General features: G+C 70.0%; 71 protein-coding genes, 1 tRNA gene and 2 rRNA genes (2 of these 74 running past the window's edge). 51 read left to right on the top strand and 23 right to left on the bottom strand.

Going from position 1 to position 94,826, the window contains the following annotated elements; all coding sequences use genetic code 11:
* The 4 genes from OG302_RS12420 to OG302_RS12405 all read left to right on the top strand — a co-directional run.
* Positions 1 to 2,105: ribosomal RNA gene (locus OG302_RS12420) — 23S ribosomal RNA — on the top strand (it extends 1,020 nt beyond the left edge of the window).
* A gap of 91 nt (positions 2,106 to 2,196) precedes the next feature.
* Positions 2,197 to 2,313 (top strand): 5S ribosomal RNA (gene rrf / locus OG302_RS12415).
* Between the two features lie 114 nt (positions 2,314 to 2,427).
* A complete protein-coding gene (locus tag OG302_RS12410) occupies positions 2,428 to 3,090 on the top strand; it encodes a DegT/DnrJ/EryC1/StrS family aminotransferase (protein ID WP_371526856.1) in 663 nt (220 codons plus the stop codon).
* An 86-nt stretch (positions 3,091 to 3,176) separates the two neighbouring features.
* Positions 3,177 to 3,249: transfer RNA gene (locus OG302_RS12405), tRNA-Thr, on the top strand.
* Positions 3,250 to 3,334: 85 nt separating this feature from the next.
* Here OG302_RS12405 and OG302_RS12400 read toward each other — a convergent pair.
* On the bottom strand, positions 3,335 to 5,998 hold the full coding sequence (locus OG302_RS12400) for a SpoIIE family protein phosphatase (protein WP_371526855.1): 2,664 nt from the start codon (positions 5,996 to 5,998) through the stop codon (positions 3,335 to 3,337).
* 273 nt (positions 5,999 to 6,271) lie between these two features.
* Here OG302_RS12400 and OG302_RS12395 point away from each other — a divergent pair, with 273 nt between their 5' ends.
* From OG302_RS12395 to OG302_RS12355, 9 genes are all read left to right on the top strand, one after another.
* On the top strand, positions 6,272 to 11,785 hold the full coding sequence (locus OG302_RS12395; RefSeq protein WP_371526854.1) for a HAMP domain-containing protein: 5,514 nt from the start codon (positions 6,272 to 6,274) through the stop codon (positions 11,783 to 11,785).
* A gap of 244 nt (positions 11,786 to 12,029) precedes the next feature.
* Entirely contained in the window at positions 12,030 to 12,713 is a 684-nt protein-coding gene (locus OG302_RS12390; RefSeq protein ID WP_160507566.1) for a two-component system response regulator, read from the top strand.
* A gap of 115 nt (positions 12,714 to 12,828) precedes the next feature.
* On the top strand, positions 12,829 to 15,615 hold the full coding sequence (locus OG302_RS12385; RefSeq protein ID WP_371526853.1) for a DNA translocase FtsK: 2,787 nt from the start codon (positions 12,829 to 12,831) through the stop codon (positions 15,613 to 15,615).
* A 188-nt stretch (positions 15,616 to 15,803) separates the two neighbouring features.
* Entirely contained in the window at positions 15,804 to 16,691 is an 888-nt protein-coding gene (locus OG302_RS12380) for a helix-turn-helix domain-containing protein (RefSeq protein ID WP_371526852.1), read from the top strand.
* A gap of 68 nt (positions 16,692 to 16,759) precedes the next feature.
* On the top strand, positions 16,760 to 18,253 hold the full coding sequence (gene rimO, locus OG302_RS12375; protein ID WP_361844742.1) for a 30S ribosomal protein S12 methylthiotransferase RimO: 1,494 nt from the start codon (positions 16,760 to 16,762) through the stop codon (positions 18,251 to 18,253).
* On the top strand, positions 18,250 to 18,981 hold the full coding sequence (pgsA, locus tag OG302_RS12370) for a CDP-diacylglycerol--glycerol-3-phosphate 3-phosphatidyltransferase (protein WP_371526851.1): 732 nt from the start codon (positions 18,250 to 18,252) through the stop codon (positions 18,979 to 18,981). The genes rimO and pgsA overlap by 4 nt, the downstream gene beginning before the upstream one ends.
* A complete protein-coding gene (locus tag OG302_RS12365; RefSeq protein WP_371526850.1) occupies positions 18,981 to 19,562 on the top strand; it encodes a CinA family protein in 582 nt (193 codons plus the stop codon). Before pgsA ends, OG302_RS12365 begins: the two co-directional genes overlap by 1 nt.
* Before the next feature lie 109 nt (positions 19,563 to 19,671).
* On the top strand, positions 19,672 to 20,046 hold the full coding sequence (locus tag OG302_RS12360) for a helix-turn-helix domain-containing protein (RefSeq protein WP_160507571.1): 375 nt from the start codon (positions 19,672 to 19,674) through the stop codon (positions 20,044 to 20,046).
* 235 nt (positions 20,047 to 20,281) lie between these two features.
* The gene (locus OG302_RS12355) at positions 20,282 to 20,752 is read left to right on the top strand and encodes a Dps family protein (RefSeq protein ID WP_371526849.1); all 471 of its coding nucleotides are present in this window, start codon (positions 20,282 to 20,284) and stop codon (positions 20,750 to 20,752) included.
* Between the two features lie 588 nt (positions 20,753 to 21,340).
* Here the strand turns inward: OG302_RS12355 and OG302_RS12350 are convergent.
* The 3 genes from OG302_RS12350 to OG302_RS12340 form a co-directional block, all read right to left on the bottom strand.
* Positions 21,341 to 22,150 carry an SDR family NAD(P)-dependent oxidoreductase gene (locus OG302_RS12350; RefSeq protein ID WP_371526848.1) on the bottom strand — a complete coding sequence of 270 codons (810 nt, stop codon included), beginning with the start codon at positions 22,148 to 22,150 and terminating at the stop codon, positions 21,341 to 21,343.
* Between the two features lie 132 nt (positions 22,151 to 22,282).
* Positions 22,283 to 23,083 (bottom strand): Fpg/Nei family DNA glycosylase, encoded by an 801-nt coding sequence (locus tag OG302_RS12345; protein ID WP_371526847.1) that lies wholly within the window; start codon positions 23,081 to 23,083, stop codon positions 22,283 to 22,285.
* 511 nt (positions 23,084 to 23,594) lie between these two features.
* Positions 23,595 to 28,298, bottom strand: coding sequence for an ATP-dependent helicase (locus tag OG302_RS12340; RefSeq protein ID WP_371526846.1), 4,704 nt, complete (start codon positions 28,296 to 28,298; stop codon positions 23,595 to 23,597).
* A gap of 79 nt (positions 28,299 to 28,377) precedes the next feature.
* On the opposite strand from OG302_RS12340, the gene OG302_RS12335 reads away from it, so the two are divergent.
* The 4 genes from OG302_RS12335 (at position 28,378) to OG302_RS12320 (ending at position 31,630) form a co-directional block, all read left to right on the top strand.
* On the top strand, positions 28,378 to 29,274 hold the full coding sequence (locus tag OG302_RS12335) for an AraC family transcriptional regulator (protein WP_371526845.1): 897 nt from the start codon (positions 28,378 to 28,380) through the stop codon (positions 29,272 to 29,274).
* Entirely contained in the window at positions 29,241 to 30,086 is an 846-nt protein-coding gene (locus OG302_RS12330; RefSeq protein ID WP_371526844.1) for an AzlC family ABC transporter permease, read from the top strand. The genes OG302_RS12335 and OG302_RS12330 overlap by 34 nt, the downstream gene beginning before the upstream one ends.
* Positions 30,083 to 30,391, top strand: a complete 309-nt coding sequence (locus tag OG302_RS12325) for an AzlD domain-containing protein (RefSeq protein WP_371526843.1) — start codon at positions 30,083 to 30,085, stop codon at positions 30,389 to 30,391. Before OG302_RS12330 ends, OG302_RS12325 begins: the two co-directional genes overlap by 4 nt.
* Positions 30,392 to 30,460: 69 nt before the next feature.
* On the top strand, positions 30,461 to 31,630 hold the full coding sequence (locus OG302_RS12320; protein ID WP_371526842.1) for a PucR family transcriptional regulator: 1,170 nt from the start codon (positions 30,461 to 30,463) through the stop codon (positions 31,628 to 31,630).
* 20 nt (positions 31,631 to 31,650) lie between these two features.
* Here the strand turns inward: OG302_RS12320 and OG302_RS12315 are convergent, their stop codons facing one another.
* On the bottom strand, positions 31,651 to 32,637 hold the full coding sequence (locus OG302_RS12315) for a hypothetical protein (RefSeq protein WP_371526841.1): 987 nt from the start codon (positions 32,635 to 32,637) through the stop codon (positions 31,651 to 31,653).
* A 79-nt stretch (positions 32,638 to 32,716) separates the two neighbouring features.
* Between OG302_RS12315 and OG302_RS12310 the strand changes: the two genes are divergently transcribed.
* From OG302_RS12310 to OG302_RS12285, 6 genes are all read left to right on the top strand, one after another.
* Positions 32,717 to 32,911: a DUF3046 domain-containing protein gene (locus tag OG302_RS12310; protein ID WP_367045344.1), complete on the top strand. Its 195-nt coding sequence runs from the start codon at positions 32,717 to 32,719 to the stop codon at positions 32,909 to 32,911.
* Between the two features lie 105 nt (positions 32,912 to 33,016).
* On the top strand, positions 33,017 to 34,315 hold the full coding sequence (locus OG302_RS12305; RefSeq protein WP_371526840.1) for an AI-2E family transporter: 1,299 nt from the start codon (positions 33,017 to 33,019) through the stop codon (positions 34,313 to 34,315).
* Between the two features lie 315 nt (positions 34,316 to 34,630).
* Positions 34,631 to 35,767, top strand: coding sequence for a recombinase RecA (recA, locus tag OG302_RS12300; protein WP_371526839.1), 1,137 nt, complete (start codon positions 34,631 to 34,633; stop codon positions 35,765 to 35,767).
* A gap of 3 nt (positions 35,768 to 35,770) precedes the next feature.
* Positions 35,771 to 36,520, top strand: a complete 750-nt coding sequence (gene recX, locus OG302_RS12295) for a recombination regulator RecX (protein ID WP_371526838.1) — start codon at positions 35,771 to 35,773, stop codon at positions 36,518 to 36,520.
* Between the two features lie 362 nt (positions 36,521 to 36,882).
* Positions 36,883 to 37,548, top strand: a complete 666-nt coding sequence (locus tag OG302_RS12290) for an ArsR/SmtB family transcription factor (protein ID WP_371526837.1) — start codon at positions 36,883 to 36,885, stop codon at positions 37,546 to 37,548.
* Positions 37,545 to 40,088: an FtsX-like permease family protein gene (locus tag OG302_RS12285; protein WP_371526836.1), complete on the top strand. Its 2,544-nt coding sequence runs from the start codon at positions 37,545 to 37,547 to the stop codon at positions 40,086 to 40,088. The genes OG302_RS12290 and OG302_RS12285 overlap by 4 nt, the downstream gene beginning before the upstream one ends.
* Before the next feature lie 84 nt (positions 40,089 to 40,172).
* Here the strand turns inward: OG302_RS12285 and OG302_RS12280 are convergent, their stop codons facing one another.
* The 8 genes from OG302_RS12280 to OG302_RS12245 form a co-directional block, all read right to left on the bottom strand.
* Entirely contained in the window at positions 40,173 to 40,634 is a 462-nt protein-coding gene (locus OG302_RS12280) for a rhodanese-like domain-containing protein (protein WP_371526835.1), read from the bottom strand.
* The gene (locus OG302_RS12275) at positions 40,631 to 41,167 is read right to left on the bottom strand and encodes a cysteine dioxygenase (RefSeq protein ID WP_371526834.1); all 537 of its coding nucleotides are present in this window, start codon (positions 41,165 to 41,167) and stop codon (positions 40,631 to 40,633) included. The genes OG302_RS12280 and OG302_RS12275 overlap by 4 nt, the downstream gene beginning before the upstream one ends.
* A 74-nt stretch (positions 41,168 to 41,241) precedes the next feature.
* Entirely contained in the window at positions 41,242 to 41,313 is a 72-nt protein-coding gene (locus OG302_RS12270; protein WP_309544753.1) for a putative leader peptide, read from the bottom strand.
* A 58-nt stretch (positions 41,314 to 41,371) separates the two neighbouring features.
* The gene (locus OG302_RS12265) at positions 41,372 to 43,015 is read right to left on the bottom strand and encodes an FAD-dependent monooxygenase (protein ID WP_371526833.1); all 1,644 of its coding nucleotides are present in this window, start codon (positions 43,013 to 43,015) and stop codon (positions 41,372 to 41,374) included.
* A 223-nt stretch (positions 43,016 to 43,238) separates the two neighbouring features.
* On the bottom strand, positions 43,239 to 44,174 hold the full coding sequence (locus OG302_RS12260) for an amino acid ABC transporter permease (RefSeq protein ID WP_371526832.1): 936 nt from the start codon (positions 44,172 to 44,174) through the stop codon (positions 43,239 to 43,241).
* Positions 44,171 to 44,839 carry an amino acid ABC transporter permease gene (locus OG302_RS12255; protein ID WP_361843164.1) on the bottom strand — a complete coding sequence of 223 codons (669 nt, stop codon included), beginning with the start codon at positions 44,837 to 44,839 and terminating at the stop codon, positions 44,171 to 44,173. The genes OG302_RS12260 and OG302_RS12255 overlap by 4 nt, the downstream gene beginning before the upstream one ends.
* Before the next feature lie 113 nt (positions 44,840 to 44,952).
* Positions 44,953 to 45,786 carry a glutamate ABC transporter substrate-binding protein gene (locus OG302_RS12250; protein ID WP_361843162.1) on the bottom strand — a complete coding sequence of 278 codons (834 nt, stop codon included), beginning with the start codon at positions 45,784 to 45,786 and terminating at the stop codon, positions 44,953 to 44,955.
* A gap of 56 nt (positions 45,787 to 45,842) precedes the next feature.
* Positions 45,843 to 46,622, bottom strand: a complete 780-nt coding sequence (locus OG302_RS12245; RefSeq protein WP_361843160.1) for an amino acid ABC transporter ATP-binding protein — start codon at positions 46,620 to 46,622, stop codon at positions 45,843 to 45,845.
* A 288-nt stretch (positions 46,623 to 46,910) separates the two neighbouring features.
* Here OG302_RS12245 and OG302_RS12240 point away from each other — a divergent pair, with 288 nt between their 5' ends.
* The gene (locus OG302_RS12240; RefSeq protein WP_371526831.1) at positions 46,911 to 47,600 is read left to right on the top strand and encodes a response regulator transcription factor; all 690 of its coding nucleotides are present in this window, start codon (positions 46,911 to 46,913) and stop codon (positions 47,598 to 47,600) included.
* A 16-nt stretch (positions 47,601 to 47,616) separates the two neighbouring features.
* Positions 47,617 to 49,032, top strand: coding sequence for an ATP-binding protein (locus OG302_RS12235; RefSeq protein WP_371526830.1), 1,416 nt, complete (start codon positions 47,617 to 47,619; stop codon positions 49,030 to 49,032).
* Positions 49,033 to 49,057: 25 nt separating this feature from the next.
* Here the strand turns inward: OG302_RS12235 and OG302_RS12230 are convergent, their stop codons facing one another.
* Positions 49,058 to 50,053 (bottom strand): TAXI family TRAP transporter solute-binding subunit, encoded by a 996-nt coding sequence (locus OG302_RS12230; protein WP_371526829.1) that lies wholly within the window; start codon positions 50,051 to 50,053, stop codon positions 49,058 to 49,060.
* An 86-nt stretch (positions 50,054 to 50,139) separates the two neighbouring features.
* Here OG302_RS12230 and miaB point away from each other — a divergent pair, with 86 nt between their 5' ends.
* Genes miaB through OG302_RS12215 form a run of 3 tightly spaced genes read left to right on the top strand, consistent with a single transcriptional unit; the run spans position 50,140 to position 52,750 of the window.
* Complete coding sequence (gene miaB / locus OG302_RS12225) at positions 50,140 to 51,660, top strand: tRNA (N6-isopentenyl adenosine(37)-C2)-methylthiotransferase MiaB (protein WP_371526828.1); 1,521 nt, start codon at positions 50,140 to 50,142, stop codon at positions 51,658 to 51,660.
* Between the two features lie 47 nt (positions 51,661 to 51,707).
* Positions 51,708 to 51,992 (top strand): hypothetical protein, encoded by a 285-nt coding sequence (locus OG302_RS12220; RefSeq protein ID WP_371526827.1) that lies wholly within the window; start codon positions 51,708 to 51,710, stop codon positions 51,990 to 51,992.
* A gap of 20 nt (positions 51,993 to 52,012) precedes the next feature.
* Positions 52,013 to 52,750: a class III extradiol dioxygenase subunit B-like domain-containing protein gene (locus OG302_RS12215; RefSeq protein WP_371526826.1), complete on the top strand. Its 738-nt coding sequence runs from the start codon at positions 52,013 to 52,015 to the stop codon at positions 52,748 to 52,750.
* Between the two features lie 190 nt (positions 52,751 to 52,940).
* On the opposite strand, the gene OG302_RS12210 is transcribed toward OG302_RS12215, so the two are convergent.
* On the bottom strand, positions 52,941 to 53,222 hold the full coding sequence (locus OG302_RS12210) for an antitoxin (protein ID WP_371526825.1): 282 nt from the start codon (positions 53,220 to 53,222) through the stop codon (positions 52,941 to 52,943).
* 25 nt (positions 53,223 to 53,247) lie between these two features.
* The gene (locus OG302_RS12205; RefSeq protein WP_371526824.1) at positions 53,248 to 53,649 is read right to left on the bottom strand and encodes a hypothetical protein; all 402 of its coding nucleotides are present in this window, start codon (positions 53,647 to 53,649) and stop codon (positions 53,248 to 53,250) included.
* Between the two features lie 182 nt (positions 53,650 to 53,831).
* Here OG302_RS12205 and miaA point away from each other — a divergent pair, with 182 nt between their 5' ends.
* The 6 genes from miaA to hflX all read left to right on the top strand — a co-directional run bounded on the left by miaA (position 53,832) and on the right by hflX (position 61,858).
* Entirely contained in the window at positions 53,832 to 54,770 is a 939-nt protein-coding gene (gene miaA / locus OG302_RS12200) for a tRNA (adenosine(37)-N6)-dimethylallyltransferase MiaA (protein WP_371526823.1), read from the top strand.
* Positions 54,771 to 54,871: 101 nt separating this feature from the next.
* Positions 54,872 to 55,333 (top strand): hypothetical protein, encoded by a 462-nt coding sequence (locus OG302_RS12195; protein WP_371526822.1) that lies wholly within the window; start codon positions 54,872 to 54,874, stop codon positions 55,331 to 55,333.
* A gap of 75 nt (positions 55,334 to 55,408) precedes the next feature.
* Positions 55,409 to 56,287 carry a diaminopimelate epimerase gene (gene dapF, locus OG302_RS12190; RefSeq protein WP_371526821.1) on the top strand — a complete coding sequence of 293 codons (879 nt, stop codon included), beginning with the start codon at positions 55,409 to 55,411 and terminating at the stop codon, positions 56,285 to 56,287.
* A gap of 142 nt (positions 56,288 to 56,429) precedes the next feature.
* The gene (locus OG302_RS12185; RefSeq protein ID WP_371526820.1) at positions 56,430 to 58,589 is read left to right on the top strand and encodes a bifunctional (p)ppGpp synthetase/guanosine-3',5'-bis(diphosphate) 3'-pyrophosphohydrolase; all 2,160 of its coding nucleotides are present in this window, start codon (positions 56,430 to 56,432) and stop codon (positions 58,587 to 58,589) included.
* A gap of 111 nt (positions 58,590 to 58,700) precedes the next feature.
* Positions 58,701 to 60,188 carry a M1 family metallopeptidase gene (locus OG302_RS12180; RefSeq protein WP_371526819.1) on the top strand — a complete coding sequence of 496 codons (1,488 nt, stop codon included), beginning with the start codon at positions 58,701 to 58,703 and terminating at the stop codon, positions 60,186 to 60,188.
* Between the two features lie 170 nt (positions 60,189 to 60,358).
* Positions 60,359 to 61,858: a GTPase HflX gene (gene hflX / locus OG302_RS12175; RefSeq protein ID WP_371526818.1), complete on the top strand. Its 1,500-nt coding sequence runs from the start codon at positions 60,359 to 60,361 to the stop codon at positions 61,856 to 61,858.
* Between the two features lie 117 nt (positions 61,859 to 61,975).
* On the opposite strand, the gene OG302_RS12170 is transcribed toward hflX, so the two are convergent.
* Together OG302_RS12170 and OG302_RS12165 are read right to left on the bottom strand one after the other, a co-directional pair.
* On the bottom strand, positions 61,976 to 63,202 hold the full coding sequence (locus tag OG302_RS12170) for a serine protease (protein ID WP_371526817.1): 1,227 nt from the start codon (positions 63,200 to 63,202) through the stop codon (positions 61,976 to 61,978).
* 207 nt (positions 63,203 to 63,409) lie between these two features.
* Positions 63,410 to 64,645: a serine protease gene (locus OG302_RS12165; protein WP_371526816.1), complete on the bottom strand. Its 1,236-nt coding sequence runs from the start codon at positions 64,643 to 64,645 to the stop codon at positions 63,410 to 63,412.
* A 327-nt stretch (positions 64,646 to 64,972) separates the two neighbouring features.
* On the opposite strand from OG302_RS12165, the gene OG302_RS12160 reads away from it, so the two are divergent.
* From OG302_RS12160 to OG302_RS12140, 5 genes are all read left to right on the top strand, one after another.
* On the top strand, positions 64,973 to 66,394 hold the full coding sequence (locus tag OG302_RS12160; protein ID WP_371526815.1) for a diaminobutyrate--2-oxoglutarate transaminase family protein: 1,422 nt from the start codon (positions 64,973 to 64,975) through the stop codon (positions 66,392 to 66,394).
* 103 nt (positions 66,395 to 66,497) lie between these two features.
* Positions 66,498 to 68,495, top strand: a complete 1,998-nt coding sequence (locus tag OG302_RS12155) for an IucA/IucC family siderophore biosynthesis protein (RefSeq protein WP_371526814.1) — start codon at positions 66,498 to 66,500, stop codon at positions 68,493 to 68,495.
* A 36-nt stretch (positions 68,496 to 68,531) separates the two neighbouring features.
* Positions 68,532 to 69,383 (top strand): GNAT family N-acetyltransferase, encoded by an 852-nt coding sequence (locus OG302_RS12150; RefSeq protein WP_371526813.1) that lies wholly within the window; start codon positions 68,532 to 68,534, stop codon positions 69,381 to 69,383.
* 58 nt (positions 69,384 to 69,441) lie between these two features.
* Positions 69,442 to 71,394: an IucA/IucC family siderophore biosynthesis protein gene (locus OG302_RS12145; protein ID WP_371526812.1), complete on the top strand. Its 1,953-nt coding sequence runs from the start codon at positions 69,442 to 69,444 to the stop codon at positions 71,392 to 71,394.
* Positions 71,395 to 71,434: 40 nt separating this feature from the next.
* Positions 71,435 to 73,477, top strand: coding sequence for an ATP-dependent DNA helicase (locus OG302_RS12140; RefSeq protein WP_371526811.1), 2,043 nt, complete (start codon positions 71,435 to 71,437; stop codon positions 73,475 to 73,477).
* Positions 73,478 to 73,589: 112 nt separating this feature from the next.
* Here the strand turns inward: OG302_RS12140 and lexA are convergent, their stop codons facing one another.
* On the bottom strand, positions 73,590 to 74,369 hold the full coding sequence (gene lexA, locus OG302_RS12135; RefSeq protein ID WP_367045483.1) for a transcriptional repressor LexA: 780 nt from the start codon (positions 74,367 to 74,369) through the stop codon (positions 73,590 to 73,592).
* Positions 74,370 to 74,863: 494 nt separating this feature from the next.
* Between lexA and nrdR the strand changes: the two genes are divergently transcribed.
* Both nrdR and OG302_RS12125 read left to right on the top strand, forming a co-directional pair.
* Positions 74,864 to 75,418: a transcriptional regulator NrdR gene (gene nrdR, locus OG302_RS12130; RefSeq protein ID WP_371526810.1), complete on the top strand. Its 555-nt coding sequence runs from the start codon at positions 74,864 to 74,866 to the stop codon at positions 75,416 to 75,418.
* A gap of 137 nt (positions 75,419 to 75,555) precedes the next feature.
* Positions 75,556 to 78,453 carry a vitamin B12-dependent ribonucleotide reductase gene (locus OG302_RS12125; protein WP_371526809.1) on the top strand — a complete coding sequence of 966 codons (2,898 nt, stop codon included), beginning with the start codon at positions 75,556 to 75,558 and terminating at the stop codon, positions 78,451 to 78,453.
* A 66-nt stretch (positions 78,454 to 78,519) separates the two neighbouring features.
* Here the strand turns inward: OG302_RS12125 and OG302_RS12120 are convergent, their stop codons facing one another.
* Positions 78,520 to 79,047, bottom strand: a complete 528-nt coding sequence (locus OG302_RS12120; RefSeq protein WP_371526808.1) for a TerD family protein — start codon at positions 79,045 to 79,047, stop codon at positions 78,520 to 78,522.
* Positions 79,048 to 79,195: 148 nt separating this feature from the next.
* Between OG302_RS12120 and OG302_RS12115 the strand changes: the two genes are divergently transcribed.
* The 5 genes from OG302_RS12115 (at position 79,196) to OG302_RS12095 (ending at position 84,356) form a co-directional block, all read left to right on the top strand.
* Positions 79,196 to 80,029: an arylamine N-acetyltransferase gene (locus OG302_RS12115; protein ID WP_371526807.1), complete on the top strand. Its 834-nt coding sequence runs from the start codon at positions 79,196 to 79,198 to the stop codon at positions 80,027 to 80,029.
* A 33-nt stretch (positions 80,030 to 80,062) separates the two neighbouring features.
* Positions 80,063 to 80,668 (top strand): YdbC family protein, encoded by a 606-nt coding sequence (locus OG302_RS12110; RefSeq protein ID WP_371526806.1) that lies wholly within the window; start codon positions 80,063 to 80,065, stop codon positions 80,666 to 80,668.
* A 175-nt stretch (positions 80,669 to 80,843) separates the two neighbouring features.
* Entirely contained in the window at positions 80,844 to 81,503 is a 660-nt protein-coding gene (locus tag OG302_RS12105; RefSeq protein WP_371526805.1) for a histidine phosphatase family protein, read from the top strand.
* Between the two features lie 12 nt (positions 81,504 to 81,515).
* Positions 81,516 to 82,424, top strand: a complete 909-nt coding sequence (locus tag OG302_RS12100; protein ID WP_371526804.1) for an ADP-ribosylglycohydrolase family protein — start codon at positions 81,516 to 81,518, stop codon at positions 82,422 to 82,424.
* Between the two features lie 417 nt (positions 82,425 to 82,841).
* On the top strand, positions 82,842 to 84,356 hold the full coding sequence (locus OG302_RS12095) for a DUF4153 domain-containing protein (RefSeq protein WP_371526803.1): 1,515 nt from the start codon (positions 82,842 to 82,844) through the stop codon (positions 84,354 to 84,356).
* Between the two features lie 222 nt (positions 84,357 to 84,578).
* On the opposite strand, the gene OG302_RS12090 is transcribed toward OG302_RS12095, so the two are convergent.
* Entirely contained in the window at positions 84,579 to 86,135 is a 1,557-nt protein-coding gene (locus tag OG302_RS12090) for an MFS transporter (protein ID WP_371526802.1), read from the bottom strand.
* 124 nt (positions 86,136 to 86,259) lie between these two features.
* Here OG302_RS12090 and OG302_RS12085 point away from each other — a divergent pair, with 124 nt between their 5' ends.
* The 3 genes from OG302_RS12085 (at position 86,260) to OG302_RS12075 (ending at position 88,375) form a co-directional block, all read left to right on the top strand.
* Complete coding sequence (locus OG302_RS12085; RefSeq protein ID WP_371526801.1) at positions 86,260 to 86,874, top strand: TetR/AcrR family transcriptional regulator; 615 nt, start codon at positions 86,260 to 86,262, stop codon at positions 86,872 to 86,874.
* 47 nt (positions 86,875 to 86,921) lie between these two features.
* A complete protein-coding gene (locus OG302_RS12080; protein ID WP_371526800.1) occupies positions 86,922 to 87,623 on the top strand; it encodes a ribonuclease HII in 702 nt (233 codons plus the stop codon).
* A gap of 77 nt (positions 87,624 to 87,700) precedes the next feature.
* Positions 87,701 to 88,375, top strand: coding sequence for a hypothetical protein (locus tag OG302_RS12075; protein ID WP_371526799.1), 675 nt, complete (start codon positions 87,701 to 87,703; stop codon positions 88,373 to 88,375).
* 231 nt (positions 88,376 to 88,606) lie between these two features.
* Here OG302_RS12075 and OG302_RS12070 read toward each other — a convergent pair whose 3' ends face one another.
* A complete protein-coding gene (locus tag OG302_RS12070; protein WP_371526798.1) occupies positions 88,607 to 89,248 on the bottom strand; it encodes a hypothetical protein in 642 nt (213 codons plus the stop codon).
* 214 nt (positions 89,249 to 89,462) lie between these two features.
* Complete coding sequence (locus OG302_RS12065) at positions 89,463 to 91,652, bottom strand: RecQ family ATP-dependent DNA helicase (RefSeq protein WP_371526797.1); 2,190 nt, start codon at positions 91,650 to 91,652, stop codon at positions 89,463 to 89,465.
* A 133-nt stretch (positions 91,653 to 91,785) separates the two neighbouring features.
* Between OG302_RS12065 and OG302_RS12060 the strand changes: the two genes are divergently transcribed.
* Both OG302_RS12060 and OG302_RS12055 read left to right on the top strand, forming a co-directional pair.
* Positions 91,786 to 93,249 (top strand): DUF4192 domain-containing protein, encoded by a 1,464-nt coding sequence (locus OG302_RS12060; RefSeq protein WP_371526796.1) that lies wholly within the window; start codon positions 91,786 to 91,788, stop codon positions 93,247 to 93,249.
* 408 nt (positions 93,250 to 93,657) lie between these two features.
* On the top strand, positions 93,658 to 94,826 hold the 5' portion of the coding sequence (locus OG302_RS12055; RefSeq protein WP_371526795.1) for a glycogen debranching N-terminal domain-containing protein. The gene runs 733 nt beyond the window's last position; 1,169 of the gene's 1,902 nt are visible here — the first part of the coding sequence; it begins with the start codon at positions 93,658 to 93,660; the stop codon falls past the right edge of the window.

Below are 94,826 nucleotides of genomic sequence, written 5' to 3'. Positions count from 1 at the left end.
AATGCCGGTAAGTGAGAGCACGGCAGTGAGACTGTGGGGGATAAGCTCCATGGTCGAGAGGGAAACAGCCCAGAGCATCGACTAAGGCCCCTAAGCGTACGCTAAGTGGGAAAGGATGTGGAGTCGCAGAGACAACCAGGAGGTTGGCTTAGAAGCAGCCACCCTTGAAAGAGTGCGTAATAGCTCACTGGTCAAGTGATTCCGCGCCGACAATGTAGCGGGGCTCAAGCGTACCGCCGAAGTCGTGTCATTGCAGTAATAAGCCCCAACGGGTGCTGTGATGGGTAGGGGAGCGTCGTGTGCCGGGTGAAGCTGCAGCGGAAGCTAGTGGTGGACGGTTCACGAGTGAGAATGCAGGCATGAGTAGCGATACATACGTGAGAAACGTGTGCGCCGATTGACTAAGGGTTCCTGGGTCAAGCTGATCTGCCCAGGGTAAGTCGGGACCTAAGGCGAGGCCGACAGGCGTAGTCGATGGATAACCGGTTGATATTCCGGTACCCGCTGTGAAGCGTCAAACATCGAGCCCATTGATGCTAAGGCCGTGAAGCCGTCCTGGAGCCTTCGGGCAAAGGGAAGTGGTGGAGCCGCCGGTCCAAGGTGGTAGTAGGTGAGTGATGGGGTGACGCAGGAAGGTAGTCCAGCCCGGGCGGTGGTAGTCCCGGGGTAAGGGTGTAGGGCGTGTGATAGGTAAATCCGTCACGCATTAAGCCTGAGACCTGATGCCGAGCCGATTGTGGTGAAGTGGATGATCCTATGCTGTCGAGAAAAGCCTCTAGCGAGTTTCATGGCGGCCCGTACCCTAAACCGACTCAGGTGGTCAGGTAGAGAATACCGAGGCGTTCGGGTGAACTATGGTTAAGGAACTCGGCAAAATGCCCCCGTAACTTCGGGAGAAGGGGGGCCATCACCGGTGATCGGATTTACTCCGTGAGCTGGGGGTGGCCGCAGAGACCAGCGAGAAGCGACTGTTTACTAAAAACACAGGTCCGTGCGAAGCCGTAAGGCGATGTATACGGACTGACGCCTGCCCGGTGCTGGAACGTTAAGGGGACCGGTTAGTGCACTTTCGGGTGTGCGAAGCTGAGAACTTAAGCGCCAGTAAACGGCGGTGGTAACTATAACCATCCTAAGGTAGCGAAATTCCTTGTCGGGTAAGTTCCGACCTGCACGAATGGCGTAACGACTTCTCGACTGTCTCAACCATAGGCCCGGTGAAATTGCACTACGAGTAAAGATGCTCGTTTCGCGCAGCAGGACGGAAAGACCCCGGGACCTTTACTACAGTTTGATATTGGTGTTCGGTTCGGCTTGTGTAGGATAGGTGGGAGACTTTGAAGCGGGCACGCCAGTGTTCGTGGAGTCAACGTTGAAATACCACTCTGGTCGTGCTGGATGTCTAACCTGGGTCCGTGATCCGGATCAGGGACAGTGTCTGATGGGTAGTTTAACTGGGGCGGTTGCCTCCCAAAGAGTAACGGAGGCGCCCAAAGGTTCCCTCAGCCTGGTTGGTAATCAGGTGTTGAGTGTAAGTGCACAAGGGAGCTTGACTGTGAGACCGACGGGTCGAGCAGGGACGAAAGTCGGGACTAGTGATCCGGCGGTGGCTTGTGGAAGCGCCGTCGCTCAACGGATAAAAGGTACCCCGGGGATAACAGGCTGATCTTCCCCAAGAGTCCATATCGACGGGATGGTTTGGCACCTCGATGTCGGCTCGTCGCATCCTGGGGCTGGAGTCGGTCCCAAGGGTTGGGCTGTTCGCCCATTAAAGCGGTACGCGAGCTGGGTTTAGAACGTCGTGAGACAGTTCGGTCCCTATCCGCTGTGCGCGTAGGAATATTGAGAAGGGCTGTCCCTAGTACGAGAGGACCGGGACGGACGAACCTCTGGTGTGCCAGTTGTCCTGCCAAGGGCATGGCTGGTTGGCTACGTTCGGAAAGGATAACCGCTGAAAGCATCTAAGCGGGAAGCCTGCTTCGAGATGAGTATTCCCACCCCCTTTGAGGGGTTAAGGCTCCCAGTAGACGACTGGGTTGATAGGCCAGATCTGGAAGCCCGGTAACGGGTGGAGGTGACTGGTACTAATAGGCCGAGGGCTTGTCCTCAGTTGCTCGCGTCCACTGTGTTGGTTCTGAAACCACGAACAACCCCGTATGTCGGGCCACGACTACGGTGCGGTTGACAGTTTCATAGTGTTTCGGTGGTCATAGCGTGAGGGAAACGCCCGGTTACATTCCGAACCCGGAAGCTAAGCCTCACAGCGCCGATGGTACTGCAGGGGGGACCCTGTGGGAGAGTAGGACGCCGCCGAACTATTATTAATGGAGCTGGTCCCTGAACTTCGGTTCAGGGACCAGCTCTTTTTTGTTTTGCGTCACTTGCCGTTCACGTTCCGCAGCCAGCATCTGAGGCATGGGGACAGTTGGCATGTTGCGAGCCGCAGGAGTCGGCGCCGGTGACGAGGTCATCGTGCCGGCGTTCGGAAACGTCGAGATCGCCGAGGCCGTGGTCCTGGCCGGGGCCGTGCCCGTGTTCGCGGACATAGATCGGGCGTCGTACTGCCTCGATCCTGATGCGGTGACCGCCGCCGTCACCTCCCGTACGGCTGCCGTGGCCGTCGTGCACCGCTTCGGGCACCCGGCCGACGTCAGGCGGCTTCGGGACGTCGGGCAGCGGCACGGCATTCTCGTACTGGAACAGGGCGAGTCGGACGCCCCGTTCGACGAGCTCGCGCAGCGTCGGGCGCACGCGATGTATCTCAGCGGAGGATTGAGCGGTGTCGTCACCCCTGACGGGGTCGAGGGGCACAGCTATCAGCAGTACGTCGTGCGGGTGCCCGGCAACGGCCGGCCTGACCGGGACGCCTTCGCGCGGTCCGTGCGGGCCAGGGGAATCGACTGCCGGGTGCCGGTGAAGACGCCCGTACACCGCACGCCGAAGTTCTGGCGGGACGTATCCCTCCCGGAGACCGAGCGTGCCGCGGACGAGACGCTGACATTGCCCGTCGGCGCTTCCCTGTCGCGGCGTGAACTGCAGCGGGTCGTCTCCGCGTGCAACGCTCTCGGTGGGCTGCTGCAACCCGCGTTCTGAGCGGTGCCGGAGGCGGTTCTGAGCAGCCGTCTGTTCGGGGTATGCTTTATTCCGTTGCCACGCGGGAAGCCGCGAAAAGGCAACAGGCCCCTATAGCTCAGTCGGTAGAGCGTCTCCATGGTAAGGAGAAGGTCAGCGGTTCGATTCCGCTTGGGGGCTCAGAGAGTAAGTCGAGAAAGTCCCCGCCCAGTTGGGCGGGGACTTTTTTGTTTCCCGGGAGAAGGGGGGCGGGCCCCCGCCCCCCTTAGTCCTTCTGGAGGCCGGGGACTCGCATCGCGAGGATCGCCATGTCGTCCGACGGGGCGTCCGTCGCGAAGCGTTCGACGGCACGCATGATGCGGGCCGCGACCGCGCCCGCGGTGAGGCCGGTGCACGTGGTGAGGACGTCCGCGAGGCCGTCGTCGCCGAGCATGCGGGTGCCTTCGCGGCGCTCGGTGACCCCGTCCGTCACGCAGAGCAGGACGTCGCCCGGGTCGAGCGTCATCGTCTGTTCGTAGAGCTCCAGGTCCTCCATGACGCCGAGGAGCGGCTGGGGCTCCGCGTACGGCTCGACCGTGCCGTCCTGGCGCAGGCGGAGCGGGAGCGGATGGCCGGCGCAGACGATCTTCAGGACGGCAGAGCCGTCCTCCTGCGGCCACAACTCCCCGTAGAGCAGGGTCAGGAAGCGGCTGCGGGCGCCCTCGTCGAGGATCGCGGCGTTCAGGCGTTCCAGGACCGCGGGGCCACCGAAGCCCTCGCGGGCCAGGAGGCGCAGGGCGTGGCGGGCCAGACCCGTGACCGCGGCGGCCTCCGGGCCCGTGCCGCAGACGTCGCCGATCGCGAAGCCGTACGCGCCGTCCCGGATGGGGAAGAGGTCGTAGAAGTCGCCGCCGACCTCATTGCCCTCGCCGGCCGCGCGGTAGATGACCTCGACCTCGACGCCCGGGATCTGCGGAAGCCCCGGCGGCAGCAGGCTGCGCTGGAGGGACTGGCTGATGGCCATGCGCTCCGAGTACAGGCGGGCGTTGTCCAGGGCGAGGGCCGCACGGCGGGAGAGATCTTCGGCCAATTCCAGGATCTCTTGGCGGAAGTGTTCGTCGGAGGGCTTGCCCAGCGTGAGCATGCCGATGACGCGGTTGCGGGCGACCAGGGGCAGGACGACCGTCTCGCCGCCCACCGCGGATGCCGTGGAGAGCGTCGTGCCGATGCCCGAGCCCAGGCTCATGGGCTCACCGAGGCCGAGGCTGCGCATGGAGGTGCGCAGGGCGGCCTGGTGGGCGGCCTCCGAGGGAGCGGCCCAGACGCGGGCTCCCGGGGTCGGCACGGGGTCGGGAGGGGCGATCTTGGAGAGGAGCGCCTTCAGACCGTCGATGCGCTCCTCGTCCTCATGGAGGACGTACGAGAGATAGGGCTCGGAGGACTGGTCGGCGATCGTGTAGACCGCGCACCAGGTGGCGAGCGTCGGGACCGTCATCTGGGCCATGAGCGCCAGGGTCTGGTCGCGGTCCAGGGTGCCGGCGAGGAGGTCGGAGGCCTCGACGAGGAAGGAGAGCGAGCCGCGGCGCAGGCGCTCCAGCTCGCCGAGGCGCGCGGACTCGACGGCCAGGGCGATGCGGTCGGCGGCGAACTGGAGACGCAGAGCCTCTTCGTTCGAGTACCGGTCGGGGGCTTCGGCTGCGACACCCAGGGAGCCCGTGAGGCGGCCCTCGACCTTCAGCGGGACCGTGACGACGGAGCGCATGCCCGTGCCGCTGAGGAGGGGGACGGCGCCGGGGACGACCGTGAGGTCCTCGTGTACGGCCGGCATGCGGGCGGAGCCGTACCGTCCGGGTCCTGCCTCCACGGGGACGCGGGCGAAGCGCTGGCGGGCGGAGGGCAGGCCTGTGGAGGCACGGACCTCCAGTTCCGTCTCGTCGTCCGTGGCGAGGAGCAGGAAGGCGGCGTCGCCGTCGAGCATGTCGCGGGCGCGTTCGACCGTGCGCTGGAGCAGACCGTCGAGGTCGTCCGGCGCCGGGGAGCCGATGAAGACCTCGAAGGGGTCCGCGGTGTGCGACTCGGTGAGGGCGCCGGGCTCGGGGGCGGGGCCGCGCAGCGGGGTCTGCAGGACGGCGCGCTCGTCGTCGCGGACGAGCAGGCAGACCGTGGAGGGCTCGCCGTCGGTGTCGCGGACGCGCAGGTGCGAGGCGTAGACGGGGGTCACGCGGCCGTCGGAGCCGCGGATGCCGTAACTGCCCTCCCAGCGGGAGAGTTGGAGCGCTTCCACGATGCCCGTACTGGTGCCCGGGGTGTGCGGCCAGGCGGCGAAGTCGGTCAGCGGTTTCCCGGTGACCTGTTCCGCGACGTACCCGAAGAGCTCTTCGGCGTCTTCGTTCCAGGCGGAGATCGCGCCCACGCGATCGATCTGGACCACGGCGACGCGGACTCTGCCGTCGGTGAGCGGGAGGAGTTCGGCGGGGAGGGCGGGGCCGGCCGCGCGGGTGCCCACCGAGCGGTCGGGGAGGTCGAGTTGGAACCAGACCTGTTTGTGGGTGGGGGAGTAGTCGACGCCCCAGCGGGTGGCGAGCGCCGCGCACAGCTGGAGGCCGCGGCCTCCCTCGCGGTCGGGGCTGCCCATGCTCGCCGCGGACTGCTGGAGTGGAATCTCACGTTCCGGATAGTGGTCGGAGACCTCGATGCGTACGGCGTCCTCGCTGCGCAGGCAGAGGACGTCGGCGGCGGTCCCGGCGTGCACCACGGCGTTCGTGACCAGCTCGCTGGTGAGGACGACCGCGTCGTCGACGATGTCCGTGAACCCCCAGCCCTGGAGGGTGTCGCGGACAAAGGAGCGGGCCGTCGCGACGGAACGCCCGACGGGGTCGAAAGTCGCAGCCGCGCGCGCGGTGATCACAGAACTCCTCGTACGAGTATCGACGCCCAGATCTCCCACCATGGTGCGGCCGCCCCTCCGATGCCCGCTTGTACGTGTGCCACCGCCCAGGCCGGGCAGGACCGGGGTGGTTGGACAGCCGGATGCCAGGTTACTTACCTTCGCCGTCCATGCTGGTGCCGGTCGTCAGTGTTTCCGCCCGGAGGGTGTGCGGACGGTGTGCGAAGCTGCCGAACTGTTATGGCCTGGTTCAGCCATGGTGAAACACTGGGCAAGCTTCTTGGAGAGAGCCCAGGTAACCCGAGCAGTACGGTCGACCCTTGCGGGAGGGACACAGTGGAGTCTGGCGCAGCGACGCGGGGCACTAAAACGCGTGCGAAAGACGGACAGTCCCAGAGTAAACAGCGCAAACCGCGCAACGGGGCGACTACGTCCGTGGACACGGCTGCCCTGAACAGGTTGCTCGCGGCGCTGGCGGCCATGCGGGACGGAAACTTCCGCAAGCGGCTCACGGTCTCCGGTGACGACGTCATGTCCGAGATCGCGGCCGTCTTCAACGAGGTGGCCGACCGGAATCTGCATCTGACCGGTGAGATCTCCCGGGTCCGGCGCATGGTCGGACGTGAGGGAAAGCTCACGGAACGGCTGGAAACCGGCGCGAGTGAGGGCTCGTGGGCGGCGGCGATCGACGCGTCGAACGCGCTCGTCGACGATCTCGTGCGCCCCGTCTCCGAGGTCGGGCGTGTGCTCTCCGCGGTCGCCGAGGGCGACCTGGAGCAGCGGATGGAGCTGCGGGCGCAGGCGGACGAGGGAAACGGTCATCCTCTGCGCGGGGAGTTCCTGAAGGTCGGCAGGACGGTCAACAACCTGGTCGACCAGCTCTCGACGTTCACCGACGAGGTCACCCGGGTGGCCAGCGAGGTGGGTACCGAGGGCAAGCTGGGCGGTCAGGCGCGGGTACGCGGAATGTCCGGTTCGTGGAAAGACCTCACGGATTCGGTGAACACCATGGCGTACCGGCTCACCGCGCAGGTACGTGACATTGCTCTCGTCACGACGGCGGTCGCCAAGGGTGACTTGTCCCGGAAGGTGACGGTCCACGTCGCCGGCGAGATGCTGGAGCTGAAGAACACCGTCAACACGATGGTGGACCAGCTCTCGTCGTTCTCCTCCGAGGTGACGCGCGTCGCGCGCGAGGTCGGTACGGAGGGTGAGCTCGGCGGTCAGGCGCAGGTGCCGGGTGTGGCGGGCGTGTGGAAGGACCTCACCGATTCGGTGAATCTTATGGCCGGCAACCTCACCGCCCAGGTGCGGGGGATTGCCCAGGTCACGACGGCCGTCGCGAACGGTGATCTGTCCCAGAAGGTAACGGTGAGCGCGCGCGGCGAGGTCGCTCAACTCGCCGAGACCATCAACCAGATGACCGAGACGCTGCGTACGTTCGCGGACGAGGTCACCCGCGTCGCGAACGAGGTCGGTGCCGAGGGGCAGCTGGGCGGTCAGGCGAACGTGCCGGGCGCGGCGGGGACGTGGAAGGACCTCACCGACTCGGTGAACACGGTCTTCCGGAACCTCACCACGCAGGTGCGGGACATCGCGACGGTGACGACGGCGGTCGCCAACGGCGATCTGTCCCAGAAGGTCACCGTCGACGTCGCGGGCGAGATGCTCGAGCTGAAGAACACCGTGAACACGATGGTGGACCAGCTCTCCGCCTTCGGTGCCGAAGTGACGCGTGTAGCGCGCGAGATCGGTGTGGAGGGTGAGCTCGGTGGCCAGGCGCAGGTGCAGGGTGCGGCGGGCACGTGGAAGGACCTGACGGACTCGGTCAACACGGCCTTCCGCAACCTCACGGGCCAGGTCCGCAACATCGCGCAGGTGACGACGGCGGTCGCGAACGGCGATCTGTCGCAGAAGGTCACCGTCGACGTGTCCGGCGAGATGCTTCAGTTGAAGAACACCGTCAACACGATGGTGGACCAGCTGTCGTCCTTCGCCGACCAGGTCACGCGGATGGCCCGGGACGTGGGTACGGAGGGCCGTCTCGGCGGCCAGGCCCGCGTGGACGGCGTCAGCGGCACCTGGAAGGAACTCACCGACTCCGTCAACTTCATGGCGGGGAACCTGACGTCCCAGGTACGCCAGATCGCCCAGGTCACGACGGCGGTCGCCCGCGGTGACCTGTCCCAGAAGATCGACGTGGACGCCCGCGGCGAGATCCTGGAGCTGAAGAACACCATCAACACGATGGTCGACCAGCTCTCCGCCTTCGCGGACCAAGTGACCCGGGTGGCCCGCGAGGTGGGCACGGAAGGCCGTCTCGGCGGTCAGGCGCAGGTGCCCGGAGTGGCCGGTGTGTGGCGCGACCTGACCGACTCCGTGAACGGCATGGCCGGCAACCTCACCGCCCAGGTGCGCAACATCGCGCAGGTCGCGACCGCGGTGGCGCGCGGTGACCTGTCGCAGAAGATCGACGTGGACGCCCGCGGCGAGATCCTGGAGCTGAAGAACACCCTCAACACGATGGTGGACCAGCTCTCCGCCTTCGCCGAGCAGGTGACCCGGGTGGCCCGAGAGGTGGGCACCGACGGCATCCTGGGCGGCCAGGCCGAGGTGCAGGGTGTCTCCGGCACCTGGAAGGACCTCACGCAGTCCGTGAACGGCATGGCGAACAACCTGACCCTTCAGGTCCGCAACATCGCCGAGGTCACCACCGCCGTCGCCATGGGCGACCTCTCCAAGAAGATCACCGTCGACGCCAAGGGCGAGATCCTCGAACTCGTCACCACCGTGAACACGATGGTCGACCAGCTCTCGAACTTCGCCGAGCAGGTCAACCGCGTGGCCCGCGAGGTGGGCACCGAGGGCAACCTCGGCGGGCAGGCGCGGGTCCCGGGCGTCACCGGCACCTGGAAGGACCTCAGCGACAACGTCAACCTGATGGCGAACAACCTGACCGGCCAGGTGCGCAACATCTCCCAGGTCGCGGCGGCGGTCGCCAACGGAGACCTGACCAAGAAGGTCACCGTCGAGGCGCGTGGCGAGGTCGCGCAGCTCGCCGACACCGTCAACACGATGGTGAAGACGCTGAGTTCGTTCGCGGACGAGGTGACCCGGGTGGCCCGCGAGGTGGGCACGGACGGCATCCTCGGCGGTCAGGCCCGGGTGCCCGGAGTGTCGGGCACGTGGAAGGACCTGACGGAGTCCGTGAACGGCATGGCCTCCAACCTCACCGGCCAGGTCCGCAACATCGCGATGGTCACCACCGCGATCGCCAAGGGCGATCTGACCAAGAAGATCGACATCGACGCCCGGGGCGAGATCCTGGAGCTGAAGACCACCATCAACACGATGGTCGACCAGCTGTCGTCCTTCGCCGAGCAGGTCACGCGCGTGGCCCGCGAGGTGGGCACCGAAGGGCAGCTGGGCGGTCAGGCGCGGGTGCGGGACGTCGACGGCACATGGCGCGACCTCACCGAATCGGTGAACGAGATGGCCGGGAACCTGACCCGTCAGGTGCGCGCCATCGCCGAGGTCGCCACCGCGGTGACCCGCGGCGACCTGAACCTCAAGATCGACGTGGACGCGGCGGGCGAGATCCAGGTCCTCCAGGACAACATCAACTCGATGATCGCCAACCTCCGCGACACCACCCTGGCCAACAAGGAACAGGACTGGCTCAAGGGCAACCTGGCCCGCATCTCCGGTCTGATGCAGGGTCGCCGCGATCTGGCGGACGTCGCCTCGCTGATCATGAGCGAGCTGACACCGGTGGTCTCCGCGCAGCACGGCGCCTTCTTCCTGGCGATGCCCACGGACGAGGGCACGGAGCCCGGTGCCGAGCACGGGGACGCGTACGAGCTGCGCATGATGGGTAGTTACGGCTACTCCATGGGCTCCATGCCGACATCCTTCCGGCCCGGTGAGACGCTGATCGGCACGGCGGCCCAGGAGCGGCGCACGATCCTCGTGGAGAACGCGCCGTCCGGCTATCTGCGGATCGCCTCCGGCCTCGGTGAGGCGCCGCCCGCGCAGGTGATCGTCCTTCCGGTGCTCTTCGAGAACACCGTCCTCGGCGTGATCGAACTGGCGGCTTTCCAGCCGTTCACGCAGATCCAGAAGGACTTCCTCAGCCAGATCGCCGAGATGATCGCGACAAGCGTCAACACCATCAGCGTCAACACGAAGACCGAGGTGCTGCTCAAGCAGTCGCAGGAGCTGACCGAGCAACTGCGGGAGCGTTCGGCTGAGTTGGAGAACCGGCAGAAGGCGCTGCAGGACTCCAACGCGGAGCTGGAGGAGAAGGCCGAGCTGCTCGCCCAGCAGAACCGCGACATCGAGGTCAAGAACACCGAGATCGAAGAGGCCAGGCAGGTCCTGGAGGAGCGCGCCGAGCAGCTCGCGGTCTCGATGCGGTACAAGTCCGAGTTCCTCGCGAACATGTCGCACGAGCTGCGGACGCCGCTCAACTCGCTGCTGATCCTTGCCAAGTTGCTCGCCGACAACGCCGACGCGAACCTCACCCCCAAGCAGGTCGAGTTCGCCGAGACGATCCATGGCGCGGGCTCGGACCTGCTGCAGCTGATCAACGACATCCTCGACCTCTCCAAGGTCGAGGCGGGCAAGATGGACGTCTCCCCGACGCGCATCGCTCTGGTGCAACTGGTGGACTACGTAGAGGCCACGTTCCGGCCGCTGACCGCGGAGAAGGGACTCGACTTCTCCGTACGGGTGTCCCCGGAGCTGCCCGCCACGCTGCACACGGACGAACAGCGCCTGCTCCAGGTGCTGCGCAACCTCCTGTCCAACGCGGTGAAGTTCACCGACTCCGGAGCGGTCGAGCTGGTGATCCGGCACGCGAACGCCGATGTGCCCAACGCCATCCGCGAACAGCTCCTGGAGGCGGGTTCGCTGCGGGACGCGGACGCGGACCTGATCGCCTTCTCGGTGAGCGACACCGGCATCGGGATCGCGGGCAGCAAGATGCGGGTCATCTTCGAGGCGTTCAAGCAGGCCGACGGCACGACGAGCCGGAAGTACGGCGGCACGGGCCTTGGGCTGTCCATCAGCCGGGAGATCGCGCGCCTCCTCGGCGGCGAGATCCACGCGGCGAGCGAACCGGGGCGCGGATCGACGTTCACGCTCTATTTGCCGCTGCACCCGAGCGAACTGCCTCCGCAGGGCTACACGCAACTGGCGCCCCTGCCGGGCACGGTCGCGCGGCCCGCCCTGGAGGAGGGCCCGTCCACGGCCGAGCAGCCCCCGCGCAGCGAGCCGGCCACGCCGCCGCGGCTGGACGCGATGCCGGATTCCGGCACGCTCTTCCGGCGCCGCCGTCGGGCCGCGCACGCCTCGTCGGAGCAGCCGCCTGTGCTGCCCGGGCAGGGTGTCGCGGAGCCTCAGGAGCAGCGCTCGGAGGAGCAGTGGCCGGCCGCTGGGCAGGAGGCGCCCGAGGCGCGTCCCGGCTATCAGTTCGGCGGCGAGAAGGTGCTCATCGTCGACGACGACATCCGTAACGTGTTCGCGCTCACCAGCGTCCTGGAACAGCACGGGCTCTCGGTGCTGTACGCGGAGAACGGCCGCGAGGGCATCGAGGTCCTGGAACAGCACGACGACGTGACGGTCGTCCTGATGGACATCATGATGCCGGAGATGGACGGGTATGCGACGACGACGGCGATCCGCAGGATGCCGCAGTTCGCCGGGCTCCCGATCATCGCGCTCACCGCGAAGGCCATGAAGGGTGATCGGGAGAAGGCCATCGACTCCGGGGCGTCCGATTACGTTACGAAGCCGGTCGACCCGGATCATCTGCTCTCGGTGATGGAGCAGTGGATGCGCGGGGAGTGACCGAGAAGAGGCTTCATTACGCGGAGTTGCTGACAGAGTGTGGCCGAAGCCGTGTAGAACCACGGTATTCGGGGAACCTTCTGGTCTCCCACTGCGTTTCTGCTACGTGCACAGTGACATCGCGGTGACAGGGTGTGGCGACAGGCGGGGTGCGGCTACGATGACCGGCACAAGGAAGGACGGCGTAAGGGAGTCGTCCCCTGGGGCGGCGCCCGGTGTACCGCCGGGGCGAGGAGGGCGGGCCATGGTGCAGAAGGCCAAGATCCTCCTGGTCGATGACCGGCCGGAGAATCTGCTGGCGCTGGAGGCCATCCTCTCTGCGCTCGATCAGACCCTGGTACGGGCATCGTCCGGGGAGGAAGCGCTCAAAGCACTACTCACGGACGACTTCGCGGTCATTCTGCTGGATGTCCAGATGCCAGGCATGGACGGTTTCGAGACCGCCGCGCACATCAAGCGGCGGGAACGGACCCGGGACATCCCGATCATCTTCCTCACCGCCATCAACCACGGCCCGCATCACACGTTCCGCGGTTACGCGGCCGGTGCGGTGGACTACATCTCCAAGCCGTTCGATCCGTGGGTGCTGCGCGCGAAGGTCTCGGTGTTCGTCGAGCTGTACATGAAGAACTGCCAACTGCGGGAGCAGGCAGCCCTGCTGCGTCTCCAGCTGGAAGGCGGCGGCAAGTCCGCGGCGGGTGACGCCAAGGAGCCCGCAGGGCTTCTGGCCGAGCTCTCCGCCCGCCTCGCGGCGGTCGAGGAACAGGCGGAAGCGCTCTCGAAGCAGCTGGACGACGACTCGGCGGATGCCGCCGCGGTCGCCACCGCTGCCCATCTCGAACGCAAACTCACCGGCTTGCGGCGGGCTCTTGACGCCCTGGAGCCGGGCACCGGAAGCGGTGCGCCTTCGGTGTCCTCGCAGAGTTGAGCCCACGCGGGAGCGGTGAACGTCCGTCAGTTCACCGCCCCCGCAGGGGCGACACAAACGGGTGAAGCAGTAGGCACACGTGTCCGCAGTGGCCTCCACCGGTAACCTCAGACCCATGGCCTCACGTCCGTCCGCAGCCAAGAAGACGCCCGCGAAGAAGGCGGCCGCGCCCACAAAGGCTCCGGCGAAGAAGGCCGTCGCCAAGAAGCCGCCGGCCAAGAAGGCCCCGGCGAAGAAGGCGCCCGCCAAGAAAGCCGCGGCGAAGAAGCCCGTACCCAAGCCGGCGCCCAGTCCCACGGGCGGTGTGTACCGCCTGGCGCGCGCCCTCTGGCTCGGTCTCGCGCACAGCGTGGGCGCGCTGTTCCGCGGCATAGGGCGAGGCGCCAAGGGACTCGATCCGGCGCACCGCAAGGACGGCCTCGCGCTGCTGCTGCTCGGCATCGCGCTGATCGTCGCCGCGGGCACGTGGTCGAATCTGCGCGGTCCCGTGGGCGATCTCGTCGAGATGCTGGTGACCGGTGCCTTCGGCCGCCTCGATCTGCTTCTTCCGATACTGCTCGCGGTCATCGGTGTGCGCCTCATCCGGCACCCCGAGAAGCCCGAGGCGAACGGCCGCATCGTGATCGGCCTGTCCGCCCTCGTGGTCGGTGTGCTCGGCCAGGTGCACATCGCCTGCGGCTCGCCCGCCCGCGCGGACGGCATGGCGGCCATAAGGGACGCGGGCGGCCTCATCGGCTGGGCCACGTCCACCCCGCTGATCTTCACCATGGGCGAGGTCCTCGCCGTACCGCTGCTCGTCCTGCTGACCGTTTTCGGGCTGCTCGTGGTCACGGCGACGCCCGTCAACGCCATCCCGCAGCGGCTGCGGCTGCTCGGCATCAGGCTCGGCATCGTCCAGGCGGAACCCGAAGACCTGCAGGGCGACTACGGGGACGACGAGCGGTACGAGGAGCAGTGGCGCGAGGCCCTGCCCGCCCGCGCACGCAGGCGCGCAGAGGCCCCTGAGGCGTACGCCCCGGACCAGGCGGAGGAAGAGGCGCTCACCCGCCGCCGCAGGCCCCGCAGGGCGTCACAGCCCTCTCTGGACCGTCCCATGGACGCGGTGGACGTGGCGGCCGCCGCTGCCGCCGCCCTGGACGGCGCCGTCCTGCACGGCATGCCGCCGTCGCCGCTGGTCGCCGACCTCACGCAGAGCGTCTCCGGGGAGCGCCACGAGAAGCCCGAGAAGCCGTCGGCGACACCCGAACAGCCTGCCGAGAGCTCCGCGCCGGTGCCCACCGCGCGCGCCACGGACAGCCCGCCGCCCGGCGTGCGGCGCAAGAAGCCCGGCGAGTCGGACGACTCCGGAGTACCGGACCTGACGAAATCCGCCCCGGAGAAGTCGCGGGACCTCCCGCCGCGCGCCGAGCAGCTGCAGCTCGCCGGGGACATCACGTACTCGCTGCCCTCTCTCGACCTGCTCGAACGCGGCGGTCCCGGCAAGACGCGCAGCGCGGCCAACGACGCGGTCGTCGCCTCGCTCAGCAATGTGTTCACGGAGTTCAAGGTCGACGCGGACGTCACCGGCTTCACGCGGGGCCCGACGGTCACGCGGTACGAGATCGAGCTCGGCCCGGCCGTGAAGGTCGAGAAGATCACGGCTCTGGCCAAGAACATCGCGTACGCGGTGGCCAGCCCCGATGTCCGCATCATCAGCCCCATCCCCGGCAAGTCCGCCGTCGGCATCGAGATCCCGAACACCGACCGCGAGATGGTCAACGTGGGCGACGTGCTCCGTCTGGCGGACGCGGCCGAGGACGATCACCCGATGCTGGTGGCGCTCGGCAAGGACGTCGAGGGCGGCTACGTCATGGCCAACATGGCGAAGATGCCGCACATCCTGGTCGCCGGAGCCACCGGCTCCGGCAAGTCCTCGTGCATCAACTGTCTGATCACGTCGATCATGATGCGGGCGACCCCCGAGGACGTACGCATGGTCCTCGTCGACCCCAAGCGCGTCGAGCTCACCGCGTACGAGGGCATCCCGCACCTGATCACACCCATCATCACCAACCCCAAGCGGGCCGCCGAGGCGCTCCAGTGGGTCGTGCGCGAGATGGACCTGCGCTACGACGACCTGGCGGCGTTCGGCTACCGGCACATCGACGACTTCAACCAGGCCGTCCGTGACGGCAAGCTCAAGACGCCCGAGGGCAGCGAGCGCGAGCTCAGCCCGTACCCGTATCTGCTGGTGATCGTCGACGAGCTCGCCGACCTCATGATGGTCGCCCCGCGCGATGTCGAGGACTCGATCGTGCGCATCACGCAGCTCGCGCGTGCGGCGGGCATCCACCTGGTGCTCGCCACGCAGCGGCCGTCCGTGGACGTCGTGACCGGTCTGATCAAGGCGAACGTGCCCTCGCGGCTCGCCTTCGCGACGTCGTCGCTCGCCGACAGCCGCGTCATCCTCGACCAGCCGGGCGCCGAGAAGCTGATCGGCAAGGGTGACGGGCTCTTCCTCCCGATGGGCGCGAACAAGCCCACCCGAATGCAGGGCGCCTTTGTCACCGAGGACGAGATCCACGCGGTGGTCCAGCACTGCAAGGACCAGATGGCGCCCGTCTTCCGGGAAGACGTCACCGTGGGCAGCAAGCCGAAGAAGGAGATCGACGAGGACATCGGCGACGATCTCGATCTGCTCTGCCAGGCCGCTGAGCTGGTGGTTTCCACTCAATTCGGGTCCACGTCAATGCTTCAGCGCAAGCTGCGCGTCGGTTTCGCGAAGGCCGGACGGCTCATGGACCTCATGGAGTCGCGCGGCATCGTGGGGCCCAGCGAAGGCTCAAAGGCTCGTGACGTTCTTGTGAAACCCGATGAGCTGGATGGCGTGCTGGCAGTGATCCGCGGGGAGGCTCACCCATAAGGGAGCGGCAGGCAACCGTTTCCCTTCGGCATACGTCAAGTTGAGGGGAGGGACAGCCCCATGCCCCGCCATCAGGATGTCGGGCCATTCCGATGGCGTACAAAGTCCGTCGCCCGGTTGCCCCACCCTTCACGAACCCCCCTAGACTGAACATCCGGCAGGTGGCTACACGCTCGAAAGGCGCCCCCGTGTCCATCGGCAACTCCCCTGAAGACGACCGCCCTTCAGACCACCGACCTACAGACGACCGTCCCGTGGACGACCGTCCCGCAGCCGAGAGCCCGGCTGACGACCGGCCCTCGATCGGGCGCACGCTGCAGCAGGCACGTGTCGACGCGGGCCTGACCGTCGACGAAATCAGTACGTCCACCCGGGTGCGCATCCCGATCGTGCACGCGATCGAACAGGACGACTTCTCCCGATGTGGCGGAGATGTGTACGCCCGCGGCCACATCCGGACGCTCGCCCGTGCCGTGGGGCTCGACCCCGCCCTTCTGCTGGCCCAGTACGACGAGGCGCACGGCGGTCGCCCGCCCGCGCCCACCCCGGCGGCGCCCCTCTTCGAGGCCGAGCGGATCAGGTCCGATCCGCGCCGTCCCAACTGGACCGCCGCCATGGTCGCGGCGATCGTCGCGGTCATCGGCTTCGTCGGCTTCACCGCGTTCAGCGGCGGGGACGAGGAAGACGGCTCGAAGTCGCAGGTCGCCGAGGGTGCCACCCCCGCCACCAGCAAGCCCGCCACGAAGCCGGCGCCCAACAAGCCCGCCGACCCCAAGCCGGACCCGTCGGACAGCGCGATCGCCGGTGCCCCGCGGGACAAGGTCACGGTCAAGGTCAACGCCGCGGACGGCCGCAGCTGGATCTCGGCCAAGGACCACAACGGCCGGACGCTCTTCGACGGCGTCCTGGAGCAGGGCAAGTCGAAGACCTTCCAGGACAAGCAGAAGATCGACCTGGTCCTGGGTGACGCCGGCGCGATCACGCTCTTCGTGAACGGCAAGACGGTCGAGAACGAGTTCGAGCCCGGCCAGGTCGAGCGGCTCACCTACACCAAGGGCGACCCCGAGGTCGGCTGAACCCTTGCGGCAGCGGCCCGGGACCCTCGCGGCGGGGGCCCGGGCAGGGACGAAGTAGTCTTGAGAGCATGCCCGAACGCCGTACCGTCGCCCTTGTCACTCTTGGCTGCGCCCGTAACGAGGTGGACTCGGAGGAGCTCGCAGGCCGCTTGGAGGCGGACGGCTGGCAGCTCGTCGAGGCCGCCGAAGACGCGGATGTCGCCGTAGTCAACACCTGTGGATTCGTCGAAGCCGCCAAGAAGGACTCCGTCGACGCCCTCCTGGAAGCCAATGACCTCAAGGGGCATGGCAAGACCCAGGCCGTCGTGGCGGTCGGCTGCATGGCCGAGCGTTACGGCAAGGAGCTCGCCGACGCCCTCCCCGAAGCCGATGGTGTCCTCGGCTTCGACGACTACTCCGACATCTCCACCCGCCTCCAGACCATCCTCAGCGGTGGCAGTGTCGAGGCTCACACCCCGCGTGACCGGCGCAAGCTGCTGCCGATCAGCCCCGCGGAGCGCCAGGAAGCCGGCTCCGACGTCGCGCTGCCGGGTCACGCGCCCATGGACCTCCCGGAAGGCGTCGCGCCCGCCTCGGGTCCGCGTGCCCCGCTGCGGCGGCGCCTGGGCACCAACCCCGTCGCCTCGGTGAAGCTGGCCTCCGGCTGCGACCGGCGCTGCTCGTTCTGCGCCATTCCCTCCTTCCGCGGGTCCTTCATCTCGCGCCGCCCCTCGGACGTGCTCGGCGAGACGCGCTGGCTGGCCGAGCAGGGCGTCAAGGAGGTCATGCTCGTCTCCGAGAACAACACCTCGTACGGCAAGGACCTCGGCGACATCCGGCTCCTGGAGACGCTGCTGCCCGAGCTGGCTGCCGTCGACGGGATCGAGCGGGTGCGCGTCAGCTACCTGCAGCCCGCCGAGATGCGCCCCGGGCTCATCGACGTACTGACCTCCACGGAGAAGGTCGCCCCCTACTTCGACCTGTCCTTCCAGCACTCCGCTCCCGGCGTGCTGCGGGCCATGCGGCGCTTCGGGGACACCGACCGGTTCCTGGAGCTCCTGGACACCATTCGGACGAAGGCCCCGCAGGCCGGCGTGCGGTCGAACTTCATCGTGGGCTTCCCCGGCGAGACCGAGGCCGACGTGGCCGAGCTCGAGCGGTTCCTCACGGGTGCGCGGCTGGACGCCATCGGCGTCTTCGGGTACTCCGACGAGGAGGGCACCGAAGCGGCGACGTACGACAAGAAGCTGGACCAGGACGTCGTCGACGAGCGGCTCGCGCGCATCTCGCGGCTCGCGGAGGAACTGACCTCGCAGCGCGCCGCCGACCGTCTCGGTGAGACCGTCGAGGTGCTCGTGGAGTCCGTGGACGACGAGGACGGCGCGATCGGCCGGGCGGCCCACCAGGCGCCCGAGACGGACGGCCAGATCCGCTTCACCGGCGCCACGGGTGGGGACGGCCTGCAGGTCGGTCGTATGGTCGTGGCAAAGGTGGTCGGCACGGAAGGCGTGGACCTGGTGGCTGAGTACAGCGAAATTCTGGGGGACTCGCCCCGGATTCCGGCCGAGGAGGCACGCAGATGACCGGAGTCCCGGCATCCGCGGCGGGCGGCTCCGGCGCGCAGGGCGCCAAGCCGGTGCGCGGCGGGAAGTTGGGCGCTGCGGCCGTCAATCAGGCCAGCGTGTGGAACGTCGCCAACTTGTTGACGGTGATCCGGCTGCTGCTCGTGCCCGGCTTCGTGATGCTGCTGCTCGCCGACGGCGGGTACGACCCCGCGTGGCGCGCGTGGGCCTGGGCGGCCTTCGCCGTCGCCATGATCACGGACCTCTTCGACGGACACCTGGCACGCACGTACAACCTGGTCACGGACTTCGGGAAGATCGCCGACCCGATCGCCGACAAGGCGATCATGGGCGCGGCGCTGGTCTGTCTCTCCTACCTCGGCGATCTGCCGTGGTGGGTGACGGGCGTCATTCTCGGACGTGAGCTCGGGATCACGCTGCTGCGGTTCTGGGTGATCCGCTTCGGTGTCATTCCGGCCAGTCGCGGCGGCAAGATGAAGACGCTCTGGCAGGGCGTGGCGGCCGGGATGTACGTCCTCGCGCTGACGGGGCCGCTCGCCACGCTGCGGTTCTGGGTGATGGCGGTCGCCGTCGTGCTGACCGTCGTGACCGGTCTCGACTATGTACGGCAGGCCGTCGTGCTGCGGCGCCGGGGGCTGGCGGAGGCGCGTGCGGCGTCGGCCGCCTCAGCGGCCTCCGCGGCTGCTGCCGCCGCCCCCGGCGAAGGGACTCGGGAGTCGGCCTCGTGATGTCCCTCGGTCCGGCTGCGGAGGCGCTGCGCCTCCTTCAGGCACGCGGCGAGACGCTCGCCGTGGCCGAGTCGCTCACCGGGGGCCTGGTGGCCGCCGAGCTGACGGCGGTGCCGGGGGCCTCGCGGGTCTTCCGGGGGTCCGTGACGGCGTACGCGACCGAACTGAAGCACGACGTGCTCGGGGTCGACGGCACTCTGCTGGCCGAGCGCGGTGCCGTGGATGCCGAGGTGGCGCTGCAGATGGCGGCGGGTGTGCGCAAGGTCATGGGCGCGGACTGGGGGATCGCGACCACGGGCGTCGCGGGGCCCGATCCACAGGACGGGCAGGCGGTCGGGACCGTTTTTGTGGCGGTCGACGGGCCTGTCTTCGCGCTGAGTGGGGCTCTCTCCACGGTCGGCGGAGTGGATTCCGCTCTTCGCTCTGAGGGGAAAGTAGTCGCTCTGAGGTTGAACGGTGGGCGTTCGGACATTCGTATGGAGAGTGTACGGAGCGTGCTCACGCTGCTGGTCGAGCGGCTGTCCGGCGAACGTGCCGGGAACGAGCGGGCACAGGATACGGAACAGAACGGGGGGACTTGATGTTTGCAGCCCTGAGTGAACACGACATCGCTCCCCGCACGGCCGCCGCGCGAGGCGGTACGGTGGGGCGTGAAGGATGCGGCTACGCGGTCCGAGGAGGGAGCCACCGATGATTCTGCTCCGTCGCCTGCTGGGTGACGTGCTGCGTCGGCAGCGCCAGCGCCAGGGCCGTACTCTGCGCGAAGTCTCCTCGTCCGCCCGAGTCTCGCTCGGCTATCTTTCCGAGGTGGAGCGGGGGCAGAAGGAGGCATCCTCCGAGCTGCTTTCCGCGATCTGCGACGCGCTTGACGTACGGATGTCCGAGCTCATGCGCGAGGTGAGCGATGAGCTCTCCCTCGCCGAACTGGCTGCGTCGGCAGCGGCTACGGAACCGGTGCGCGCACCGGTTCGCCCCATGCTCAATTCCGTCTCGGTCAGCGGTGTGCCGCCGGAACGGGTGACGATCAAGGCGCCTGCGGAGGCGGTGGACGTCGTCGCCGCGTGATGCTGCGCTGACTGTGCACGCTGTTTGAGCGCTCAGTTGTACCGAATGTGTCGAAGCCCCGGCCGGGTTACCGGTCGGGGCTTTGTGTGTGTTGAGGCGCTGGGGCGAGTTCAGGGGGCTTTTTGAGGTGGCTCGTTGGTCTTCTAAGATTCCTGTGGGATGTCCCTATTGGCACACTTGTGCCATGGTTGGTGGGGATTTTCGCTCACGCGATCCCATGATCTTTGGAGGCTGGATGTACGTCGTGAAGAGCCCTCTGTCCGATGCGGATCTGAAGACGGTCTCGGACGCCCTGCAGGGCGCGCTGGTGGACCTGGTCGACCTCTCCCTGGTGGCCAAGCAGATCCACTGGAACGTGGTGGGCACGCGCTTCCGCTCCGTCCATCTGCAGCTCGACGAGGTCGTGGACACGGCACGGACGCACTCCGACACGGTGGCCGAGAGGGCTTCCACACTCGGCGTCTCGCCCGACGGCCGCGCGGCGACCGTGGCACGGAGCAGCGGCATCGGTGAGGTCGCGGGCGGCTGGGTCAAGGACGCGGACGCGGTGGGGACGCTCGTGGACGCCCTCGGCGCGGTGATCACGCGAATGCGGGAGCGGGTCGCGGCGACCGGCGATGCGGATCCGGTGAGCCAGGACATCTTCATCGGGATCACGGCCGATCTGGAGAAGCATCACTGGATGTTCCAGGCGGAGAACGGCTGAGCTGATCGCTGATCGCTGGTGGCTTTGCGTTGAGCGCCGGGTGTTCCGGGTGATTGCTCAGGGGTCGGTGGCCGTGCCTCGTGTGCCCTGTGGTGCGCCCTCCCGGCCGGTTGAGCCGGGCGTCTAGCGTCGACCGGGCGTCGGGCGGGTCTCGTGCGGTGAGGGTGAGCGGGCAAGCGGGCCCTCAGTGGGTTTGACGCGTCTGGCCTCGTGTGGAGGTGGTGGCCGTGGCATGGAGAGTCGTGCGGTGGGCGCCGGCTCTGGCGCTCGGCGCGCTCTGGTGGTGGGGAGTGCTGCGGCTGGTGCTCGTGCCTGGTGCGGGGGTCCTGGAGGGTGCCGTCGCGGCCGGTGGGTGGGGGTTGAGTCTGCTGCCGGTGCACTGTGTGCCGTGGTCTCGGGCGGTGAGTGAAGCCAAGGCCTCTCGGGCCGCCCGAGCCGCACGGGCCTCCCGGGCTTCTCGGGTCTTCGGATTCGGCCGGTTCGCGGGGTTCGCGGGGTGTGACCGGCGGCCGGACGGTGGGCCGGAGTCCGGGTGGCGATCCGGGCGGCGTACGGCCGGGGGTGCTGCCCGGAGCGCCGTCGGTGCTGTCACCACGGCATGGCGACGCCGCCGTTCGGGCGGAGGATCTGGCCCGTCGTGAAGGCGGACGCGTCGGAGGCCAGGTGCAGGACGGCGTGTGCGATGTCCTCTGGTTCGCCCACGCGGCCCAAGGGGGACATCCGGACCATGAGGCCCTCGGTGTGCGCCTGGGCGTCTGTGTCGTGGCGGTTGGTCATGGGGGTACGGATCCAGCCCGGCGCGACGGCGTTGACGCGGATGCCGTGCGGGCCCACCTCGGTGGCGAGGGTCTTCGTGAGCTGGACGACCGCGGCTTTCGCGGCGCCGTAGCAGAGGAGGCCAGGACCGCCGGTGTCCACGGCGCCCGAGGCCATGGTGATGATGCTGCCGGGGCGCCGGGAGCCGTTGGTCCTCCCGGTCTTGTCGGCGTTCGCCGCGATCATTGCGCGGGCCGCGGCCTGGCAGGCGTACAGAACGCCCTTGAAGTTGATGTTCAGGACCCGGTCGAGGTCCTCGTCGCGGGTCTCGAGGACCGGGCTGCTGTGCATGATCCCGGCGATTGCGGCCATGACGTCCAGGCGGCCGGAGGGCGCGGTGGCGGTCGCGACGGCCTGTTCGACCTGGGCCCGGTCCGACACGTCCACGGAGTGGGTGTGCGCGGTGCCGCCCGCGGCTTTGATGAGCGTGGCCGTCTCGTGGAGTCCCTGAGTGTCACGGTCGGCGCAGTGGACGGTGGCGCCAGCTTCCGCGAGGAGTACGGCCGAGGCCCGGCCGATGCCGCTGGCCGCGCCGGTGACGAATGCGGTGCGTCCGCTGAGGTCGTACGCCGTGAGGGGCATGACGGGACGGTACGGCGGGATCTGACGGGGCGTCAACTGGTGGGTGTGTGTGGGTTTGTGGGCGTGAGTTGAGGGGTGCGGGGTGGCCGTATGGGGCGTTGAGGGTGGCGGGCCGGGTGTGGAGTGCGGGGGTCAGGGGGTGGGGCCCTGCTGGCAGGCGGGGCACCAGTACGTGGGGCGGCTGCGGGAGCCGTCGCCCTGCTCTCCGACGCGGATGGGGGTGCCGCAGCGCAGGCAGGGGCGGGGCGCGCGGCCGTAGACGTACAGGCGCTGGCCCGCGCGGTCGCGGCCCGTGGTGGTGCGCGCCGGGCGGTCGCGGTTCGCTTCCAGGAGCTTCTTGGCGAGGGCGGGGAGACGGGAGGCCGGCTCGTCGGGGAGCTCACCCACGGGGAGCCAGGGGGTGACACCCAGGAGGAAGCAGAGCTCGCTCTTGTAGACGTTGCCGATGCCCGCGAGATTGCGCTGGTCGAGCAGGGCTTCGCCGAGGGAGCGGTCGGGGGTCGCCAGGAGGTTGGCGAGGGCCTGCTCGGGGTCCCAGTCGGGGCCCAGCAGGTCGGGGCCGAGGTGGCCCACGGCTTTGTCCTCGTCGGCGGTGCGGAGGAGTTCGAGCACCGGGAGCCGGTAGCCGACGGCTGTGCGCTCGGCGGTGCCCAGGATCGCCCTGATCTGGTGACCGGGCCCGCCTCTCCAGCGCTCGCCGGGGGCGTACACCTTCCAGGAGCCGTCCATGCGGAGGTGGGAGTGGAGGGTGAGCCCGCCCTCGAAGCGGGTGAGGAGGTGCTTGCCGCGCGGGGTGACGTCCAGGACGGTGCGCCCGGTGAGGTCTACGGTCGCGAGCTTCGGGACGCGGAGGTCGGAGCGCGTGACGGTGTGCCCGGCGAGGGCCGTGTGCAGCCGCCGGGCTGCCTGGTGGACGGTGTCGCCTTCGGGCATGAGGTCCAGGGTGGCATGCCGGGGGCGGGGCGGGGGCACGTCGCCACGCGGCGGGTGATCGGGGTGGGGTGACCGGGTTGGGGTGAGTGACCGGGTTGGGGTGGCGGATCGCGGGGTTACGGGAGTGCGGCGGATGGCGGGGTGGTGCCGGCGGGGTGGCGGTGACGGGGTGGCGGTGACGGAGCGGCGGTGACGGAGCGGCGGTGACGGAGCGGTGCTGTGCGCGCAGGTGTGGCCTTGCGTGGGCAGGTGGGCGGGCGGTGGCCTTGCGTGTAGCCGCACGGGTAGGCGGCGGTGCGACGTGCGCAGGCGTGGGTCTTGCGCCGAGAGCGAGCGGTGGCCTCGCGCGGGCAGGCGTAGGGCTTACGGGCAGGCGCGCGCGAGGCAGGCGGTGGCGTGACGCACGTAGGCGTGGGCCTTGGGGCGGCGCTGCGGGCAGGCGGTGGTGTTACACGTATACGTGGCGTACCTACACGCGCGGACGGTGGCGTTACGCGTGTGCTTGGTGGGCCTACGCGCGCAGGCGTAGGCCCCGTGGGGTGGCGTGGAAGCCTGCTCCTTCCAGGAGGGGGGCGAAGGGGGAGGTCAGGGAGGAGCCGCCGTTGATGCGCTCGACCGTGACCGTGCCGAGTGCGCCCGCTCGGGCCGCGGAGGCGAGCGCTTCGGCGGCCGCGTGCAGCCGGGCGTCCTCAGTGGCCGGGATGTCGTCCTGCGGGGAGGCGGGCCAAGCCAGCAGGGTCTTGCCGCCGCGTTCCATGTAGAGGGTCAGTTCGCCGTCGACGAGGACGACGAGGGAGCCTGCCTTGCGGCCTGGCTTGTGCCCCGCGTCGGTGGGCGGATCGGGCCAGGGGAGCGCGGCTCCGTAGGCGTTGGCCGGGTCGGCGGCGGCCAGGACGAGAGCCTGGGTGTCCGAGGGGCGCGGGGAGTAGTTCATGGCGGTCGGTGAACTGTCCGCGCGGTCACGGGCGTTCGCTGCTGCCCGCAGTCGGTCCACCGCGCCGTCCATGGCGAACTGGGCGGCGCCAAGGCCCTCGACCACATAGCCGCGCCGCGCCTGACCGCTGTCCTCGAAGGCGGACAGTACGCGGTACGTCGCCGAGAAGCCGCCCTCGACTCCCTCGGCGGCGACCGCCCCACGGGTGACCACGCCATGCCGGTCCAGGAGGGTGCGGGCCAGGGCGTGGGCGCGCAGAGTGGGGTCGGGTTCGTGGGCGGGGAGCAGTGACCAGCGGCCCGCCACGGTCGGCGGGCCCGTACGCGACGACATGGGGCGGGCCGCGCCGGTCAGCGCGCCATACCGCCCGCGCGGGATGGAGCGCTTGGCGCGATGGGCCGTGGCGCCGGCCGTGCGGCCCGAGCCGAGGAGGGAGCGCATCGGGGCCAGCGTGTCGTTCGTGAGCCGTCCGGACCAGGACAGATCCCAGATCACGTCGGCCAGTTGGGGGTCGGACGCCTCGGGGTGGGTGGTGGCGCGGACCTGGTCGGCGATCTGCCGGAAGAAGAGGCCGTACCCCCCGGAGAGGGCGTCCAGGACCGACTGGTGCAGTGCGGTGAGCTCCAGGGGGTGGGCCTGCGGCAGCAGTAGGGGCGCGGCGTCGGCGAGATACAGGGAGACCCAGCCGTCCTTGCCCGGCAGGGACCCGGCCCCGGCCCACACCACCTCTCCGGCGGCGGTGAGTTCGTCGAGCATCGCCGGTGTGTAACCGGACACACGGGAGGGCAGGACGAGCTTCTCCAGCGCGGACGCGGGCACGGTCGCCCCCTGCAACTGCTCGACGGCGCGCACCAGTCCGTCCACGCCCCGGAGCCCGTGCCCGCCCAAGTGCTGCCACTGGGGCAGGAACTGGGCGAGCGCGGCGGGCGGCACCGGCTCCAGCTCATGCCGGAGGGCCGCGAGGGAGCGGCGGCGCAGCCGGCGCAGGACGGCCGCGTCGCACCACTCCTGGCCGATGCCCGCCGGATGGAACTCTCCTTGCACGACACGTCCGTTGGCGGCGAGGCGCTGCAGCGCGCCCTCGGTGACGGCGGCGCCGAGCCCGAACCGGGCCGCGGCCGTCGCCGAGGTGAACGGGCCGTGCGTGCGGGCGTACCGCGCGACGAGGTCCCCCAGGGGGTCCTTGACCGGCTCGGTGAACGCTTCGGGGACGCCGACCGGCAGCGCGGTGCCCAGCGCGTCGCGCAGACGGCCCGCGTCCTCGATCGCCGCCCAGTGGTCGGCCCCCGCGATGCGGACGCTGATCGCGCGGCGGGCGGCGGCCAGCTCCTGCGCCCACTCCGGCTCGGCGCCGCGCTCGGCCAGCTCGGCGGTGGTGAGCGGCCCGAGGAGGCGCAGCAGATCGGCGACGCCCTCGGCGTCCTTGACGCGGCGGTCCTCCGTGCGCCACTGGAGCTCCTGCTCCAGCTCCGTGAGGACGTCCGCGTCGAGCAACTCGCGCAGCTCGGCCTGGCCGAGGAGCTCCGAGAGCAGCCGGGAGTCCAGGGAGAGGGCCGCCGCGCGCCGCTCGGCGAGCGGTGAGTCACCCTCGTACAGGAACTGCGCCACGTAGCCGAACAGGAGCGAGCGGGCGAACGGGGACGGCTCCGTGGTGGTGACTTCGACGAGCCGGACCTTGCGGGACTCGATGTCGCCCATCAGTTCCGTGAGGCCGGGTACGTCGAAGACGTCCTGGAGGCACTCCCTGACCGCTTCCAGGACGATGGGGAACGACCCGAACTCGCTGGCCACCTGGAGCAGTTGCGCGGCGCGCTGGCGCTGCTGCCACAGCGGAGTGCGCTTTCCGGGGCTGCGGCGCGGCAGCAGCAGCGCGCGGGCGGCGCATTCGCGGAAGCGCGAGGCGAACAGGGCCGAGCCGCCCACCTGGTCGGTGACGATCTGGTTGACCTCGCCCTTGTCGAAGGCGACGTCTCCCGCGCCCACGGGGGCCTGCTCGCTGTCGTACTCCAGAGGCCGGTCGGCGGGCTCCTGGTCGAGCAGGTCCAGGCTCATCAGGTCGGCGTCCGGCAGGCGCAGCACGATGCCGTCGTCGGCGTGCATGACCTGGGCGTCCATGCCGTAACGCTCGGTCAGCCGGGAGGCGAGGGCGAGCGCCCAGGGGGCGTGCACCTGCGCGCCGAACGGGGAGTGCACCACGACCCGCCAGTCGCCCAGCTCGTCACGGAACCGCTCGACCACGATCGTGCGGTCGTCCGGGATGTGGCCGCAGGCCTCACGCTGCTCGGTGAGGTACGTCTGGACGTTGTCGGCCGCCCAGTCGTCCAGGCCCGCGGCCAGCAGGCGCACGCGCGCGTCGTCGCGCGACAGGGAGCCGACCTCTCGGAGGAACGCACCCACCGCACGGCCCAGTTCGAGCGGGCGGCCCAGCTGGTCGCCCTTCCAGAAGGGGAGGCGGCCCGGGACACCGGGAGCGGGGGAGACGAGCACGCGGTCGCGTGTGATGTCCTCGATGCGCCACGAGCTGGTGCCGAGCGTGAAGACGTCACCCACCCGGGACTCGTAGACCATCTCCTCGTCGAGCTCTCCGACGCGGCCCCCGCCCTTCTTGGGGTCGGCCCCGGCGAGGAAGACCCCGAAGAGGCCGCGGTCGGGAATCGTGCCCCCGGAGGTGACCGCGAGGCGCTGCGCCCCCGGGCGTCCGGTGACGGTGCCTGCGACGCGGTCCCAGACCACGCGGGGACGCAACTCCGCGAAGGCGTCCGACGGATAGCGGCCCGCGAGCATGTCCAGGACGGCCGTGAACGCCGACTCCGGGAGCGAGGCGAAGGAGGCGGCCCGGCGGACCAGGGCGAGCAGGTCGTCGACCTGCCAGGTGTCGAGGGAGACCGTCGCGACGAGCTGCTGCGCGAGGACGTCCAAGGGGTTGGCCGGGATGCGCAGCGACTCGATGGAACCGGTCCGCATCCGCTCGGTGACCACGGCGGCCTGCACCAGGTCACCGCGGTACTTGGGGAAGACGACGCCGGTGGAGACCGCACCCACCTGGTGTCCCGCCCGGCCGACCCGCTGCAGGCCGGAGGCCACGGAGGGCGGCGACTCGACCTGGACCACCAGGTCGACCGCGCCCATGTCGATGCCGAGCTCCAGGCTCGACGTGGCGACCACGGCCGGCAGACGGCCTGCCTTCAGGTCTTCCTCGACGAGCGCGCGCTGCTCCTTGGAGACCGAGCCGTGGTGGGCGCGGGCCAGCACCGGAGGGGCGCCCTTGGCCGCGCCCGACTCGGCCATCAGCTCCGCGGGGGAGTGGTCCTCGGGGAGGGGCTCGCCCGTCGCGCGTTCGTACGCGATCTCGTTCAGCCTGTTGCACAGGCGTTCCGCGAGGCGGCGAGAGTTGGCGAACACGATGGTCGAGCGGTGTGCCTGGACGAGGTCGGTGATGCGTTCCTCGACGTGCGGCCAGATCGAGGGGCGCTCCGCGCCCTGGTCGGAGTCGGCGACCGGGGAACCGCCCAGCTCCCCGAGGTCCTCGACCGGCACGACCACGGAGAGGTCGAACTCCTTGCCGGAGGGCGGCTGGACGATCTCCACCCTGCGCTGCGGGGACAGATAGCGCGCCACCTCGTCCACCGGACGGACGGTCGCCGACAGGCCGATGCGGCGGGCGGGCCGCGGCAGCAGCTCGTCGAGCCGCTCCAGGGAGAGGGCGAGATGGGCGCCGCGCTTGGTGCCCGCGACGGCGTGCACCTCGTCCAGGATCACCGTCTCGATGCCCGCCAGCGCGTCCCGCGCGGCCGAGGTGAGCATCAGGAAGAGCGACTCGGGGGTGGTGATCAGGATGTCCGGCGGGCGCGTGGCCAGGGAGCGGCGCTCGGCGGGCGGGGTGTCGCCCGAACGGATGCCGACCCGCACTTCGGGCTCCGGGAGCCCGAGGCGCACGGACTCCTGGCGGATGCCGGTCAGCGGGCTGCGCAGATTGCGCTCCACGTCGACCGCGAGGGCCTTCAGCGGAGACACGTACAGCACGCGGCAGCGCTTCTTGGGGTCGGCGGGCGGTGGCGTCGAGGCCAGCTGGTCCAGGGCGGCGAGGAAAGCGGCCAGCGTCTTGCCCGAGCCGGTGGGCGCGACGACCAGCACGTCCGAGCCCTCGCCGATGGCCTTCCATGCCCCGGCCTGCGCGGAGGTGGGCGCGGAGAAAGCCCCCGTGAACCAGCTGCGGGTCGCGGGGGAAAATCCGTCAAGGGCGCCGGGGGCGCCGGGAGCACTGGATGCGGACCTGACCATGACCCCATCGTGCACCCCGCCACTGACAACGGCGCCGACCTGCGGAGAAGGGGTTGCGTGGCTGTCGCAGAATGAGGTCATGGCAGGTTCGGCGGAGCAGGCGCGGCACTGGCGGTACGCGGAGCTGCCCGGAGTCGACCTGCTGCGTGCTCACTACATCAGCAAGACGTTCGTGCGGCACACCCACGAGCACTACGTGATCGCCGCGATCGCCGAGGGTGTCGACGTCTTCCACCACGGCGGCGCCGACCAGCACGCGGGCCCGGGGGCCCTGGCCCTGATCAACCCCGACACGATGCACACGGGCCGGGCCGGTGCGCCCGAGGGATGGCGGTACGCGGCGGTCTATCCGTCCCCGGATCTGGTCGCCGACATCGCCGCGGAGACCACCACCATCCGGGGGACCCCCGGCTTCCTCCGTCCGGTGATCGAGGACCCGTACGGCGTGGCCCTCGTCCACCGGGTGCTGAGAGCCGCCGATGACGGCAACGCGCTCGCCGCCGACACCCTGCTGCGGGTGGCCGTGACCCGGCTGCTGCGGCTGAACGGCGGGCCCGTTCCTCAGCGTGCGGTGCGCACGGCGGGCGCCAGGGTCGCGGCACGCGCGCGTGCCGTCCTTGAGGAGCGGCTCGCCGACCCGCCGAGCCTGGAGCGGCTCGCCACCGACCTCGGAGTGGGCCCCTTCGCCCTGCTGCGGGCCTTCCGTGACGTGTACGGGATGCCTCCGCACGCGTGGCTCACCGACGCGCGGGTGCGCGCCGCACGACGCCTCTTGGATGCCGGAACGTCACCGTCCGAAGCGGCTGTCGCCGTGGGCTTCACCGACCAGCCGCACTTGAACCGGCACTTCACGCGCATCGTCGGGGTGCCGCCGGGGGCGTACCAGCGCGAGCGCAAGAACGTACAAGACGGGGAATCGGCCCTGCTCGTACCGTCCGATGTGTGGCAGAACAACAGACGACACCCGCAGACATAAGCGCAGGCACCCCGGCGGATGCGACAGCCGGCGTTCCCGGGCGATTGGGCGCGGACGCGCCGGAGAAACCCGGTTCCGCCGTCGTCCGGGACGCACTCGGCGTCGGGATCGCCGTCGGGCTGTCCGGCTTCGCCTTCGGGGTGACCTCGGCCGGCAGTGGACTCACCGTGCTGCAGACCTGCGCGCTCAGCCTGCTGGTCTTCACGGGCGCCTCGCAGTTCGCGCTGGTCGGGGCTCTCGCGGGCGGCGGCAACCCGTTCACCGCCGCGGCGGGGGCCTTCTTCCTCGGCGTACGCAACGCGTTCTACGGGCTGCGGCTCTCGCAGTTGCTCGCCCTCCCGCGCGCGGTGCGTCCGTTCGCCGCCCACTGGGTCATCGACGAGACCACCGCCGTCTCGCTCGCCCAGCCGACCCGGCGGGCCGCCCGCATCGGCTTCACCGTCACCGGGCTGAGCCTCTACATGCTGTGGAACCTCACCACGCTCCTCGGGGCGCTCGGTGCCGAAGCCATCGGCGACACCGATGTGTGGGGGCTCGACGCCGCGGGACCGGCTGTCTTCCTGGCGCTCCTCGCGCCGATGCTGCGGACGACCACGGAGCGGGCCGTTGCCGCCGTCGCGGTCGTCCTGGGGCTCGGCCTGCTGCCCGTGCTGCCCGCGGGAGTGCCGGTCCTGGTGGCCGCGCTCGCCGCGCCGGCGGTGCTCTACGTAGAGGGCCGCAAGTCCGCCTCCAAGCCCGCCGCCATGGGAGACGCGCGCCCCGACGGCACCCAGGACGTCACGCATGACGACACTCAGAAGGAAGACCGTTGAACATCTGGATCGCGATCGGCGTGACCTTCGCCGGTTGCTACCTCGTGAAGCTCGCGGGCCTGCTGGTTCCCGCGGGCGCCCTGGAACGCCCGCTCGTCAAGCGCATGGCCGCCCTGCTGCCCGTGGCGCTGCTGGCCGCGCTCACGGCCCAGCAGGCCTTCGCCGACGGGCGGGTCCTGGAGCTCGACGCCAAGGCCGTGGGGCTCGCGGCGGCGGCCGTGGCGCTGCTGTTGCGGGCGCCGTTCCTGGTCGTCATCGGGGCGGCCGTGGTCGTCACCGCCGGAGTGCGGGCGCTCCTGGGCTGATCGCCGCCCGGCCGCCCTCTGTAATGTGACGCGTCACCACCGCGGCCCGGCCCCCGAAGAGGAGACATCGTGGCGCTGTCCTCCGAGGCGAGGTCTCTCGCCGCGCGCTGCGAGCCCAGGGTCAACGAACTGGCCCGCAGGATGGCCCGTGAGTCGTTCGAGGAGCTGCCCGGGTACGCGGAGCTCCCCGACGACGTGAAGGACGTGGAGATAGCCGCGACCGCACGCCACGGAGTGCGCCTCTTCCTGCGCCGTGTCACCGATCAGCCCGGCAGCCACCGGCTCTTCCGCGAGCGGGCCGCGCAGCGCGCGGAAGAGGGCATGCCGCTGCACCTGCTGCTGCGTACGCACGCTCTGGGGGTCTACGTCCTGTGGCAGGCGCTGCGCGATGAGGCCCGACCCGGCGAGGAAGCCGCCCTGGTCGAACTCGTGGACGTGCTGCTGCAGTCGCACCCCGCCATCGTCGGCACCGTGGCCGAGACCTACCTGGACGAGCGGTCCGCCCTGGAGGCCGAGCAGCGCGCCCAGCGCGGTTCCCTGATCCGCGGTCTGCTCGACGGCATGGTGCCGCCCGGCCATGTGCTGCTCGACCAACTGCGCCTGGCCGGGCCGGTGCTCGTCCTGGCGGTCGGTTTCGACGAGGCGCCGGCCGAGGGCCCCGTAGCGGTACGGCGCCGCCTGCGGCGCGTACAGACCGCACTGGACCACGCCTTCGGGGTGGAGGTGCTCGCGCTCCTGGAAGGCGAGGGCGGTCGGGGCATCGTGCCCCGGGACTGCCGGCCTCCCGAAGACCTGCCGCGCCGCCTCAGCAAGGCCTGCGGCCTTCCCGTACGTGTGGCCGCCGTGGATGCCGCCGGACCCGAGGCCATCACCGACGCGGCCAGGACCGCGACCGAGATACTGCGCATCACGCGCGCGTGCGGCCTGCCTCCGGCACTGCACCGCATGGAGGACGTGCTCCTCGAGTACCACCTCTCCCGTCGCAACGAGAGCAGCCACCTCATCTCCGCACTGCTCGACCCGGTGGCCGACCGCCCCGAGCTCCTGGAGACGCTCCGTACCCACCTGGGCCATCAGCAGGAGCGCAGGGCGACCGCCGCCGCCCTCGGCCTGCACCCCAACACCGTCGACAACCGCCTCGCGAAGATCGGCGAACTCACCGGCATCGACCTGTCGGCGCCGCGCGGCACCGCACTCGCCATCGCGGCGCTCCTGCTGAGGGAGGCCGGGGACTGCTGAGAGGGGAGCGCGAGGCCCTGTCAGGCGATGGGCCGTCCGTACGCCCGAAGCGTGCGCAGCGCCTCGATGGTGACGATCGGGCGGGCTTCGAGGGCGCTGCCCGGCGCCCACTGCCGCGTGGGGGTCCCCCCATGCGTTGAGCTACGGGGGAGGATCGGCCAGCCGCCGTCCTCCTGCTGCTCCCGCTCGAGGAAGTCCAGGGAGCGCGCCATCTCCTCGTCGGTGAACCACGCGCGCGCGAGCGACTCGGGGACCTTCGCGTAGTCGTGCGCGAAGTGGTGCTCACCCGGTGCGTAGCCCGGTGCCACGGGATACGCGTCCAACCGCTCGGGGTCGAGCGTCACGAGGCGCTGCTCCCGCGCGATCCTGCCGAGCCGGTCGGCGGCCGCCTCCGCGCGCGGGCGGTCGGGCGCCCCGTCGAGGAAGGCGACGGCCGCCTGGAGCTCGTACGGATGGGACTTGTCCAGGGAGTCCACCGCGGCCCAGCAGAAGTCGGTGGCCCTGAACAGCCAGGCGTGCCACACCTCGTTGCGGTGCAACAGGCCCACTACGGGGCCGGTGGCCAGGAGTTCGCTGGGCGGATCGTCCACCACGGGCATGAACGGGGCCGAGGGGTAACCGCGTTGGCCGGGATGGATCGCCGGGAGGGCGCCGTCGGACGTCGACACCGACGTCAGGTAGCGGCACACGCGTTCCACCCGCTGCCCGCCGCAGCGTCGGATCGAGTCCAGGACGCGCAGCGCGTGGCCGACGTGCAGGGGCTGACTGACAGGGCCGCGCAGATCCGGTTCGAGCGCGTACCCGTACCCGCCGTCCTCGGTGCTGTACGCGGCCAGGGCGGTCTCGACCGCGTCGCCCGAGGGGTCGGCTCCCGCGCCGCCCGCGCCGCTCAGGAAGTGGTAAGCAAACCGCCGCTGCTCAAGGACGCGCGCGGTGAGCCAGACGAAGTGCTCGGCGCGCGCGACCGGTGAGGGCGCGCCATGCGGGGATGCTCCGGTTTCGGCCATGCACAGACCGTAGGCCGGAAAGCGCCTTCGGTGAGCCCCCTGCGCCAGGCTGCACTCTCAAGGGAGCGATACTGAATGCATGCGGTTGACGGTTTTCTGGGAGCGGATGGCGGACCACTTCGGGCAGGGGTACGCCGACTCGTTCGCTCGCGATCATGTGATGGCCGAGCTCGGCGGGCGCACGGTGCATCAGGCACTGGACGCGGGCTGGGAGGCCAAGGATGTCTGGCGCGCCGTCTGCGCGGCCATGGACGTACCGGCCGAAAGGCGCTGACGGCCGGATACTTCGCCGTCTTCCGGTAGCCCGTAGCGGGCGCCGTCGAGCGTGAAGGAGCGGGGGCGGGGGCCGAATGTCGGTGACGTGGGCGAGACTGGCCCCGTGGCATCGACAGACGAGACCGCGCAGGTCACTCAGGATGTAGCTCCGCTCGGCACGACGCCGCCCGCACAGCCCCCGAACGGGGCGGAAACCGGGCGGGCCGCCAGCATGCCGCGCTGGCTGCCGCGCGCCATGGTGCTCGCCCTCGCACTCATCGCCTGTTTCCAGCTGGGCAGTTGGGCCTTCCACCAGCTGACCGGGCTGTTGATCAACATCCTGATCGCGTTCTTCCTGGCACTCGCGGTCGAGCCCGCGGTGAGCTGGATGGCCGCGCGCGGGCTGCGCAGGGGCTTCGCCACCTTCCTGGTCTTCCTCGGTGTCCTGATCGCGAGCGCGGGCTTCATCACGCTCATGGGATCGATGCTCGCGGGCCAGATCGTGGACATGGTCGAGGACTTCCCCGACTACCTCGACAAGGTCATCAGCTGGATCAACCAGACGTTCCACACGGAGCTCTCCCGGGTCGAGATCCAGGACAGCCTCGTCCACTCGGACTGGCTCCAGAAGTACGTGCAGAACAGCGCCAGCGGCGTCCTGGACGTGTCGGCGCAGGTCCTCGGGGGTCTCTTCCAGCTCCTGACGGTCCTGCTGTTCTCGTTCTACTTCGCAGCCGACGGCCCGCGGCTGCGGCGTGCCCTCTGCTCGGTGCTGCCGCCCGCCCGCCAGGCCGAGGTGCTCCGCGCCTGGGAGATCGCGGTCGACAAGACCGGCGGCTATCTCTACTCGCGCGGTCTGATGGCCCTGATCTCCGGAGTCGCGCACTACGTCCTGCTGCAGGCCCTCGGCGTGCCGTACGCGCCCGTGCTCGCGGTGTGGGTCGGCCTGGTCTCGCAGTTCATCCCCACCATCGGCACGTATCTCGCGGGCGCGCTGCCGATGCTGATCGCCTTCACGGTGAACCCCTGGTACGCGCTGTGGGTGCTGATCTTCGTCGTGGTCTACCAGCAGTTCGAGAACTACGTCCTGCAGCCCAAGCTCACCGCCAAGAGCGTGGACATCCACCCGGCGGTCGCCTTCGGCTCGGTCATCGCGGGCACGGCCCTCCTCGGCGCGGTCGGCGCCCTGATCTCCATCCCGGCGATCGCGACCCTGCAGGCCTTCCTGGGGGCGTACGTGAAGCGGTACGACGTCACGGACGACCCGCGCGTCCACGGGCACCGGCGCAAGGGCGGAGTGTCCCTCCTCACGCGCATGAGGCGCGCGATGCGCGGGCCGAACCACCCGGGGGCGGCGTCGGAGGCCGAGGTCGCCTCGGACGAGGCCTCGGGCTCAGCGCCGGGCTCGGGCGAACGCGAGTAGCCGAGGATTCCCCCTCGGGAGCGCGGCGCGAAGGATCGGACGGGCGAGGTGCGCCGGGCGGACCGGCCCCTTCCGTACTCTCGGTGGGACCCGCGTGGTGCGCTTGACACCAAAATCGAACATCCATTCTTATGGGTTGCCTGGCGGCGTTTTCCCGGGGTTTTCGCGGGGGGATCCCTGGGGCTCCGGCGGATTCCGGCGGGGCGATCGCCTCGAGTTATCCACAGGCCGGACGGGCGTCGGGGCGGATTGTCAGTGGCAGGCGCTAGCGTCATTGACGTGAAGCGATCGACACAAGCAAATCGGGTGGAACCCATGGCAGGAACCGACCGCGAGAAGGCGCTCGAAGCCGCGCTCGCACAGATTGAACGGCAATTCGGCAAGGGCGCAGTGATGCGCATGGGCGAGCGGCCGAACGACCCCATCGAGGTCATCCCCACCGGATCGACCGCGCTCGACGTCGCGCTCGGCGTCGGCGGCATCCCGCGCGGCCGTGTGGTGGAGGTGTACGGACCGGAGTCCTCCGGTAAGACGACGCTGACGCTGCACGCCGTGGCGAACGCACAGCGCGCGGGCGGCGCCGTCGCCTTCGTGGACGCCGAGCACGCACTCGACCCCGAGTACGCGAAGAAGCTGGGCGTCGACATCGACAACCTGATCCTGTCCCAGCCGGACAACGGCGAGCAGGCTCTTGAGATCGTCGACATGCTGGTCCGCTCCGGCGCGCTCGACCTGATCGTCATCGACTCCGTCGCGGCCCTGGTGCCGCGCGCGGAAATCGAGGGCGAGATGGGCGACTCGCACGTGGGTCTGCAGGCCCGCCTGATGAGCCAGGCGCTCCGGAAGATCACCAGCGCGCTCAACCAGTCCAAGACCACCGCGATCTTCATCAACCAGCTGCGCGAGAAGATCGGCGTGATGTTCGGCTCGCCGGAGACCACGACCGGTGGCCGCGCGCTGAAGTTCTACGCCTCGGTGCGGCTCGACATCCGCCGGATCGAGACCCTCAAGGACGGCACGGACGCGGTCGGCAACCGCACCCGCGTCAAGGTCGTCAAGAACAAGGTCGCGCCGCCCTTCAAGCAGGCCGAGTTCGACATCCTCTACGGCCAGGGCATCAGCCGCGAGGGCGGCCTGATCGACATGGGCGTGGACAACGGCTTCGTCCGCAAGGCGGGCGCCTGGTACACGTACGAGGGCGACCAGCTCGGCCAGGGCAAGGAGAACGCCCGCAACTTCCTCAAGGACAACCCCGACCTCGCCAACGAGATCGAGCGGAAGATCAAGGAGAAGCTGGGCGTCGGCGTGAAGCCGAAGGCGGAGGAGCCGGCCGCAGCGGAGCCGGGCAAGGACGCGGCGGGTGCGACGGGCACGGCCGAGGACGCCGCCAAGACGGTGCCCGCACCGGCGGCCAAGGCCACCAAGCCCAAGGCCGCCGCGGCCAAGAGCTGATCCATGACGCGGCGCACGGACTGGGCGGACCAGATCGTTCCCGAGCACCACACCGATCCCGCGGGCAGAGGCCTCGCGGACGGTGCGGATCAGGGTGGCGCCGACCAGGAGGGTGACGGCACCGGCTTCCGCGGGGGCGGCGGCCGGAAGGGCCGCCGACGGCGTGGCGGCTTCGGTGAAAGCCGGGGCGGTGGTTCACAGGACAGCGGCCCCCCTTCCTCGTCGAGGGCCGAGAAGGGGGAGCCGCCGACAGCGGATCCGGGTGAGAAGGCGCGGGCGATCTGTCTGCGGCTGCTCACCGGGACCCCGCGCACGCGCAAACAGCTGGCCGACGCGCTGCGCAAGCGGGACATCCCGGAGGACGTGGCGGATGAGGTGCTGACCCGCTTCGAAGAGGTCGGCCTGATCAATGATGGTGCCTTCGCGGGCGCGTGGGTGGAGTCCCGGCACCACGGCCGGGGTCTGGCCCGACGGGCGCTCGCGCAGGAGCTGCGCACGAAGGGCGTGGACGCCGTGCTGATCGAGGAGGCTGTCGGACAGCTCGACTCGGAGCAGGAGGAGGCGACGGCACGCGAGCTCGTCGCCCGCAAGCTCCGTGCCACGCGGGGCCTCGACCGCGACAAGCGACTGCGCCGCCTCGCGGGCATGCTCGCCCGCAAGGGCTACTCGGAAGGGCTTGCGCTCCGGATCGTCCGGCAGGCCATCGAGGAAGAGGGCGAGGACGCGGAGGACTTGGGGTACGACGGGGACTGAGCCGACCAGGGCCCTCGCGGGGGTGGGGCCCAGGTCAGGGCCGGGCAGCGCGGTGTGAACCGCGGCCCGGCCCTTTCGCGTTCCACGGGGGCTCACGTCGAAGGTGCGCCTCGCGCGACAGGGCTTCGCTCCATAGGGCCGCCTTTTGCTCCACAGGCTTCGTTCCGCCGGGCATCACCTCACCGTGAGGCCCCGCCCCGCTAACCGTGGGGCCTCGCCCCCCCCGCACGGATTCGCTCCACAGCCCTCCCCAACTCGCCTTGTACACCGGCCTGTCGGCCCGCAGGGTGGGGATAACCCCCCGCTGAAGACGCCGGTCCGCCGCACTGCAAAGGAACCTGTGCACAGGCGACTGTGTACGCATGGCAAAGGAACCCGGCACGACCAGCGGCGCCCCGGAGGAGCTGAGCGACCTTCGCGTCCTCAAGGCGCTCGCGCAGCCCCGGCGTCAGCAGATGCTGCAGCGCCTCACCGTGCACGGCCCGGCCACCTCAGCGACGCTCGCCAGGGCGCTCGGCCTCAACACCGGCGCGACCAGCTACCACCTGCGCGAGCTCGCCCGCTACGGCTTCGTCGAGGAGACCGCGGGCACCGGCCACGGCCGCGAACGCTGGTGGCGCGCGATCCCCGGCGACCGGCGCTTCCCGCCACGCAGCAAGCAGAACGCCGAGACGCGGCTCGTGATGGACGAGGTGAACCGCCTCTCGTACGCCGCCGACCTGGAGCTCTTCGAGCAGCTGCAGCGAGAAGCGGGTAACGCGGGCGCCGAACTCGGGGAGTGGGCCGACGCGTTTCCGTACTCGCGCGGCACCATCCGGCTGACGCTTCGCGAACTCCGCGAGTTCTTCGAGGAGTACATCGCCCTGCTCAACCGCTACAAGCGCCCCGACACCGAGACCCCGGCCGAGGCCCGCACCGTACTCACCCGGCTCCTGGCCTTCCCGGCGGCCGATACCCCCGCGCCCATGCCTGCGCCCCACCCCGCCCCTCTCCCCTCCCACTCCTCCGAGCCCGAGGCCACATCATGATGCTGCGCTACGCACTGCAGACCGTCCGAGACCGCAAGGGCGGATTCCTCGGCGCCTTCCTGGCACTGATGTGCGCCGCCGCGCTCATCACGGCCTGCGGCACCCTCCTGGAAACCGGCCTGCGCGGCACCATCCGGACCGAGCGCTATGCCGCCGCCCCCGTGGTCGTCTCCGCCGACCAGAACGTCCACCGGACCACGGTCAAGCACAAGAAGGGCAAGACCAAGGTCAAGCACAAGGCCAAGCCGATCGCCGAGCGGGCCTGGCTGTCGGAGGACATCGCGCGGAAGCTCAAGGGCGTGCCGGGCGTCGGGAAAGTCGTGCCCGAACTCACGTTCCTCGCCCAGCCATTGACGCCCGCGGCCGGTGACCTCGCCGACAAGCCCGCGTACGGCCACGCCTGGGAGTCGGCCGCGCTGACCCCCTTCCGCCTCGTCGAGGGCAGGGCCCCGCGCGCCACCGGCGACCTCGTCATCGACCGCGGCCTCGCCGGGCGCGCCCACCTCAAGACCGGCGACCGCCTCACCGTCCAGTCGACACAGGCCCCGCGCTCCTACCGCATCACCGGAGTAGCCGCCCCCTCCGAAGGCGCCCTCGCTCACCAGACGTCCCTCTTCTTCTCCGCCGGAGAGGCCGAGCGGCTGGCCGCGCACCCCGGCAAGATCACCGCCCTCGGCATCGTGCCGGCCGAGGGCACCGGGACGGGAGAGCTCAAGGAGGCGGTCACCGACGCCCTCGCCGGTACGAAGGCGCAGGTCAGCACAGGCGACGACCGTGGCCCGGTGGAGTTCCTCGACGCGGCGGGCGCCCGCGTCAAGCTGGTCAGCATGGGCGGCGCGATGGGCGGCACCTCCCTCCTCGTCGCCATCCTCGTGGTCGTCGGCACCTTCGCCCTCTCCGTGCAGCAGCGCCACCGCGAACTCGCCCTGCTCCGCGCCATCGCCGCCACCCCTAAGCAGATCCGGGGGCTCCTCGGCCGCGAGGCCCTGATCGTCGGAGCGGCCGCGGGCGTCATGGGCTCGCTCGCCGGAATCCCGCTCGGCGGCTGGCTGCACGGCAGGTTCGTGGACATGGGTGCCGTCCCCGCCACCCTGGAGCGGGCCGTGAGCGTCTTCCCGCCCCTAGCCGCCGTGGCCGCGACGCTGCTCGGGGCCTGGGCCGCGGCCCGCCTCTCGGCCCGCCGCATCGCCCGTATCCGCCCGGCCGAGGCTCTCGCCGAAGCGCGTGTCCAGCGCACCCGGCCGCCGTGGAGCCGCATCATCGCGGGTCTCGTCCTCCTCGCCGGGGGCGCCGTGCTCGTCGCCGTGCTCAGTGTGCTGCGCACCGAGCCCGCGTCGACCCCCGTGACGTTCCTGGCCGTTGTCGTCCTTTCCTCCGCCATCGCGCTCCTCGGTCCGCTCGTGGTCAGGGCGGCTGCTGCCGTGCTGCGCACCCCGCTGCGGCTCTCCGGCCCCGGTGGCCGCCTCGCGCACGCCAACCTCCGCGGCAACGCGGCCCGGATGGCGGCGGCCGTCACCCCGCTCGCCCTCCTCATCGGCATGACCTGCACCGTCCTGTTCGTCCAGCCCACCCTCGGCGACGCGGCCCGCGCCCAGGCCCGCGAGGGCATCCGGGCCGACTGGGTACTGGCCGCCCAGGGCCCGGGCATCCCGGCCGAGGCCGCGCGGAAGCTGCGTACGACCGAGGGCGTCGAGGCCGCCACCGAGGTCGTCCGCACCACCGTGCGCGTGGGGCTCGACAAGTACCCGGCGCAGGGCGTCAGCACGGCAGGGCTCACCCGCACCTGGAACCCGGACGTCACCGCCGGATCCCTGGACGGCTTCGGCAAGGGCAGCGTCGCCGTCAGTGAACTGGCCGCCGACCAGCTCGGATTGAAGCCCGGCAGCACTCTGAGACTCACGCTCGGCGACGGCACGAAGACCATGCTCAAGGTCAGCGCCGTGTACGCGCGCGGGCTCGGGTTCGGGGACCTGACCATGGCGCACGACCTGGTCGCCCGCCACGTCGACAACCCGCTCGCCGCCACGGTCCTGATCAAGAGCGACCGTACACAGGAACAACTCGCGGCAGGCGTCGCGAAGTTCCCGGGCGTACGGGTTCTCGCCCCGGCCGCCGTCGACAACCTCCAGGCCGAGCGCCAGCAGGCGAACGCCGAGGTGAACTACCTCGCCATGGGCCTCATCCTGGCCTTCACCGCGATCGCCGTCGTCAACACCCTCGCCATGTCGGTCTCCGAGCGCATCCGCGAGTTCGCGATGCTGCGCCTCGCGGGCGCGAGCCGCCGCCAGGTCCTCGGCATGCTGCGCACCGAGGCGCTGTCAGTCCTGCTCATCGGCACGGCCCTCGGCAGCGGCATCGCGCTCGCCGTCCTGACCGCGTTCAGCATCGGCATGACCGGCAGCGCCGCACCCTCGGTCACGCCCTTGGTGTACGTATCCGTGGTGGCCGTCGCGGCTCTGCTCGCCCTCACCGCGACCGCGCTCCCGGGGCGAGCCGCTCTCAAGCCCCGCCCTGTCACGGTGGCAACGGCCAAGGAGTAAGCGGCAGTACGCAATGGTGGGCGCCCCTTACTGGTTACCGATGCGCCCCTTACCGAATCGGGTAAGGGGCGCACACGCGCGTGCTCAGTCCGCGACGGCCGCGATATCCGCGACGTCCGTGACAGGGAGCCCAGCGGCCTTCCACGCCTGGAACCCGCCGATGAGGTCAGTAGCGTGCCGCAGTCCCAACTGCCGCAAGGAGACGGCCGCGAGGCTCGACGCGTAGCCCTCGTTGCAGACGACCACGACCCGCAGGTCGTGGCTGACGGCCTCCGCCGCACGGTGGCTGCCCTGCGGGTCCAGGCGCCACTCCAGTTCGTTGCGCTCGACGACGAGGGCTCCGGGGATCAGGCCGTCACGCTCGCGCAGGGCCGCGTACCGGATGTCGACCAGGAGCCCTCCCTCGGCCGTGGTGTCACGCGCCTCCTCCGGAGTGACCCGGTGGAGGTCGAGCCGCACGCGCTCCAGCAACTCGTCGATCCCGACGGGGCGTTCGGCCGCGGGGTGCTCCCCTATGGGGCGTACGCCTTCGGGGTGCGCACTCACTGCCAGTCCTCCGGGCGCTCCACGGACTCCAGGCGCAGGACCGCGCCCGTACGGCTGTAGCGGCGGATGCGGGGGAGCGGCGGATAGTAGGCGTGCACGGAGATCGCGTGCTCGCTGGTGGACTCGTTCAGAACTTCATGCACGTGGTTCTGGCCGAACGCCCTGCCCTTGCCGGCCGTCAACTCCCGCTCGCGGTCCACCCCTTCGGACAGCTCCAGGGTCTTCCATCCGTCGGTGGGCAGCCGGGCGGCGAGCGAGTTCTCCTTGAGCGTGCCCGCAGCGGTGAGGAAGGCACCGACCGACTCCGCGTGGTCGTGCCACCCGGTGCCGGTGCCCGGCGGCCAGCCGATCAGCCAGGCCTCGCTGCCGCCGGGCCCTTCGAGGCGCACCCAGGTGCGGCCCTCGGGGTCGAGCGGCAGTGAGGCGACGAGCTCGGGGTCGGCGGCGCTACGACGCACGAATTCGAGGAGCTCGGCGGCGGTGGGCGCGGACGCTGCCGTGGAAGCAGGCGCGGTGGAGAGAGAAACAGACACGGAGACCGTCCTGGAAGTTCGCGGAAGCGCGCACCGAGAAGAAGGCAGCGCGCGCTGGGAAAACGAGGGCGAATTCAGCAGGACGGACGACACACGCAGCCCGCATAGCGGACGAGGTCCATATGGACCCTCCGCCACAGGCGCACATCGGTGTCGGTCACATTTCGGAGTAGACCATGACGCTGCGTGCCGGTCAACTCCTTCTCACTGTGTGGTCGGACGGCTCGCGGCGGCCGTGCTCTGCGCCTTCTCCGGGGTCGCCGCGCCGTCCGAACGCCGTTTCGCAGCAGGTCCGCCCAGGGCCGCCTCGGCCGCCGTATACAGCTCGGCGGGGCGCACCCCGCCGAGCGCGGTGACCAGGTGACCGTCGGGGCGGATGAGCAGCACCGAGTGCGCGGGGGCCCCTGGGTAACTCTCCGCGACGAGGAGTTCCGCCGGGTGCGGCAGTGCCGCGACGGCGGCGGCGAGCCGGGGCATGATCCCGGCCGACACCCAGTGCCGTCGTTCCCACACCACCGTGCCGGGTGCGACGAGGACGACGAGCAGCCGACCCACGCCGAGCCGGTCGCGCAGCTGTACGAAGGACCCGTCGGGCGCCGTCACCGGTACATCGGTCACGGGAGCCCCCGGCTCCGTGTTCACGACAACCTCGGACTCGGAGGGCGGAGGTGCCAGCGGTGAGTCCGCGTACGATGCGGGCGCGCCGAGGGGGCCGCGCCCCACGTGTCCGTCGGTGAGGAGGGTGTCGTGCCCGCGCGCGGACCCCGGCACATAGGAGCGCAGGCCCTTGCCGCCCCGCAGTATCGGCAGCGACTGGTCGGCGGCGCGCAGGCGTGCGGCGACACTGGCCCGCCGCTCGGTCTGATAACTGTCGAGCAGGGCGTCCCGTGCGCCGTGGTGCCAGGCAAGCGCCAGCTTCCAGGCGAGGTTGTCCGCGTCCCGCAGCCCTTCGTCGAGCCCTTGCGTCCCGAGCGCCCCGAGCAGATGCGCGGCGTCGCCCGCGAGGAAGGCACGGCCGACCCGCCACCGGCGGGCCAGCCGGTGGTGGACGGTGTGCACGCCGGTGTCGAGCAGTTCGTACGGCGGTGTGGAGCCGCCGCACCAGCCCGCGAGGGTCTCGCGGATGCGCACCACGAGCGCGTCCGGCGTCACGAGCTCGCCGCGTGGCGGGAGCAGCCAGTCGAGCCGCCACACCCCGTCGGCGAGCGGACGGCCCGTCACCTCGGCGCCTCCGTGGCGCCACGGAGGCATCCGATGCAACAACGCCTGGCCGGGTCCGGGAAGTTCCGTGCGCAGTGCGGCCACGGCGTGTCGCTCGACGGCCGTGCGCCCCGGGAAGCGGACGTCGAGGAGCTTGCGCACGGTCGACCGGGGCCCGTCGCAGCCCACCAGATAACTGCCCCGCCACCAGGTGTCCTTGGGGCCGCGAGTGTGGGCGGTCAGGCCGCCCGCGTCCTGCTCCAGGGAGTCGAGCTTGCTCTCCACCGCGACCTTGACCAGCCGCTCCTCGGCGATGGCCGCGCGCAGGGCTCCTGTCAGCACATGCTGGGGCACGTGCAGCGGGGCCGGCATCTCGTCACTGAACGTGAGCTCCCGCATCAGCTGCTTGCGCCGCAGGGACCGCCAGCCGCCCCACCGCGCTCCCGAGTCCTGATCACCGAACGAGTGACCGGCGAGCCGCTCCATGAGGGCCGCGGTGTCATCCCGCAGGATGACGGTCCGCGCGGGCCGCTGCTCGTCCTTGCCGGGCCCTTCGTCGAGTACGACAGTGGGTACGGAGTGACGCGCGAGAGCCAGGGCGAGCGTGAGCCCCACGGGGCCCGCGCCGACGACGATCACCGGGTCCACGGTGCGTACCCTCCCGCCGCAAGGGCCCGGGAGCGCTGGACGTACGTACAGGAACTGGCAGTTGGAGCCCGGTGCACGATCACAGAACGTATGCAACCCACCGCTGGTGCCCGCGTCAAGTTACCGACCGGCTGCCGTGGCGCTTGGGCGAACGTGTAACGACGGAGGCAGTGGCGATATGCCACTGCCTCCGTGTTCTCACCGAGTGATCGGGGTATCGGCGCTAGGCGGTGCCGCCCCCAAAGCCTCCACCAGTGTTCTCACCGTGATCCATGCGGATCGTCTTGGGGCCGATCGTCTCCAGGTTCTCGAGCGCTTCAGGGCCCACCACGGCACCCGTGCTCTTCTTGGAGCGCCGCATGCGGCGCTCCAGCCAGGAGGCCAGGCCGGTGATCAGCAGGTTCAGCACGATGAAGATCACCGCGACGATGATGAAGCTGGGGATGACGCTCGCGTAGTACGACGCCGCCGTCTTACGGGAGCTGAGCAGTTCGGCGAAGCTGAGCATCGCGCCGCCGAGCGCGGTGTCCTTGACGATGACGACGAGCTGGCTGACCAGTGCCGGCAGCATCGCCGTCACGGACTGCGGCAGCAGCACGCTGGTCATCGTCTGGCCCTTGCGCAGACCGATCGCCTTGGCGGCTTCCGTCTGGCCCTTGGGCAGCGACAGGATGCCCGCCCGCACGATCTCGGCGAGGACCGAGGCGTTGTAGAGCACCAGGCCCGTGACCACGGCGTACATCGGGCGGTCGTCGACGCTGATGTCGGTGGAGTCCGAGTAGAACTGGTTGGCGAAGACCATCAGGATCAGCACCGGGATCGCCCGGAAGAACTCGACGACCACAGCGGCGGGAATCCTCACCCACCGGTGATCGGAGAGCCGCGCGATACCGAAGAGTGCTCCCAGCGGAAGGGCGATCACCATGGCGAGGCCCGCGGCCTTCAGCGTGTTCGCGAGGCCCGGCAGCAGATACGTCGTCCAGGACTCGGAATCGGCCAGCCAGGGCTCCCACTTGGCCCAGTCCAGCTGCCCCTTGTCGGACATGGCGGACCAGGCCCACCAGAATCCCAGGAGCAGGAGAGCAAGGAAGAGCACGGAGAGAAGGACGTTGCGCCGCTTGGCGCGTGGCCCGGGAGCGTCGTAGAGGACGGAGGTCATCGCTTCACCGCCAGGCGCTTGCCGAGCCACCCGAGTATGAGGCCCGTCGGCAGGGTCAGCACCACGAACCCGAAGGCGAATATCGCGGCGATGAGGAACAACTGGGCCTCATTCTCGAGCATTTCCCTCATCAGTAGAGCCGCCTCCGCCACACCGATGGCCGCCGCGACCGTGGTGTTCTTGGTCAGGGCGATCAGCACGTTGGTGAGGGGGCCGATCACGGACCGGAAGGCCTGCGGCAGCACGATGAGACCGAGGACCTGGCTGAAGCTCAGCCCGAGGGCGCGTGCGGCTTCCGCCTGGCCCACCGGCACGGTGTTGATGCCGGACCGCACCGCCTCGCAGACGAACGCCGCCGTGTAGGCCCCGAGGCCGAGCACCGAGAGACGGAAGGTCATGGTGTCGACGTCGTCAGCTGCGCCCATGGTCATGCCGAAGACGTCGGCGAGCCCGAGCGAGCTGAACACGATGATGACGGTCAGCGGGATGTTCCGCACGATGTTGACGTAAGCGGTGCCGAACCAACGCATGACCGGAACCGGGCTGACCCGCATGGCGGCCAGCAGAGTGCCCCAGACCAAGGAGCCGATGCCTGCGAAGACGGTGAGCTTCACCGTCATCCAGAAGGCCTCGAGCAAGTCGTAGTCTTCAAGAAAGTCGAACACGATCTCCCGCGCTCTCGCATGTGGTGATGGCGAGGTACGCCGCCGCGCTCGGGCGGCGGCGTACCGGCGTGTGCCCTGTCAGCGGACCGGCTTCAGGAGCCGGCCCCACGAGGTCACTTGACGATGTCGCCGATCTTCGGGGCGGGCTCGTTCTTGTAACCGGCCGGACCGAAGTTCTCCTTGACGGCCTTGTCCCAGGACTTGTCCGAGACCATCTTCTCGAGGGCCTTGTTGATCTTGTCCTTGAGCTTCGTGTCGCCCTTCTTGACGCCGATGCCGTAGTTCTCGTTCGTCAGCTTCAGGCCGGCGAGCTTGAACTTGCCCTTGTACTGCTCCTGCGCCGCGTAGCCCGCGAGGATCGAGTCGTCGGTGGTCAGCGCGTCGATGGTGCCGCTGCCCAGCCCGTCGATGCACTCGGAGTAGGTGCTGTTCTGGCGCAGCTGGGCCTTCGGCGCGATTTCCTTCTTGACGTTCTGCGCCGAGGTGGAGCCGGTGACCGAGCAGAGCTTCTTGCCGTTGAGGTCCGTGCCCTTGGTGATCTTGTCGTCGGACCGGACGAGGAGGTCCTGGTGCGCGAGGAGGTACGGTCCCGCGAAGTCGACCTTCTTCTCGCGCTCGTCGTTGATGGAGTACGACGCCGCGATGAACTTCACGTCACCGCGCTCCAGGGCGGTCTCGCGGTCAGCGCTGGGCGTTTCTTTCCACTCGATGTCGTCGGCCTTGTAGCCGAGCTCCTTGGCGACGTAGGTCGCGACATCGACGTCGAAGCCCGTGTAGCCGTCCGGCGTCTTCAGGCCGATGCCAGGCTGGTCGAACTTGATGCCGATGGTGATCTTCTTGCCACCACCGGACCCCTTGTCGTCCTTGTCGTCCGAACCACAGGCGGTGGCGGAGACGGAGAGCGCGAGTACGACGGCGGCTGCCGCGGTGACCTTGCGAGCCTTCATGGTGAACATCCTTTGTTTCGGCAGACGAGGGTTGATACGCAGGGGAGAGACACGCGTCAGTGGTGAAGGATCTTCGAAAGGAAGTCCTTGGCCCGGTCGCTGCGCGGGTTGCTGAAGAACTGGTCCGGCACGGCCTCTTCGACGATCCGACCGTCCGCCATGAAGACGACGCGGTTGGCCGCCGAGCGGGCGAAGCCCATCTCGTGGGTGACCACGACCATGGTCATGCCGTCCCGTGCGAGCTGCTGCATGACCTCCAGGACCTCGTTGATCATCTCCGGGTCGAGCGCCGACGTGGGCTCGTCGAAGAGCATCACCTTGGGGTCCATGGCCAACGCGCGGGCGATCGCTACGCGTTGCTGCTGGCCGCCGGAGAGCTGCGCGGGGTACTTGTCGGCCTGCGTGGCGACGCCTACGCGGTCCAGGAGACCGCGCGCCTTCGTCTCTGCTTCCGCCTTGGACGTCTTGCGCACCTTGATCTGGCCCAGCATCACGTTCTCGAGCACGGTCTTGTGCGCGAAAAGGTTGAAGGACTGGAAGACCATGCCCACGTCCGCGCGGAGACGGGCGAGCTCCTTGCCCTCCTGGGGCAGCGGCTTGCCGTCGATCGAGATGTCTCCCGATTCGACCGTCTCCAGGCGGTTGATGGCGCGGCACAGTGTCGACTTGCCCGACCCGGAGGGGCCGATCACGACGACGACCTCACCGCGGGTGATGGTCAGGTCGATGTCCTGGAGGACGTGCAGAGCGCCGAAGTGCTTGTTGACGTTCTTCAGCACGACCAGGTCGTCCGCCCCGGGCGGTATGGCGTCCTTGGTCACCGATACTTCGGTCACGGCTTGTTGCTCCATCCTCCTCGGTTGGGAGGACAGTAGTAACCCGGTGCGACCAGCGTCATTACATCTGAGGGGAAATTGAGCATAACGATCCGGCCGCAACCGGACACTACGTGTGAAGGGGACGCCCCACGCGCGTACCGGCTACATAACGGAACGTGCCCGTGACCCGAACCCTCTTGACGTGGTCCTTATCTATCGGCGTGGATGCCTTGGTGCCTGTAGCACGCGCGCGTACCGGCCGTCGGCGAGCGCGAACGGAACGACCGATGAACCGGAGGGGCCCGTATGAGACTGCTCCTCGTCGAGGACGACGATCATGTGGCCGCCGCCCTGTCCGCGGTCCTGGCCAGGCACGGCTTCGATGTCGTGCACGCCCGCAGTGGCGAAGAAGCACTGCAGGCCCTGCTGCCCGGCGCGACGACACCCTTCGGAGTCGTGCTCCTCGATCTGGGACTGCCGGATCAGGACGGCTACGAAGTGTGCGGAAAGATCCGCAAGCGCGGATCGACGCCCGTGATCATGGTGACGGCGCGTGCCGACGTGCGCTCGCGGATCCACGGCCTGAATCTCGGGGCCGATGACTACGTAGTGAAGCCGTACGACACGGGGGAGCTGATCGCGCGTATCCACGCGGTCATCCGGCGGCCCCCGTCGGGTGCCGCGGCCGGCCCCGCCGACAGCGAACTGCGCCTCGGCTCCGTATGCATCGAACTGCCCACCCGGCAGGTCAGTGTGAGCGGTTCGACGGTGCAGCTGACCCGTAAGGAGTTCGACCTGCTCGCACTCCTCGCGCAGCGGCCCGGCGTGGTGTTCCGCCGGGAGCAGATCATCAGCGAGGTGTGGCGCACCAGCTGGGAGGGAACGGGGCGCACGCTCGAGGTGCATGTCGCTTCCCTGCGCTCCAAGTTGCACATGCCGGCCCTGATCGAGACGGTACGGGGCGTGGGCTACCGGCTCGTCGCCCCGGCCGCGTAGCGAGTAGCGAGGTCAGGTGCGCTCTCGCCTCCTCCCGCTGCTCATCGTCCTCATGGCGGGTGTGCTGCTCGCGCTCGGCTTCCCGCTCGCGGTGAGCGTGGCGGCGGCGCAGCAGCAGAAGGTGGTCATCGACCGGATCGACGACACGGCCCGGTTCGCGGCACTCGCGCAGTTCGTCACGAAACGCCCCACGGGTTCACGCCTGCGGGACAAGGACGAACGACGAGAAACCCTCCAGACCGAACTCGACTACTACCACCAGGTCTACGGGATCAAGGCGGGCGTCTTCTTCCGGGACCGTGAGCCCATGGCTCTCGCCCCCGGGGACTGGTTCCTGCCCCCGCGGGGCGCCGAGGTGCGGGAGGCCTTCGAAGAGGCCCTCAGGTCCCGTGGAAGCCACGATCCGCGGCAGGTCTGGCCCTGGCGGCGCGGCCGGCTCGTCGTCGCGTCGCCGGTGATCAGGGACGGGGACGTCATCGCCGTCGTCGTCACCGACTCGCCCACGGGACGCATGCGTTCGAAGACGCTGCAGGGATGGCTGCTCATCGGCGCCGGCGAGTCGGCGGCGATGCTCCTCGCCGTCGGTGCCGCACTGCGCCTCACCGGCTGGGTGCTGCGCCCGGTGCGGGTCTTGGACGCGACCACGCACGACATCGCGACCGGGCGCCTGAAGTCGCGGGTCGCGGCCGCGGGCGGACCACCGGAACTGAGGCGCCTGGCCCGGTCGTTCAACGAGATGGCCGACAACGTCCAGGACGTCCTCGAGCAGCAGCGGGCCTTCGTCGCCGATGCCTCGCACCAACTGCGCAACCCGCTCTCCGCCCTGCTGCTCCGTATCGAGCTGCTCGCCCTCGAACTGCCCGAGGGGAACGAGGAGATCGCCTCCGTGCGCACCGAGGGCAAACGCCTCGCCCAGGTGCTCGACGACCTGCTGGGCCTCGCGCTCGCCGAGCACGCCGCGGCCGACCTGCGGCTCACCGACATCGGGGAGCTCGCGGCCGAACGCGTCGGAGCCTGGCGGCCGCTCGCCGAGGAGCACGGGGTACGGCTGACGGGACTCTGCCCGGCGACCACCGGCTGGGCCGACCCGGTCGCCCTGTCCAGTGCCCTGGACGCGGTGATCGACAACGCCCTCAAGTTCACGCCCGAGGGCGAGGAGGTGCGGGTGGAGGTCTCCTGGACCGGTGAGCTGACGACCGTAGTGATCACGGACGGCGGACCCGGCCTCACAGAGGACGAACTCGCCCGCATCGGAGACCGCTTCTGGCGCAGCAACCGCCATCAGAACGTAAAGGGATCGGGCCTCGGCCTGTCCATCTCGCGCGCCCTGCTCACCGCGGGCGGCGGTTCCATCACATACGAACAGAATGAGCCGCACGGGCTGCGGGTGACCGTCGGCGTGCCGCGCGGCGAACCCGGGCGCGCGGCCTGACGGCTACGGGCACGCCGCTTGATGGCTACGGCTTGACCGACTGGTAGTAGCGGCGCGCACCCTCGTGCAGGTCGAGCGGGTCCGTGTAGAGCGCGGTTCGCAGGTCCACCAACTGGGCCGCGTGCACCTCGCCACCGATGTGATCACGGCTGTCGATCACCGTGCGGGTCAGCCCCTCGGTCAGCTTCGGGTCCGCCCGGTCCGTGGTGACCAGGAGGTTCGCCACGGCCAGGGTCGGTACGGCGTCGTGCTGCTGGACGGCGGGATAGGCGTCGGCGGGCATCACCGCCGCCCGGTAGTAGCGGGAGGCCCCGCCCTGCTCGTGCAGCGCGTCCACGAGGTCGCCGAGCGGGACGAGACGGATGTCGAACTCCTCGGAGAGCTTGGCGACGGTGCTGGTCGGCAGTCCGCCCGACCAGAAGAAGGCGTCGATGTCGCCATTCTTGAGAAGATCGGGCGCCGTGTCGATACCGGCGTTCACCGACGTGAGGTCCTTTCCGGGATCGAGGTCGGCGGCCTTGAGCACGCGTTCCGCTATCAGCCGCACGCCCGAGCGCGGCTGCCCCACGGCCACCTTCTTGCCCCGCAGGTCCTTCGCCCTGTCGATGCCAGAAGTGCGCCGGACGACGAGCTGGACGTAGTCGTCATACAGCCGCGCACAGCCCCGCAGCCGCTCCGCGCCCGCCCGCCCCTCCAGGCGGTACTTCTCGACGGCGTCGGCGGCGGCGATGGTGAAATCGGCCTTCCCCGTGGCCACCCGCTCGACGTTCTGCTGCGATCCCTCGCTGTTGAGCAGCTCCACGTCCACCTTGGGCATGTCATGGGAGATCGCGGTCCGCAGGAGCTTGCCGTACCGCTCGTACACCGCGTTCTTCACGCCCGTGCTGAACGTCATCCGGCCCCCCGGAGAGTCGTCGCCCACCGGGACGAGCCACCACATCAGGAGCCCGAAGACCACAAGGGCGGCCGCCGCACCCTGGAGTGCGCGGCGCCTGCTGAGGCGGGGGAGTGCCGTGAACATGCGCGCGATCCTGCCAGGCCACTCGCAGTGATGGCCAGGGCCGAGCTCCCGGCGGGGACACTCCCGCGACCGCCTACCCTTGTCACATGAGCAGCGGCGACCGGGGACAGGCAGTGGGCGTTAAAGGAACGTACGAGGTACGCACTTACGGGTGCCAGATGAACGTCCACGATTCGGAGCGCCTCTCCGGGCTCCTGGAGGGCGCCGGCTACGAACGCGCGCCCGAGGGCTCGGACGGCGACGCCGACGTGGTCGTCTTCAACACGTGCGCCGTGCGGGAGAACGCCGACAACCGTCTGTACGGGAACCTCGGCCGCCTGGCGCCGATGAAGACCAAGCGGCCCGGCATGCAGATCGCCGTCGGCGGCTGCCTGGCCCAGAAGGACCGCGACACCATCGTCGAGAAGGCCCCCTGGGTCGACGTCGTCTTCGGCACCCACAACATCGGCAAGCTGCCGGTGCTCCTGGAGAGGGCCCGCGTCCAGGAAGAGGCGCAGGTCGAGATCGCCGAGTCCCTGGAGGCGTTCCCCTCGACGCTGCCCACGCGCCGCGAGAGCGCCTACGCGGCCTGGGTCTCCATCTCCGTGGGCTGCAACAACACCTGCACGTTCTGCATCGTGCCCGCCCTGCGCGGCAAGGAGAAGGACCGCAGGACCGGCGACATCCTCGCCGAGATCGAGGCGCTCGTCGCCGAGGGCGTCTCCGAGATCACCCTGCTCGGCCAGAACGTGAACGCGTACGGCTCGGACATCGGTGACCGCGAGGCCTTCAGCAAGCTCCTCCGGGCCTGCGGGAAGATCGAGGGCCTGGAGCGCGTGCGCTTCACGTCCCCGCACCCGCGCGACTTCACGGACGACGTGATCGCCGCCATGGCCGAGACGCCGAACGTCATGCCGCAGCTCCATATGCCGCTCCAGTCGGGTTCGGACCCGATCCTGAAGGCGATGCGCCGCTCGTACCGCCAGGACCGCTTCCTCGGCATCATCGAGAAGGTCCGCGCCGCGATGCCCGAGGCCGCGATCACCACCGACATCATCGTCGGCTTCCCCGGGGAGACCGAGGAGGACTTCGAGCAGACGATGCACGTGGTCCGCGAGGCCCGCTTCGCCAATGCCTTCACCTTCCAGTACTCCAAGCGCCCCGGTACGCCCGCGGCGACCATGGAGGGGCAGATCCCCAAGGAGGTCGTCCAGGCGCGCTACATGCGTCTGTCCGCCCTCCAGGAGGAGATCGCCTGGGACGAGAACAAGAAGCAGGTCGGCAGGACGCTCGACCTGATGGTGGCCGAGGGCGAGGGCCGCAAGGACGGCGCCACCCACCGCCTCTCCGGACGCGCCCCCGACAACCGTCTGGTCCACTTCACCAAGCCCGAGACCGAGGTCCGCCCTGGTGACGTGGTGACGGTGGAGATCACGTACGCGGCGCCGCACCACCTGCTCGCCGAGGGTGCCGTCCTGAACGTGCGCCCCACGCGCGCGGGTGACGCCTGGGAGAAGCGCAACGCCGAGGCGGCCGCCAAGCCCGCGGGCGTGATGCTCGGGCTGCCGAAGGTGGGCGCCCCCGAGCCGCTCCCGGTGGCCTCCGGAAGCGGCTGCGGCTGCGACTGACAGGTCGGGCGGACAACGGGCGCAGTGGAACGACGGGGGATGGGCCGATGGCGCGCTGGGCGCTGATGATGGAGAACCCGCCGGGGCCGGGGGCATGGCATCTGTTCGAGCTGATGGCCACGGTGGACGGCACACATGACGAAGCGGTGGAGCGGTTCGCGGAGTTCGTCCGCCTGTACCGCCCGAAGCACCCGCGCTATCCCGTACGGATGCGGCGCTACCGCACGGCCGACGGCTGGATGGTGATCGGCGACGGCTCGTCCGGGGGCTCCTTCCCGTACCGCTTCTCGATCTCAGAGCTGGAGTGGGACTCCGGCCCGATCTCTCACTAGCGCGCGTTACGCTGCGGATCATGCTTGTCGCCGCAGCCGTCTGCCCCTGCCCGCCCCTGCTCGTCCCCCAGGTCGCCGCGGGTGCTGCCCCCGAACTGGACGCCGCGCGCGCCGCGTGCACGGACGCCATCGGGGTGCTCGCCGCCGCACGGGTCGACCGGCTCATCGTGATCGGCCCCGCCGAGCAGAACGGCCGCGGACCGCATCCGCAGGGCGCGCGGGGGTCCTTCCGCGGCTTCGGCGTGGACCTGGACGTACGGCTGGGACGTTCCGGCGGCATGCCCCGTATGACAGGCGGTTCGGACGCGGCGGAGCGTGAGCTTCCGCCCTCGCTCGCCGTCGCCGCCTGGCTCCTCGACCGTACGGAGTGGTCGGCGGCACCGCTGGAAGGGCTCGGCGTGGGGGAACCTCTGGCGGCCGAGCGGTGTATCCAAGTCGGAGGGGAGATCGCTGCTCGGGCCGACCGCGTGGCTCTGCTGGTGATGGGCGACGCCAGCGCGTGCCGCACGCTGAAGGCGCCGGGGTATCTCGACGAGCGGGCGGCCGGGTTCGACGCGGAGGCCGCCCGTGCGCTGGGCGCTGCGGACGTCGATGCGCTCAAGACGCTGGACGAGGAGCTGGCGTACGAACTGAAGGCGGCGGGCCGGGCGCCGTGGCAGGTGCTCGCGGGTGCGGCCGAGGGAGCGGGCCTGAGCGGCGAGCTGCTCTACGAGGACGCTCCGTACGGCGTGGGGTACCTGGTCGCGGCCTGGTCGTAGCCCCACCGAGGGGCCGGCGCCGCTCGTGGCCGACGGCGGTCGACGCACGGCGACGGCCGCGGAGCTGGTGGCGCTCCACGGCCGTCCGCCGAAGTCGTTCAGCCGGTGACGGTGGCCCGGCCGACGTACTCAGCCGGCGCTCCGGCGCCGTGTGACGGCCGGTGTGCCGACGAGTGATGCAGCCGGTGGTTCAGGGAGCCGGAGGAGGCGTCGGAGGGGTCGTGCCGCCACTGGGGCCGCCACCCGTGCCCTTGCCCTCGTCGGGCGTCCCGGCGAGGCGGTCCATGGCTTCTTTCGCCTTGCCCGTCCCCGTCTGGATCTTGTCGCTGTACTTGCCCTTGGTCTTGTCGTCGACCACCTTCGCGGCCTTTTCGAGACCTTGGTCGATCTTGTCCCCGTGCTGCTGCGCGAGGCCCGCGACCTTGTCCTTCGCCGGGGCGAGCTTGTCCTTCAGGTTCTGCAGGAAGCCCATCGGTTACCTTCCCTCGCTGGGAGAGTCACTTGCGGGCGCCTTCGTCGGCCTCGTCGTTGTCGGCGGCCTTCTCCGCGGACTGCTGCTTGGGGATGTCCACGTTCTCCGCGGCAGCCGCTTCGGTGTCGTCCGACGTGTCCTCGGGTTTGGCCTCGGACTTGTCCTTGGACTCCGTCTCGGTCTCAGACGCGGCCTCGGTACCGGCCTTCGCCTCGGCCTTCTTCTCGGACTTCTCCTCGGCCTCGGTCGCGGCCTTGGGCCCGTCCTCGACGGTGGCTTCGGCCTTGGTCTCTTCCTTGCCGGTCCCGGACTCGGAGGACTCCTCGGCCGCTTCCGGCTCGGCTGTCAGGGTGCCGGCGGCAGCCTCGGCCGTTGACGCCTCTTCCGCGTCCTTGGACTTCCTGCGAAACCGTGCAAAAACGCCCATATCTACTCCATACGGTACTCGTGTGGGCGAAATCCCGCGCCGCCCGGTGCGCCCTGTTGCGCCGCCCGGGTCGCCGATCCTCGAAACCGGCGGCCGGAACCTCGCAACAGGCAACGACCCCGGACGTGTGGCGTCACGTAGCTCGTTCGGGAAGTCGTCGCGGGATTTGCGAGACTGGGGCGGTGAGTAGAGCAGCTCCCGCACCGCGGGTCATCGCCGTCGTCGGGCCCACCGCGGCAGGAAAGTCCGATCTAGGCGTTTTTCTGGCCCAACGCCTCGGCGGTGAAGTCGTCAACGCCGACTCCATGCAGCTCTACACAGGGATGGACATCGGCACCGCCAAGCTGACGCTCGAAGAGCGCGACGGCGTGCCGCACCACCTCCTCGACATCTGGGATGTCACGGAAGCGGCGAGCGTCGCCGAGTACCAGAAGCTGGCGCGGGCCGAGATCGACCGCCTCCTTGCCGACGGACGCTGGCCGATCCTGGTCGGCGGCTCAGGGCTCTACGTCAGGGGCGCCGTCGACCACCTGGAGTTCCCCGGCACGGACCCCGCGATCCGGGCCCGCCTGGAGGAAGAGCTCGCGCTCCACGGCTCCGGCGCGCTCCATGCCCGCCTCGCCGCCGCCGACCCCGGAGCGGGCCAGGCCATCCTCCCCAGCAACGGCCGCCGGATCGTCCGCGCCCTTGAGGTCATCGAGATCACCGGCAAGCCCTTCACCGCCAACCTCCCCGGCCACGACTCCGTCTACGACACCGTCCAGATCGGCGTCGACGTCGGCCGCCCCGAGCTCGACGAACGCATCGCCACGCGCGTGGACCGCATGTGGGACGCGGGCCTCGTCGACGAGGTGCGCGCACTGGAGGCCGTGGGCCTGCGCGAGGGGCGTACGGCGTCACGCGCGCTCGGCTACCAGCAGGTGCTCGCGGCGCTCGCGGGGGAGTGCACCGACGACGAGGCGCGCACGGAGACGGTGCGCGCGACCAAGCGTTTCGCACGCCGTCAGGACTCGTGGTTCCGCCGCGATCCCCGGGTGCACTGGCTCAGTGGCGCCATCGCCGATCGAGGGGAACTCCCAGGACAAGCAATGGCGTTGGTCGAACGAGCGGTCACAGCCTGATCACGTGATGGCATCGGGACGCTCCGGCGGTCATCCCGGCCCCTGGCGCCGTGCCATCATCGACCATCGATCGACCAGTGGAGTCCGAAGTGGGAGGGCGGATGGCGATGGAGGCCGGCCCTCGAGACACCGCGCATGACGGCGGCGAGCTGACCCCGGACGGACCTGACGTGGTGCCGGACGGCGTGACCGACGACGGTCCCGTCGCGGACGCCATGGTCGCGGCGGAGGTCGAGGTCGAACTACGCCCGCAGCGCCGTCTGCGCATCTGGCAGCTCGCACCGATCGTCATCCTCGCCGCCGCCGGATCGCTGATGTTCGCCTTCCCGCTGGCCTTCGAGTTCGGGGACGGCGGCGCCGTCGTCGCCATGCTCGGACTCCTGATCAGCAGCTGCGCCGCGGGCTGGGGCATGATGGCCGCCCGCCGCGTGGGGCACACCTGGCCGGGGCTCCCGGAGCGCGGTTCCGGACGCCGCCCGGACTGGCGGATCGTCTCCGCGTACGCCCTGGTGTTCCTCGCCGTCGCCGTCCTCGCCGTGTGGCGGGTGGCGCGCCTTCGCTGACGGCGTCGTACGAGGTCAGGGCCCTGGTGGGCACCTTGACGACGGACTGTCGTCGGCACCCCGTACGATCGAGGAATGAGCACGCGGATCGCCTTCCTCAAGGGGCACGGGACCGAGAACGACTTCGTGATCATCCCTGACCCCGAGAACGCCATCGAGCTGCCCCCGGCCGCTGTCGCCGCCCTGTGCGACCGCCGTGCGGGCATCGGGGGCGACGGTCTGCTGCACGTCGTGCGTTCCGCGGCCCACCCCGAGGTGCGCCACTTGGCCGCCGAGGCCGAATGGTTCATGGACTACCGCAACGGCGACGGCTCGATCGCGGAGATGTGCGGCAACGGCGTGCGCGTCTTCGCCCGCTATCTGCAGCGCGCCGGACTGGTGGGTGAGGGCGATCTGGCCGTCGCCACCCGGGGCGGCGTGAAGACTGTGCACATCGCCAAGGCGGCGGCCGGCGGGGATGTCACCGTCGGCATGGGCAAGGCGTCCTTCCCCGAAGGGGACGTCAGCGTCTCCGTGGCCGATCACCAGTGGCCGGCGCGCAACGTGAACATGGGCAACCCGCACGCGGTCGCCTTCGTGGACGACCTGAGCCACGCGGGCAACCTGTACGACCCGCCGCCATTCAGCCCCGCCTCGGCCTACCCGGACGGTGTGAACGTCGAGTTCGTCGTCGACCGTGGCCCTCGTCACGTCGCCATGCGGGTGCACGAGCGCGGCGCGGGCGAGACCCGCTCGTGCGGCACGGGAGCGTGCGCCGTGGCCGTCGCGGCGGCGCGCAGGGACGGGGCGGACCCCGCGGCGACCGGTTCGCCGGTCACGTACACCGTCGATCTGCCTGGTGGGAGCCTGGTGATCACCGAGCGGCCCGACGGCGAGATCGAGATGACGGGCCCCGCGGTGATCGTCGTCGAAGGCGAGATCGACGCGAAATGGTTCGAAACTGTAAACCCGTGAACTGTCGCTCGAATGGGTGATCCGTTTCACGCTCGGCGAGAGGCGGTCAGCGGCGCGTGGTGGGCTCGGTAGCATCAAGCACCGGCCCGGACGGAGCACGCCGTCGTCCGCTCACCGCCGGTCGGAGCAGCCGGAGGTGCCCATGAGTGCGGAGGCCACAAACCCCGCGATGTCTGGCCCCGCGACGCCCGCAGCGCAGCGCAGGCGCGGTCGTCCACGGCTTGACCTGCGCAGGCTCGGCCGGGCGGCCCTGATGGGGCCCGCCACCCGGGACCGCTTGCCGGATGCGATCGGCCATGTGGCGGAAGCCCATCGCGCCCACTACCCGGACGCGGATCTGGAGCCCTTGCGGCGCGCGTGGGTCCTGGCGGAGTCCTCCCACCGCGGCCAGATGCGCAAGAGCGGTGAGCCGTACATCACACATCCGCTCGCGGTGACCCTGATCCTGGCCCAACTGGGCGCCGAGACCACGACCTTGACCGCGTCGCTGCTCCACGACACCGTCGAGGACACGGACGTGACACTCGATCAGGTGCGCACGGAGTTCGGCGACGACGTCTGCTATCTGGTCGACGGCGTCACGAAGCTGGAAAAGGTCGACTACGGAGCGGCCGCCGAGCCCGAGACCTTCCGCAAGATGCTCGTGGCCACCGGCAACGACGTACGCGTCATGTCGATCAAACTCGCCGACCGCCTGCACAACATGCGCACGCTCGGTGTCATGCGCCCCGAGAAACAGGCACGGATCGCCAAGGTGACGCGGGACGTGCTCATTCCGCTCGCCGAACGCCTCGGCGTGCAGGCGCTCAAGACCGAGCTCGAGGACCTCGTCTTCGCGATCCTCCTCCCGGAGGAGTACTCCCGGGTCCAGGAGCTGATCGAGGCCAACGCCGCGCACGGGGGAGACCCGCTGGAAGGGACGGCGGACGACGTCCGCGCGGTGCTGCGCGAGGCGGGCATCGCCGCCGAAGTCCTCATCAGGCCGCGGCACTACTTCTCGGTCCACCGGGTGCACCGCAAACGCGGCGAGATGCGCGCGGCCGACTTCGGACGCCTCCTGGTCCTGGTGAACGAGGACGCGGACTGTTACGGCGTCCTCGGTGAGCTGCACACCTGCTTCACGCCGGTGGTCTCGGAGTTCAAGGACTTCATCGCCGTACCGAAGTTCAACCTCTACCAATCGCTGCACACGGCCGTGGCCCGCCCGGACGGAGAGGTCGCCGAAGTCCTCATCCGTACGCATCAGATGCACAAGGTGGCCGAGGCCGGCGTCGTCGCCCTGCGCAATCCGTACGCTCCTCCTTCGGAGGAGCAGTCCGACGCCGGAAGCAACGCCCCCTCCGACGACGCCGTCGAGGGTGAGCGCGCCGACCCGACCCGGCCCGGCTGGCTCTCCCGCCTCCTCGACTGGCAGGAAGCGGCCCCCGACCCGGACACGTTCTGGTCCACGCTCCGCGAAGACCTCGCCCAGGACCGCGAGATCGCCGTCTTCCGCCCCGACGGCGGCACCCTGGGACTGCCCGCGGGCGCGAGCTGCGTCGACGCCGCCTACGCCCAGTACGGCGAGGACGCCCACGCCTGCATCGGAGCACGTGTCAACGGACGCCTGGCGACGCTGAGCACGGTCCTGCGGGACGGTGACACGGTCCAGTTGCTCATGGGACAGGACGCGGCGTCCGGACCATCGCGCGAGTGGCTCGACCACGCGCGCACGCCCGCCGCGAGGATCGCCATCCGGCGCTGGCTCACGACCCACCCCACGCCCGCGTCGGCGCCCGCGGCGTCACCCCCGGAGAAGACAGCCCCCGCGCCCCCGCCGCAGGCCTCGGACTTCCCGCGCCCCGCCGCGGCGAACGCCGTGGTGGACAGGGAAGGCGCGAGCGTACGGCTCGCGGGCTGCTGTACGCCCGTCCCGCCCGACGAGGTGACCGCCTTCGCCGTCCGCGGCGGCGTCGTCACCGTGCACCGCGTCGAGTGTCCCGCCGTCGCGCGCATGAAGGAGGTGGGGCGTGCCGAGGTCGGCGTGCGCTGGGGAGACAGCGCGGAGTGCCGGGTGACACTGATCGCCGAATCGTTCGGGCGTGCGCATCTGCTGGCGGACCTCACCGAAGCCATCGCCCTGGAGGGCGTCGAGGTCATGTCGGCGACCGTCGAGCCGCCGAGCCAGCAGCGCGTGCGTCACACGTACACGCTGCAACTGCCGGACGCGGCGCACCTTCCGGGGCTGATGCGCGCCATGCGGGCGGTGCCCGGGGTGTACGACGTCAGCCGTGCCCAGCACCCCACGGCGGCGACTTCGTAGGCGTCGGCCACGGGGTGTCGGCGTCGCCCCGGCCGCCTACTGGCAACTCGTTCGAGTGGCACGTCGCGCGCCGACACCGGTCCGGAAGGTTCGCGCTGATAGCGGTAGTTCATGCTGCTCACCCCCCGGGTCAAGGCCTCACGGCCGAGGACTCTCCGCATCGCGACCGCGCTCCTGGCCGCGGCCACCTCCGCCACCCTCCTCGCCGCGGGCGCGCCGTCACCGGCCAAGCCGCTCGGCATCGGCGACCGGCTCTTCCCGCACCTGGGCAATCCCGGGTACGACGTCATGTCGTACGACATCGCCTTCACGTACGGCGGTGACAACAAGAAGCCGCTCGATGCAGTGACGGTGATCGACGCCCGTGCGAGCGCCCCGCTGGAGCGGGTCAACCTCGACTTCGCCCACGGCAAGGTCCGCTCCGTCGACGTCAACGGCGAACCAGCCCGCTTCGAGACCACCGGTGAGGATCTGGTCGTCACGCCGGCGCAGCCGCTGAGCCAGGGCGAGCAGATGCGGATCACCGTCCGGCACACCAGCGATCCCGCTCCCACGAAGGACCAGGACGGTGGCTGGGTGCCGACCGCCGACGGGCTCGCCATGGCCAATCAGGCAGACGCCGGGCACCGTGTGTTCCCGTGCAACGACCACCCCGCCGACAAGGCACAGTTCACGTTCCGCGTGACCACCCCGAAGGCGCTCACCGCCGTCGCCAACGGACTGCCGGTCGCCACGGCGCATATGGGGTCCACCACCACGCGGGTCTTCCGCACCCGCCACCCCATGGCCACGGAACTGGCGCAGGTGTCCATCGGCCGCTCCACCGTGGTGCACCGCTCCGGGCCGCACGGCCTCCCCGTACGCGATGTGGTGCCCACCAAGGACCGCAAGGTGATGGAGCGCTGGCTGAAGAAGACGCCTGACCAGATCAGCTGGATGGAGGGGAAGGTCGGCCGCTACCCCTTCGAGGCGTACGGCGTGCTGATGGCTCAGGCACAGACCGGCTTCGAACTAGAGACGCAGACCCTGTCCCTCTTCGAGCGCGACCTGTTCAAGCGGCCCGAGTTCCCTGAGTGGTATGTGGACTCGATCATGGTGCACGAGCTGGCGCACCAGTGGTTCGGCGACAGCGTGAGCCCGAGGTCCTGGTCCGATCTCTGGCTCAACGAAGGGCACGCCACCTGGTACGAGGCCCTCTTCGCCGAGGAGAAGTCGAAGAAGCCCCTGCGGAAGCGGATGCGTGAGGCCTATCGGCAGTCGGACGGCTGGCGTGCCGCGGGCGGACCGCCGGCCGCGCCGAAGGGACCCGCGCCGGGCCAGAAGATCAGCATCTTCCGCCCGGTGGTGTACGACGGCAGCGCGCTGGTGCTCTACGCGCTGCGGCAGGAGATCGGGCAGGACGACTTCGACCGCCTGGAGCGCGACTTCGTGCGCACCTACCGGGACGGCAACGCGACGACCGCGGACTTCGTGCGGCTCGCCTCGACGATCTCGGGCCGCGACCTGAGCGGCTTCTTCGACGCCTGGCTGTACGGCGCGAAGACGCCGCCGATGCCGGGCCATCCGGACTGGCGTAAGGCAGCCGCAGCCGGGAAATAATCTGCGTGACGAGACGGGCCGTTCCGTGCAACCATCTTCAGGTCGGCGTCGCTGCGGGCCCGGGAAAACCCTTCGGGGTGATCTCAGGGCCGGCACCGGCCGGCCCGGGGAATCCTGGGGCGGCCCCGAGCGTTGTCGCCTATGAAGAATCCCATCGACGTAAGGATCCAATGACCTCCTCTTCTTCCCCTTCCCAGGACGCGCAGAGCCTCGCGCAGAACTACCCCGAAGGTCTTCGGGCCGATGCCCTGATGGAAGAGGACGTCGCCTGGAGCCACGAGATCGACGGAGAGCGGGACGGCGAACAGTTCGACCGCTCCGAGCGCGCGGCCCTGCGCCGTGTCGCCGGCCTCTCCACCGAGCTCGAGGACGTCACCGAAGTCGAGTACCGACAGCTCCGTCTGGAGCGAGTGGTCCTCGTAGGCGTGTGGACCTCGGGCACGGTGCAGGACGCGGAGAACTCCGTCGCCGAGCTGGCCGCCCTGGCCGAGACGGCAGGCGCGCTCGTGCTCGACGGCGTCATCCAGCGCCGCGACAAGCCCGACCCGGCGACGTACATCGGATCCGGTAAGGCGCAGGAGCTGCGTGACATCGTCCTCGAGACCGGGGCCGACACCGTCGTCTGTGACGGTGAGCTGAGCCCTGGCCAGCTGATTCACCTCGAAGACGTCGTCAAGGTCAAGGTGGTCGACAGGACCGCCCTGATCCTCGACATCTTCGCCCAGCACGCCAAGTCCCGAGAGGGCAAGGCGCAGGTCGCCCTTGCCCAGATGCAGTACATGCTCCCGCGCCTTCGCGGCTGGGGTCAGTCGCTCTCCCGTCAGATGGGCGGCGGCGGTTCCAGCGGTGGCGGCGGAATGGCGACACGTGGTCCCGGTGAGACCAAGATCGAGACGGACCGCCGTCGGATCCGCGAGAAGATGGCGAAGATGCGCCGGGAGATCGCGGAGATGAAGACGGGCCGCGACATCAAGCGCCAGGAGCGCAAGCGCAACAAGGTGCCTTCGGTCGCGATCGCCGGTTACACGAACGCGGGCAAGTCCTCCCTGCTCAACCGCCTCACGGGCGCGGGCGTCCTGGTGGAGAACTCGCTGTTCGCCACCCTCGACCCGACCGTGCGCCGGGCCGAGACGCCGAGCGGCCGGACCTACACCCTGGCCGACACCGTCGGGTTCGTGCGGCACCTGCCGCACCACCTCGTCGAGGCGTTCCGTTCCACGATGGAGGAGGTCGGCGAGTCCGACCTGATCCTGCACGTGGTGGACGGCTCGCACCCGGTGCCGGAGGAGCAGCTCGCCGCCGTGCGCGAGGTGATCCGTGATGTGGGCGCGACCGACGTGCCCGAGATCGTGATCGTCAACAAGGCGGACGCGGCCGATCCACTGGTCCTCCAGCGGCTGCTGCGCAACGAGAAGCACGCGATCGCGGTCTCCGCGCGCACGGGTGCCGGTATCGACGAGCTGCTCGCGCTCATCGACACCGAACTCCCGCGGCCCGAGGTCGAGATCGAGGCCCTCGTGCCGTACACGCAGGGTCAGCTCATCTCCCGGGCGCACGGCGAGGGTGAGGTGCTCTCCGAGGAGCACACCGCCGAGGGCACGCTGCTCAAGGCGAAGGTGCACGCGGAACTGGCGGCGGATCTCACGCCGTACGTTCCCGTCGCAGGCTGACAGCAGGCTCGGACAGGCGTGGTTCACGCGGTCCATATGACGAAGGCCCGCCCCCTCTCGTAGGGGGCGGGCCTTCGTCATGTCATGTGCGAGGTGCGGCGGTCGCCCGCCGTACGGCTATTGGGAGCCGTACTTCTTGCTCATCATGTCGTAGACCTGCTCGGCGCCCTTGCCCAGCTGCGGTCCGGCCAGCCAGGTGTTCTCGGCCGGGCCGATCGAGGTGTTCGAGACCAGCCGGGTCTTGTCGCCCACCATGCGGAACCAGCCGCCGCCGGACGAACCGCCGGTCATGGTGCAGCCGATGCGGTACATCGTCGGCTGGGCGGAGGTCAGCGAGAGGCGGCCCGGCTTGTCGATGCACTTGTGCATGATCTGGCCGTCGTACGGCGGGGCGGCGGGGTAGCCCCAGGCGCCCATCGAGCTCACGCTCTGCGCCGACGGCGTCGAGAAGTCCACGTCCAGCGCGTTGCCGACCGTCTCCTCGAGCGACTTGGCGCCCTGCTTCGGCTTCACGTGCATGACGGCGTAGTCGTACGGTGCACCGGCACCGCCCGAAGCGGCGCCCTGGTCGATCCACTCGGCGGAGGTCGAGACCCAGTCGGCCCAGTACTGGCCGTAGGGGGAGACCTCCTGCGGGGCGGCGTTGCTCAGCTCCGCCTCGGACTTGCCGAGGTCGTTGTACGCCGGCACGAAGGTGATGTTGCGGTACCAGCCACCGGCGGCACCGGCGTGCACGCAGTGGCCCGCGGTCCACACGAGGTTGGACTTGCCCGGGTTGCGCGGGTCCGTCACGACCGTGCCGGAGCAGACCATCGAGCCCTCGGGGGAGTCGAAGAAGATCTTCCCGACCGGGGCGGCGTTCTCGTGGTACGGCGTCTTCTCGCGCTTGGCCTGGACCGGCGACGGCTCGGGGTCGGTCGCGCCCTGGTCGGCCGGGGCGTCCTTCGCGGCGATCGTCTTGTTCGGGTCCTTGGCCTTCTTCATCCGCTCGGGCTTCCAGAGGCCCTCGATGACCGGGTTGACGAAGTCCTTGGACTCGCGGAGCCAGTCGTCCTTGTCCCAGTTCTTCCAGGCCCCGTCCTTCCACTTGTCGGGATCGATGCCGTGGTCCTTCAGCTTGTCGGCGATGTCGCCGGGCAGCTTGGCATCGGAACCGGTGTCGGAACTGGTGTCGGACCCCTTGTCGGCGCCCTGCGCGGTGCCGGAATCAGCCTTGTCGCTTGCCTTGTCGTCGCTGGGGCCGCAGGCCGTGGCGGTGAGTGCCAGAGTTGCGGCGAGCCCGGTGGCGGCGAGTGCGAGACGGTGCCCGCGACTGCGCGCGAAGGGCGCACGAGTGGAACGCATGGTGCTGTAACCCCCGAATTGAACGTGTAATTGCTGCAATTGCCATGTACTTGTCATGTGTCGGCGTGGCGGCTCCGGGAGCGCCCCGCCGATGCAACACCCCACTATGCCCATGTGATTGGGGACGAATGACGGCGGGGTCGTGAAGGTTTCCGGCGACCCCGCCGTCGTACTTCGAGCAGCCTTTGCTGGTCAGCTACGCGTCGGCTACTTGTCGGCGAACTTCTTGCTCACCGCGCCGTAGATGCCCTTGGCTTCCTTGCCGAGCCGCGGACCGGCCAGCCAGCCGGCCGACACCGGGCCGATGGAGGTGTTGGAGACCAGGGCGGGCTTGCCGTCCGAGCCCTCGGCGACCCAGCCGCCGCCGGACGAACCGCCGGTCATCGTGCAGCCGATGCGGTACATCGTCGGGTCGGGCTTGCTGATCGAGAGCCGGCCCGGCTTGTCGGCGCACTGGAACGCCTTCTGGCCGTCGAACGGCGGAGCCGCCGGGTAGCCGGTCGCCGTCATGTCGCTGATCTGGGGCACGGCCGGGGCGTTGAAGTCCACCGGGAGAGCCGAACCGACCTGCTCCTCGAGCGACTGGCCCTCGCTGCCCTTCTCGGGCGTCACGTGGATGACCGCGAAGTCGTACGGCGCGCCCGTGCCGCCCGTCGGGCCGCCCTTCTCGATCCACTGGTCGGAGGTCTGTGCCCAGTCACCCCACCAGACGCCGTGCGGAGCCACCTCTTCCTTGGGGGCGTTCTCCAGCTCGGCGGCCGACTTGCCGCTGTTGTTGTACGAGGGCACGAAGGCGATGTTGCGGTACCAGCCGCCCTTGGCGCCCGCGTGCACGCAGTGACCCGCGGTCCACACCATGTTGGACTTGCCCGGGTGCGCCGGGTCCTCGACGACGGTGGCCGAGCAGACCATCGAGCCCTCGGGAGCGTCGAAGAACAGCTTGCCCGAGGCGGGAGCGCTGGCGTCGTACGGCGTCTTCAGGGCCGCCGCCTCCACCGGCTCGGGCGTCGGGTCGGTCACGCCCTGGTCACCGGAGATGTCGTTGTCGTCGACGCCGCGGTCGGGGTTCTTGTCCGCGTCCCGCATGCGGTCCGAGTCCCACAGACCGTCGATGATCGGGTTGACGTAGTCACCGGCTTCGCGGAGCCAGTCGTCCTTGTCCCAGTTCTTCCAGGCCCCGTCCTTCCACTTGTCCAGGTCGATGCCGTGCTCCTTGAGCCGGTCCTGGAGGTCCTGCGGAAGCCTGACCTTGTCGCCGTCGTTGCCGTCGTCGGCGGGCTGGGAGGCGGACGGATCGTCGCCCGCGTTGTCCTCGCTCGGGCCGCAGGCGGTCGCGGTCAGAACGAGCGCCGCGCCGATGGCGACAGCGGCCGCCACGGGGGAGGTTCTGCCGCGCGCGCTCCTCCCACGACGAGCGGTCTTGAGCGGGCGTATGGGTCGCATAGAGAGAATCCCCCTGGGCTTCGACAACGTGCACATGCCGGACATCGTGCGCCGCACGGTGCGTTGAGCACCGACTTTGGTGGCGCTGCACACCCTGTTGCGGATGAACGGCACCCCACACTATGCCGGTGCCGTAGGGGACTACCGACGGAACGGCAACGGTTCCGTCACGGCAAGGATCTTCCGATTACCCGTGTTCCCCCGCAGCCCCCGTCGTTGGTACGTACGGGGGACTGGCGGCCTGCGTTCATCTCCTCTGCCAACTCGTCGGCGCACCAGCCCAGATCGAGTGGGAAGCGCCCATTCCCAGCGGGAGGACCAACAGTCGTGGCCGTGACCGAGCCGGCGCCCGCGGCGGTTACCGCGGGGCACTCCGCAGCACATGAGGGAATCCTGCGACGCCAGTCGGCGCGTGAGTCGGCGGCGCGCACCTATGCGCGCGCCCTGCCGATCGTGCCGGTACGGGCGCGCGGTCTGACGATCGAGGGCGCCGACGGGCAGCGCTATCTCGACTGCCTCTCGGGTGCGGGGACCCTCGCCCTCGGGCACAACCATCCGGTCGTGCTCGAGGCGATCCGAAAGGTCCTCGACTCGGGGGCTCCGCTGCACGTCCTCGACCTGGCCACACCGGTCAAGGACGCCTTCACCACCGAGCTGTTCCACACGCTGCCCCATGGCCTCGCCGACCGCGCGCGGATCCAGTTCTGCGGCCCAGCCGGCACGGACGCGGTGGAAGCCGCGCTCAAACTCGTGCGGACGGCGACCGGGCGCGAGGGCATGCTCGCGTTCACCGGCGCCTACCACGGGATGACGGCAGGGGCGCTCGAAGCATCCGGCGGCGCACCGGACGTACGCGTCGCGCGCCTGCCCTACCCGCAGGACTACCGCTGCCCGTTCGGCATCGGTGGTGCGGACGGCGCGGAACTCGCGGCCCGCTGGACCGAGAACCTCCTCGACGACGCCAAGTCGGGTGTGCCCCAGCCGGCCGGGATGATCCTCGAACCCGTGCAGGGCGAGGGCGGCGTGATCCCCGCCCCCGACGACTGGCTGCGCCGGATGCGCGAGCTCACCGCCGCACGCTCGATCCCGCTCATCGCGGACGAGGTCCAGACCGGCGTCGGGCGCACCGGTGCCTTCTGGGCCGTCGAGCACAGCGGCGTGGTCCCGGACGTGATGGTGCTCTCCAAGGCCATCGGTGGCAGCCTGCCCCTGGCGGTCGTGATCTACCGCGACGACCTCGACGTCTGGCAGCCCGGCGCCCACGCGGGCACCTTCCGCGGCAATCAGCTCGCCATGGCTGCGGGCGCGGCCACCCTCGCGTACGTCCGTGAGAACGGCCTCGCGGAACGCGCGGGAGTTCTGGGCACCCGCATGCTCGCCCAACTGCGCTCCCTGGCCTCCGAACACCCCTGCATCGGCGATGTCCGCGGCAGGGGCCTGATGATCGGCGTCGAACTCGTGGACCCGGCCGCGCCGGACGGCACAGGCACTTCGGGCGGCAACGGCACCCCGAGTGCCACCGCCGGACTCCTGTCGCGCTCCCCGCGGCCGCCGTCCCCGGCGCCCGAAATCGCCGCAGCGGTGCAACGCGAATGCCTGCGCCGCGGCCTCATCGTCGAGCTGGGTGGACGGCACTCCAGCGTCGTACGCCTCCTTCCTCCTCTCACCATCACGGACGAGCAGGCGGCCGCAATCCTCGACCGCCTCTCCGACGCGATCTCCGCGGCGGCGCGTCCGCACCACGGATAGCCACACCGGACCCGGGCCGTTCCACCTCACGGACGGCCACGAGACATCAGCACAGCTCCAGCCCGTCGCCCCGGAGCCCGAACGACTTCACAAGGAAGCCCTCTTGAACGCCACCCCCGCATCCGACGGTCCACCCCACCCCCACGTCCCAGGCGCGTGCGGCACGCAATCCTCGCTGGTGGCGGAGCCCGGTACGGTCCCCCGGCAGAAGGGAGGCCGGCAGTCCGGGCAACTGCGAGGCGCGACCGCCGATCTCCTGGAGCACCCCGATCCGCACACCGCCGCGCAGGTGGCCGCCATCGAGAACCTCCTGCGCTGCTGGGTACGCGAGAACGACTTCCCCGCCCCCGAACAGGGCGCACTCCGTATCCCGCTCGAAGCCAGCGGCACCGCCCTCCTCGTCCCCGTGTACTACTGGTCGGCCACCGGCTGGCACCGCTTCGGCCTCCCGTACCTGGAAGACGGCCCCCAGAGCGCACCCCCGGCCGACGCCGTCACCGTCGCCGCCCTGCTGGGCCGCGAGACCGGCCAGCGGAGCGGAGCCACCGATCCGGACGGGCAGGCAGAGGCGTGGGCCGGCATGGTCACAGGCGCCAACCCCATCCCCAGCCCTGGCAGCGACGGCGACAGCGACGGCGATCGGGTCGAGGGAGGGGACCTCGTCGGCCGCGTCGCCGATTCGGTGCGGCGCACCGCCACTTTCATCGCCGACCGCCGGAACAACCCCGGCGACGAGCCCGACCTCTTCCTCGCCGCAGAACAGTCCCTGCTCCTCGGCCACCCCCTGCACCCCACTCCGAAGAGCCGCGAGGGCCTCTCGGACACCGAATCCCGGCTCTACTCACCGGAGTTGCGCGGCGCCTTCGCCCTGCACTGGCTCGCTGTCGCCCCGTCCGTCCTCGCCACGGACTCGGCCTGGACCGAGCGCGGACGGACCCTCCCGGCCGAGCAGCTCACCGCCCGCCTCGCCGGTCCGGACCTGCCGCTGCCACAAGGTCACGTCGCCCTGCCGCTGCATCCGTGGCAGATGCGCGAGCTCAGGCACCGCCCCGCCACCGCCGCTCTCCTGGAAGCGGGCCTCCTCCAGGACCTCGGCCCCCACGGCGCACCGTGGTACCCGACCTCCTCCGTACGCACCCTCTACCGCTCGGGTGCCCCGGCCATGCTGAAGCTGTCGCTCGGCCTGCGCATCACCAACTCCCGTCGTGAGAATCTCCGCAAGGAACTCCACCGCGGCGTCGAGGTCCACCGGTTGCTGCGCAGCGGCCTCGCCGAGCAGTGGCAGGCGGTCCACCCGGGCTTCGACGTGATCCGCGACCCGGCCTGGCTCGCCGTGACCGGCCCCGACGGCGCCCCCGTGACCGGGCTCGACGTCATGATCCGGCACAACCCCTTCGGCCCCGGAGACGACGCCACCTGCATCGCGGGACTCGTCTCGCCCAGGCCGTCACCGCACTCCACAGGGCACGACCGCGCTCCGATGCGCTCCCGGCTCGGCGAGATCGTCACCCGCCTCGCCGGACGGACGGGCCGCCCCCGGGGAGCCGTCGCCACGGAGTGGTTCCTGCGCTACCTGGAGAACGTCGTACGCCCCGTGCTCTGGCTGGACAGCGAGGCAGGTGTCGCCCTGGAAGCCCACCAGCAGAACACGCTCCTGCTGCTCGACGCCGATGGCTGGCCTGTGGGCGGCCGCTACCGCGACAACCAGGGCTACTACTTCCGTGAGTCCCGACGCGCCGAACTCGGCCGAAGGCTTCCCGGCATCGGCGAGCACAGCGACACCTTCGTGTCGGACGAAGTGGCGGACGAGCGCTTCGCCTACTACCTCGGCATCAACAACGTCCTCGGTCTCATCGGAGCTCTGGGCGCCCAACGCCTGGCCGACGAGCAGCTTTTGCTCGCGGCGTTCCGCCGCTTCCTCGGCGACACCGTCTCCGGTCCGGCTGCGCTGCGCACTCCACTGCCCGCGCTGCTTCTCGACTCACCCGTGCTGCGGTGCAAGGCCAACCTGCTGACCCGTCTCCGCGGTCTCGACGAACTCGTGGGCCCGGTCGACACCCAGTCCGTCTACGTCTCCATCGCCAACCCCCTTCATCCCTGAGGAACATGACCCACTCTTTTTGAGAGGAGCGACGCCGTGCCTCCGCCTCCCCCCGATGCGAGCACCGACGCCGGAACCGAGCCCGCCACCGAGTCCTCCGCCACCGAGTCCTCCGTCGTCGAATCCGTGACCGAGCCCTCCGTCGCTGACGGGGCAGACATCCAGGACACCCTGGACCTGCGGCTCCCGGACGAACTCATCGCACTGTTCGGCGCGAGTGACGCGGCCGTGGCGCAGGGCGCGTACGCCGGACGCATCGGAGCCGACGCACGCACGGCAGACAAGGCCCCGGCACGTAGGGCCGCATCGTCAGCCGACGACCTGCTCGACAACGTCGCCGACTGGGGCCCTGCGACCACCTCGGCCGGTGTCTTCCAACTCGTCCCCGTACGTACCGAACGTGATCTCCCCCTCATCAGCCGGTGGATGAACGACCCCGCCGTGGCGGCATTCTGGGAGCTGGCCGGCCCCGATGCCGTCACGGAGGCACATCTGCGTGCCCAGATCGACGGTGACGGACGCAGCGTCCCCTGCCTCGGTGTCCTGGACGGCACGCCGATGAGTTACTGGGAGGTCTACCGCGCGGACCTCGACGCGCTGGCCCGGCACTATCCGGCCCGCCCGCACGACACCGGTCTTCACCTCCTCATCGGCGGTGTCGCCGACCGTGGCCGAGGGCTCGGCACCTCTCTGCTGAGAGCCGTCGCCGACCTTGTGCTCGACCGTCGCGCCTCATGCGGGCGCGTCATCGCAGAACCCGACCTTCGCAACACCCCCTCCGTCTCCGCATTCCTGAGCGCCGGCTTCCGCTTCGCCGCCGAAGTCGATCTCCCCGACAAGCGCGCGGCGCTCATGGTCCGTGACCGGGCCCTGCGCGCAGTGCTCTGACCCGCTCACTCTTAGTACACCGCTCGACCTGATCCGGTTCCCTCCCGGAGGAGTGCCCGTGCCGAACCCGTCCGTCCCCCCGACGTCCCGAGAGCCGTCCGCTCTCTACGATCCGCCCGAGCTGACCGCGGACAGGTGGGCGAGATGCGGGCGCCGCCTCCTCGCCAAAATGGTCGGCGAGTTCGCCTACGAGGAGATCATCAAGCCCGTCCCCGCCGGACCGACGACGGGCGACGGGAAAGGGGACGCTTACAGCCTCCGCCTTGACGCCGATGTCGACGCCGGCGCCGACGCCGAGTGCGATGCCCCAGCCCAAGCCGATGGCGATGGCGTCGGCATAGGCGTAGAAGACGGCGAGCGCGGCGAAGTCCCGGGACCGAAGGCGTCCCGCCTCCTCTTCCGAGCCAGCCGCGGCTCGTACGGCAGTTGGCATGTCGACCCGGCCAGCCTCGCCCTGACCGAAGGCGAGGGACCGCCGCTCCCCTTCGGCGATCCCCTCCGCTTCCTCACCCGGGCCCGCCGCACCCTGGGAATCGACGGCGCCACCCTCGGCCACCTCATCCGCGAGCTGACCGTCACGCTCTCCGCCGACGCCCGGCTCGACCAGACGGCCCGTACCGCGGCGCAGCTCGCCGACCTCGGCTACGCCGAACTCGAAGGGCACCAGACCGGCCACCCCTGGCTCGTCCTCAACAAGGGCCGCATCGGTTTCTCCTCCAGTGACACCGCCCAGTGGGCGCCCGAGGCCCGCCGCACCACGCAGCTCCCGTGGATCGCGGTGCACACCGACATCGCCGCCTACCGAGGCGTCGCCGGCGTGGACACGGCACAGAAGCTCTACACACGTGAACTCACCCCCGCCACAAGGGAGTCCTTCGCGGGCATACTCAGGGCACGCGGCCTCGAACCGCACGCCTATCTGTTCTTGCCGGTGCATCCGTGGCAGTGGGACGACATCATCCTGCCCCTCTTCGCCCCTTCCGTCGCCGCGGGCGCGATCGTGCCCCTGCCCACCGACGGCGATCTGCGGTTGCCCCAGCAGTCCATTCGTACGTTCCTGAATCTGTCCCGTCCCGACCGGCACACGGTCAAGCTGCCGCTGTCGGTCCTCAACACCCTGGTGTGGCGCGGGCTCCCGACCGAACGCACCCTGGCGGCCCCCGCCGTCACCGCGTGGATGCACGCCCTGCGCGACGCCGACCCCTTCCTGCGTGACGAATGCCGGGTGATCCTGCTCGGCGAGGTCGCGTCGGTGACCGTCGAGCACCCGCTGTACGACGGCCTTCCCGAGGCCCCTTACCAGTACAAAGAGCTGCTCGGCGCGATCTGGCGCGAACCGATCACCCGGTATCTCGCTCCCGACGAGCGCGCCCGCACGCTTGCCTCCTTGTTGCACACCGACGCGCACGGCAGGGCCTTCGTTGCCGAGCTGGTCGACCGCTCGGGTCTGGCCCCCGAGGCCTGGCTGCGGCGCCTCTTCGGCGCCCTGCTGCCGCCGCTCCTGCAGTTCCTGTACCGGTACGGCACCGTGTTCTCCCCTCATGGGGAGAACGCCATCGTCGTCTTCGACGACAAGGACGTACCCGTCCGGCTCGCGGTGAAGGACTTCGTCGACGACATCAACGTCAGCGCCGAGGCCCTTCCCGAGCACGCGTCGATGCCGGACGACGTCCGTGACGTACTGCTCACCGAACGTCCCGACTTCCTCACGCAGTTCATCCACGCGGGGCTCTTCGTGGGTGTCTTCCGCTATCTCGCCCCGCTCTGCGAGAAGCAGCTGGGCATCCCGGAGCACACCTTCTGGTCTCTTGTCCGCGCCGAGATCCTCCGCCATCAGGCGCGCGCCCCACAGCTCAAGGAGCGGTACGAGATGTTCGACCTGCTCACCGAGCGCATCGAGCGGCTGTGCCTCAACCGGAACCGGCTTCACCTGGACGGCTACCGGGACCGCCCCGAGCGCCCGCATGCCGCCGTGCACGGGAGCGTGCCGAATCCTCTGCATCAGCCGTGATCGAAGGATTGTCAGTGGAGACCCGTAGGGTGGTCGCGCTATGACAAAGCCCTCCCTTCCCGAGCTCCTGCACGCCGCCGTCACCGCCGTCGGCGGCACAGAGCGCCCTGGCCAGGTGACGATGGCCGAGACCGTCGCCGAGGCGATCGACGACGGTTCCCATCTGCTGATCCAGGCCGGGACCGGCACGGGCAAGTCCCTCGGCTATCTGGTGCCCGCGCTCGCGCACGGCGAGCGCGTGGTGGTGGCGACGGCCACGCTCGCGCTGCAGCGTCAGCTCGTGGAGCGCGATCTGCCGCGGACGGTGGATGCCCTGCATCCGCTGCTGCGCCGCCGCCCCCAGTTCGCCATGCTCAAGGGCCGGTCGAACTATCTGTGCCTGCATCGCCTCCACGAAGGGGTGCCGCAGGAAGAGGAGGAGGGCCCGGGCCTCTTCGATCAGTTCGAGGCCGCCGCCCCCACCAGCAGGCTCGGCCAGGACCTGCTGCGGATGCGCGACTGGGCGGACGAGACTGAGACCGGCGACCGGGACGACCTCACACCCGGGGTCTCCGACCGCGCCTGGTCCCAGGTGTCCGTCTCCTCCAGGGAGTGCCTGGGTGCGTCGAAGTGTGCGTACGGAGCGGACTGCTTCGCCGAGGCGGCGCGGGAGCGGGCCAAGCTCTCCGAGGTCGTCGTCACCAACCACGCGCTCCTCGCGATCGATGCCATCGAGGGCGCCCCCATCCTTCCTCAGCACGAAGTGCTGATCGTGGACGAGGCCCACGAACTGGTCTCCCGGGTGACCGGCGTCGCCACCGGGGAGCTCACCCCGGGCCAGGTCAACCGCGCCGTGCGCCGAGCCGCCAAGCTCGTCAACGAAAAGGCGGCAGACCAGCTCCAGACCGCCTCCGAAGGCTTCGAGCGAGTGATGGAGCTGGCGCTCCCCGGCCGCCTCGAGGAGGTCCCGGAGGACCTCGGGTACGCGCTGATGGCCCTGCGTGACGCCGCCCGTACGGTCATCTCGGCCCTCGGCTCAACCCGCGACAAGTCGGTCCAGGACGAGGACGCCGTACGCAAACAGGCCCTTGCCTCCGTCGAGACGATCCACGACGTGGCGGAGCGCATCACGAACGGCTCCGAGTGGGACGTCGTCTGGTACGAACGGCACGACCGCTTCGGAGCCTCGCTGCGGGTGGCGCCCATGTCCGTGTCGGGCCTGCTCCGCGAGAAGCTCTTCAGCGATCGCTCCGTGGTCCTCACCTCCGCCACCCTCAAGCTCGGCGGCGACTTCAACGGGGTGGGGGCCTCCCTGGGGCTCGCCCCCGAGGGCACCGCGTCGGAGGACGCTCCGGTCTGGAAGGGCCTCGACGTCGGCTCGCCCTTCGACTACCGCAAGCAGGGGATCCTGTACGTCGCCCAGCACCTGGCCCGGCCGGGGCGTGAAGGCACGCGCAGCGACATGATCGAGGAGCTGGCCGAGCTGATCGAGGCGGCGGGCGGTCGTACGCTCGGCCTGTTCTCCTCCATGCGCGCCGCTCAGAACGCTGCCGAGGAGCTCCGTGGCCGCCTTGACATGCCCATCCTGCTGCAGGGCGAGGAGACGCTGGGCGAGCTGATCAAGAACTTCGCGGCGGACTCGCGGACCTGCCTGTTCGGGACGCTTTCGTTGTGGCAGGGCGTCGACGTGCCCGGCGCCAGCTGCCAGTTGGTGGTCATGGACAAGATCCCCTTCCCGCGACCCGACGACCCCCTGATGAGCGCGCGCCAGAAGGCGGTGGACGACGCCGGTGGCAACGGCTTCATGGCGATCGCCGCGACGCACGCGGCGCTCTTGATGGCGCAGGGCGCGGGGCGGCTGGTGCGGGCCTCGGCGGACCGTGGAGTGGTCGCCATCCTGGACCCCCGGCTCGCGACCGCGCGCTACGGCAGCTATCTGCGGGCTTCGCTTCCCGACTTCTGGTACACGACGGACCGTAATCAGGCGCGCCGCTCCCTGGCCGCGATCGACGCGGCGGCCAGGGCGGATCCCAAGCCCAACCCCAAGCCCGATCCCAAGGCCAATCCTCAGGTGGACGGCGAGGACGAGGCCGCAGAGGAGTAGAGAGGCGGCCGGCTCCAGAAGCCCCTCCGGGCCTCTGGAGCCGATGCCTGGAGACGCAGCAGGGCCCCGGAACCGGCGCAGTTGGTTCCGGGGCCCGGTCAGGGGCGGATGCTCACACTCGCCGCAGCACCGCCACCACCTTGCCGAGGATCGTCGCCTCGTCACCGGGGATGGGCTGGTACGCGGAGTTGTGAGGCAGCAGCCACACGTGTCCGTCCTCGCGCTTGAACCGCTTCACCGTCGCTTCGCCGTCGAGCATGGCGGCGACGATGTCGCCGTTCTCGGCGACCGGCTGGCGGCGCACCGTCACCCAGTCGCCGTCGCAAATCGCGGCCTCGATCATCGAGTCGCCGACGACCTTGAGGACGAACAGCTCACCGTCGCCGACGAGCTGCCGGGGGAGCGGGAAGACGTCCTCCACCGACTCCTCGGCGAGGATCGGGCCACCGGCTGCGATGCGGCCGACCAGCGGGACATACGAAGCGGCGGGCTTGCCCGCGGTGTCCGTGGGCTGGCTGCTGGGCTGGTCCGAGCCCCGCACCTCGTACGCACGCGGGCGGTGCGGGTCGCGGCGCAGGAAGCCCTTGCGCTCCAGGGCCATCAGCTGGTGAGCGACCGATGAGGTGCTGGAGAGGCCTACCGCCTGCCCGATCTCCCGCATGGACGGCGGGTACCCCCGCCGCTGCACCGAGTCCCTGATGACCTCGATGACACGGCGCTGTCGGTCGGTGAGGCCCGAACTGTCGGCGCGGATGCCCGGAGGTCGACCCGGCAGGGAGCGTGTGGGCTTGGGGCCCTCCGGGTTCGTGGCGTCATTCATGGCATGCACCGGCTCGAGTCGGCTCTGGCGGTCCTGGGCAGTGATGGTGGCACTGTCTGCGGTGGTGGTCACGTCGGTCGGCCCCTCTCGAGATTGTCTCCCTAGTTAGCCAACGGTAGTTGCTTTCGAAAGGTTGCGCCAAACACACGTTCGAGTGAAAAATCGCAGAATGCCTGCCGCGATCATGCGTCTGGGTGTATGGCTAACGTTCGAGCCGACTGGCATTTCGGTTCATTACGGTACGCTTCACCGCCAGGGTCGTGGCCCCCTCGGTGGGGCTCCCATACTGCCACTCGTCGCCCGGTCAACCCGGCACCGCCCCCTTCTCGTGCGGCGCGCGAGGTGAGCTCGTGCCGTTCCCGGCGGGCCGTGGGTACGCGACACGCGATGGGGCCGGATTTACGGCCAAACCCCAGATCTAGTGGTTGGATTGCAGCCGCAGCCCAGAAGTTGTGGTCCCGGGTCTTTCCAGGCCTCGGGCATCGCCTATGCTTGGGGCTGCTTCGAGGGCCCCATGGGCCTGTTGAGGCCTATGAGTCGTGTCGTGAAGGAGGGTTGGGAGTTTCATGCACTGCCCCTTCTGCAGGCACCCCGACAGTCGCGTGGTCGACAGCCGCACCACCGACGACGGCACCTCGATCCGCAGGCGCCGTCAGTGTCCCGACTGCTCCCGTCGTTTCACGACCGTGGAGACGTGTTCGCTGATGGTGGTCAAGCGCAGCGGCGTGACCGAACCGTTCAGCCGTACGAAGGTGATCAACGGCGTACGGAAGGCGTGCCAGGGGCGGCCGGTCACCGAGGACGCCCTCGCCCAGCTCGGCCAGCGGGTCGAAGAGGCGGTGCGGGCCACCGGGAGTGCCGAACTGACCACGCACGACGTGGGTCTGGCCATACTCGGTCCGCTGCAGGAGCTGGACCTCGTGGCCTACCTGCGCTTCGCCTCCGTGTATCGGGCGTTCGACTCGCTCGACGACTTCGAGGCTGCCGTCGGGGAGCTGAGGGACCAGCGGGAAAAGCGGCTCGACGAAGAGCCGCAGGGCGCCGGCGGGGAGCCCGGCGTGAACGACTGCGGGCCCGGAGGGACTGTCGAAGTCCCGGTGCCCGCCACTGCCGCCGACTGACCGGCCCCAGCGGCCGACGGCGACACACACAGACCTGCTTGCGGGGCGCCTTCGTGGGCTTCGCGGCACCAGACAACACCGTGTCACGGGAACATCGTGGCACTTCAGGGCGTTTTAGCCTGATACAGGGAGGCGGCATGACCGAGACGACGAGCGGCCCGGCACGAGGTTCCCGCGCCAAGGGATCCAAGGCCAGCAAGGGTCTGCGTATCGAGCGCATCCATACGACGCCCGGCGTGCATCCGTACGACGAGGTGGTCTGGGAGCGCCGAGACGTCGTCATGACCAACTGGCGCGACGGCTCGGTCAACTTCGAGCAGCGTGGCGTCGAGTTCCCCGACTTCTGGTCGGTGAACGCGGTCAACATCGTCACCAGCAAGTACTTCCGCGGGGCCGTTGGCACCCCGCAGCGCGAGACCGGCCTCAAGCAGCTGATCGACCGCATCGTGAAGACGTACCGGAAGGCCGGCGAGGACTACAGCTACTTCGCTTCGCCCGCCGACGCCGAGATCTTCGAGCACGAGCTGGCGTACGCCCTCCTGCACCAGATCTTCAGCTTCAACTCGCCGGTCTGGTTCAACGTGGGCACGCCCCAGCCGCAGCAGGTCTCCGCCTGCTTCATCCTGGCTGTCGACGACTCCATGGACTCGATCCTCGACTGGTACAAGGAAGAGGGGATGATCTTCAAGGGCGGCTCCGGCGCCGGCCTGAACCTCTCCCGCATCCGTTCCTCCAAGGAACTGCTGTCCTCCGGCGGCAACGCCTCGGGACCGGTCTCCTTCATGCGAGGTGCCGACGCGTCCGCAGGAACGATCAAGTCGGGTGGCGCCACGCGCCGCGCGGCCAAGATGGTCATCCTCGACGTCGACCACCCCGACATCGAGGGCTTCATCGAGACCAAGGTGAAGGAAGAGGAGAAGATCCGCGCCCTGCGTGACGCGGGCTTCGACATGGACCTGGGCGGCGACGACATCACGTCCGTCCAGTACCAGAACGCCAACAACTCGGTCCGCGTGAACGACACGTTCATGAAGGCGGTCGAGGAGGGCGGCAAGTTCGGCCTGACGTCCCGCATGACGGGCGACGTCATCGAGGAGGTCGACGCCAAGTCGCTCTTCCGCAAGATGGCCGAGGCCGCGTGGGCCTGCGCCGACCCCGGCATCCAGTACGACGACACCATCAACGCCTGGCACACCTGCCCGGAGTCCGGCCGGATCAACGGCTCGAACCCGTGCAGCGAGTACATGCACCTGGACAACACGTCCTGCAACCTCGCCTCGCTGAACCTGATGAAGTTCCTCAAGGACGACGGCCTGGGCACCCAGTCCTTCGACGCCGAGCGCTTCTCGAAGGTCGTCGAGCTGGTCATCACCGCGATGGACATCTCGATCTGCTTCGCGGACTTCCCGACGCAGAAGATCGGCGAGAACACCCGCGCCTTCCGCCAGCTGGGCATCGGCTACGCCAACCTCGGCGCCCTGCTGATGGCCACCGGTCACGCGTACGACTCCGACGGCGGCCGCTCCCTGGCCGGCGCCATCACCTCGCTGATGACGGGTACGTCGTACAAGCGCTCGGCCGAGCTCGCCGCGGTCGTCGGTCCCTACGACGGCTACGCCAAGAACGCCACGCCGCACAAGCGCGTCATGAAGCAGCACTCCGACGCCAACGCCACGGCCCCCCGCGTCGACGACCTGGACACCCCGATCTGGGCCGCCGCCACGGAGGCCTGGCAGGACGTGCTCCGCCTCGGCGAGAAGAACGGTTTCCGTAACTCCCAGGCGTCCGTCATCGCCCCGACCGGCACCATCGGTCTGGCGATGTCCTGCGACACCACGGGCCTGGAGCCCGACCTCGCCCTGGTCAAGTTCAAGAAGCTCGTCGGCGGCGGCTCGATGCAGATCGTCAACGGCACCGTGCCGCAGGCCCTGCGTCGCCTGGGCTACCAGGAGGAGCAGATCGAGGCGATCGTCGCCCACATCGCCGACCACGGCAATGTGATCGACGCCCCCGGTCTGAAGCCCGAGCACTACGAGGTCTTCGACTGCGCGATGGGCGAGCGTTCCATCTCCGCGATGGGCCACGTCCGGATGATGGCGGCCATCCAGCCGTGGATCTCCGGCGCGCTCTCCAAGACGGTCAACCTCCCCGAGACGGCCACCGTCGAGGACGTCGAAGAGGTCTACTACGAGGCGTGGAAGATGGGCGTCAAGGCGCTCGCCATCTACCGCGACAACTGCAAGGTCGGCCAGCCCCTCTCCGCCAAGAAGAAGGAGCAGGAGAAGGCCGAGGTCACCGCTAAGACCGAGGACACGATCCGTGCCGCGGTCGAGAAGGTGGTCGAGTACCGCCCCGTCCGCAAGCGCCTTCCCAAGGGCCGCCCGGGGATCACCACCTCCTTCACCGTGGGTGGCGCCGAGGGCTACATGACCGCCAACTCCTACCCGGACGACGGTCTCGGCGAGGTCTTCCTGAAGATGTCCAAGCAGGGCTCGACCCTCGCCGGCATGATGGACGCCTTCTCGATCGCGGTCTCCGTGGGCCTGCAGTACGGCGTTCCGCTGGAGACGTACGTCTCGAAGTTCACGAACATGCGCTTCGAGCCGGCCGGCATGACGGACGACCCGGACGTGCGGATGGCGCAGTCGATCGTCGACTACATCTTCCGTCGCCTGGCGCTGGACTTCCTGCCCTTCGAGACGCGCTCCGCGCTCGGCATCCACTCGGCCGAGGAGCGTCAGCGTCACCTGGAGACGGGTTCGTACGAGCCGTCCATGGACGAATCGGACGTCGACGTCGAGGGTCTGGCACAGTCCGCTCCCCGGCAGCCCGAGGTCCTGAAGGCGGTCGCCACGCCGAAGGCCGAGGCCGAGAAGCCCGCTCCGCAGCAGGCGCACACCAGCGCCGAGCTCGTCGAGATGCAGCTCGGTATCCAGGCCGACGCGCCGTTGTGCTTCTCCTGCGGGACGAAGATGCAGCGGGCAGGCTCCTGCTACATCTGCGAGGGCTGCGGCTCGACCAGCGGGTGCAGCTGACCGGCTGATCTAGCCGAGTGAGGGGTTGGCGGAGCCGGTCGGCTCCGCCGACCCCTCACCGCGTTCTCAGAACTCTCCGCCCATCAGCGCGGCGAAGGACGTCGGGTCCGCGTCGAAACCGCGGATGATCTCCCGGAAGGACCACGCGCCCGACTCGTCCCGGGTGAACTCGGCGACGGTGGCCGCCGTGGACCCGGAGACTCCGGAGAGGTCGGTCAGGGAGAGGTCCGTGTACCCGTGACGGATACGGACGGAGGTGCTCGGGATGTCGCCGAAGACCTTCTCCCCCTCGTGGGGCTGTATGGCCACGCCGACCACCACGCGCGCGTACGTGGCCGCCAGCCGGCCGAGCTCCAGGGTCATGACCTCGTCGAAACCGAAGCCCTGTCCCGTCTTGCTGTCCCTGTTGAGAGTGATCGTCCCGTCGGGGGAGCGGCTGCCGAAGTGCACCAGGTATACGGGGCTGCCGTGCGGAGCCTCCGCCGTATACGTACCGGCGATGATGTCGAGATCGTGCGGCCGCGAGCCGACAGGGCTCGGATCCCACTTGAGCCCCACCTCGACCTTCTCAATTCCCTTGCTGACACTGCTCACCAGAGATCCCCCTCCTCGTAGTCCCCGCTAGCGCCGATGCTCTAGGCATGTCCAACAGACACGCTACGACGCATGACTGACATCGCTGAATTTCGCCGGTGGGAAAGGCTGTTGGCATGCGGGCGCGGTCGTGTGGATCATTGCCTCCATGACATGGAACGGGGAAGAAGCGGACATCGAGGCCTATGTGGCCAGAGTCGGCCACAAGGGGGACATGAAGCCTGACTTCGACACCCTCCGGGCGCTCCATCGCGCGCATGTGGCGTCGATCCCTTTCGAGAATCTGGAGATGATGGTCGGCCGGCCCGTGCCGCTGGATCTGGTGGCGCTGCAGGACAAGCTGGTGCGGCGGCGCAGAGGCGGCTACTGCTACGAGCAGAACCTCCTGTTCGCCGCGGTCCTGGAGCGGATCGGCTTCGCCGTCACGGGGCTCGGTGCGCGCGTCCGGGCGGGTGCCTCGTCGCGCCGCGCGGTGACGCACATGCTCCTGAAGGTCGAGGCGGACGGACAGCAGTGGCACTGTGATGTCGGTTTCGGCGGCCTGGGACTGCTCGAACCGGTCCCCATGGGGGACGAGGGCGATGTCCGGCAGGACGTGCGACAAGGAGAGTGGCGGTTCCGGATCGTCCAGGAGGCGAACGGCGCGCGGGTGTTGCGTACCGAGCACGCGGGCGGCTGGTTCGACCTCTACGAATACACGCTGGAAGAACGGCTTCCCGTCGACTACGTAGTGATGAACCACTACACATCGACCCACCCCATGTCGTCGTTCATCCGCCGCCCGGTGATCCAGAGGGCCGCTCCGAATGTGCGCCGCACTTTGGTAGGTGAACGTTTGACGGTGACGCGACCGGACGGCACATCGGACGAACGTGACGTATCCGCCCGGGAGTTGGGGGATGTTCTCGACCGTGAGTTCGGTATTGAACTGAGCGCCGAGGATCGCGCCGAGCTGATCCGGGCGCACTACGCCGGAGCGTGACCCGGGCCACGCTCGGCGCCGTACGATGGCGCGGTGCTGGTCAAGTGGATTCGCTGCACCGTGGTGGACCGACGGGGGTTCGAGCGGGGGCAGCGGAAGTGGGCGGGGCTTCTGGGGGAGCCGGGGTTCCGGGGACAGGGCGGGGGGTGGAGTCGGGAGCGGCCGGGCGTGGCGCACGTTTTCGGCTTCTGGGAGAGCCGGGCCTTCTACGACTCCTTCATGGCGCGGTCCCACGACCGGCTCGCCGCCACGCAGTCAGGCACCTTCAAGGACATCCAGATCAAGCTCTTCGACCACCGATTCGACGTGAAGACGGGCTTCGAGCCGCGCTTCGCCGACGCCGACGTGGTCCGGGTGGCGCACTGCCGGGTCCACGAGGCACGGGTGGAGCACTTCGCGCTCATGCAGGAGAAGGTCTGGAACCCGGCGATGGCGGGCTCCCCGGGGATGGTGCGCGGGCTCTTCGGTGAAGCACCCGGGCACGAGTTCCTCGTCCTCTCGATGTGGCAGTCGGCCGCCGAGCACGGGAAGTACCGCAGGGAACGGGTGGAGCGTCTCTCGCTGCGGGCCCAGACGGAGGCGGACGTCGCGGCCCTGGCCGGTGACATCGTGGAACTGGAGCCGTCGTGGACGGTGTGACGTCGCGCGCGGGTGACGTGCTGCGGCGACCTGGCGTATGACCTGCTGCCGGGCGGGCCCGCCGCTGTCCCGCTGTGGTGACGGCGCCGTCGGTGGCGGCGTCCGCCTACGCCGGATGGAGCCCGGACGGCCGACCGGTTGAGCTCCCGGGGAGGGCCCGATCTAGGGTTTCCGTATGGCACGTCCGCAGCGCATCTTCCTTGTCCGGCACGGCGAGTCGGCCGGAAACGCCGACGACACCGTGTACGAACGCGAACCCGACCACGCGCTGGCGCTCACCGAGAAGGGGTGGCGGCAGGCGGACGAGACGGGTGAGCAGCTACGGGAGGCCGTCGGCCAGGAGCGGGTGAGTGTGTACGTCTCGCCCTACCGGCGCACCCATGAGACATTCCGGGCCCTGCGGCTCGACCCCGAGCTGGTGCGGATCCGCGAGGAGCCGCGGCTGCGGGAGCAGGACTGGGGAAACTGGCAGGACAGGGACGACGTCAGACTGCAGAAGGCGTACCGCGACGCGTACGGGCACTTCTTCTACCGCTTCGCCCAGGGCGAGTCGGGAGCCGACGTGTACGACAGGGTGGGCGCGTTCCTGGAGAGCCTGTACCGGAGCTTCGAGGCGCCGGATCATCCGCCGAACGTCCTCCTCGTCACCCACGGCCTGACCATGCGGCTGTTCTGCATGCGCTGGTTCCACTGGTCGGTGGCGGAGTTCGAGTCGCTGTCCAACCCCGGGAACGGCGAGATGCGGACGCTGGTGCTCGGCGACGACGGCAAGTACACACTGGACCGGCCGTTCGAACGCTGGCGCGAACCCGAGCCGTACGGCGTCACCGGATAGAGTGGCAGAGCGATGACCGCTGACTCCTCTCCCGACCGGCGCCTGGCCCGCGCTCTGGCCAGCCTGCGTGGACTGGCGGTGGGGGACGCACTGGGCTCTCAGTTCTTCGTGCCCGCGAACTACCCGCTGCTCAAGCGCGGGGAAGCGCCCCCAGGCCCCTGGCAGTGGACCGACGACACCGAGATGGCCTGCTCCGTGTTCGCGGTCCTGGTCCGCCACGACCGGATCGACCAAGACGCGCTCGCACTGTCGTTCGCCGAGCACCATGACTTCGACCGCGGCTACGGCCCGGCCGTGAACCGGCTGCTCAGGCAGGTCCGTGAGGGCGGGGACTGGCGGGAGCTGGCCTCCGCGCTGTTCAAGGGGCAGGGCTCCTGGGGCAACGGGGCGGCCATGCGGATCGCGCCGCTCGGCGCCTGGTACGCGGACGATCCGGAGCAGGCGACGCACCAGGCGGAGATCTCCGCCTACCCCACGCACCAGCACCGTGAGGCGGTCGTGGGAGCCATGGCGGTGGCCGCCGCCGCGGCGCTGGCGGCCGACCCCGCCGGGCCGCCCGCACCGAAGGCGCTGCTCGACGGCGTCATCGACCTCGTGCCCCGCAGTGCCGTGGGAGCGGGGCTCCGGCGCGCCCGGGACATGCTCGACTACGGGGACGCGGCGACGGTCGCGGCGGTCCTCGGATGCGGGCGCCGCACGACGGCTCATGACACGGTGCCGTTCGCGCTGTGGTCGGCCGCTCGTGGCCTGGGCGACTATGAGCGGGCCATCTGGTCCACCGCCCAGGTGGGCGGCGACATGGACACGACCTGCGCCATCGTGGGCGGAGTGGTTGCTTCCGGCGAGGGCGGGGCGCCCTCCGGCGCGTGGCTGGAGCAGACCGAGGATCTGCCCGGCTGGGTGCCGGTCACGGTGGGCTGACTTCGGGATTCCGGTGTGTGACTGTCGCGGTCATGTGTGACTGTCACGGTCATGCCACAGCGTGGGCGATGGCAGGGCTGTCGGCGGCCTCGCGGCTACTCTTTCCGGCAGGCCGCGAGTTGATCATGACTTGCGTGTCCTCAACGAGATGCCGGTCGCCCGGCGGCCCGCCACGCGCGCGTGCCGTCCGCCGCACGTGCGGACCGGCCGGGAGGGGGTCCCGTGTCCGATGCACCGTCCACGCCTGAGCCTTCAGCTGGGTCAGGTCCAGATGCGCCAGCTCCACGAGGTTCAGCCGGAGAACCGCTGAGACGTCCGCGAGGGGGCGCCGGCGGCGGTCACGCCGACGACGGCAGCGAGGCGCCCGCAGAACCCCAGGACGCCGTGCCAGGCCCGCGTGCCGTGGCGGGCAGCCCAGTGCCTCGGCCCGACTGGGCGTACCCGGGAGGCGGGTACAAGCACGAGCCGCTGCTGGCCGATCTGCGGGCCGACCCGCCCGCCCCGGTCCGGACGGGCACGCTCGGCGCGGTGTTCGTGACCGGCCTGCTGAGCATGATGCTGCTCGGCGACGGCCTCGCGATCAATCTGCTGATCGTCGCCCTGCCCGCCGCGCTTGCCGCGTATTTCGCCGCCGAGCAGGCCGGTCGCAGGCTGCGCCCATGGACGCTGACCTGGGCGATCGGCGGCCTCGCGCTGCTTGTGGTGCCCGCGCTGCGGGACGCCGGCTGGCCGTCGTTCCTCGCCATCGTGTCCGCCGTTGCCCTCGGCTCACTCGCGCTGCACGGCTGCCGTACCTGGCCCGGCGTGCTGCTCGGCCCGGTCGGTCTCTTCGAAGCGGTCCTCTCCGGCCTTGGCTGGGGCTGGCGCGGGGTGCGGGGACGTGCGAGCGGGTCCCGGAGCGGTCCCGTGCTGCGGGCGGCCGCGGTGACCGTCGTGCTGCTGCTGGTCTTCGGCGCGCTGTTCGCCGGGGCCGACGCCGCCTTCGCGGGGCTGCTGGGCGACCTGATGCCCGACGCCTCCGTCGCCGAAGGGCCGTGGCGTCTGCTGCTCTTCGCGCTCGGCGTCGTCGGAGCGCTCGCCGCGGCGCACACCGCTGCCGCGCCCGTGCGCTGGGACCGGCTCGTCGTAGGTCCCGGCCGGGAGCGGGGCCGCGTCGAGTGGGCGCTGCCGCTGATCGTTCTGAACCTGCTGTTCGCGGCGTTCAACGTGGTGCAACTCGCCGTGCTCTTCGGCGGCTACAACGCGGTCCTGGAGAAGACCGACCTCTCGTACTCCGCGTACGCGCGCCAGGGCTTCTGGCAGCTGCTGCTCGCCACGCTGCTCACCCTCGTCGTCATCGTCCTCGCCCTGCGCTGGGCGCCGCGGGACGGGGCACGAGACCGAAGGCTGGTGCGGGCCGTGCTCGGGACGCTCTGCGCCCTCACGCTCGTCGTCGTCGCGTCGGCGGTGCGGCGCATGGACATGTACGTCGAGGCGTACGGGCTGACCCGGCTGAGGGTCTCGGTCGTGGCCGTGGAGCTCTGGCTCGGCCTGGTCATCGTATTGATCATGGCGGCCGGAGTCTGGGGCGCCCGTTGGCTGCCGCGCGCTGTCGCCGCGAGTGCCGCGGCCGGGGTGCTGGCCTTCGGACTCCTCTCGCCCGACGCGCTCATCGCCGAGCGCAATGTGCAGCGCTACGAGGACACCGGGAAGTTCGACCTGGAGTACGCGCGTGGGCTGTCCGCCGATGCTGTTCCGGAGGTCGACGGGCTGCCGGAGCCATTGCGCTCCTGCGCCCTTGAGGGCATCGCGAAGGACCTCGGGGCCGAGCGCGGTCCTTGGTACGCCACCAGTCTGGGGGAGGCGCGGGCCAGGGAGATCATCGAGGACCGGCCGCCGACGGCATCCTCGGCGGACTGCACAGGCGTTGGCGAGGAGACCACGTACCGCTGATCGCCCTCTGGGCGGGACACCGGTCTCCTGGACGGTGAGAGTGCGGCGCCGGGCGTCTACGGAGGCGGCCATGCGCCGCTGTCCACGGAGGCGAGTGCCGGGCCGCTCTCGCCCCGTGGACGACCCGGCACGTACGCCTCTCCATGCTCCAGCCAGCAGCCAGCAGCCAGCAGCCAGCAGCCAGCAGCCAGCAGCCAGCAGCCAGCGGCCAGTAGCCAGCGGCTAGCCGCCCGCTGGACCCGCCGTGCTCGCCGTGCCGGACAACGCCTCCATGTCGCTCTTGCGTACCCGGACGACCACCAGGGCGGTGACCAGCGCGAGCAGGGCCATGGCGACGGCCGGGATGAAGGCCGTCGAGATCCCCTGGGACAGCACTTCGTGTCCCCAGGGCGCGGGCAGCTCGCCGGTCTTGGCGAAGGAGGCCTTCTGTTCCGGCGAAGCGTTCGCCATGAAGTCCGCCATCTGTTCCTTGCCCTCGTTCCGGCTCGCCGTACCGAACACCGTGGTCAGGATGGAGAGGCCGAGGGAACCGCCCACCTGCTGCGTCGCGTTGAGCAGGCCTGATGCCGCGCCTGCCTCGTGTGGGGCTACTCCGGAGACGGCTGTCAATGTAAGGGTCACGAAGTTCAGACCCATGCCGAAGCCGAACAGGAGCATCGGTCCGAGCACTCCGCCCGCATACGAACTGTCCGGGCCGATGAGGGTCAGCCAGCCGAGCCCGAGGGCCACGAGGGCCGAGCCGGTCACCATGAACGGCTTGGGGCCGAGGACCGGAAGCAGCCGTTGGGAGATGCCCGCGCCCGCCACGATCGCGACCGTGACCGGCAGGAAGGCGAGGCCCGCTTCGATCGGTGTGTAGTCCAGCACGTTCTGGACGAAGAGCACGATGAAGAAGAACATGCCGAACATCGCCGCAGCCAGGCTCAGCATGATCACGTACGAACCCGAGCGGTTGCGGTCGGCGAACATCTTCAGCGGAGTGATCGGTTCCCTGGCCCGGCTCTCGATCAGGGCGAAGGCGAGGAGCAGCACGATCGCCGCGCCGAACGACCCCAGGGTGAGACTGTCGCGCCAGCCGTCCTCGGCCGCCCGGATGAATCCGTAGACCAGGGAGGCCATGCCGAGGGTCGACGTGAGGGCGCCCGCGATGTCGAAACGGCCCGGATGACGCTCGGACTCGCTGATGTAGAGCGGGGCGAGGAAGGCGATCAGGATGCCGATGGGTACGTTCACGAACAGCACCCAGCGCCAGTCGAGCCACTCCGTGAGCATGCCGCCGGCCAGGAGGCCGATGGCGCCGCCGCCCGCGGAGACGGCCGCGAAGACACCGAACGCGCGGTTGCGCTCGGGGCCTTCGGGAAACGTCGTGGTGATGAGGGCCAGGGAGGTGGGCGACGCGATCGCGCCACCTACGCCCTGCAGGGCGCGCGCGGCCAGCAACTGCCAGGGTTCCTGGGCGAATCCGCCCAGGAGCGAGGCGAGGGTGAAGACCAGGATGCCGGTCATGAAGACCCGGCGGCGGCCGAGGATGTCACCGGCCCGGCCGCCGAGAAGCAGCAGGCCACCGAAGGTGAGCGTGTACGCGCTGACGACCCAAGTGAGGTCAGTGGTGGAGAATTCGAGCGCGTCCTGAATGTGCGGCAGCGCGATGTTCACAATTGTTGCGTCGAGGACCACCATGAGTTGGCAGGCCGCGATGACGGTCAGGGCGATACCGGGCCGGCCTTCTCGGCGGGCGGCACCGGGCTTCCGGTCTTTGGCTAACTGAGAGGTTGTCACTATGGGTCCCCCACAAGTGCGTTAGTGAACGCGCCCGTTCACTGTCCCGTTAACGGTAGTGACTCCCCATCAGTGAACGCAACCGTTCACTGACACTGCCTCGTACTCCAACGGAGAGATATCGATGGTTACTTCGCGCTGGAGCGCCGCAGCCGCTCAAACGGCCTCCCTGCGCCGCCGGGGCCCTGTGCTGGAACGGGCGATCCTTGATGCCGCGCTCGAGCAGCTCAGCACCGTCGGCTGGAACGGTCTGACGATGGAAGGTGTGGCCGCGAGTGCGCAGACCGGCAAGGCCGCCGTCTATCGCCGCTGGCCCTCCAAGGAGGATCTCGTCGTGGACGCACTCCAGGCCGGCCTCCCGAAACTCGACTCCGCACCGGACTGTGGAGACGTGCGGGAAGATCTCGTTCAGCTGTGCAGGCAGATGCGTGAGGCGATGTTCTCGCGGCCCGGATTCGCTCTCCGCGCGGTGCTTCACGAGTGCGACACGGTGGCGGCCGAGCGATTCCATGGGGTGATCTTCGACGGGGTCATCGGACCGAGCGTGGAACTGATCAAAGAAGTCATACGCCGGGGAGTCGAGCGCGGTGAGGTGCGCGCCGAGGCCGCGAGTTCCTACGTGTACGACGTCATCCCGGCGATGATGATGTACCGATCCAAGGTGTGCGGCAGCGAATGGGGGGACGAAGAGTTCACGGAGCTGATCGATCAGGTCATGGTTCCGATGCTGCGTCGGTAGGCCCGGGTGTCGCGGGTGGCATGCGGCGGCGTACGCTTGCTGGCGCCATGCCGTACGAACCACCCACCCACACCGTCGAGCGCTCCCTTCGCGCTACCACCGGAGCGAAGATCGTTGCCGGAGTCGACGAAGTCGGACGCGGAGCGTGGGCGGGACCGGTCACCGTATGTGCGGCGATCACGGGACTGCGCAGGCCGCCCGAAGGGCTCACCGATTCCAAGCTGATCACTCCCAAGCGGCGCACCACACTCGCCGGGGAGCTGGAGAGCTGGGTCACGGCCTATGCCCTGGGGCACTCCTCGCCCGAGGAGATCGACGAGATGGGGATGACCGCCGCACTGCGGCTCGCCGCGGTGCGCGCCCTGGAGGAGCTTCCGGTACGACCGGAAGCGGTGATCCTCGACGGGAAGCACGACTATCTCGGAACTCCCTGGCAGGTTCGTACGGTGATCAAGGGCGATCAATCCTGTGTGGCCGTCGCCGCGGCGTCGGTGATCGCCAAGGTTCGGCGCGACAAAATGATGGCCGAACTGGGTATCGAACATGCAGACTTCGGTTTTGCGGCCAACGCCGGCTATCCGTCGCCGGTGCACAAGGCCGCGCTGGCGGAGCGGGGGCCCACCCCGTACCACCGGATGTCGTGGGCGTATCTTGATGCGCTGCCCCAGTGGCGGCACCTCAAGAAGGCCCGCAGCTGGGCGGATGGAAACGTTCCGGCAATCGAGGGCCAACTCGGCTTCGATTTCTGACGCTTCCGGCAGTTCCACTCGCACTCAAGTGCCACCCGCCGATGCGACTCGCACCGGCGTTTGATAGACAACAACGCATGCCTCTCAGTCCCGAGGAGCCTCAGATTCACGAGAGTGCCCAGGGTCCCCGCGTGACCCCGGCCAGTGGCCGCATCACGCCGACCCCCCGCCCCGTACCCGGCCCGCGTCCCGCGGCTGCGCCGCGTCCTGGCCGACCGGGCCCCGCCCGGCCGATGCCGCCGGCGCAGCGCACGTCGCACGAGCCGGCCGCCAAGCCAGGGCTTCCCGCCCCGGCCGCTTCCGCCGCTCCGACGGTTCCCGCTGGTCCCCCCGCGGGCTCCGCCACGGATGCCGGTGCTTCGGTTCCGCAGATCCAGCTGGTCCCGGCTTCCGCCGAGGGGGCGCTCGACGCCGCCGAGGAAGCCGTTGACCTGCTGCTCGACTCGGGTCGCGCCCCGGGTGAGGTCCTGGTGATCACCACCGGCGACCCGCACCCGTGGGCCACGCACGAGCTGTCGTTCGGCGAGACCTCCTACTGGGCTCAGCACGACGCGGGTGACGACGTCTTCTACGCCGACGCCGCCGCCCTGGACCGTGCCGCGCCCCGCCCCGTGGTCGTCGTCGCCATCAACGGCGGCAGCGAGGAGGCCGCGGTCGGCGCACTGCCGACGGCGCTCACCCGGGCCGGAGTCCTGCTGATCGTCTGCGGTGACCCGCAGCGCATCAACGCGATGCTGGGCGCGGGCGTCTGACGTTCGCCGTCTGACATCCGCGGCCCGGGCTCCGGCTTCGGCCGCCCGACGATCGAACGCCTGACGTTCGAGGCCGGGTGGACGGAGTCGGGCGTGGGGCGGCCGGTGTCCGTGGCATGGCCGGGTGAGCTTCAGGCTGTGTGCGCCGCGTACCACGCGACGCGGACGAGCCCGGGTACGCACCGGTCCATGCCTGTCACCCGCCTCGCGGCGGGTGGTCCGGAGGACGCCTCAGCGTGCCGCCACCCGGCGCAGTACCTCGGACGCGGCGCCGCCGGTGCGTATCGGTGGTGGCGGATCGGTGTCGGCGAAGGCCTCGGGGTGTGAGCCGGTGCTGGGCCGACGGCCGCCGCGCCCCTCACCGAGGACCTGCCAGCCGTCACGGGTCAGCGTGATGTAGGCGCCGCAGCGCAGCCCGTGCAGCGTGCAGGCGTCCCGCAGTCCCCACATCCACGCCCCGTCCTCCGGCGTCCAACGCGCGTCACCGTCACGGCAGTAGAGCAGGACGGCCGTACGCACCGGAGTGCGGCGCCGCAGATCGTGCGGGATGACCCGGCGCAGCTGCGCGAGCAGCGCGTTGCGGAACACCCAGCCGTCCGCCGCGCTCGGCCGCCGCGTGAACGAAGCGCTCGCCCGGAGCCGTTCCTCAGGATCGAGGACGGCGACGACGGCTGTCTCGGGCGTCGGACGATGCCGTGCGTGCAGGCCGCTGACGACCTCACGCGGATTGCGCAGCAGGGGAATTCCCGCGGCCGACCACTCCGCTGGCTCGAGCATCCGGCCCAGACGGTTGGGGGAATCGGCGGACATATCAGCGGACGTCGAGAACCCCGACATCGATGCCGCAGCGGACGGAGCGAATCCGAAGGTCACGGTCCTCCCTTCGGCTACGCGCCCAGAGGGCGGGGTCGGACTGGGGGAGCGCACCGCGGCACGTTCCTGCCGGGCCACGGGGAGCCGCGCGGGGAGCGATACCAATTCTTCCCGTCGGATTGCCTTGCGGCAACGAGCAATTGGGACCGCCGACCGGTATCTGGTGATGCGTCTTCTATATCCCTGCCCACGGGGCCCCACATCGACGCTTGCGTCAGCCTTGCACGGCCAGGACCAGCGGCAACACCCCCTTGGCTCCGGCACGGCGGAGCATGCGCGCGGCCACCGCCAGGGTCCAGCCGCTGTCCGTCAGATCGTCGACGAGAAGTACGGGGCCGCCCGCTTCCTGGAGCGCCGCGGCGAGCTCAGAGGACACGGTGAGTGTCCCGTCCAGGGCGCGCAGGCGCTGAGCGCTGTTGCTCCTCGGCGCATGTGCCGTGTCGGCCCCGGCGGCGTACTCGATGGAGCCGAGGAGTGGAAGGCGGCCGATCTCCGCGATGCGGGCACCCAGCGACTGGATCAGCTGGGGCCTGGTGTGGGAGGACATGGTCACGACGCCTGCCGGCCGTGGCTGGGCGTCGGCGCTGCCCGAGGCCCAGCCGCCGGGGCCCTTCGCCCAGTCGGCGAGGACGCCGACCACGGCCTTCGCCACGTCGTCGGGCACGGGCCCGTCAGGGGACTGCGGGGCGAGCATCGGCCGGAGCCGGTTGCCCCACCCGATGTCCGAAAGCCGTCCAAGGGCCCGGCCCTGGGAAGCCTGTTCCCCCACGGGGATACGTCCCTTGAGGTCGACGCCGACCGCGGCGAGCCCGGTCGGCCACATCCTCCGGGGTTCCACGTCCACGCCCGCGCGGACCAGTTCGCCCCGCGCCGTGTCGAGCGCTCCGGAGGACACGGCGTCGGTGAAGCGTGCTCCCGCGCAGTTGTCGCAGCGGCCACAGGGGGTGGCGGCCTCGTCGTCCAGCTGCCGCCGCAGGAACTCCATCCGGCAGCCGGGAGTCGCGGCGTATTCACGCATCGCCTGCTGTTCCGTCTGCCGCTGCTTGGCGACCCAGGCATAGCGCTCGGCGTCGTACGCCCAGGGCATCCCCGTGGAGGTCCAGCCGCCCTTGACGCGCCGGACCGCGCCGTCCACGTCGAGGACCTTGAGCATCGTCTCGAGGCGTGACCGGCGCAGCTCGACCAACGGCTCCAAGGCGGGCAGTGACAGGGGCCTGCCCGCCTGCGCCAGCACGTCCAGCGTGCGCCTGACCTGCTCCTCGGGCGGGAAGGCGAGGGAGGCGAAGTAGTTCCAGATCGCCTCGTCCTCCTTGCCCGGCAGGAGCAGCACCTCCGCGTGGTCGACACCGCGGCCCGCGCGGCCGACCTGCTGGTAGTAGGCGATCGGGGAGGAGGGAGAGCCGAGATGCACCACGAAGCCGAGGTCGGGCTTGTCGAAGCCCATCCCCAGGGCGGAGGTGGCGACCAGGGCCTTCACGCGGTTGGCGAGCAGATCCTCCTCGGCCTGCTGGCGGTCCGCGTTCTCCGTCTTTCCGGTGTACGAGGTGACGGTGTGGCCGCACTGCCGCAGGAAGGCGGTGATCTCCTCGGCGGCGGCGACCGTGAGCGTATAGATGATCCCCGAGCCCGGCAGCTCGTCCAGGTGGTCGGCCAGCCAGGCCAACCGGTGTGCCGCGTCGGGAAGTTGCAGAACGCTCAGGCTCAGGCTCTCCCGGTCGAGGGGGCCGCGCAGCACGAGCGCGTCCGAGGTGCCGCCGGTGCCCAGCTGCTCGGCCACGTCGGCTGTCACACGTGCGTTGGCGGTCGCGGTGGTGGCCAGGACGGGGACGCCCGGCGGCAGGTCGGCGAGCATCGTGCGCAACCGTCGGTAGTCGGGCCGGAAGTCATGGCCCCAGTCCGAGATGCAGTGCGCTTCGTCGACCACGAGCAGGCCGGTCGCGGCGGCGAGCTTGGGCAGGACCTGATCGCGGAAGTCCGGATTGTTCAGGCGCTCCGGGCTGACGAGGAGGACGTCCACGTCGCCGGAGGCCACCTCGGCCTGGATGGTCTCCCACTCCTCCGTGTTGGAGGAGTTGATCGTGCGGGCGCGGATCCCGGCCCGGGCGGCCGACTCCACCTGGTTGCGCATGAGCGCGAGCAGCGGGGAGACGATCACGGTGGGGCCGCTGCCCCGCTCCCGCAGCAGTGCGGTCGCGACGAAGTACACGGCGGACTTTCCCCAGCCCGTGCGCTGCACGACCAGGGCGCGTCGCTTGTCGGCGACGAGCGCTTCGATCGCTCGCCACTGGTCCTCACGCAGTCGTGGACCGTCCGACGGGGGCACCTCACCGCTTGTGGGCGCGGGGCCGCCGACGAGGCGGGCGAGTACGGCATCGGCCGCCGTGCGTAGATCTTCGTTGCTCATGCCCCCATGCAACCCGATGGGTCTGACATTGCGCGAACGAGTCCGCCGAGCTGTGGATAACTCTTGGCGTGCCCCTGACCGCACTTATCCACAGGGCAAACCGGAACCTGGTGATTCGCGGGAGAGTCGGCGCATGGCGAACCACAGCGAACAAAACGACACGAACAGCACGAACGACTCGACTGACTCCATCGGCCCGGCAGACTCCATTCGCCCGGCCGACTCAGCAGGCTCCATCGACCCGGCCGATTCAACTGGCTCCGCCAATCCGATCAATCCCATCGAGCCCACCGGCTCCATCGACGAGACGACGGTCACCTTGCGCACCCCCGCCGAACTCGCGGATGCCCTGCCGTACTTGCTCGGGTTCCGGCCCGAGGAGAGCGTCGTCCTCATTGCTCTGCACGGCGAGCGGGGGCGGTTCGGTGGGCGGGTGCGCCTCGGTATTCCCGGGCGCGAGGAGGACTGGCCGCCCGTCGCGCAGCAGCTCGCCCAGTGCCTGGTGGGCGGTTGTGAGCGGCGCGGGGCCCGGCCCGACGGCATTGTCGCCTTCCTGTGCGTGGAACCCGTGGGCGCCGAATCGGGCCGGCAGGTCATGGAGCGCCTCCGACCGCTGGCGCAGGTGCTCCGCACCGCCTGCGGAAGCCTCGACGTCCCCGTGTTCGAGGTCGTGTGCATCTCGGCGGGCACCTTCTGGACCTACTGCTGTCCGAACAAGCAGTGCTGCCCGCCGGAGGGTGTGCCACTGCTGCGGCCCGGCACTTCGGTCCTGGCCGCGGCCACGGCCTACGCAGGCCTCCAGGTGGGCGTCACTCCAAGGGAAATGAGGGCGCGGCTCGCCCCATGGGAATCCGTCGCCGCGGCGGACCAGGAGGCCGCGCTCGACGCGGCCGGCATGGCGATCGTGCATCGCATCCTGGAAGAGGACGGGCACGCGGAGGTCGCCGCTGACACGCTTGACCTGGCCCGAAGGATCATGGCGCGCATCGTCGCCGCGCCGTCGGTCGCCGACAGGCTGGAGGCGGACCTCCAGGACGACGAGCTCCTCGCGCACGACGAGGCCGCGGCGCTGATCCTCGGTCTCCAGGACCGTACGACGCGTGATCGGGCCGCGGAGTGGATGGAAGGGGACTCCGCGTCATCGGCGCTTCGTCTCTGGAGGGCCCTGGCCCGTCGCTGCGTCGGTGCCTACGGGGAGCATGCCGCGGCACCACTGGCGCTCGCGGGCTGGGTCGCGTGGTCCCTCGGTGACACCGCGGAGGGCCAGGAGGCCTTGGACATGGCGCTGTGTGCCGATCCGAGTTACACCTTCGCGCAACTCCTGCACCATGCCTGCACCGGAGATCTGGACCCCGAGCCGATCCGCCGCTGCTTGCGCAGGGAGCGAACCGACCGTGACGCGAAGGGGGTTCAGACCGAGCTGCCCCTCTCCGCGGAGCCCTCGAACGCCACGGATGAGCCGGTGGGTGCCGCTCCGCGACGCCGCCGCCCAGCACGCCCGAAGGGTGGCACCGGCTCACGGGCCGCCGACAGGCCGAGCACGGGTCCGCAGAACCGCCGTCGCACCATCCGGCGCGCAGCGAGGAACGACACGTGAAGGCGGGGGTCCGGAGTCGGGGGACAGAGGCCGGACGGCTGTCATCGGGGAGGCCGCACGCGGAAGGCCGGGGCCGGGCGGGTGGCTTACCGTCCCGCAGGCGTGACTCGGGGCGGGGCGGGTCCGTTCACCTGAGTGGCGGTACCTGTGCCTGGGTCGAGCCGCCGTACGACCTCCGACTTCCCGTAGCGCGGACAGCGCAGAAGAGGCCACCTCATGCCCCTGCCCGCCCCGTCTCCTGGCTCCGGCGTCTCTGGTGTCTCCGGTGTCTCCGGTGTCTCCGGCAGAGAGGGGGCCCGGAGGCCCGCGCCGCGATCTCCGCTTCCTCCTGGCGGACCCGCGCAGGCTCCCGCGCTGCGTCGCCTCGCTCAGCTGCCGCCCGCGCACGCCACACTGATCTGTGTCGCCATGCCCGCTCTTGCGATCTCCACGGACCAGGGGCAGTTGACCGGCCGGGGACTCGAGGGGTTCTACCGCGCGGGGCGCAGGCTGCTGTCCCGCTGCCAGCTACGCGTGGCGGGGCGCGAGCCGATCGCCGTGCAGGCGCGGATGCTCTCGGCCGACTGCGCTCGCTTCGTGGCGACGCTGCGGCCCTCCGCGGACGGTGGCCCGGATCCGGACGTGATCGTCGAGCGGACCCGGTACGCGGACGGCACGGAGCGGATCATCCTGCGCAGTGCCGCCGGCCGGCACCTGCGGCTCCCCGTGGAGGTGTCGCTCGGCACGGACCTGGCAGAGCTCGGAGCGGTCGCTTCCGGCAATACAGGTCCCGAACTGCCCGCCAGTGTGCACGACTCCGGGATGCGCTGGTCCTCGCCGCCGGGCACCTGTGTGGTCAGCGCACACCCGGGGCCCGCGGACGCGCTGGCCTCCGCGGGGCTGCTGCGCTGGGAGGTGGAGCTGCCGCCGGGCGGCACCTGGAGCCTGGAGCTCCGGGTACGGCCGGAGGGCGCGGGCCCGGTGCGGGCGGTCGGGCACGGGGCTTCGCGCTCCCTCGCCACGGCGCGGGCCGCGGGCGACGACCCCAGGGCCCGGACCCTGCTGGACCGATCCGTGGAGGATCTCCAGGCGTTGCTGCTGCGGGACCCCGAGCACCCGACCGACGTCCACCTGGCGGCGGGGGCGCCATGGCGCTGCGGCCTCGCGCCGGCCGAGGCGCTCGCGGCCGCCCGCATGGCCTTGCCGCTCGGCACCCGGATCGCCGCGGGGACGCTGCGTATGCTCGCCCGCCGTCAACTCGTGGGCAAGGGGCCCAGGGCGGGCATGATCCCCGGGCCGCTGCGGAACGCGGGGCCGCATCTGCCGCCCGGGTGCACGGGAGTCGAGGCGTCGCTGCTCTTTCCGGTGCTGTTGGCGGAGGCATGGCGTTGGGGGCTGTCGGCTCAGGAGACGGAGGAGTTGCTGCCTGCGGCCGAGCGTTGCCTGCGGTGGCTGCTTGCCGCGGCGGACGGAGGGCCCCTGCCGGACCCGTATCCGGGTGGGCCCGCGCGCTGCGAGACCCAGGCCCATGCCCACCGGGCCGCGCTGCTCGGCGCCGACCTGCTCGACGCGCACGGCCGTCCGGGAGGTGCGGACCT

It is taken from the genome of Streptomyces sp. NBC_01283 (genome assembly GCF_041435335.1).
Taxonomy (GTDB): domain Bacteria; phylum Actinomycetota; class Actinomycetes; order Streptomycetales; family Streptomycetaceae; genus Streptomyces.
This window is presented reverse-complemented; position numbering and strand designations above follow the sequence as displayed.

Bases quoted from the DNA above. Each gene is read 5' to 3' on its own strand.
- OG302_RS12410 (WP_371526856.1), top strand. From the start codon at position 2,428: ATGTTGCGAGCCGCAGGAGTCGGCGCCGGTGACGAGGTCATCGTGCCG.
- OG302_RS12400 (WP_371526855.1), bottom strand. From the start codon at position 5,998: ATGGTGGGAGATCTGGGCGTCGATACTCGTACGAGGAGTTCTGTGATC.
- OG302_RS12390 (WP_160507566.1), top strand. From the start codon at position 12,030: ATGGTGCAGAAGGCCAAGATCCTCCTGGTCGATGACCGGCCGGAGAAT.
- OG302_RS12385 (WP_371526853.1), top strand. From the start codon at position 12,829: ATGGCCTCACGTCCGTCCGCAGCCAAGAAGACGCCCGCGAAGAAGGCG.
- rimO (WP_361844742.1), top strand. From the start codon at position 16,760: ATGCCCGAACGCCGTACCGTCGCCCTTGTCACTCTTGGCTGCGCCCGT.
- pgsA (WP_371526851.1), top strand. From the start codon at position 18,250: ATGACCGGAGTCCCGGCATCCGCGGCGGGCGGCTCCGGCGCGCAGGGC.
- OG302_RS12365 (WP_371526850.1), top strand. From the start codon at position 18,981: ATGTCCCTCGGTCCGGCTGCGGAGGCGCTGCGCCTCCTTCAGGCACGC.
- OG302_RS12360 (WP_160507571.1), top strand. From the start codon at position 19,672: ATGATTCTGCTCCGTCGCCTGCTGGGTGACGTGCTGCGTCGGCAGCGC.
- OG302_RS12355 (WP_371526849.1), top strand. From the start codon at position 20,282: ATGTACGTCGTGAAGAGCCCTCTGTCCGATGCGGATCTGAAGACGGTC.
- OG302_RS12350 (WP_371526848.1), bottom strand. From the start codon at position 22,150: ATGCCCCTCACGGCGTACGACCTCAGCGGACGCACCGCATTCGTCACC.
- OG302_RS12345 (WP_371526847.1), bottom strand. From the start codon at position 23,083: ATGCCCGAAGGCGACACCGTCCACCAGGCAGCCCGGCGGCTGCACACG.
- OG302_RS12340 (WP_371526846.1), bottom strand. From the start codon at position 28,298: ATGGTCAGGTCCGCATCCAGTGCTCCCGGCGCCCCCGGCGCCCTTGAC.
- OG302_RS12335 (WP_371526845.1), top strand. From the start codon at position 28,378: ATGGCAGGTTCGGCGGAGCAGGCGCGGCACTGGCGGTACGCGGAGCTG.
- OG302_RS12315 (WP_371526841.1), bottom strand. From the start codon at position 32,637: ATGGCCGAAACCGGAGCATCCCCGCATGGCGCGCCCTCACCGGTCGCG.
- OG302_RS12310 (WP_367045344.1), top strand. From the start codon at position 32,717: ATGCGGTTGACGGTTTTCTGGGAGCGGATGGCGGACCACTTCGGGCAG.
- recA (WP_371526839.1), top strand. From the start codon at position 34,631: ATGGCAGGAACCGACCGCGAGAAGGCGCTCGAAGCCGCGCTCGCACAG.
- recX (WP_371526838.1), top strand. From the start codon at position 35,771: ATGACGCGGCGCACGGACTGGGCGGACCAGATCGTTCCCGAGCACCAC.
- OG302_RS12290 (WP_371526837.1), top strand. From the start codon at position 36,883: ATGGCAAAGGAACCCGGCACGACCAGCGGCGCCCCGGAGGAGCTGAGC.
- OG302_RS12285 (WP_371526836.1), top strand. From the start codon at position 37,545: ATGATGCTGCGCTACGCACTGCAGACCGTCCGAGACCGCAAGGGCGGA.
- OG302_RS12260 (WP_371526832.1), bottom strand. From the start codon at position 44,174: ATGACCTCCGTCCTCTACGACGCTCCCGGGCCACGCGCCAAGCGGCGC.
- OG302_RS12250 (WP_361843162.1), bottom strand. From the start codon at position 45,786: ATGAAGGCTCGCAAGGTCACCGCGGCAGCCGCCGTCGTACTCGCGCTC.
- OG302_RS12240 (WP_371526831.1), top strand. From the start codon at position 46,911: ATGAGACTGCTCCTCGTCGAGGACGACGATCATGTGGCCGCCGCCCTG.
- OG302_RS12230 (WP_371526829.1), bottom strand. From the start codon at position 50,053: ATGTTCACGGCACTCCCCCGCCTCAGCAGGCGCCGCGCACTCCAGGGT.
- miaB (WP_371526828.1), top strand. From the start codon at position 50,140: ATGAGCAGCGGCGACCGGGGACAGGCAGTGGGCGTTAAAGGAACGTAC.
- OG302_RS12220 (WP_371526827.1), top strand. From the start codon at position 51,708: ATGGCGCGCTGGGCGCTGATGATGGAGAACCCGCCGGGGCCGGGGGCA.
- OG302_RS12215 (WP_371526826.1), top strand. From the start codon at position 52,013: ATGCTTGTCGCCGCAGCCGTCTGCCCCTGCCCGCCCCTGCTCGTCCCC.
- OG302_RS12210 (WP_371526825.1), bottom strand. From the start codon at position 53,222: ATGGGCTTCCTGCAGAACCTGAAGGACAAGCTCGCCCCGGCGAAGGAC.
- OG302_RS12205 (WP_371526824.1), bottom strand. From the start codon at position 53,649: ATGGGCGTTTTTGCACGGTTTCGCAGGAAGTCCAAGGACGCGGAAGAG.
- OG302_RS12195 (WP_371526822.1), top strand. From the start codon at position 54,872: ATGGCGATGGAGGCCGGCCCTCGAGACACCGCGCATGACGGCGGCGAG.
- dapF (WP_371526821.1), top strand. From the start codon at position 55,409: ATGAGCACGCGGATCGCCTTCCTCAAGGGGCACGGGACCGAGAACGAC.
- OG302_RS12185 (WP_371526820.1), top strand. From the start codon at position 56,430: ATGAGTGCGGAGGCCACAAACCCCGCGATGTCTGGCCCCGCGACGCCC.
- OG302_RS12180 (WP_371526819.1), top strand. From the start codon at position 58,701: ATGCTGCTCACCCCCCGGGTCAAGGCCTCACGGCCGAGGACTCTCCGC.
- hflX (WP_371526818.1), top strand. From the start codon at position 60,359: ATGACCTCCTCTTCTTCCCCTTCCCAGGACGCGCAGAGCCTCGCGCAG.
- OG302_RS12170 (WP_371526817.1), bottom strand. From the start codon at position 63,202: ATGCGTTCCACTCGTGCGCCCTTCGCGCGCAGTCGCGGGCACCGTCTC.
- OG302_RS12165 (WP_371526816.1), bottom strand. From the start codon at position 64,645: ATGCGACCCATACGCCCGCTCAAGACCGCTCGTCGTGGGAGGAGCGCG.
- OG302_RS12140 (WP_371526811.1), top strand. From the start codon at position 71,435: ATGACAAAGCCCTCCCTTCCCGAGCTCCTGCACGCCGCCGTCACCGCC.
- nrdR (WP_371526810.1), top strand. From the start codon at position 74,864: ATGCACTGCCCCTTCTGCAGGCACCCCGACAGTCGCGTGGTCGACAGC.
- OG302_RS12125 (WP_371526809.1), top strand. From the start codon at position 75,556: ATGACCGAGACGACGAGCGGCCCGGCACGAGGTTCCCGCGCCAAGGGA.
- OG302_RS12115 (WP_371526807.1), top strand. From the start codon at position 79,196: ATGACATGGAACGGGGAAGAAGCGGACATCGAGGCCTATGTGGCCAGA.
- OG302_RS12105 (WP_371526805.1), top strand. From the start codon at position 80,844: ATGGCACGTCCGCAGCGCATCTTCCTTGTCCGGCACGGCGAGTCGGCC.
- OG302_RS12100 (WP_371526804.1), top strand. From the start codon at position 81,516: ATGACCGCTGACTCCTCTCCCGACCGGCGCCTGGCCCGCGCTCTGGCC.
- OG302_RS12085 (WP_371526801.1), top strand. From the start codon at position 86,260: ATGGTTACTTCGCGCTGGAGCGCCGCAGCCGCTCAAACGGCCTCCCTG.
- OG302_RS12080 (WP_371526800.1), top strand. From the start codon at position 86,922: ATGCCGTACGAACCACCCACCCACACCGTCGAGCGCTCCCTTCGCGCT.
- OG302_RS12075 (WP_371526799.1), top strand. From the start codon at position 87,701: ATGCCTCTCAGTCCCGAGGAGCCTCAGATTCACGAGAGTGCCCAGGGT.
- OG302_RS12065 (WP_371526797.1), bottom strand. From the start codon at position 91,652: ATGAGCAACGAAGATCTACGCACGGCGGCCGATGCCGTACTCGCCCGC.
- OG302_RS12060 (WP_371526796.1), top strand. From the start codon at position 91,786: ATGGCGAACCACAGCGAACAAAACGACACGAACAGCACGAACGACTCG.